Source organism: Limnohabitans sp. TS-CS-82 (assembly GCF_002943475.1).
Genome location: NZ_PTQX01000007.1, coordinates 55,872 through 167,390, shown reverse-complemented (window position 1 = coordinate 167,390; position 111,519 = coordinate 55,872). Strand labels below are relative to the sequence as shown.

At 55.2% G+C, this 111,519-nt stretch carries 117 protein-coding genes, 2 tRNA genes and 1 riboswitch (2 of these 120 running past the window's edge); of the genes, 37 read left to right on the top strand and 82 right to left on the bottom strand.

What is annotated here, in order from left to right; all coding sequences use genetic code 11:
• The 4 genes from C5F52_RS15405 to C5F52_RS15390 all read right to left on the bottom strand — a co-directional run.
• On the bottom strand, window positions 1-545 hold the 5' portion of the coding sequence (locus tag C5F52_RS15405) for a DUF599 domain-containing protein (protein ID WP_104799246.1). The gene continues 154 nt to the left of window position 1, outside the view; 545 of the gene's 699 nt are visible here — the first part of the coding sequence; its start codon is at window positions 543-545; the stop codon falls past the left edge of the window.
• Window positions 546-637: 92 nt separating this feature from the next.
• Entirely contained in the window at window positions 638-1,171 is a 534-nt protein-coding gene (locus C5F52_RS15400) for a flavodoxin family protein (protein ID WP_104799245.1), read from the bottom strand.
• 48 nt (window positions 1,172-1,219) lie between these two features.
• Entirely contained in the window at window positions 1,220-1,621 is a 402-nt protein-coding gene (locus tag C5F52_RS15395; RefSeq protein ID WP_104799244.1) for a DoxX family protein, read from the bottom strand.
• Between the two features lie 31 nt (window positions 1,622-1,652).
• Window positions 1,653-2,348 carry a pirin family protein gene (locus tag C5F52_RS15390; protein ID WP_104799243.1) on the bottom strand — a complete coding sequence of 232 codons (696 nt, stop codon included), beginning with the start codon at window positions 2,346-2,348 and terminating at the stop codon, window positions 1,653-1,655.
• A 115-nt stretch (window positions 2,349-2,463) separates the two neighbouring features.
• On the opposite strand from C5F52_RS15390, the gene C5F52_RS15385 reads away from it, so the two are divergent.
• From C5F52_RS15385 to gluQRS, 3 genes are read left to right on the top strand one after another with little or no spacing between them, the layout of a single operon-like run.
• On the top strand, window positions 2,464-3,441 hold the full coding sequence (locus tag C5F52_RS15385; protein ID WP_104799242.1) for a LysR family transcriptional regulator: 978 nt from the start codon (window positions 2,464-2,466) through the stop codon (window positions 3,439-3,441).
• Window positions 3,442-3,450: 9 nt separating this feature from the next.
• Complete coding sequence (locus C5F52_RS15380) at window positions 3,451-4,518, top strand: NAD(P)/FAD-dependent oxidoreductase (RefSeq protein ID WP_104799241.1); 1,068 nt, start codon at window positions 3,451-3,453, stop codon at window positions 4,516-4,518.
• Window positions 4,519-5,406: a tRNA glutamyl-Q(34) synthetase GluQRS gene (gene gluQRS / locus C5F52_RS15375; protein WP_104799240.1), complete on the top strand. Its 888-nt coding sequence runs from the start codon at window positions 4,519-4,521 to the stop codon at window positions 5,404-5,406.
• On the opposite strand, the gene C5F52_RS15370 is transcribed toward gluQRS, so the two are convergent.
• Window positions 5,381-5,758 carry a hypothetical protein gene (locus tag C5F52_RS15370; RefSeq protein ID WP_161499712.1) on the bottom strand — a complete coding sequence of 126 codons (378 nt, stop codon included), beginning with the start codon at window positions 5,756-5,758 and terminating at the stop codon, window positions 5,381-5,383. The two genes, gluQRS and C5F52_RS15370, sit on opposite strands and share 26 nt — an antisense overlap.
• A gap of 111 nt (window positions 5,759-5,869) precedes the next feature.
• Between C5F52_RS15370 and trmB the strand changes: the two genes are divergently transcribed.
• Together trmB and C5F52_RS15360 are read left to right on the top strand one after the other, a co-directional pair.
• The gene (gene trmB / locus C5F52_RS15365; protein ID WP_104799238.1) at window positions 5,870-6,598 is read left to right on the top strand and encodes a tRNA (guanosine(46)-N7)-methyltransferase TrmB; all 729 of its coding nucleotides are present in this window, start codon (window positions 5,870-5,872) and stop codon (window positions 6,596-6,598) included.
• Between the two features lie 20 nt (window positions 6,599-6,618).
• Window positions 6,619-7,515 (top strand): pseudouridine synthase, encoded by an 897-nt coding sequence (locus tag C5F52_RS15360; protein ID WP_104799237.1) that lies wholly within the window; start codon window positions 6,619-6,621, stop codon window positions 7,513-7,515.
• Window positions 7,516-7,583: 68 nt separating this feature from the next.
• Here the strand turns inward: C5F52_RS15360 and C5F52_RS15355 are convergent, their stop codons facing one another.
• From C5F52_RS15355 to alaS, 3 genes are all read right to left on the bottom strand, one after another.
• On the bottom strand, window positions 7,584-8,720 hold the full coding sequence (locus C5F52_RS15355) for a transglutaminase-like domain-containing protein (RefSeq protein WP_104799236.1): 1,137 nt from the start codon (window positions 8,718-8,720) through the stop codon (window positions 7,584-7,586).
• Between the two features lie 128 nt (window positions 8,721-8,848).
• The gene (locus C5F52_RS15350; protein ID WP_161499711.1) at window positions 8,849-9,451 is read right to left on the bottom strand and encodes a TlpA disulfide reductase family protein; all 603 of its coding nucleotides are present in this window, start codon (window positions 9,449-9,451) and stop codon (window positions 8,849-8,851) included.
• Between the two features lie 5 nt (window positions 9,452-9,456).
• Window positions 9,457-12,081, bottom strand: a complete 2,625-nt coding sequence (gene alaS / locus C5F52_RS15345; protein WP_104799234.1) for an alanine--tRNA ligase — start codon at window positions 12,079-12,081, stop codon at window positions 9,457-9,459.
• 89 nt (window positions 12,082-12,170) lie between these two features.
• On the opposite strand from alaS, the gene C5F52_RS15340 reads away from it, so the two are divergent.
• Window positions 12,171-13,667 (top strand): NAD-dependent succinate-semialdehyde dehydrogenase, encoded by a 1,497-nt coding sequence (locus C5F52_RS15340; RefSeq protein ID WP_236657886.1) that lies wholly within the window; start codon window positions 12,171-12,173, stop codon window positions 13,665-13,667.
• A gap of 110 nt (window positions 13,668-13,777) precedes the next feature.
• A complete protein-coding gene (locus tag C5F52_RS15335) occupies window positions 13,778-14,125 on the top strand; it encodes a hypothetical protein (RefSeq protein ID WP_104799233.1) in 348 nt (115 codons plus the stop codon).
• A gap of 56 nt (window positions 14,126-14,181) precedes the next feature.
• Here the strand turns inward: C5F52_RS15335 and C5F52_RS15330 are convergent, their stop codons facing one another.
• Window positions 14,182-14,445 carry a hypothetical protein gene (locus C5F52_RS15330; RefSeq protein WP_104799232.1) on the bottom strand — a complete coding sequence of 88 codons (264 nt, stop codon included), beginning with the start codon at window positions 14,443-14,445 and terminating at the stop codon, window positions 14,182-14,184.
• Window positions 14,446-14,521: 76 nt separating this feature from the next.
• Here C5F52_RS15330 and C5F52_RS15325 point away from each other — a divergent pair.
• Window positions 14,522-14,595, top strand: a tRNA-Gly gene (locus C5F52_RS15325).
• A gap of 68 nt (window positions 14,596-14,663) precedes the next feature.
• On the opposite strand, the gene C5F52_RS15320 is transcribed toward C5F52_RS15325, so the two are convergent.
• Genes C5F52_RS15320 through C5F52_RS15310 form a run of 3 tightly spaced genes read right to left on the bottom strand, consistent with a single transcriptional unit; the run spans window position 14,664 to window position 16,480 of the window.
• Window positions 14,664-15,086: a universal stress protein gene (locus C5F52_RS15320; protein ID WP_104799231.1), complete on the bottom strand. Its 423-nt coding sequence runs from the start codon at window positions 15,084-15,086 to the stop codon at window positions 14,664-14,666.
• 43 nt (window positions 15,087-15,129) lie between these two features.
• Window positions 15,130-15,768: a 3-oxoacid CoA-transferase subunit B gene (locus C5F52_RS15315; protein ID WP_104799230.1), complete on the bottom strand. Its 639-nt coding sequence runs from the start codon at window positions 15,766-15,768 to the stop codon at window positions 15,130-15,132.
• Window positions 15,769-15,778: 10 nt separating this feature from the next.
• The gene (locus C5F52_RS15310; RefSeq protein WP_104799229.1) at window positions 15,779-16,480 is read right to left on the bottom strand and encodes a CoA transferase subunit A; all 702 of its coding nucleotides are present in this window, start codon (window positions 16,478-16,480) and stop codon (window positions 15,779-15,781) included.
• Between the two features lie 96 nt (window positions 16,481-16,576).
• Between C5F52_RS15310 and C5F52_RS15305 the strand changes: the two genes are divergently transcribed.
• Window positions 16,577-17,128 (top strand): PAS and helix-turn-helix domain-containing protein, encoded by a 552-nt coding sequence (locus tag C5F52_RS15305; RefSeq protein ID WP_104799228.1) that lies wholly within the window; start codon window positions 16,577-16,579, stop codon window positions 17,126-17,128.
• Window positions 17,129-17,161: 33 nt separating this feature from the next.
• On the opposite strand, the gene C5F52_RS15300 is transcribed toward C5F52_RS15305, so the two are convergent.
• Window positions 17,162-17,560: a carboxymuconolactone decarboxylase family protein gene (locus C5F52_RS15300; RefSeq protein WP_104799227.1), complete on the bottom strand. Its 399-nt coding sequence runs from the start codon at window positions 17,558-17,560 to the stop codon at window positions 17,162-17,164.
• Between the two features lie 70 nt (window positions 17,561-17,630).
• On the opposite strand from C5F52_RS15300, the gene C5F52_RS15295 reads away from it, so the two are divergent.
• Window positions 17,631-18,215: a peroxidase-related enzyme gene (locus C5F52_RS15295; RefSeq protein WP_104799226.1), complete on the top strand. Its 585-nt coding sequence runs from the start codon at window positions 17,631-17,633 to the stop codon at window positions 18,213-18,215.
• On the top strand, window positions 18,216-18,479 hold the full coding sequence (locus C5F52_RS15290; protein ID WP_104799225.1) for a YkgJ family cysteine cluster protein: 264 nt from the start codon (window positions 18,216-18,218) through the stop codon (window positions 18,477-18,479).
• A 6-nt stretch (window positions 18,480-18,485) separates the two neighbouring features.
• Here C5F52_RS15290 and C5F52_RS15285 read toward each other — a convergent pair whose 3' ends face one another.
• Both C5F52_RS15285 and C5F52_RS15280 read right to left on the bottom strand, forming a co-directional pair.
• Window positions 18,486-18,908, bottom strand: coding sequence for a thioesterase family protein (locus tag C5F52_RS15285; RefSeq protein WP_104799224.1), 423 nt, complete (start codon window positions 18,906-18,908; stop codon window positions 18,486-18,488).
• On the bottom strand, window positions 18,905-19,687 hold the full coding sequence (locus C5F52_RS15280; RefSeq protein WP_104799223.1) for an SDR family oxidoreductase: 783 nt from the start codon (window positions 19,685-19,687) through the stop codon (window positions 18,905-18,907). Before C5F52_RS15280 ends, C5F52_RS15285 begins: the two co-directional genes overlap by 4 nt.
• Window positions 19,688-19,786: 99 nt before the next feature.
• Here C5F52_RS15280 and C5F52_RS15275 point away from each other — a divergent pair, with 99 nt between their 5' ends.
• Both C5F52_RS15275 and gcvH read left to right on the top strand, forming a co-directional pair.
• Window positions 19,787-21,472: an electron transfer flavoprotein-ubiquinone oxidoreductase gene (locus C5F52_RS15275; RefSeq protein ID WP_104799222.1), complete on the top strand. Its 1,686-nt coding sequence runs from the start codon at window positions 19,787-19,789 to the stop codon at window positions 21,470-21,472.
• 5 nt (window positions 21,473-21,477) lie between these two features.
• Window positions 21,478-21,840 carry a glycine cleavage system protein GcvH gene (gcvH, locus tag C5F52_RS15270; RefSeq protein ID WP_104799221.1) on the top strand — a complete coding sequence of 121 codons (363 nt, stop codon included), beginning with the start codon at window positions 21,478-21,480 and terminating at the stop codon, window positions 21,838-21,840.
• 121 nt (window positions 21,841-21,961) lie between these two features.
• Here gcvH and C5F52_RS15265 read toward each other — a convergent pair whose 3' ends face one another.
• Window positions 21,962-23,152 carry a PLP-dependent aminotransferase family protein gene (locus C5F52_RS15265; RefSeq protein WP_104799220.1) on the bottom strand — a complete coding sequence of 397 codons (1,191 nt, stop codon included), beginning with the start codon at window positions 23,150-23,152 and terminating at the stop codon, window positions 21,962-21,964.
• A 33-nt stretch (window positions 23,153-23,185) separates the two neighbouring features.
• Between C5F52_RS15265 and nth the strand changes: the two genes are divergently transcribed.
• Window positions 23,186-23,824, top strand: a complete 639-nt coding sequence (nth, locus tag C5F52_RS15260; RefSeq protein ID WP_104799219.1) for an endonuclease III — start codon at window positions 23,186-23,188, stop codon at window positions 23,822-23,824.
• Window positions 23,825-23,879: 55 nt separating this feature from the next.
• Here nth and C5F52_RS15255 read toward each other — a convergent pair whose 3' ends face one another.
• The 7 genes from C5F52_RS15255 to C5F52_RS15225 form a co-directional block, all read right to left on the bottom strand.
• Window positions 23,880-24,857: a tripartite tricarboxylate transporter substrate-binding protein gene (locus C5F52_RS15255; protein WP_104799218.1), complete on the bottom strand. Its 978-nt coding sequence runs from the start codon at window positions 24,855-24,857 to the stop codon at window positions 23,880-23,882.
• 97 nt (window positions 24,858-24,954) lie between these two features.
• The gene (locus C5F52_RS15250) at window positions 24,955-25,806 is read right to left on the bottom strand and encodes a CoA ester lyase (protein WP_104799217.1); all 852 of its coding nucleotides are present in this window, start codon (window positions 25,804-25,806) and stop codon (window positions 24,955-24,957) included.
• A complete protein-coding gene (locus C5F52_RS15245) occupies window positions 25,803-27,167 on the bottom strand; it encodes an MmgE/PrpD family protein (RefSeq protein WP_104799216.1) in 1,365 nt (454 codons plus the stop codon). The genes C5F52_RS15250 and C5F52_RS15245 overlap by 4 nt, the downstream gene beginning before the upstream one ends.
• Window positions 27,164-28,321, bottom strand: a complete 1,158-nt coding sequence (locus C5F52_RS15240; RefSeq protein ID WP_104799215.1) for a CaiB/BaiF CoA-transferase family protein — start codon at window positions 28,319-28,321, stop codon at window positions 27,164-27,166. Before C5F52_RS15240 ends, C5F52_RS15245 begins: the two co-directional genes overlap by 4 nt.
• A gap of 10 nt (window positions 28,322-28,331) precedes the next feature.
• A complete protein-coding gene (locus tag C5F52_RS15235) occupies window positions 28,332-29,492 on the bottom strand; it encodes an acyl-CoA dehydrogenase family protein (protein WP_201747029.1) in 1,161 nt (386 codons plus the stop codon).
• A gap of 29 nt (window positions 29,493-29,521) precedes the next feature.
• A complete protein-coding gene (locus tag C5F52_RS15230; protein ID WP_104799213.1) occupies window positions 29,522-30,397 on the bottom strand; it encodes a MaoC family dehydratase N-terminal domain-containing protein in 876 nt (291 codons plus the stop codon).
• A gap of 1 nt (window position 30,398) precedes the next feature.
• A complete protein-coding gene (locus tag C5F52_RS15225; RefSeq protein ID WP_104799212.1) occupies window positions 30,399-31,391 on the bottom strand; it encodes a tripartite tricarboxylate transporter substrate binding protein in 993 nt (330 codons plus the stop codon).
• A gap of 125 nt (window positions 31,392-31,516) precedes the next feature.
• On the opposite strand from C5F52_RS15225, the gene C5F52_RS15220 reads away from it, so the two are divergent.
• Window positions 31,517-32,422, top strand: coding sequence for a LysR family transcriptional regulator (locus C5F52_RS15220; protein ID WP_104799211.1), 906 nt, complete (start codon window positions 31,517-31,519; stop codon window positions 32,420-32,422).
• On the opposite strand, the gene C5F52_RS15215 is transcribed toward C5F52_RS15220, so the two are convergent.
• Genes C5F52_RS15215 through C5F52_RS15185 form a run of 7 tightly spaced genes read right to left on the bottom strand, consistent with a single transcriptional unit; the run spans window position 32,419 to window position 39,928 of the window.
• Window positions 32,419-33,885 carry a cobyric acid synthase gene (locus C5F52_RS15215; RefSeq protein ID WP_104799210.1) on the bottom strand — a complete coding sequence of 489 codons (1,467 nt, stop codon included), beginning with the start codon at window positions 33,883-33,885 and terminating at the stop codon, window positions 32,419-32,421. The genes C5F52_RS15220 and C5F52_RS15215 overlap by 4 nt on opposite strands.
• Before the next feature lie 9 nt (window positions 33,886-33,894).
• Window positions 33,895-34,464: a cob(I)yrinic acid a,c-diamide adenosyltransferase gene (gene cobO, locus C5F52_RS15210; RefSeq protein ID WP_104799209.1), complete on the bottom strand. Its 570-nt coding sequence runs from the start codon at window positions 34,462-34,464 to the stop codon at window positions 33,895-33,897.
• 14 nt (window positions 34,465-34,478) lie between these two features.
• Window positions 34,479-35,252, bottom strand: coding sequence for an ABC transporter ATP-binding protein (locus tag C5F52_RS15205; protein ID WP_104799208.1), 774 nt, complete (start codon window positions 35,250-35,252; stop codon window positions 34,479-34,481).
• Window positions 35,249-36,262, bottom strand: a complete 1,014-nt coding sequence (locus C5F52_RS15200; RefSeq protein ID WP_201747028.1) for an iron ABC transporter permease — start codon at window positions 36,260-36,262, stop codon at window positions 35,249-35,251. Before C5F52_RS15200 ends, C5F52_RS15205 begins: the two co-directional genes overlap by 4 nt.
• Window positions 36,259-37,158: an ABC transporter substrate-binding protein gene (locus C5F52_RS15195; RefSeq protein ID WP_104799207.1), complete on the bottom strand. Its 900-nt coding sequence runs from the start codon at window positions 37,156-37,158 to the stop codon at window positions 36,259-36,261. The genes C5F52_RS15200 and C5F52_RS15195 overlap by 4 nt, the downstream gene beginning before the upstream one ends.
• Complete coding sequence (locus tag C5F52_RS15190) at window positions 37,151-37,954, bottom strand: ABC transporter substrate-binding protein (RefSeq protein ID WP_369952244.1); 804 nt, start codon at window positions 37,952-37,954, stop codon at window positions 37,151-37,153. The genes C5F52_RS15195 and C5F52_RS15190 overlap by 8 nt, the downstream gene beginning before the upstream one ends.
• A 6-nt stretch (window positions 37,955-37,960) precedes the next feature.
• Entirely contained in the window at window positions 37,961-39,928 is a 1,968-nt protein-coding gene (locus tag C5F52_RS15185) for a TonB-dependent receptor (protein WP_104799205.1), read from the bottom strand.
• A gap of 75 nt (window positions 39,929-40,003) precedes the next feature.
• Window positions 40,004-40,249, bottom strand: a riboswitch (cobalamin riboswitch).
• A gap of 35 nt (window positions 40,250-40,284) precedes the next feature.
• On the opposite strand from C5F52_RS15185, the gene C5F52_RS15180 reads away from it, so the two are divergent.
• The 3 genes from C5F52_RS15180 (at window position 40,285) to C5F52_RS15170 (ending at window position 41,852) form a co-directional block, all read left to right on the top strand.
• Window positions 40,285-40,512: a DUF904 domain-containing protein gene (locus tag C5F52_RS15180; protein ID WP_104799204.1), complete on the top strand. Its 228-nt coding sequence runs from the start codon at window positions 40,285-40,287 to the stop codon at window positions 40,510-40,512.
• Window positions 40,509-40,814 (top strand): cell division protein ZapA, encoded by a 306-nt coding sequence (locus tag C5F52_RS15175; RefSeq protein ID WP_104799203.1) that lies wholly within the window; start codon window positions 40,509-40,511, stop codon window positions 40,812-40,814. The genes C5F52_RS15180 and C5F52_RS15175 overlap by 4 nt, the downstream gene beginning before the upstream one ends.
• Window positions 40,815-41,036: 222 nt before the next feature.
• Window positions 41,037-41,852: a sulfite exporter TauE/SafE family protein gene (locus tag C5F52_RS15170; protein WP_104799202.1), complete on the top strand. Its 816-nt coding sequence runs from the start codon at window positions 41,037-41,039 to the stop codon at window positions 41,850-41,852.
• On the opposite strand, the gene C5F52_RS15165 is transcribed toward C5F52_RS15170, so the two are convergent.
• Entirely contained in the window at window positions 41,853-42,566 is a 714-nt protein-coding gene (locus C5F52_RS15165) for a sulfite exporter TauE/SafE family protein (RefSeq protein WP_104799201.1), read from the bottom strand.
• Window positions 42,566-43,954, bottom strand: coding sequence for an oxygen-independent coproporphyrinogen III oxidase (gene hemN, locus C5F52_RS15160; RefSeq protein WP_104799200.1), 1,389 nt, complete (start codon window positions 43,952-43,954; stop codon window positions 42,566-42,568). Before hemN ends, C5F52_RS15165 begins: the two co-directional genes overlap by 1 nt.
• A gap of 76 nt (window positions 43,955-44,030) precedes the next feature.
• On the opposite strand from hemN, the gene fnr reads away from it, so the two are divergent.
• Window positions 44,031-44,768, top strand: coding sequence for a fumarate/nitrate reduction transcriptional regulator Fnr (fnr, locus tag C5F52_RS15155; protein WP_255416373.1), 738 nt, complete (start codon window positions 44,031-44,033; stop codon window positions 44,766-44,768).
• On the opposite strand, the gene C5F52_RS15150 is transcribed toward fnr, so the two are convergent.
• The 9 genes from C5F52_RS15150 to C5F52_RS15110 all read right to left on the bottom strand — a co-directional run bounded on the left by C5F52_RS15150 (window position 44,765) and on the right by C5F52_RS15110 (window position 52,492).
• Window positions 44,765-45,073: a hypothetical protein gene (locus C5F52_RS15150; RefSeq protein WP_104799199.1), complete on the bottom strand. Its 309-nt coding sequence runs from the start codon at window positions 45,071-45,073 to the stop codon at window positions 44,765-44,767. The two genes, fnr and C5F52_RS15150, sit on opposite strands and share 4 nt — an antisense overlap.
• Window positions 45,074-45,128: 55 nt before the next feature.
• Window positions 45,129-45,419 (bottom strand): FixH family protein, encoded by a 291-nt coding sequence (locus tag C5F52_RS15145; RefSeq protein WP_104799198.1) that lies wholly within the window; start codon window positions 45,417-45,419, stop codon window positions 45,129-45,131.
• Between the two features lie 6 nt (window positions 45,420-45,425).
• On the bottom strand, window positions 45,426-46,796 hold the full coding sequence (gene ccoG / locus C5F52_RS15140) for a cytochrome c oxidase accessory protein CcoG (protein WP_104799344.1): 1,371 nt from the start codon (window positions 46,794-46,796) through the stop codon (window positions 45,426-45,428).
• Between the two features lie 84 nt (window positions 46,797-46,880).
• Window positions 46,881-47,798, bottom strand: coding sequence for a cytochrome-c oxidase, cbb3-type subunit III (ccoP, locus tag C5F52_RS15135; protein WP_104799197.1), 918 nt, complete (start codon window positions 47,796-47,798; stop codon window positions 46,881-46,883).
• A 31-nt stretch (window positions 47,799-47,829) separates the two neighbouring features.
• Complete coding sequence (locus C5F52_RS15130) at window positions 47,830-47,967, bottom strand: cbb3-type cytochrome c oxidase subunit 3 (protein ID WP_104799196.1); 138 nt, start codon at window positions 47,965-47,967, stop codon at window positions 47,830-47,832.
• 11 nt (window positions 47,968-47,978) lie between these two features.
• Window positions 47,979-48,602, bottom strand: coding sequence for a cytochrome-c oxidase, cbb3-type subunit II (gene ccoO / locus C5F52_RS15125; RefSeq protein WP_104799195.1), 624 nt, complete (start codon window positions 48,600-48,602; stop codon window positions 47,979-47,981).
• A gap of 10 nt (window positions 48,603-48,612) precedes the next feature.
• Window positions 48,613-50,040, bottom strand: a complete 1,428-nt coding sequence (gene ccoN / locus C5F52_RS15120; RefSeq protein ID WP_104799194.1) for a cytochrome-c oxidase, cbb3-type subunit I — start codon at window positions 50,038-50,040, stop codon at window positions 48,613-48,615.
• A gap of 62 nt (window positions 50,041-50,102) precedes the next feature.
• Window positions 50,103-50,240, bottom strand: a complete 138-nt coding sequence (ccoS, locus tag C5F52_RS15115) for a cbb3-type cytochrome oxidase assembly protein CcoS (RefSeq protein WP_104799193.1) — start codon at window positions 50,238-50,240, stop codon at window positions 50,103-50,105.
• Complete coding sequence (locus C5F52_RS15110; RefSeq protein WP_104799192.1) at window positions 50,240-52,492, bottom strand: cation-translocating P-type ATPase; 2,253 nt, start codon at window positions 52,490-52,492, stop codon at window positions 50,240-50,242. Before C5F52_RS15110 ends, ccoS begins: the two co-directional genes overlap by 1 nt.
• Before the next feature lie 106 nt (window positions 52,493-52,598).
• On the opposite strand from C5F52_RS15110, the gene C5F52_RS15105 reads away from it, so the two are divergent.
• On the top strand, window positions 52,599-53,042 hold the full coding sequence (locus C5F52_RS15105; RefSeq protein ID WP_104799191.1) for a universal stress protein: 444 nt from the start codon (window positions 52,599-52,601) through the stop codon (window positions 53,040-53,042).
• Window positions 53,043-53,152: 110 nt separating this feature from the next.
• On the opposite strand, the gene C5F52_RS15100 is transcribed toward C5F52_RS15105, so the two are convergent.
• From C5F52_RS15100 to C5F52_RS15075, 6 genes are all read right to left on the bottom strand, one after another.
• The gene (locus C5F52_RS15100) at window positions 53,153-54,106 is read right to left on the bottom strand and encodes a nitronate monooxygenase family protein (protein ID WP_104799190.1); all 954 of its coding nucleotides are present in this window, start codon (window positions 54,104-54,106) and stop codon (window positions 53,153-53,155) included.
• Between the two features lie 73 nt (window positions 54,107-54,179).
• Complete coding sequence (locus C5F52_RS15095; RefSeq protein WP_104799189.1) at window positions 54,180-55,970, bottom strand: acyl-CoA dehydrogenase; 1,791 nt, start codon at window positions 55,968-55,970, stop codon at window positions 54,180-54,182.
• Between the two features lie 63 nt (window positions 55,971-56,033).
• Window positions 56,034-56,966, bottom strand: a complete 933-nt coding sequence (locus C5F52_RS15090; protein WP_104799188.1) for an electron transfer flavoprotein subunit alpha/FixB family protein — start codon at window positions 56,964-56,966, stop codon at window positions 56,034-56,036.
• A 21-nt stretch (window positions 56,967-56,987) separates the two neighbouring features.
• On the bottom strand, window positions 56,988-57,737 hold the full coding sequence (locus C5F52_RS15085; RefSeq protein ID WP_104799187.1) for an electron transfer flavoprotein subunit beta/FixA family protein: 750 nt from the start codon (window positions 57,735-57,737) through the stop codon (window positions 56,988-56,990).
• Window positions 57,738-57,859: 122 nt separating this feature from the next.
• The gene (locus tag C5F52_RS15080; RefSeq protein WP_104799186.1) at window positions 57,860-59,104 is read right to left on the bottom strand and encodes a mechanosensitive ion channel family protein; all 1,245 of its coding nucleotides are present in this window, start codon (window positions 59,102-59,104) and stop codon (window positions 57,860-57,862) included.
• A 3-nt stretch (window positions 59,105-59,107) separates the two neighbouring features.
• A complete protein-coding gene (locus C5F52_RS15075; protein WP_104799185.1) occupies window positions 59,108-60,061 on the bottom strand; it encodes a histone deacetylase family protein in 954 nt (317 codons plus the stop codon).
• 97 nt (window positions 60,062-60,158) lie between these two features.
• Between C5F52_RS15075 and mltB the strand changes: the two genes are divergently transcribed.
• Complete coding sequence (gene mltB, locus C5F52_RS15070; RefSeq protein ID WP_104799184.1) at window positions 60,159-61,271, top strand: lytic murein transglycosylase B; 1,113 nt, start codon at window positions 60,159-60,161, stop codon at window positions 61,269-61,271.
• A 10-nt stretch (window positions 61,272-61,281) separates the two neighbouring features.
• On the opposite strand, the gene C5F52_RS15065 is transcribed toward mltB, so the two are convergent.
• The 7 genes from C5F52_RS15065 to C5F52_RS15035 all read right to left on the bottom strand — a co-directional run bounded on the left by C5F52_RS15065 (window position 61,282) and on the right by C5F52_RS15035 (window position 67,583).
• Window positions 61,282-61,629, bottom strand: coding sequence for a hypothetical protein (locus C5F52_RS15065; protein ID WP_104799183.1), 348 nt, complete (start codon window positions 61,627-61,629; stop codon window positions 61,282-61,284).
• 232 nt (window positions 61,630-61,861) lie between these two features.
• On the bottom strand, window positions 61,862-63,100 hold the full coding sequence (locus C5F52_RS15060) for a porin (protein ID WP_104799182.1): 1,239 nt from the start codon (window positions 63,098-63,100) through the stop codon (window positions 61,862-61,864).
• Between the two features lie 305 nt (window positions 63,101-63,405).
• Window positions 63,406-63,981 carry an alpha/beta hydrolase gene (locus tag C5F52_RS15055; RefSeq protein WP_104799181.1) on the bottom strand — a complete coding sequence of 192 codons (576 nt, stop codon included), beginning with the start codon at window positions 63,979-63,981 and terminating at the stop codon, window positions 63,406-63,408.
• A 16-nt stretch (window positions 63,982-63,997) separates the two neighbouring features.
• Window positions 63,998-64,654, bottom strand: coding sequence for a DsbA family oxidoreductase (locus C5F52_RS15050; protein WP_104799180.1), 657 nt, complete (start codon window positions 64,652-64,654; stop codon window positions 63,998-64,000).
• Window positions 64,654-65,712, bottom strand: coding sequence for a 3-keto-5-aminohexanoate cleavage protein (locus C5F52_RS15045; RefSeq protein WP_104799179.1), 1,059 nt, complete (start codon window positions 65,710-65,712; stop codon window positions 64,654-64,656). The genes C5F52_RS15050 and C5F52_RS15045 overlap by 1 nt, the downstream gene beginning before the upstream one ends.
• Window positions 65,713-65,734: 22 nt before the next feature.
• On the bottom strand, window positions 65,735-66,592 hold the full coding sequence (locus C5F52_RS15040; RefSeq protein WP_104799178.1) for a TauD/TfdA family dioxygenase: 858 nt from the start codon (window positions 66,590-66,592) through the stop codon (window positions 65,735-65,737).
• Between the two features lie 10 nt (window positions 66,593-66,602).
• A complete protein-coding gene (locus C5F52_RS15035) occupies window positions 66,603-67,583 on the bottom strand; it encodes a quinone oxidoreductase (protein ID WP_104799177.1) in 981 nt (326 codons plus the stop codon).
• A gap of 148 nt (window positions 67,584-67,731) precedes the next feature.
• Here C5F52_RS15035 and C5F52_RS15030 point away from each other — a divergent pair, with 148 nt between their 5' ends.
• The 4 genes from C5F52_RS15030 to C5F52_RS15015 all read left to right on the top strand — a co-directional run bounded on the left by C5F52_RS15030 (window position 67,732) and on the right by C5F52_RS15015 (window position 72,655).
• On the top strand, window positions 67,732-68,745 hold the full coding sequence (locus tag C5F52_RS15030) for an AraC family transcriptional regulator (RefSeq protein ID WP_104799176.1): 1,014 nt from the start codon (window positions 67,732-67,734) through the stop codon (window positions 68,743-68,745).
• A 164-nt stretch (window positions 68,746-68,909) separates the two neighbouring features.
• Entirely contained in the window at window positions 68,910-69,887 is a 978-nt protein-coding gene (locus C5F52_RS15025; protein ID WP_201747033.1) for a tripartite tricarboxylate transporter substrate binding protein, read from the top strand.
• 90 nt (window positions 69,888-69,977) lie between these two features.
• Entirely contained in the window at window positions 69,978-71,627 is a 1,650-nt protein-coding gene (locus C5F52_RS15020; RefSeq protein ID WP_104799174.1) for a 3-(methylthio)propionyl-CoA ligase, read from the top strand.
• Window positions 71,624-72,655: a YeiH family protein gene (locus C5F52_RS15015; RefSeq protein WP_104799173.1), complete on the top strand. Its 1,032-nt coding sequence runs from the start codon at window positions 71,624-71,626 to the stop codon at window positions 72,653-72,655. Before C5F52_RS15020 ends, C5F52_RS15015 begins: the two co-directional genes overlap by 4 nt.
• 15 nt (window positions 72,656-72,670) lie before the next feature.
• Here C5F52_RS15015 and queG read toward each other — a convergent pair whose 3' ends face one another.
• On the bottom strand, window positions 72,671-73,750 hold the full coding sequence (gene queG / locus C5F52_RS15010; RefSeq protein ID WP_236657888.1) for a tRNA epoxyqueuosine(34) reductase QueG: 1,080 nt from the start codon (window positions 73,748-73,750) through the stop codon (window positions 72,671-72,673).
• Between the two features lie 36 nt (window positions 73,751-73,786).
• On the opposite strand from queG, the gene tsaE reads away from it, so the two are divergent.
• From tsaE to C5F52_RS14990, 4 genes are read left to right on the top strand one after another with little or no spacing between them, the layout of a single operon-like run.
• Window positions 73,787-74,254, top strand: a complete 468-nt coding sequence (tsaE, locus tag C5F52_RS15005) for a tRNA (adenosine(37)-N6)-threonylcarbamoyltransferase complex ATPase subunit type 1 TsaE (protein ID WP_369952224.1) — start codon at window positions 73,787-73,789, stop codon at window positions 74,252-74,254.
• The gene (locus C5F52_RS15000; protein WP_104799172.1) at window positions 74,251-75,693 is read left to right on the top strand and encodes an N-acetylmuramoyl-L-alanine amidase; all 1,443 of its coding nucleotides are present in this window, start codon (window positions 74,251-74,253) and stop codon (window positions 75,691-75,693) included. Before tsaE ends, C5F52_RS15000 begins: the two co-directional genes overlap by 4 nt.
• Before the next feature lies 1 nt (window position 75,694).
• Window positions 75,695-76,843: an aminotransferase class V-fold PLP-dependent enzyme gene (locus C5F52_RS14995; protein WP_104799171.1), complete on the top strand. Its 1,149-nt coding sequence runs from the start codon at window positions 75,695-75,697 to the stop codon at window positions 76,841-76,843.
• Complete coding sequence (locus C5F52_RS14990; protein WP_104799170.1) at window positions 76,840-77,091, top strand: VF530 family DNA-binding protein; 252 nt, start codon at window positions 76,840-76,842, stop codon at window positions 77,089-77,091. The genes C5F52_RS14995 and C5F52_RS14990 overlap by 4 nt, the downstream gene beginning before the upstream one ends.
• Here C5F52_RS14990 and C5F52_RS14985 read toward each other — a convergent pair.
• The gene (locus C5F52_RS14985) at window positions 77,088-77,741 is read right to left on the bottom strand and encodes a DedA family protein (protein ID WP_104799341.1); all 654 of its coding nucleotides are present in this window, start codon (window positions 77,739-77,741) and stop codon (window positions 77,088-77,090) included. The genes C5F52_RS14990 and C5F52_RS14985 overlap by 4 nt on opposite strands.
• A 33-nt stretch (window positions 77,742-77,774) precedes the next feature.
• On the opposite strand from C5F52_RS14985, the gene mutL reads away from it, so the two are divergent.
• The 3 genes from mutL to miaA are packed head-to-tail and all read left to right on the top strand — an operon-like array spanning window position 77,775 to window position 81,938.
• The gene (gene mutL / locus C5F52_RS14980) at window positions 77,775-79,745 is read left to right on the top strand and encodes a DNA mismatch repair endonuclease MutL (RefSeq protein ID WP_104799169.1); all 1,971 of its coding nucleotides are present in this window, start codon (window positions 77,775-77,777) and stop codon (window positions 79,743-79,745) included.
• Complete coding sequence (locus tag C5F52_RS14975) at window positions 79,745-80,932, top strand: multidrug effflux MFS transporter (protein WP_104799168.1); 1,188 nt, start codon at window positions 79,745-79,747, stop codon at window positions 80,930-80,932. The genes mutL and C5F52_RS14975 overlap by 1 nt, the downstream gene beginning before the upstream one ends.
• Window positions 80,925-81,938 (top strand): tRNA (adenosine(37)-N6)-dimethylallyltransferase MiaA, encoded by a 1,014-nt coding sequence (gene miaA, locus C5F52_RS14970; protein WP_104799167.1) that lies wholly within the window; start codon window positions 80,925-80,927, stop codon window positions 81,936-81,938. Before C5F52_RS14975 ends, miaA begins: the two co-directional genes overlap by 8 nt.
• Here the strand turns inward: miaA and C5F52_RS14965 are convergent.
• From C5F52_RS14965 to C5F52_RS14840, 26 genes are all read right to left on the bottom strand, one after another.
• Window positions 81,919-82,371, bottom strand: coding sequence for a DUF1178 family protein (locus C5F52_RS14965; protein WP_104799340.1), 453 nt, complete (start codon window positions 82,369-82,371; stop codon window positions 81,919-81,921). The genes miaA and C5F52_RS14965 overlap by 20 nt on opposite strands.
• Window positions 82,368-82,949 (bottom strand): NUDIX domain-containing protein, encoded by a 582-nt coding sequence (locus C5F52_RS14960; protein WP_104799166.1) that lies wholly within the window; start codon window positions 82,947-82,949, stop codon window positions 82,368-82,370. The genes C5F52_RS14965 and C5F52_RS14960 overlap by 4 nt, the downstream gene beginning before the upstream one ends.
• A 55-nt stretch (window positions 82,950-83,004) precedes the next feature.
• Entirely contained in the window at window positions 83,005-84,492 is a 1,488-nt protein-coding gene (gene nuoN, locus C5F52_RS14955; RefSeq protein ID WP_104799165.1) for an NADH-quinone oxidoreductase subunit NuoN, read from the bottom strand.
• A 14-nt stretch (window positions 84,493-84,506) separates the two neighbouring features.
• Entirely contained in the window at window positions 84,507-85,985 is a 1,479-nt protein-coding gene (locus C5F52_RS14950; RefSeq protein ID WP_104799164.1) for an NADH-quinone oxidoreductase subunit M, read from the bottom strand.
• Window positions 85,986-85,997: 12 nt separating this feature from the next.
• Window positions 85,998-88,037: an NADH-quinone oxidoreductase subunit L gene (nuoL, locus tag C5F52_RS14945; protein ID WP_161499710.1), complete on the bottom strand. Its 2,040-nt coding sequence runs from the start codon at window positions 88,035-88,037 to the stop codon at window positions 85,998-86,000.
• Window positions 88,038-88,043: 6 nt separating this feature from the next.
• Window positions 88,044-88,352, bottom strand: coding sequence for an NADH-quinone oxidoreductase subunit NuoK (nuoK, locus tag C5F52_RS14940; protein ID WP_104799163.1), 309 nt, complete (start codon window positions 88,350-88,352; stop codon window positions 88,044-88,046).
• A complete protein-coding gene (locus C5F52_RS14935) occupies window positions 88,349-89,062 on the bottom strand; it encodes an NADH-quinone oxidoreductase subunit J (RefSeq protein WP_104799162.1) in 714 nt (237 codons plus the stop codon). The genes nuoK and C5F52_RS14935 overlap by 4 nt, the downstream gene beginning before the upstream one ends.
• Before the next feature lie 11 nt (window positions 89,063-89,073).
• A complete protein-coding gene (gene nuoI / locus C5F52_RS14930) occupies window positions 89,074-89,586 on the bottom strand; it encodes an NADH-quinone oxidoreductase subunit NuoI (RefSeq protein ID WP_104799161.1) in 513 nt (170 codons plus the stop codon).
• Between the two features lie 15 nt (window positions 89,587-89,601).
• Complete coding sequence (gene nuoH / locus C5F52_RS14925; protein WP_104799160.1) at window positions 89,602-90,684, bottom strand: NADH-quinone oxidoreductase subunit NuoH; 1,083 nt, start codon at window positions 90,682-90,684, stop codon at window positions 89,602-89,604.
• The gene (gene nuoG / locus C5F52_RS14920; protein WP_104799159.1) at window positions 90,684-92,786 is read right to left on the bottom strand and encodes an NADH-quinone oxidoreductase subunit NuoG; all 2,103 of its coding nucleotides are present in this window, start codon (window positions 92,784-92,786) and stop codon (window positions 90,684-90,686) included. The genes nuoH and nuoG overlap by 1 nt, the downstream gene beginning before the upstream one ends.
• 15 nt (window positions 92,787-92,801) lie before the next feature.
• Complete coding sequence (gene nuoF / locus C5F52_RS14915; RefSeq protein WP_104799158.1) at window positions 92,802-94,157, bottom strand: NADH-quinone oxidoreductase subunit NuoF; 1,356 nt, start codon at window positions 94,155-94,157, stop codon at window positions 92,802-92,804.
• Window positions 94,158-94,159: 2 nt separating this feature from the next.
• The gene (gene nuoE, locus C5F52_RS14910) at window positions 94,160-94,675 is read right to left on the bottom strand and encodes an NADH-quinone oxidoreductase subunit NuoE (RefSeq protein WP_104799157.1); all 516 of its coding nucleotides are present in this window, start codon (window positions 94,673-94,675) and stop codon (window positions 94,160-94,162) included.
• Window positions 94,672-95,925 (bottom strand): NADH-quinone oxidoreductase subunit D, encoded by a 1,254-nt coding sequence (locus C5F52_RS14905; protein WP_104799156.1) that lies wholly within the window; start codon window positions 95,923-95,925, stop codon window positions 94,672-94,674. The genes nuoE and C5F52_RS14905 overlap by 4 nt, the downstream gene beginning before the upstream one ends.
• A gap of 2 nt (window positions 95,926-95,927) precedes the next feature.
• Window positions 95,928-96,539, bottom strand: a complete 612-nt coding sequence (locus tag C5F52_RS14900; RefSeq protein WP_104799155.1) for an NADH-quinone oxidoreductase subunit C — start codon at window positions 96,537-96,539, stop codon at window positions 95,928-95,930.
• Window positions 96,540-96,552: 13 nt separating this feature from the next.
• Window positions 96,553-97,029 (bottom strand): NADH-quinone oxidoreductase subunit B family protein, encoded by a 477-nt coding sequence (locus C5F52_RS14895; protein ID WP_100132916.1) that lies wholly within the window; start codon window positions 97,027-97,029, stop codon window positions 96,553-96,555.
• Window positions 97,030-97,038: 9 nt separating this feature from the next.
• A complete protein-coding gene (locus tag C5F52_RS14890) occupies window positions 97,039-97,398 on the bottom strand; it encodes an NADH-quinone oxidoreductase subunit A (RefSeq protein WP_104799154.1) in 360 nt (119 codons plus the stop codon).
• Between the two features lie 89 nt (window positions 97,399-97,487).
• Window positions 97,488-97,572 (bottom strand) — tRNA-Leu (locus C5F52_RS14885).
• 108 nt (window positions 97,573-97,680) lie between these two features.
• The gene (secG, locus tag C5F52_RS14880; RefSeq protein WP_104799153.1) at window positions 97,681-98,019 is read right to left on the bottom strand and encodes a preprotein translocase subunit SecG; all 339 of its coding nucleotides are present in this window, start codon (window positions 98,017-98,019) and stop codon (window positions 97,681-97,683) included.
• A gap of 25 nt (window positions 98,020-98,044) precedes the next feature.
• Window positions 98,045-98,803 carry a triose-phosphate isomerase gene (gene tpiA / locus C5F52_RS14875; RefSeq protein ID WP_104799152.1) on the bottom strand — a complete coding sequence of 253 codons (759 nt, stop codon included), beginning with the start codon at window positions 98,801-98,803 and terminating at the stop codon, window positions 98,045-98,047.
• On the bottom strand, window positions 98,803-99,804 hold the full coding sequence (locus C5F52_RS14870) for an NAD(P)H-quinone oxidoreductase (RefSeq protein ID WP_104799338.1): 1,002 nt from the start codon (window positions 99,802-99,804) through the stop codon (window positions 98,803-98,805). The genes tpiA and C5F52_RS14870 overlap by 1 nt, the downstream gene beginning before the upstream one ends.
• 28 nt (window positions 99,805-99,832) lie before the next feature.
• A complete protein-coding gene (gene pnp, locus C5F52_RS14865) occupies window positions 99,833-101,965 on the bottom strand; it encodes a polyribonucleotide nucleotidyltransferase (RefSeq protein WP_104799151.1) in 2,133 nt (710 codons plus the stop codon).
• Window positions 101,966-102,162: 197 nt separating this feature from the next.
• Window positions 102,163-102,426, bottom strand: a complete 264-nt coding sequence (gene rpsO / locus C5F52_RS14860; RefSeq protein WP_104799150.1) for a 30S ribosomal protein S15 — start codon at window positions 102,424-102,426, stop codon at window positions 102,163-102,165.
• 126 nt (window positions 102,427-102,552) lie between these two features.
• Window positions 102,553-103,593 (bottom strand): tRNA (adenosine(37)-N6)-threonylcarbamoyltransferase complex transferase subunit TsaD, encoded by a 1,041-nt coding sequence (gene tsaD, locus C5F52_RS14855; RefSeq protein ID WP_104799149.1) that lies wholly within the window; start codon window positions 103,591-103,593, stop codon window positions 102,553-102,555.
• Window positions 103,594-103,643: 50 nt separating this feature from the next.
• A complete protein-coding gene (locus C5F52_RS14850; RefSeq protein ID WP_104799148.1) occupies window positions 103,644-105,653 on the bottom strand; it encodes a TerB family tellurite resistance protein in 2,010 nt (669 codons plus the stop codon).
• Window positions 105,654-105,740: 87 nt separating this feature from the next.
• Window positions 105,741-107,138, bottom strand: a complete 1,398-nt coding sequence (locus C5F52_RS14845) for a cell wall metabolism sensor histidine kinase WalK (protein WP_104799147.1) — start codon at window positions 107,136-107,138, stop codon at window positions 105,741-105,743.
• A 3-nt stretch (window positions 107,139-107,141) separates the two neighbouring features.
• Entirely contained in the window at window positions 107,142-107,831 is a 690-nt protein-coding gene (locus tag C5F52_RS14840; protein WP_236657884.1) for a response regulator transcription factor, read from the bottom strand.
• A gap of 160 nt (window positions 107,832-107,991) precedes the next feature.
• Here C5F52_RS14840 and C5F52_RS14835 point away from each other — a divergent pair, with 160 nt between their 5' ends.
• From C5F52_RS14835 to rpsU, 5 genes are all read left to right on the top strand, one after another.
• Window positions 107,992-108,291 carry a hypothetical protein gene (locus tag C5F52_RS14835; RefSeq protein WP_104799146.1) on the top strand — a complete coding sequence of 100 codons (300 nt, stop codon included), beginning with the start codon at window positions 107,992-107,994 and terminating at the stop codon, window positions 108,289-108,291.
• Window positions 108,292-108,363: 72 nt separating this feature from the next.
• Complete coding sequence (ybiB, locus tag C5F52_RS14830; protein WP_104799145.1) at window positions 108,364-109,266, top strand: DNA-binding protein YbiB; 903 nt, start codon at window positions 108,364-108,366, stop codon at window positions 109,264-109,266.
• A 2-nt stretch (window positions 109,267-109,268) separates the two neighbouring features.
• Window positions 109,269-110,051 carry a uroporphyrinogen-III C-methyltransferase gene (gene cobA, locus C5F52_RS14825; protein WP_104799144.1) on the top strand — a complete coding sequence of 261 codons (783 nt, stop codon included), beginning with the start codon at window positions 109,269-109,271 and terminating at the stop codon, window positions 110,049-110,051.
• 39 nt (window positions 110,052-110,090) lie between these two features.
• Window positions 110,091-111,341, top strand: a complete 1,251-nt coding sequence (locus C5F52_RS14820) for an NAD(P)/FAD-dependent oxidoreductase (RefSeq protein WP_104799143.1) — start codon at window positions 110,091-110,093, stop codon at window positions 111,339-111,341.
• A 135-nt stretch (window positions 111,342-111,476) separates the two neighbouring features.
• Window positions 111,477-111,519, top strand: partial view of a 30S ribosomal protein S21 gene (rpsU, locus tag C5F52_RS14815; RefSeq protein ID WP_006296472.1) — the beginning only. 170 nt of this gene lie beyond the right edge of the window; the window shows 43 of its 213 coding nt (coding positions 1-43); the start codon lies at window positions 111,477-111,479; its stop codon lies beyond the right edge, outside the window.

Below are 111,519 nucleotides of genomic sequence, written 5' to 3'. Positions count from 1 at the left end.
GTCTCAGCGGCCAAACCTGTCATGGCAGCCGCACGATCGGCATAGCGCTGACGGTCTGTCACCTCACCGCTTGCAAAGCTTTCAGCGGGGGGCATGGCGCCAATGAGCAGCGCCACAAAGGTGTACTGACGCATCGACCATGAGAAGCGAAAAAACGAGTACACAAAAATCACCACCAACACCAAGATCTTGAACTCAAACACCAAGATAGGGGTTTGCACAGCAAACGGAATTTCGCGCACCAGTTCGGCCGCTTTGTCGGTGGTGCCCAGCAAGGCAAACAAGCCACCCAAAATCAAAATCGTGGTGGAGCAAAAAAATGCGGGCGTGGCCGACAAGGTCTGCGTGATGATGCCATCCAACATGCGGGGATCGCGTCCTGTGGTTTGCAACATCCACAAGTGGCGATAGCGGTTGGTCATGGCCAAGATGGAGTGATGGTGCTCGCTGCTGTACTTCGCAAACGCCGCGTAGCCCATCCACACCAAGACAAAAAATCCGAGTGCAAACCAATCGGCCCAAGGCAAGAGTTGAATGATCTTCATGGTTTGAATACTAACCAAAGAAAAAGGGCAGCTCTGAGGAACTGCCCTTTTATTTCACCCGCCGCTCATGACGGAGGTTAGTGAACCGCGAATTAGCCGCGCAATTTGGCAGCCACTGCCGCCACGCGCTCGCCATAGGCTTTGGCCGTGTCCAAGTCGCCTTGAGGGATGTCAGCGGCGGGGCTGGTAGGACCCACTTGAGCCATCACGCCAGAGTTAGAACCAATGCGGTTGATGTTGCCGTCGTTCATGGCAGGTTGGCCCACCCACACCATGCCTTGTTGCATGGCCAAAGTGATGAAGTACTGAACAGTCGACAGCTTGTCACCGCTGGGGCTGGCAGAGATGGTGAAACCACCGGCCACTTTGTCTTTCCAAGCGCTGCCGAACCAACGCTTGGACGTCGCGTCTGCAAACTTCTTGAACTGCCATGAGGCCATGCCCATGTAGGTGGGTGAACCGAAGATGATGGCATCAGCCGCATCCAAAGTTTCCCAATCGGCATCAGTGATGTTGCCGTCTGCATCGATGGCAATGACAGTGGCTTTCGCGCCTTCGGCGACGAACTGAGCCACGCGTTGTGTGTGGCCGTAGCCTGAGTGATAAACGACGACGGTTTTGGTCATGTTGAATTCCTAGTGAGGTTGAAGAAACGTAAACGGAAAGTGTGTGAATTATTGAGCTTGTTTTTTAGCGTCCAGGCTCCAAGCGCCAGCGCCTGAAGACACCAAAACCAATAAGCCGCCCACCACGCCGATGTTCTTAAAGAACAAGAGCTGCTGGACAAATGCTTGCTCAGGCGCCGCAGCCCAGAAAGCATGGAAGAAGACAGAAGCCACCAGAGTGAAGACCGCCAGCACTGCCGCCACGATGCGGGTTTGGAAACCCACGATCAACGCGACAGAGCCCAAGATCTCCACAGCCAGCGCTGCAGCAGCGCCCACAGCGGGCAAAGGCAAACCAACGGAAGCGATGTAGCCCACGGTGCCTTCAAAGCCCGAGAGCTTTGACAAACCTGCAGGCAAGAACAGTGCGGCCAACAAAATGCGGCCAATGAGGCTCAGTGCGTTGTTCATGAGAGTTTCCTTTGAAGATATGAAATAAAAATCAAGGGGCCAAATCAAACACCAGCACCTCGGCATCTTGGCCGTGTGTCAGGTGAATACTCGGTTCGTTGTCTAGCAATGCTGCGTCACCGGTGGCCAGTGCCACGCCATTGACTTGCAAACTGCCGCGAATCAAGTGCACATAGGCTTTGCGACCCGGTGCAATGTCCAATGTCGCAGCTTCGTCGCCATCAAACAAACCCGCGTACAACGCGGCGTCTGCATGAATTTTCACCACCGCATCCTCAGGCGCCGCAATGCGGCTCAGCGCACCGCGCTTAGAAACGGGGGGCACTTGCCTTTGCTCGTAGCTGGCGGGAATGCCGCGCACATTAGGCTCAAGCCAAATTTGAAAGAAGTGCGTGGTCTCGTCTGGCGCGTGGTTGAACTCGCTGTGCTGCACACCGCTGCCCGCGCTCATGCGCTGCACATCACCGGGCGGAATGCCTTTGATGTTGCCCATGCTGTCTTTGTGCGCCAAGTTGCCGCTCAGCACGTAGCTGATGATTTCCATGTCGCGGTGGCCGTGTGTGCCAAAGCCTGTGCCCGGTGCAATGCGGTCTTCGTTGATGACGCGCAAATTTCCCCAGCCCATGAACTCGGGGTTGTAGTAATTGGCGAACGAAAAGCTGTGAAATGACTTGAGCCAGCCATGATCGGCGTAGCCTCGGTCTTGTGATTTGCGAATGGTCAACATGGCGTGGTCTCCTGTTTTTGTCCTTGACCTGAACTTTAGGCCTTCGCCCCACTTTTGCCATGCATGGCATTTGATGGCATCATTCAAATTATTTGAATGATCAAAGCCTCATTGCATGACCTCTCCCCGTGACGTCCTCACCCCCGATTCGCTGTCCATGCTGCACGCGATTGAAAAAGCAGGCAGCTTTGCCGCTGCCGCCCGCGCCCTAGGACTGGTGCCCAGCGCCCTCACCTACCGCGTGCGCCAAATCGAAGATGCACTCGATGTGCTGCTGTTTGATCGCAGCTCGCGCCAAGCCAAGCTCACCGCCGCAGGCCGCGAACTGATGCGTGAAGGCGCACGCCTGCTGGCCGACATGGACGCCATTGCCAACCGCGTCAAACGCGTGGCCACGGGCTGGGAAAGCCAGTTCACCATCGCGGTGGACGGCATCATCGATCGCACCACGGTGATGGAATTGTGCGAAGCCTTCATGGCCTTGAACGCCCCCACGCGCCTCAAGCTGCGCGACGAAACCCTCACCGGCACGCTCGAAGCATTGACGAGCGGCCAAGCAGATTTGGCACTGGGCATTGCAGGCTCGTTCAGCGAAAGCGGCACGACTTCGGGCATTCACAGCCACGCACTGGGCCCTATGCGCTTTGTGTTTGCCATGGCGCCGCATCACCCATTGGCACAAGCCCCAGAGCCCTTGACCGATGCGCTCATTGGCCAACACCGCGCCGTGGCCGTGGCTGATTCGGTGCAACGTGGAGCAGGCGTGACGATTGGTTTATTGCCGGGTCAAGATGTGTTCACTGTCTCCAACATGCACAGCAAAATTGAAGCGCAGGTGCGTGGCTTGGGCGTTGGATTTGTGCCTGAATTGATGGTGCAGCCCTTGATTGACCAAGGCGTGTTGGTGGTGCGCGAAGTGGACCGCCCACAACGTGTAGCCCAACTCAGTTACGCTTGGCGCATCCCCGATGGCAACGAAGGCGAGCGTGGTGGACGCGCTTTGCAGTGGTGGCTCAAACAACTCAAAAGCACCACCACACGCTCCGCGCTATTGGTAAACCCCCGACCCAATCAACCCACACGGAAGGTGTAGAGTGCAGCCATGACCTTAAACATCGCCATCATCGGAGCCGGCATCGCTGGCATCACAGCAGCCCGCACTTTGGCCCAAGCTGGCCACCATGTGCATGTGTTTGAAAAGAGCCGTGGTGCAGGTGGACGCATGTCCACCCGCCTGAGCAACTTCGGCACTTTTGACCACGGCACGCAATACTTCACCGTGCGCGACCCACGCTTCTCACTGGCCTTGCAAACCGTGCCCGGCACCTCCGACATTTGCCGCCCTTGGAGCGCCAACGCCGTGCGCGTGCTCGACCCGCTGGGCCATGTGTTTGAAGCAGCCCGCGCCACCAAAGACGCGCACTTTGTGGCCAAGCCCGGCATGAACGCCTTGGTGCGCCACTGGGCCGAGCCACTGGGCAAAGCCATCACCTACAACACACAAGTCAACCGCCTAGAGCGCGGCGCCAAAGGCTTGTGGACACTCCATACCGTCAACAGCACCTCTGGCAAAGAAGTGGCCCAAAAACACGCGGGCTTTGACCATGTGTTGCTCGCTGTTCCTTCGGTACAAGCCGAGAACTTGCTCAAAGCCTCCGGCAAAGAAGCAGCCAATGCGCAATGGCTCAAAGCCATGGACGCCGTCAACGTGGCTCCATGCTGGACCATGATGGTGGCCTTCCCCAACGCCACACAGCCCAACCTGCACATCGGCCCACAGTGGAACGCGGCCCGCAGCATTCACCACCGCATTGCGTGGTTGGCGCGCGAGTCATCCAAGCCCGGTCGCGGCAAGGTGGAGCGTTGGACGGTGCAAGCCAGCGCCGCTTGGTCTGCCGAACACATCACCGACACCGAAGCGCGTGTGAAAGCCAAACTCTTACGCGCGTTTGCTGAACTGACGGGCATCCGCGCCGAACCAGCACACGCCGAACTACACCGCTGGCTCTATGCCAAAACCATCACGCCACTAGGCGTGTCACACCAGTACAACCCAGCCAATGGCTTGGGCACCTGTGGCGACTGGCACTTGGGCCACCGCGTGGAAGACGCGTTTGTGTCTGGCCTTGAACTCGCCTTGGCTGTTTGCCAATCAGCCAAGCGTTTGTAATTGCCGTACATCGGTCGATTCGCTCCCTCCCCCACGGGCCCGCTGCATGCGGGCTCGCTCGTTGCTGCCCTCGCCAGTTGGCTGGACGCTCGTGCACACGGCGGCCAATGGCTGGTGCGCATTGAAGATGTGGACACACCGCGCTGTATACCCGGCGCAGATCAACTCATACTCCAACAACTCGCCACCTGTGGCCTTGTGCCAGATACCCCTGTGATGTGGCAATCAAAACGCGGCGATGCCTACCAAGCCGCGCTAGACGCCTTGATCGCCAAAGACTGGGCCTACCCCTGTGGTTGCTCACGCAAAGAGATTGAAGATGCCCAAGCTGTGCTGGGCCATGCACGCGAACGCCACTCCGCCGCCGTCTACCCCGGCACATGCCGCAACGGCTTGAATGGCAAAACTGCACGTGCATGGCGACTGAACGTGCAGCGCGTCATCGACGATCTGAAGCTGCCCACGCCTTTGACATGGCAAGACCGTTTGCTCGGGCCACAACAACAAGACGCGGCTCAAGAGGTGGGCGACTTCGTGCTGCGCCGCGCCGACGGCCTGTGGGCTTACCAACTCGCCGTGGTGGTGGACGATGCCGCACAAGGCATCACCCACATCGTGCGCGGGGAAGACTTGACCGACAACACCGCACGACAAATCGTGCTGCAACATGCGTTGGGCTTGCCCACACCGAGCTACATGCACACGCCGCTGGTGTTGGGTGAAAACGGGGAAAAACTCAGCAAGCAAAATGGTGCGGAGGCCTTGGACCTCTCCAACCCTTTGGCTGCACTGAATGCCGCCGCCGCACGACTCAATCTAGCGCCCCAAAGTGGCTCGCTCACAGAGGCTCTTACCCATTGGGTCAAGGCTTATGAAAAGTCGATGTAAAGACCTGCCAGTCATCTTTTGTGCGTATCACCTGGTACGACTGCCTCCAACGGCGAATCAACTCACCTTCGTTTGACAGCATCAGCCAATCAAAAGACACGAGCCGACTGTCTTGCCCTTGCGCCAGCACTTCAAAGTTTTCTGTCTCAAATCGTTCATACCCTTCGGCCCGCCAAGCGCTTGAAACAGACGCATACAAACGCGCTCCGTCTGCATGCGTAGGAATGACCATCACAGAACCATCGGCTCGAACGCTCATCGCAGGCTCATGAAACAAGACGGCAAAACTTGCCCAATTTTGTTGATCGAATTCGGATTGGTACCGCTTGAAAAAATCAATCATGTCGTGCATCAAGCTCATCCCTTTTCTTTAAGAAGTGAATTATGCGAGAGCTGTTGACATACCTAATTTATTCCCATGCGGTCCCGCGATAATGGGCCCCTATTTTTAGATTTCTCAGCCATGACCACCGCCGACACGCCCACTACTCCAGACGTCAAAAAAACCGACACCCCATTCATGCGCGTCATCAAAACTTACGTGCTGCGTGCAGGACGCATGGGCCCCGGTCAGACACGTGCGCTTGAGCAATTTGGCCCTCAGTTTTTGGTGCCCTACACGCCTGAGCGTTTGGATGTGTCTGCTGCGTTTGGCCGCACTGCCCCACTGATTTTGGAAATTGGTTTTGGCATGGGCGACGCCACGGCCAAGATTGCGCACACGCGCCCTGACGACAACTTTTTGTGCTGCGAGGTTCACGCGCCCGGCGTGGGAGCGTTGCTGAAGCGCTGTGGCGAAGAAGGCATTGGCAACATTCGCATCGTGCAGCACGACGCGGTCGAGGTGATGGACCACATGCTGGGTGAGAACAGCCTAGACGGCGTGCACATCTTCTTCCCAGACCCTTGGCACAAGAGCCGCCACCACAAACGCCGTTTGATTCAAAGCGCATTCGTCAACCGCTTAGCCAAACACATCAAGCCCGGCGGCTATCTGCACTTGGCCACCGATTGGGAACCGTACGCAGAGCAAATGATGCAAGTGGTGTCTGCCGAGCCTTTGCTCAAAAACACCGCCACCGACCCAAGCGGTTTTGCCGAAAAGCCCGCCTACCGCCCACTCACCAAATTTGAAAACCGTGGCTTGAAGCTCGGCCATGGTGTGTGGGACTTGGTGTTCACCAAGGTCTAAGGCGTCTGAAAGCCACGCCTATGCGAATCCCCACGCGCAACGGCGTAGGCGCCAGCCGCGTGTCGCTACCCGTTGGGCATTGGCCTACGGTGCTGGATTTTTTGTTGGAGCGCATGCCAGACATCTCGCGTGACGAGTGGCTGCATCGCTTTGAACATGGCTTGGTGCTGAACGTTGATGCCCAGCCCGTGGCTGCCACACAGGCCTACACACCGCGCACCAAGCTCTACTACTACCGCCACATCGCCAACGAACCCGTGTTGCCGCAGAAGGCCAGCATCGTGTTTGAAGACGAGCGTTTGATCGTGGCCGACAAGCCGCACTTCATGCCGGTTACGCCAGCTGGCCGCTATGTGCAGCAAAGCTTATTAGTGCAACTCAAGCACCTCACAGGCAACGACGACCTTGTGCCCCTGCATCGCATCGACCGCGAAACTGCGGGCCTCGTGATGTTTGGCAAGCGTTTGCAAGACCGCGATGCCTATCACGCACTGTTTCGCGACAAAGCAATGCACAAGGTGTACGAAGCGGTGGCAGCCTACAACCCCGCGTTAGAGTTGCCGCGCGTACACATCAGCCGCCTACAACCCGACGAACTTTTTTTCAGAACACAAGAGGTAGATGGCGAGCCCAACAGCGAAACACGCATCAGCTTGCTCAAAGTTGAGGAAGCCCGTGCGCTGTATCAGCTAGAGCCTGTCAGCGGCAAACGCCATCAACTGCGTGTGCACATGATGGCGCTGGGCCTGCCGCTAGAAGGTGACCAGTTTTACCCCACCGTGTTACGCGGGCCAGATGCGGAGGAAGACTTCAGTCACCCTCTGCAACTGCTGGCCAAAAGCGTGGCCTTCACAGACCCAGTCACGGGTGAGGCACGAGAGTTTCACAGCGCTTTGCGTTTGAGTATTTCTGCGTAAAGCTCAAAGCGCAAAGATCTGAGCGTACATGCTGCAAAGCGTCAGGCAAACCCAACGCTTCAAACACGTTAAGCCTTGATTTCGCGCGCCGTGATTTGGTACTTAAACGTGTCCGGTGCGTAAGAGTCTGCGCGACCATCCACCGTCTCAGCCACGGGGTACATCAAGAAGCCCAAGCGGTCTTCTTTGCTGCCGGGCAAGGCCACATCGTGCGCAGTGTTCCAGCCCATCCAGTTGCCTTCCCAGCCGCCGAACAAACGGTTGTACACAGGCTGCACCACAGCGTCGTCGGTGCGTTTGATCCATGTGGGGGTTTCTAGGCGCATCACTTTGGCCACGTCAGCGGGGTCCATCGCCACCCAACCGTGCGCTTGCAAATACACCTCCGCGCGGCAGTGTTGCGCGCCTTTCAAGCTGGCGGGGTTGCCCGACAACTCTTTGTAGCCAAAAGCGGAGGGCACCAAACGAATACCGTACACATCGCGGGCAGGCACGCCGACCGAGCGGCACAGGCCCACAAACAAAGCATTGATGTCGGCGCACTTGCCACCCAAGTTGCCGGTCTCCAACATGGCTTTGATATCGCCCTCGCCGCAGCCGCGGGTCTTGGGTTCACGCCAGGCATTGGCCACCACCCAGTCGTATATGGCGCGTGCTTTTTGTGCGTCGGTCTTTGCGCCTTGCGTGGCTTTGAGGGCCGTGGTGCGCACGATGCCGTCGGTGGGCAACAAATGTGTGGCACGGGTGTAGTAGCGCAAAGTGCCGGCGTCTTCACGTGTGAACGCATGCGCGGTGGGTTTGGCTATGTCCACAAAACGGTTTTGTGTTTGCACGCGGCTGGTCACTTCCACAAACGGTGTGACGCCTGCAGAAAACTCTGTGTAAACCATGCGCGCGCCATCGGTGCCATCGCTCACCATGCGTGAGGTGCCGTTGCTGCTGAAATTACTTTCGAGTGAACGTTGCCAATCCGAGTTGATGCTGGGCACGGGCAACCACACGCGAGAGGCTGCGCCTTTTGAATCGGCCAAGTCCACACGGGTGGTGACTTCAAACGTGCGCCACTGGCCCGCTTGTGGCTCGAAACGGCGAGCTGCTTGAGAAGAATTTTGGGGAGTGGTTTGGGCCAAAGCAAAGCCAGGCACACCTGAGAGGGCGCACGCAGCTGCGGCCCCCTTGAGAAGGGAACGACGCACGAGAGTCATGAAAGAGAGCTCCGAATATTGAGTGAGACCTGTCGGCACATACAAGGCGCATGTGCGAGATGAGACATCTCGCCGCACCCATGTCCCGAAGGCAGGTCACCACGCGCAAAGTGCGCGGGGCGTGCGAATTATCGCTTGGGGGTGGCCGCCTTTGACGGCGCGTTGGTCAGTGAAGCGTTTTGGCGTACTTCGGCTAACCACGCATTGGCCTGCGGTCCGCTCCAGTCCACATCGCCCACCACGCGCCAGCGGGCTTGGCCACTGGGCGCGATGAGGATGGTGGTGGGATACACGGTCACACCCCAACGCTTGGCCAATTCGCCTTTGGCGTCAGAGATGACAGGAAACGTCATGCCCGTGCTTTGCATGTAACGCGACGCACGTGCAGTGGGCTCGCGCACATTGATGGTGAGCACCACGGTGTGTGCATCGCTGATGTCATGCAGAGTTTGCAAGGTGGGCAATTCGTCTTTGCATGGCGCGCACCATGTGGCCCAAAAGTTAAGCACCACCACTTTGCTTGCCAGCTCTGTGGCATTCCACGCCTTGCCTTGCAAATCGATAGCTTCAATTTTGGGCGTGGCCATGTTGGCAGGCCATGCAGATTTATCGAACTGTGCCCATGCCTTAGGGGCCACAAAGCTTGTCAACAACACAGCAAGGCAAACGCCAAGAAAAAGGCCCAACACGGGTTGGGCCTTTGTTTGCATGGCGTGTGAACGTGCGTTCATGCGCATCACAGGCGCTCAGTCACCCAAGCTTGCACGCTGGCCAAAGCCTTGGGCAAAGCTGCAGCATCAGTGCCACCAGCCATCGCCATGTCGGGCTTGCCGCCGCCTTTGCCGCCCACTTGCTGGGCCACAAAGTTGGCCATCTCGCCCGCTTTGACTTTGCCTGTGTTGTCAGCGGTCACGCCTGCAGCGATGTTGACCTTCTCGCCATCCACAGCCGCCAACACGATGACAGCAGACTTCATCTTGTCTTTGAGCTTGTCCATGGTGTCGCGCAAAGTTTTGGCGTCAGCACCGTCGAGCTTGGCCACCAAAAGTTTGGTGCCTTTGATGTCCACAGCTTGGGTGAGCAACTCGTCGCTTTGAGCAGAAGCCACTTTGCCTTTGAGGGCTGACACTTCTTTCTCGAGCGTTTTGACTTGTTCCAGCACTTGGGCCAAACGTGCGTTGAGCTCGGTGGTTGGCGCTTTGAGTGCGCCAGCGGCTTGAGCCACAGAGTCTTCGAGCGATTGCAAATAAGCCAGCGCGTTCGCGCCTGTCACGGCTTCAATGCGGCGCACGCCAGCGGCCACACCACCTTCAGCCACCACTTTGAACAAGCCAATATCGCCTGTGGCTTTGACGTGTGTACCACCGCACAACTCGCGGCTAGAGCCAATGTCGAGCACGCGCACGGTCTCGCCGTACTTCTCGCCAAACAACATCATGGCGCCTGTTTTTTGGGCGGACTCGATGTCCATCACACGCGCTTGTGCCGCGGCGTTGGCCAAAATTTCGGCGTTGACCTTGGCTTCGATCTCGCGAATCTGTGCATCGGTCACGGGTGCGTTGTGCGCAAAGTCAAACCGTGTGCGCTCGGCGTTCACCAAGCTGCCTTTTTGTTGCACGTGGTCGCCCAGTACTTCGCGCAAGGCTTTGTGCATCAAATGGGTGGCAGAGTGGTTGCGCACGGTCGCGGCGCGCACTTGCGTATTGACTTGTGCATCCACGTGGTCGCCCACAGCCAAAGTGCCTTGGGTCAAAGTGCCGTGATGACCATAAACATCGGCTTTGATCTTCAAGGTGTCTTCCACGGCAAAGCTGGCAGAGCCGCTGACCAGCACGCCTGCGTCACCGACTTGGCCGCCGCTCTCGGCGTAGAACGGCGTGGTGTCCAACACCACCACGCCTGCTTGGCCGTGCTTGAGCTCGGCCACAGAGTTGCCATCCAAATACACCGCCACCACTTTTGCAGTCGCTTTGAGATCGTCGTAGCCCACAAACGCATTGCCTGCGCCGGTGTACTCCAAGGCCTTGTCCATCTTGAACTTGCCTGCGGCGCGAGCTTGACTCTTTTGTTTTTCCATCGCAGCGGCAAAGCCTGCTTCGTCCACGCTCAAGCCACGCTCGCGGCACACGTCGGCCGACAAGTCGAGGGGGAAGCCATAGGTGTCGTGCAGCTTGAACGCCACTTCGCCTGGCAACACTTTTGCGCCGCCTTGCAAAGCCGCATCCAAAATTGACATGCCCACTTCGAGGGTTTCAAAGAAGCGTTCTTCTTCGGCCTTCAACACTGACGCAATGCGCTCGGCTTGGCTGGCCATGTTGGGGTAGGCATCGCCCATGAGTTTGACGAGGTCAGGCACGAGCTTGTGGAAGAACGGCTTTTTCTGGCCCAACAAATACCCGTGGCGAATGGCGCGGCGGATGATGCGGCGTTGCACATAGCCACGGCCTTCGTTGCTGGGCACCACGCCGTCGCTCACCAAGAAAGAGGTGGCGCGAATGTGGTCGGCAATCACACGCAGGCTCTTGTGGCCCATGTCGGTGCAACCCGTTTCGCGTGACGCGGCTTTGATGAGGGCATCAAAGATGTCAATTTCGTAGTTGCTATGCACGTGCTGCAAGATGGCAGCCAAGCGCTCGAGGCCCATGCCCGTGTCCACGCAAGGCGCGGGCAAGCGGGTGACGGCACCTGTTTCGTCCATGTTGAACTGCATGAACACGTTGTTCCAAATCTCAATGAAGCGGTCGCCGTCTTCGTCGGGGCTGCCGGGTGGTCCGCCGGGTATGTGGTCGCCGTGGTCGTAAAAGATTTCAGAGCACGGGCCGCAAGGGCCGGTGTCGGCCATCATCCAGAAGTTGTCGCTCTTGTAGCGGCCGCCTTTGTTGTCGCCAATGCGAATCACACGCTCGGGTGGCAGGCCAATTTCTTTGGTCCAAATGTCATAGGCTTCGTCGTCTTCTTGGTAGACAGTGGCCAGCAAACGCTCGGGGGGCAGCTTGTAGACCTCGGTCAACAACTCCCACGCCCACTTCAGTGATTCGCGTTTGAAGTAATCACCAAACGACCAGTTGCCCAGCATTTCGAAGAAGGTGTGGTGGCGGGCGGTGTAGCCCACGTTTTCCAAGTCGTTGTGTTTGCCACCAGCGCGCAAACAGGCCTGCACCGAGGCTGCGCGCACGTAAGAGCGCTTGTCTTCGCCCAAGAACACGTCTTTGAACTGGACCATGCCCGAGTTGGTGAACATCAAGGTGGGGTCGTTGCCCGGCACCAGTGGGCTAGAGGCCACCACGGTGTGGCCTTTGGACTCGAAGAAGTCCAGAAACGTTTTGCGAATATCAGCGACGGTGAATTTGGGTGTAGTCATCCTCAAATTATAGGTTTTGGTGTCACCCCAGAGTCATCGAGGGCACTGGAGCAGCGGTATGCTCTGACTCATCAAATTTGGAGACCCTCATGGACATGAAAACCGAAGGTTTCGCTAAAACGGCGCCCCTTTCTTTGCTCAACGACCCCACACTGCTCAAGACCGATGCATTGATTAACGGCCACTGGGTCAAAGGCGCCAGCCGCTTTGACGTGCATGACCCCGCCACAGGCAAAAAATTAGCCGATGTGGCCAACCTGACCGCCAAAGACGCCGAAGCCGCCCTTGACGCAGCCAATGCAGCCTGGCCCGCTTGGCGCAACAAAACAGGCAAAGAGCGCAGCATCATCTTGCGCAAGTGGTTTGACCTGCTCATGGCTAACCAAGAAGACCTAGGCCGCATCATGACCGCCGAGCAAGGCAAACCGCTGCCGGAAGCCAAAGGCGAAGTGGCCTATGGCGCGAGCTTTGTGGAATGGTTTGCCGAAGAAGCCAAGCGCGTCAACGGCGAAACCCTGCCCCAGTTTGACAACAACCGCCGCTTGATGGTGCTCAAGCAGCCCATCGGCGTGTGCGCCGCCATCACACCGTGGAACTTCCCACTGGCCATGATCACCCGCAAAGTGGCCCCCGCACTGGCTGCCGGCTGCCCCGTGGTCATCAAACCTGCCGAACTGACTCCCCTCACCGCCTTGGCCGCTGCTGAGCTGGCCATTCGCGCGGGCATTCCTGCGGGCGTGGTCAACATCATCACCGCCGACAGCGACAACAGCATTGCGATTGGCAAAGTGTTTTGCAGCAGCGACATCGTGCGCCACATCAGCTTTACGGGCTCCACCGAGGTGGGACGCATCTTGATGGCGCAGTCTGCGCCCAGCATTAAGAAACTGGCTTTGGAGCTGGGCGGCAATGCCCCCTTCATCGTGTTTGACGATGCCGACATTGACAGCGCCGTCGAAGGCGCAATGGCCAGCAAATACCGTAACGCGGGCCAAACCTGCGTGTGCGCCAACCGCATTTACGTGCAAGACGCGGTGTACGACGAGTTTGTTCAAAAATTCTCGGCCAAAGTCAAAACCCTCAAAGTGGGCAACGGCTTTGACGAAGGCGTGGTGCAAGGCCCGCTGATTGAAGACGCAGCCATCGAGAAAGTACAACGCCACGTGCAAGACGCCATCGCCAAAGGCGGCAAGGTCATGGTGGGCGGCCACAAGCTCGACGGCCAGTTCTTTGAACCCACCGTCATCGCCGACGCGCGCGCAGACATGCTGTGCGCCCGCGAAGAAACCTTTGGCCCTTTTGCTCCTGTGTTCCGCTTCTCACACGAGCAAGAAGCTGTGGATGCCGCGAACAACACCGAGTTTGGCTTGGCCAGTTACTTCTACAGCCGCGACATTGGCCGCATTTACCGCGTGAGCGAAGCGCTGGAATACGGCATGGTGGGCATCAACGTCGGTGTGATCGCCACCGAGCATGTGCCGTTTGGTGGCGTGAAGCAATCAGGCCTTGGCCGCGAAGGCTCCAGCCACGGCATGGATGAGTACTTGGAGATGAAATATCTCTGCTTGGGCGACATCCTCAAATAACGACAAAACCTTCGGAAACGTACGGAATACGTGGTTTTACGCTCTAAATGACATTATTGATATATACAATATCGATATTACTTACCTATGCAAACAAAGGCATATCTATCATGGAATCCAAACAAATCTATCTGCGTTTTCTCAACCTCATTCACGCATTGGATGGCGGAGAGAACGCACCTGCGATGGACTTGGATGCCAAGAAACTGTTGGAAGTAATCGCTGTGCGTCACGGCCAAGAAAAGCCTTTGACAGTGACCGATGCCATGGGGTTGAACAGCATTGCCTCCCCTGCCACCATTCATCGCAAGCTCGATCAATTGCGTGAGTTGGGCATGATTGACACCGTGTTTGAAGGCAAAAACCGCCGCACCAAATACTTGGTGCCAACACAAGCTGCCCAGGCTTACTTCGACCAAGTTGGAAAAGTCATGGCACAAGCGCTCGCACAAGCCTAAACCTACACTGCGCTCACCCAACAAAAACAGCATCCCTAGCGGATGCTGTTTTGCATTCAGCGAACGCTGTTCTCACATCTTTTCTTGATTTTGTCGGTTGTGATACGGCGGCAATACTTCATGTCGTTCTCGACTTTGCCCATACATAGATTGAGCAAATCGTTGCCACCTATTTTTTGGCAATGTGATTTGTCATTGGTATCAATGGCGCGGCAGTAGTTGGCTTTGTCTTTGTCCTTGATGTCGTTGCAGCTCTGCGCAGAGGCCCACATGGGCAACAACACAGACAAGCAGATACAAATTTTTGTGAATGTTTTCATGCAATGCTCCCTCTATCAAATACAAACTATTTGAAATGTTAGTCTAGATCTACACACACCTACAATCCAAGCTAATGCGGGTGTCGTTCAATGGTAGGACTCTTGCTTCCCAAGCAAATAACGCGGGTTCGATTCCCGTCATCCGCTCCAAATAAAAAGCCCGCTGGCTCTCGCTAGCGGGCTTTTGCTTGAGATGCTCTCGCATCTCGGCAAGTGAATTACTTGACCAACAGCACAGGCTTCTTGCAGGTTGCCATGACGCGTTGCGCCACAGAACCCAACAGCATGTCAACCAAGCCACTGCGGCCTTTTGAGCCCATGACCACCAGGTCAAACTTTTTGTCTGCGGCGTTAGAAATCACTTCAGCCACATGACCTGTTTGGATGATGCTGTCGTGCTTGACGCCAGCTTTGACCAACACGGCCAAAGCAGATTTGAGTTCTTTGTCGCTCAATTCACGCAAGTAATCAGCAACGCCTTCTTTGCCCACGAACTGTTGCGCATGGCGCAAGCCTTGGTCATCGTGCACGTTGATCAAGGTGATGCGATCTTCTGTGCGAAAGTTGGAAGCCAACTTCACGGCGTACTTGACCGCGTTCAAAGAAGATTTAGAACCGTCAACTGCAACCAAAATTTTCATGGTGTTTCCCCTTGTTATGAATGGCTCAAGTTTAGCGTGCCATTCACAGCAAAGTCACGCCAGTCTTGCTTTGCAAGAATTCACGGGTAACGCCCGGGGCAAGCTCAATGACCTTCAAGCCTTCAGGCACCACGTCCATCACCGCGAGGTCGGTGATGATGCGATCCACCACGCCCACGCCTGTCAACGGCAGTGTGCAATGGGGCAAGATTTTCAAATCTTCAGTGCCATCTTTTTTCTTGGCCACGTGTTCCATCAAGATGATCACGCGCTTGACGCCCGCGACCAAGTCCATCGCGCCGCCCATGCCTTTGATCATCTTGCCGGGAATCATCCAGTTGGCCAAATCGCCCTTCTCGCTCACTTGCATCGCGCCAAGGATGGAGAGGTTGATCTTGCCGCCACGAATCATGGCGAACGATTGGTCGCTGCCAAAAATCGCAGAGCCTTTGATGGTGGTCACGGTTTGTTTGCCTGCGTTGATGAGGTCGGCGTCGACTTCGTCTTCGTAGGGGAACGGGCCAATGCCGAGCATGCCGTTCTCGCTTTGCAGCCACACTTCCACGTGGTCTGGCACGTGGTTGGCCACCAGGGTAGGAATGCCAATGCCGAGGTTTACGTAAAAACCGTCTTGCAGTTCGCTTGCCGCACGTGCGGCCATTTCGTCTTGAGTCCAAGCCATGGTGGTGTCCTTATTTACGGTCGCGGGTGGTGCGCTTTTCAATGCGCTTCTCGGGCGTGGGGTTGTGCACGATGCGGTGCACGTAAATGCCGGGCAAGTGAATGTCGTCAGGGGCCAGTTCGCCCGTGGCTACGATGCGTTCAACTTCCACCACACAAATTCGGCCAGCGGTGGCAGCAGCGGGGTTGAAGTTGCGTGCGGTCATGTTGAAGCGCAGATTGCCTGAGCGGTCAGCCACATCGGCTTTGATGAGCGAGATTTCTGGCACGAGTGAGCGTTCCATCACGTAGGTCTCGCCGTCGAAGTCGCGCAGTTCTTTGCCTTCGGCCACCAAGGTGCCCACACCGGTTTTGGTGAAGAAGGCAGGAATGCCAGCACCACCAGCGCGCAGCTTTTCAGCCAAGGTGCCTTGTGGTGTGAATTCCAACTCCAACTCGCCAGAAAGGTATTGGCGTTCAAACTCTTTGTTCTCGCCCACGTAGCTGGAAATCATTTTTTTGATTTGACGGGTTTCGAGCAACTTGCCCAAACCAAAGCCGTCAACACCAGCGTTGTTAGAGATGACGGTCAAGTCCTTCACACCGCTGTCGCGCAAAGCGTCAATCAGGGCTTCAGGAATGCCACACAAACCAAAACCACCCACAGCCATCAGTTGGCCGTCGGCCACGATGTCTTTGAGTGCTTCAGCAGCAGAAGGAAAAACTTTGTTCAAGGGATGCTCCAGTCAAAGTACAACAGAATGGCATTACGATACTACGTAACCAACTACGTAGTTCTTCGTAAGCACAGACCCCTTAAAGCCTTCCCGATGATTGATTACCGCCAAGCCTTTGACCTCGCCCCCGTCGGCCTCGTGCTGTCGCGCAACCGCACGATGGTGGACTGCAACCAACACGTGTGCGACATGTTTGGCACCACACGCGAGCAGCTGATTGGCCAGTCGTTTCAGGTGCTCTACCCCAGCGCGGATGAGTACGAGCGCACAGGCGCACGCATCAAACTCAGCCTCAACGCCAAGGGGCTGTACGCCGATGACCGCCTGATGAAACGCATCGATGGCCGCATGAAAGGCGAGCCGTTTTGGTGTCATGTGACAGGACGCGCCTTGAACTTGGATTCACCCCACGAAGCAGGCATTTGGAGTTTTGAAGACCTCAGTGCCACACGCCCCGTTCGGGCCGAACTCACAGCGCGTGAGCGCGAAGTGGCAGCCTTTTTGATGGAGGGCATGACCTCCAAAGAAATTGGCCGAGCGCTGGGCATCAGCCACCGCACGGTGGAAATTTACCGCGCCAAGCTGATGCGCAAATACAAAGCCTCGACCACGGCAGACTTGGTGCACAAGTTGGTCGTAGGCTAAACAGCGCATGCGCTGTCGCCCAAAGATGCGTCCTTAAGCTTGAGGCGCGTCCACCACCTCAGCAGCAGCCCTGAAACCTTCGACTGCCGTAGGCACGCCGCAATAAATGGCGGCATGCAACAACACCTCTTGCAACTCTTCTTTCGTCGCGCCGTTGTTGAGTGCACCACGCACATGGCCTTTGAGCTCGTGCGTTTTACCCAACGCAGTGAGCATGGCCACCGTGATAAGGCTTCGGGTTTTCAAATCCAAACCATCGCGCTGCCACGTATCGCCCCAAGCGGCACGTGTGATGTGGTGCTGCATGGGCAAGGTGAAATCGCTAGCCCCTGCAAATGCCTTGTCCACGAAAGGTTGGCCCATCACTTGGGTGCGCTTAGCCAAACCTTTTTCAAAAGCAGCGTCTGTGGGATGGGTGTGTTGGTCTGTCATGTGGGTTCCTCAAATTTGAATTCACGCCAAGGATAATCGCCCAAACCAACACAACCTTGGAGACGACTGCATGAGCCGCTACCCCGCCCCAGCGCTGGAAAACTTGCCCGAAGACCTGCGCACCAAAATTTTGGAGGTGCAAGAAAAAGCTGGGTTTGTGCCCAACGTGTTCTTAGGTCTAGCCCGCCGCCCCGCTGAATGGCGCGCCTTCTTTGCGTACCACGATGCGTTGATGGTGCCGGAGTCGGTGGGACGCGAGAGCAACCTCACCAAAGGTGACCGCGAAATGATCGTCACCACCACCAGCGCTGCCAACAACTGCTTGTATTGCGTGGTGGCACACGGCGCTATTTTGCGCATCTACGAAAAGAAACCCTTGGTCGCCGATCAAGTGGCGGTGAACTACCGCAAGGCCGACATCACCCCACGTCAACGTGCCATGCTCGACTTCGCCATGAAGGTATGCCAGCACAGCGATCTGATTGACGAGGCAGACTTTGCCCCCTTGCATGCGCATGGCTTCAACGACGAAGACATTTGGGACATTGCGGCCATCACCGCGTTTTTTGGCTTGAGTAATCGCATCGCCAGCTTCAGCGGCATGATGCCCAACCCTGAGTTTTACTTGATGGGCCGCGTGCCCAAACAAAAATAAATGCAATGCCGCAGCGGATGTGGCGCGTGTTGCATCGCGCCCTCCATCACCAGCGCCCTGCCCGGTATGCCACATGGCAAACCGGCGGGTGTGCCCTGTGTGCAATTGCTGCCTGACATGCGCTGCGCGGTGTTTGGTAAGCCTGAGCGCCCCGCTTTTTGTGGCGGCTTGCAGCCCTCGGCTGACATGTGCGGCGCGAACCGCGAAACCGCATTGCTCTGGCTCACGCAGTTGGATGCGGCCACAGCACCCTCAGCGTTTTGAAACCATTCAGGGTGTGACCATCTCGCGCAACCACGCGGGTAAGTCCACCGCTTTTTGTTTGGGGAAGTCCACCCAAATGGTGGTGGCCCCGCCTGCGGCGTAAATCACGCCGGGGTTGGCGGCTTGCTCCATCGTGGCCCACGTCTCAAACGTGGTACGAGCGGGGTCACTGGTGTACATCTTCACCAACACATCGCCTGGGTATTCGAGCTGTTTGTAAAAATTACAAAATGCATTCACAACCACAGGGCCTTCCCCCTCGGGCCCTGGTGCAGCGTTGAACTGGTGCAACCAATCGACACGCGCAATTTCGAGGTAACGAAAGTAAATCGTGTTGTTGATGTGGCCCATCGCATCCATGTCGCCCCAACGCATGGGAATGGTGCATTCGTACACCAGCTTTTTGTTTTCAGGAATTTCGTATCTCATAGTACAAACCCGTCGTCGGCCGAAATGATCGCGCCGTTGATGAAAGAACTCTCCGCGCTCGCCAGCAGCACCAACAGCGCATCTAAATCGTGTGGATGACCCACACGCTTGCGAGGCAACATGCTCACCAGTTTTTGGCCTTGTTCGGTGGCCCACATGTGTTCATTCATTTCGGTGCTGATGTAGCCAGGGCAAATCGCGTTCACGTTGATGCCAAAACGCCCCCACTCCAAAGCCATTGCCTTGGTCATTTGAATCACCGCCGCTTTGCTCATGGCATAGGGTGCAATTTGTGGCAAGGCTTTCAAGCCCACCACCGAAGCAATGTTGATGATGCGCCCACCAGTGTAGGTGCCCGGCGCAGCGCCCTTAGCGCGGGCCAACATGCGCTTGCCCACTTCTTGCGCCACAAAGAACGAACCTTTCACATTGGTGTTGAACGTGAAATCGAAGTCCTCTTCCGTCACGTCTTGCACGCGCTGGGTGGTGCTCACGCCTGAGTTGTTGACCAAGATATCAATGCTGCCCACCTCGGTCTCGGCATGGGCCACCGCAGATTGAATGCTGCCTAAAGTAGTCACATCCAAGCTCACCACATGGGCGTCACCGCCTTCGGCTTGAATTTCGGCACGCAGCTCTTTGAGCTTTTCCATGCGGCGACTGGCCAGCACCACGGCAGCGCCTGCGCGTGACAAGGTGCGGGCGAATTGCGCCCCCAAACCACTGGATGCACCGGTGACCAAGGCCACGCGGCCTGACAAATCCATGCTGTACGCCATGTAAGCCTCCTGAATGTTGAGTTATTTCATTATGACAAGTGCGTCTATGACAGGCCCTAAAATCTGTCTCACCTCTGACAACAGACTGAGACAAACGAAATGACACAAGAAGAAATCCTCGCCCAGTTCGGCCCACGTGAAGCCATGGAATACGACGTGGTCGTGATTGGTGGCGGCCCCGGTGGTTTGGCCACGGCCATCCGCATCAAACAGCTCGCGGCTGAAAAAGGCAACGATGTTTCAGTCGTCGTGCTGGAAAAAGGTTCTGAGCCTGGCGCACACATTTTGTCGGGCGCGGTGATGGACCCCAAGGCCATGACCGAACTCATCCCCAACTGGAAAGAACTCGGCTGCCCGTTGAACCAAGAAGTCACGGGCGACGATGTGTTGTTCCTCAGCGAAACAGGCACCAAGCGCACCCCCGATTGGTTGCTGCCCCGCAACTTCCACAACGATGGCTGCTATGTGGTGTCACTCAGCAACGTGGTGAAGTGGATGGCGGCACATGCTGAATCGATTGGCGTGGAAATCTTCCCAGGCTTCACGGCGGCTGAAGTGCTTTACAACGATGACGGTTCCGTTAAAGGCGTGGCCACTGGCAACCTCGGCGTGGGCAAAGACGGCGAGCCCACCGACAACTTCCAGCTCGGCATGGAACTGCACGCCAAGTACACCATCTTCGCCGAAGGCGCACGTGGTCACTTGGGCAAACAAGTCATTGCCAAATACAACTTGGCCGAAGGCCGCGACCCACAAAGCTATGCCATCGGCATCAAAGAGCTGTGGGAGGTCGACCCATCCAAAGCCAAGCCCGGTTTGGTGGTCCACACCTCTGGCTGGCCCATGCAAGACGACGCCTTTGGCGGCGGCTTTTTGTACCACCTCGAAGACAACAAAGTCACCCTCGGTTTTGTACTCGGCCTCGACTACAAAAACCCATGGCTCAGCCCCTTTGAAGAAATGCAACGCTGGAAAACACACCCAGCCATTGCAGCCCATCTCGAAGGTGCCAAACGCATTGGTTACGGCGCACGCGCCATCAACAACGGCACGCCACAAGCTTTGCCCAAGACCGTGTTCCCAGGCGGCGCACTGATTGGTTGCGATGCTGGCTACTTGAATGCTGCCCGTATCAAAGGCAGCCACGCCGCCATCAAGAGCGGCATGTTGGCTGCGGATGCTGCTTTTGATGCGGTGTCGGCTGGTCGCGCCAACGATGAGCTGAGCGCCTACCCCGCTGCGTTTGAAAAGAGCTGGCTGAGCAAAGAGCTCAACCAATACCGCAACTTCAAACTGTGGTTCAAAAAAGGCATGTTGATCGGTACGTTGATGACCGGCATCGAGCAATGGCTGTTGCCCAAGCTCGGCATCGACACGCCACCTTGGACGTTGCATGGCAGCAAGCCCGACCATGTGAGCTTGGAGCCTGCGGCACAACACGCCCAAATCAACTATCCCAAGCCAGACGGCAAGCTCACGTTTGACCGCTTGAGCAGCGTGTTCATCAGCAACACCAACCACGAAGAAAACCAACCCGCGCACTTGACGCTCAAAGACGCGTCTGTGCCGGTGAACATCAACCTCGCCAAATTCGCTGGTCCTGAAAGCCGCTATTGCCCTGCTGGTGTGTACGAGTTTGTGAAGAACGACGACAACACCGACCGCTTGCAAATCAACGCGCAAAACTGCGTGCACTGCAAGACCTGCGACATCAAAGACCCGACACAAAACATCGTGTGGGTCACGCCTGAAGGCGGTGGCGGCCCCAACTACAGCGGCATGTAAAGACTATGAACAAATATCACGCAGAACACACCTGGGTGCGCATCGAAGGCGACACCGCTTTGGTGGGCATCACCCAACACGCACAAGACACGCTGGGCGACATCGTGTTTGTTGACTTCGCAGACATCGGCAAAACATTTGCACAAGGCACAGTGGCCGGTGTGGTCGAGTCGGTCAAAGCCGCCGCTGACGTGCACATGCCTGCAAGTGTGGAAATCATCGAACAAAACGAAGCCTTGCGCGCCGACCCATCCCTCGCCAACAGCGACCCTGAAGGTGCGGGTTGGTTTTACAAGGTCAAGCTCAGCAATGCGGCTGAGTTGGACAGCTTGATGGATGCTGCGGCTTATCAGGCCATTGCTGGCTGAGTTCGCTGTTACTTCTTTGACGTGGCGCTGCTTGGGTTAGGCAGCGCCGCCCTCCTCAGAGACTTCGTCACGATTGCGTCGGTCGGCGCAGCCTAACCCAAGCAGTTTGTGTGCGTCGCGTTTAAAGCGCCTGCCCTAACCGAGCAATCCCCTCATTGATCTTCTCCACGTCCGCCGTGGCAAAGCTCAAACGAATCGCAGTCGTGTCGGGGTTGCTTGCAAAGAATGGTGCGCCTGGCACAAAAGCCACGCCTTTTTCAATGGCGCGTTTGGCTAGTTCGCTGCCGTCTTTCACTTTGCCACCTGCGCCTGTGAGGTTGGCCCAGAAGAACAAGCCGCCTTGGGGCTGGGTGAACGTCAAGGCATCGCCCAGCTCACGCTTCAAAGCTTCGCCCATGGCCTGTGCGCGCTCGGCATACACGCTGCGCACATGCGCCAAGGTGGCGGGCATGCGGCCTGCTTTGAGGTAGTGCGCGGCGGTGGCTTGCGCAAAAGTAGAGGTGTGTGCATCACTGAACTGCTTGCACATGGTGGCACGGGCCAACAGCTCGGGCGGTGCAATCATCCAGCCCACGCGCAGGCCAGGCGACAACACTTTGCTGAGCGAGCCGCAGTGAATCAACCACTCACGGCTGCCCGGCACTTGATCGATCAAAGCGAGCAAAGATGGTGGCGGCGCTTCGCCAAAGTACAGGTCGCCATAAGGGTCGTCTTCGACCACCACGGTTTTGTATTTCACAGCGAGTTCGAGCACGCGCAGGCGGCGCTCAAGGCTGAGCGTGGCACCACTTGGATTGCCAAAGGTGGGGATGAGGTACACAAGCTTTGGCTTGTGTTGCACCATCATTTCTTCGAGCTTGTCGATTTGCACGCCGTGCGCGTCGATGGGCACGCCCACCACTTGCGGGCCGTACAAACGGAAGCACTGAATGGTGGCCAAGAAGGTGGGGCCTTCAACCAAGGCCACGTCGCCGGGGTTGAGCAAAGTTTTGGCAATCAAGTCCAACGCTTGTTGGCTGCCGGTGGTGACGATGAGGCCGTTGGCGTCTAAGCCCTTCACGCCTTTGCTGGACATGAACGCGGCGAGTTGTTCGCGCAAGGGTTGGTAGCCTTCGGTCGCGCCGTATTGCAGGGCGGCGCCTGGCTCTTGGGTCAATGCGGCTTCGCTGGCTTCACGAATGCCTTGCACATCAAACATGGCGCTGTCGGGAAAGCCACCGGCAAAGCTGATGATGCCGGGCTTGCCCAGCAGTTTGAACAGTTCACGAATGGCGGAGGTTTCAACGTTGTTGAGGCGGTCAGCAAACTTCATAGTTGAGGGCATAGCGTGGGGAATAATGGACGGATGAAAACACAGCACATTGAGCCTTTTTTCGCGACGCTGAAAGCAGCCAATCCGCAGCCCAATACCGAGTTGGAATATACCAGCGTGTTCGAGTTGTTGGCCGCTGTGCTGCTGAGTGCCCAAGCCACCGATGTGGGTGTGAACAAGGCCACGCGGCGCTTGTTTCCGGTGGCCAATACGCCGCAACAAATTTTGGACCTTGGCCTAGAAGGCCTTGAGCGCTACATCAAGACGATTGGCCTGTACCACAGCAAAGCCAAACACCTGATGCAAACCTGCCGCATCTTGGTGGAGCAACACCAAGGCGTTATTCCCCGAACGCGTGAGGCGCTCGAAGCACTTCCAGGTGTCGGTCGCAAAACGGCCAACGTGGTGCTGAACGTAGCCTTTGGCGAGCCCACCATGGCGGTAGACACGCACATCTTCCGCGTGGGCAACCGCACGGGCTTGGCCCCAGGAAAAACACCGCTGGCGGTAGAGATGCAACTGATGAAGCGCATCCCTGCTGAGTACCTCGTCGATGCCCACCATTGGCTCATCTTGCATGGCCGCTATGTGTGCCAAGCGCGTAAACCACTGTGCTGGCAATGTGGCGTGTATGAGTTTTGTAGCTTCAAGCCAAAGACAACAAAGCCCTAGGAAGAATCACATAAAAAAGGCCACCCTTGGGTGGCCTTTGGCTGGACGCATTGCGTCAGTCTGCGGACACACCCGCTTTGCGGATCACAGGACCCCACTTGTTGATTTCCAACTTGAGGTGGTCTTTCAAACCATCGGCTGTCATCTTGTCAGCTGACGGAATATCAGAGCTCAGGTCCGTCAGGCGCTGTTTGATCGTGGCGTCAGCCATGGCAAAGCGCAATGCTGTATTGATTTTTTTCAGTACAGGTGCAGGCGTGCCTTTGGGTGCGTACATGCCATGCCACACCTTCACTTCAAAGCCCTTCAAACCCTGCTCATCCATCGTGGGCACGTTGGGCAATGCAGCCAAGCGCTTCAAGGTGGTTACACCGAACACTTTGACGCGTCCATCTTTAATCATGGGAACTGTTTGCGTGGTTTGGTCGCACAAGATGTCCACTTGCCCACCCAGCAAATCGTTCATGGCAGGGCCTGTGCCTTTGTAAGGAATGGTGTTGATGTTCACACCAATCGCACTCTTAAACATCAAGCCACACAAATTGGAAACAGCGCCCAAGCCAGCATCGGCCATCGACACTTTGCTTTCATTCGCTTTGATATAGGCAATAAGTTCTTGCAAGTTGTTAGCAGGAATGTCTTTGCGCGCAATCAAAGTCATGGGCACATCCAGCACTTGGCCGATGTATTCAAAGTCTGTCAACGGATCGAAGTTGAGTTTGTTGTACAGCGCAGGCGCTGTCGACATGCCCATGTGATGCAAAAAGATGGTGTAACCATTAGGTGCCGCACGCGCCACTTTGGTAGCGCCAATCGTGCCGCCAGCACCATTGACGTTTTCCACCACCACGGGTTGCCCCAAAGACGCCCCCATGGGAATGGCCATCATGCGAGCCACGACATCTGTGGGGCCGCCTGCAGCAAACGGCACCACCAAAGTGATGGATTTTTCTGGATATTTGCTAGGCTGAGCTTGCGCCCATCCTGCAGCCACAGCGGCTGTCAACACCAAAATTTGAGCGAATCGTTTCATCTTTGTCTCCTGTTTTATCAATCAAACACCATCAAATATCACCGAATATCGGCGAACCAACTGTCGCCCGCGCGCCACCTCACTCTGGCGCATGGCTTCATGTCACGCGGCTGTGCAAATCCACTTGCCGAAGAACTGACTTGGCCAACATCACGACAGGGCGATCGACCATTTTTCCGTTGAGCTGCACCACACCGCCATTAGCTGCATGGTCAGCAGCCACCACAGCTTGGGCATGCGCAATCTCTTGCGCTGATGGCTGAAAGCCATGAATCACGGCATCCACCTGCGTGGGATGAATACACAACTTGGCTTGAAAACCCAAACGTTTGCCACGCAAGATATCAGCTTGCAATTGATCTTGCGAGTCAATTTGCACAGTCACACCGTCTATCGGAGCGGCAATGTCAGCCAAGCGGCTAGCCAGCAGCATTTGGTGTCGTACCGGCAACAGCTCTATCTCATCAGGTCCACACTGCATGCCAAAACTGAACTGCAAATCAATGTTGCCCAAAGACAAGCGCAAGGTGTTCTGGTGGGCAGCAATCGCCTTGACTTGGTCCACGCCTCGCGCACTTTCAATCATCGGAATCAACAAAGGAGTGAACGACAGCGCATCCGCCACAGAAGACAACTGCTCAGGAGACTCAGCTTTAGGCAGCATGATGTGATGAATACCCAGCTCATCCATTAAGCGCAAGTCATCTTCTAAAAATGGCGTGCCACAAGCATTCACACGCACAACAATCCGCTCGGGGCATTGCTGCAACCACGGCATCAACTCAAGGCGAATGGCATCACGCGCCACGTCTTTTTCAGACAAAGGAACGGCGTCCTCCAAATCGACAATCACTGCGTGCGCGCGGGTAGCCAACGACTTCGCGAAGCGGTCGGGCCGGTTGGCTGGCACAAACAAAAATGCTTGTGCAAAAGACAGGGGATGCGTCATGTCAACAAGGTTTCCATGCGTGGCGCTTGGGTCACAGACCACAGCTTGGCAATGACTGCGCGCATTTCTGCTTCGGTAGCCGACTGGCTGTACGTCGCCAAACGAATCGCTTTGCTCTCAATTTCGTCACGCGACAACGTGTTTCCGGGATCGCCTTTGGGCTCATCCACACGCCCTTGCAACACACGCCCATCGGTGGTGGTGACGGTGACTTTGCCAATCCAACGTTGTGGATAAGCCGTATCCACCTCAACATCCAGCACCATCTCAACTTTGTCTCGCAAAGCAACGATGGCTGCATCTTTGAAATGTGCATCAAACTCAGCCAAACCTGCATGCTCGTATTGCGCGACCAAGGCCAACACAGTGCCCATGCTGAACTTGCTTTGGTGCACGGTGCTCGGATCCACCACAGGGCCCAATACGTCAATGGCTCCCTGGTGCACATGGGTCACCACCTTTGCAATATCACTGAGCTTGAGATGATGTGCCTTGACCACTTGCAGCAAAGCATCTGCTGCTGGATGGGTATGTCGACAAGAGGCGTGGTACTTGAAGGAGGTTTCCACTGTGGTCCAACGGGTCCCCAAACCATCGGTGAGCTTGCGCACATCAGCATCGGTGGACATGCCCAGCGCCATACCTTGAGCACCTTCCAAAATGCACTTAGCACCTGTGAAGCCTTGCTTGGCCAAATAGGCCGACATCAGACCCGTGCCTGCGGCATGCGCGGTGTGCAGTTGTTTAGAGTCTGCAGCGTCACGCAAAAACTCCCACAGACCCGCAGCTTGCGTACCCGCAGAACCGAATGCATGATTCATCTGCTCAGGTGTGAGCTTGAGCAAACGCCCCACAGCGGCAGCGGCAGCCACACCACCCGCGGTGCCCGTGGTGTGGAAAATTCGGTAGTGTGAACGTCCCAAAAATTCGCCGACTCGAATACCCACTTCGTAGCCAGCAACGCAAGCCACCAAAAATTCTTCGCCACTCGCACCTATGGCTTGCGCAACCGCCAGGGCGGGCGAAAACACGACTGTGGCGGGATGAAACACCGAACCGTTATGCACATCGTCTTGTTCCACCACATGTGAAGCTGCGGCGTTGGCCATGGCAGCCATATAAGGCGATGAAGAGCGGCGGTTAAACAGAATTTCTGAAGGGCCGCTGGCAGGCCCCATGTCCATCACAAATTGGGTCAATGTTTCCACCGCGCGAGCGCCCTTACCTGCTACGGCAGAACCAAACCAGTCGACCAACAGGTCTTCGGTTTTGCGAAGCACATGCGCGGGAATGTCTTTGGCTTCAAGCTGAGCAGCAAAAGCAGCCAATGCCGCTGTGCCTGTCAATGTGGTGTTACTCATCGCGTCACTCCCAATTCTTTGAGGATGGCCTCCGTGTGTTCACCCACGCGAGGGATGGCACCCATGCGGTAATCAAATGCAGTTTGTTGACCAGGCGGCAACAAAGCTGGCAGCTCACCGGCAGGTGAATCCACCGTAGTCCAGCGATGTCGGGCTTTGAGCTGCGGATGCGCCCACAAGTCGGCCATGGTGTTCATGCGCGCATTGGCAATGGGGGCTGCTTCCAAACGTGCCATCACTTCGGCTGTGGTGAGCTTGGCAAACACATCCAAGATCAAAGCTTGCAAGGCATTTCGGTTTTGGTTGCGTTTGGCGTTGCTGTCAAAGCGCGTGTCATGCACCAGCTCGGGTTGCTCAAGTACGCAATCACAAAATTTCACCCACTCACGCTCGTTTTGCAGGCCGAGCATCACCGTACCGCCATCACCCGCTGCAAACGGACCATAGGGATAAATCGTGGCGTGCGCCGCGGCATTGCGTGGCGGGGGCGACGCGTCGTCCATGGCGTAGTACATGGGAAAGCCCATCCACTCGCCCAAAGCTTCGAGCATGGACACATCGATGTGCGAGCCCTCGCCCGTTTTATCGCGTTGAATCAGCGCCGACAAAATGTTGGTGTAGGCATACATGCCAGCGGCAATGTCAGCAATCGAGTTACCGCTCTTGCTGGGATGCTCTGGCGTACCGGTAATACTCAAAAATCCCGCCTCGCTTTGAATCAACAAGTCGTAAGCTTTTTTATCTCGGTAAGGGCCATCGTTGCCGTAGCCCGAGATGTCACACACGATGAGTCGTGGATTTTCGGAGCGCAAGGTGGCTGCATCTAGCCCCATACGGCCTGTGGCACCTGGGGCTAGGTTTTGCACGAGGACATCGGCCTTGGCAATGAGTTGTTTAAGGACAGCCAAATCTTGCGGATCTTTGAGGTCCAGCGCCAAACTTTCTTTGGAGCGATTCACCCACACAAAGTGAGACGACTCACCTCTTGCACGTTGGTCATAAGCACGCGCAAAGTCTCCTGCACCCGGACGTTCTACTTTAATCACGCGTGCACCCAAGTCTGCCAATTGACGGGTGCAAAACGGTGCCGCAATGGCGTGCTCTAAAGACACCACGGTGATGTGGTCGAGAGGTCGAACTTTTGTTGTGGTCATAGCGACGCCCTCAGAATGAACGCGGCAAACCGAGGATGTGCTCGGCCACGTAGCTGAAGATCATGTTGGTCGAAATCGGCGCTACCTGATACAAGCGCGTTTCGCGAAACTTGCGCTCAATGTCGTACTCACACGCAAAACCAAAGCCGCCGTGCGTTTGTAGGCAAACGTTGGCAGCTTCCCAGCTGGCCTTGGCCGCGAGGTACTTAGCCATGTTGGCTTCTGCACCCGCGTTTTGCATGGCATCAATTTTTTCGCAAGCTTTCCAACGCATCAGGTTCGCCGCTTCGAGTTCGATGAAGGCATCTGCAATTGGAAACTGCACGCCTTGGTTCTGACCAATCGGGCGACCAAACACCACGCGTTCGTTGGCATATTTACGCGCACGGTCGATGAACCAGTAGCCGTCGCCAATACACTCGGCCGCAATCAAGGTGCGCTCGGCGTTCAAGCCATCGAGCAGGGTCTTGAAGCCCTTCCCTTCTTCGCCCAGTAGTGCATCTTCTGGAATTTCGAGGTTGTCAAAAAACAGTTCGTTGGTTTCGTGGTTCACCATGTTCAAAATTGGACGCACGGTCAGTCCGTTTCCGATCGCTGTTTTCAAATCAATCAGAAAACAAGACAAGCCTTCGGAGCGCTTGGTCACTTGGTCAGCGGGCGTGGTGCGTGCTAACAAAATCATCAAATCGCTGTGCTGTATGCGCGAAATCCAAACCTTCTGCCCGTTGATGACCCAACGGCCATCTTTTTTCACCGCAGTGGTTTTGAGCTTGGTGGTGTCGCTGCCAGTAGTTGGCTCGGTGACGCCCATGGATTGAATGCGTAATTCTCCAGTGGCGATCTTGGGTAAAAATTTATCTTTTTGCGCTTGCGATCCACCGCGCACGATCGAGTTCATCACATACATCTGGCCGTGGCAGGCGCCAGAGTTGCCACCAGAACGGTTGATCTCTTCCATGATGACCGAGGCCTCGGCCATGGTCAGGCCTGAACCACCGTACTCTTGTGGAATGAGCGCAGCCATCCAACCTGCCTTGGTAAGTGCGTCAACAAAGGCTTCCGGGTAGCCGCGTTGTTCATCCACTTTGCGGTGGTATTCGTCAGGAAACTGGGCGCAGAGGTCGCGCACAGCGTCGCGGATATCTTGGTATTGATCGTGGTGATTCAGCATGGCAATTTCTATTTAATTTGTGAGGCGCATCAGCCGAGTTCAGCAGTGGCTTGCATGGTGAGCCAGCCCTCGTGGTCCTGCGCCCAAAGCCGGATGCTTGAACCGTTGGCATCGGGCTCACCGCAAACGCGCAGCATGCGCCGATCGGCGCACTCAAAGGTGGGGCGTAGGGCTTTGAACTCAAAGCTGCGAATGGGTCTGTCGGTATGGCGGCGCAGCAAGTCCACCAACAAGGTCGCAATCAAAGGTCCATGCACGATGAGGCCGGGATAGCCCTCGACATCCGTGACGTACTTGCGGTCGTAGTGAATGCGATGGCCATTGAATGTCAGTGCTGAGTAGCGAAACAGCAGCACATCGTCAGGTGTGATGTCGCGTTGCCAAGTGGCTTTTTTTGGTGCTGCAACGGGCGCGGGCACAGGGTCACTCGGCTGCGCGGCTGGACGATACACGATGTCATGCTCTTCGGTCAGGCACAGTCCTTGAAGGTTGTGCACCTCATGCTTGACCAGTACAAAGAGCAAGTCTCCCGTTCGGCCCGACTTATGTGTCACCGACTCAATGGTGGACACACGCTTGACCACATCGCCCACCTGCAGCGGCGCAAGCCAACGCAAACGTCCGCCAGCCCACATGCGACGTGGCAGTGGCACGGGGGGTAAGAAGCCACCGCGCTTGGCGTGGCCATCAGCGCCAATCTCGCTTTGGCGGTGATGCGGCAAAAAGAACAACCAGTGCCAAAGAGGTGGAAGTGCAGTGCCGCTCACGGGCAACGGGTCATCACGATCCAACGTGGCACTGAGCGCACGCAAGGGTGCGGGTGTGATCAGGTCTTCCAACACCTCGCTGTTGCCTTGCCATGTCTGCAAGTGCACGAGAGTCGCGGCATCAATCGTGTGTGTCATGTCAGTCAATTGATGCACCTGAAGATTTCACAATGCGTGCCCACATGACCATGTCGTCTTGCAGCAGTACAGAAAATTGCTCCGGCGTGGTGGGTGCGGCCAACTCAACACCTTGCAGTTCTAGCTTGTCACGCACATCCTTACTTGCCAAGGCTTGTGTCATGCCGCTTTGCAATTTACTCAACACATCATTCGGAACACCTGCGGGTGCAAACAAACCAATCCATAAAGTGCCCCGATACCCGGGTACAGACTCAGCCAATGCAGGTACATCGGGCAATGCAGGTGAACGCTTAGCGCTACTCACCGCCAAAGGCTTGAGCTTGCCCGCCTTGATGTGCGACAGCGATGCAGGCAAGCTGGCAAACACCATGGGTAACTGGCCACCTAAGACATCATTCAAGGCTGGCGCCACACCTTTGTAGGGCACATGCTGCAAGTCAATGCCCGCCATGCTGTTGAGCATTTCACCTAACAAGTGGTTTAAGGTGCCATTGCCTGCCGATGCATATTGGTAGTAGTTGGGCTTAGCCTTGGCCATTTGAATCAGGTCTTTGATACTGTTGGCAGGAAAGTCAGGATGCGCCAGCAGCACATTGGGCACTGAGCCAATCAAACTGACAGGCTTGAAATCTTTCACAGGGTCAAAGCCTGGGTTCTTGTAGAGCGCAGGGTTGATGGCTTGGCTGCTGCTGATGGTCATCAGCAAGGTGTAGCCGTCTTTCGCTGACTTGGCTGCATACTGTGTGCCAATGTTGCCGCCTGCACCTGGGCGGTTCTCCACAGCCACGGAGGTGTTGAGCACCTCGCCCAACTTTTGGCTGACGATGCGGCCGACGATATCGTTGGTGCCACCCGCGGCTTGCGGCACCACCATCAAGATCGAACGATTGGGGTAAGCCGACTGAGCCAAAACTGATGTGGCACATAACGCACTTGCGGCCAAACCAGCGAGCATGAAACGTCTTGTCGTTGCGGTGAATTGCTTTGTCATCCGATCATCCTTTGATTTCTGATGGCGGCGATGTTCAAGGCATTTACACCGATCGACAATCGGTATTTTCAGGACTAAGACTTCTGTTTTTCCGAAGGCTTAGATTTTCAGACTAAGATGGATAGATGCATTTCGACCTCAATGACCTGCGTCTTTTTGTGCTCACGGCGGATGAGGGAAGCCTCACCAAAGCAGCAGCCAAACACCATTTATCTTTAGCTGCGGCAAGTGCGCGCATCAAAGCGTTAGAAGCACAAACAGATCTACCACTTTTGTACCGAGAAGCTCGCGGCGTACGCCTGTCGCCACCGGGACAAGCCTTTCTGCACCATGCCCGTTTGATGCTTCATCAAGTGGAGCAAATGCGGGGAGATCTACATGAATATGGCGGTGGTTTACGTGGCCACCTCAGGGTATACGCCAACACTACGGCCGTGACTGATTTTTTACCCGAGATCTTGCCGAAATTCTTAGCCAACAACCCAAAGATCAACATCGACCTTCAAGAAAAACCGAACGCTGAAATTGCCAAAGCCGTTCAAGACGGTCGCGTCGACATTGGCATTGTTTCGGGCCAAGTAGATACCTTGGGCTTGCAAAGCCTGCACTTCAGTACCGACAGACTGGTGCTGGCCACATCGCGTCAACACCGATTTGCAAAACGCAAACGCATTGCGTTTGCCGAAATTTTGGATGAGGACGCGGTGGGTATGCACCCAAGCAGCACATTGCAAACCTTCTTAGGGCAAGTGACAGAGCGTTTAGGCAAGCCGCAAAAACTGCGCATCCAACTCTCTAGTTTCGATGCGATGTGCCGCATGGTGGGTGCAGGTGTGGGCGTGGGCATCATTCCAGAGTCAGCTGCCATGCGTAACCAGGCCACCATGAATTTGGCCTTGATTGAATTGACTGATTCTTGGAGTGTGCGTGAACGCTACATTCTCACGCGCGACCAAGCTGGATTACCTAGCTACGCACACTCGCTCATTGACCACTTACGACAACACTACGCCACACAGACAAAAAGCTAAGCAATCAAGCCAAGCAGCACCTCGGTGCTCATGTGTTGATCTAAGTAATCAGCCAAGCCTTCAAACACGGTTTCTAGCGTAGGCGTTTGCGCACCAAACAAAGCTTGCAGCACGGCAGGATCTTCAAACAAACCGTGCAGGTATGAGCCCATCACGTTGCCTGCATCGTTTTGCCAAGCCAAGCTTGGCATCACCTCATGTGCCACCTGCCCTGCAGCAGCCATGGCCGCGTGAGCTTGCGTTTGACCATGGTGAATTTCGTAGCCACTCACTTGCACGCCCGACAAGGCAGACCATGCACCGCGCAACTCACCAAACTTGGCGCGGGTGCGTTGCACGGTTTTATCAGCCGCGAATTGCGTGACCACGGGCAACAGCCCTAGGCCCGCTGCATTGCCGTCAATGCCGTGTGTGTCAATCAAGGCCTCGCCCAACATTTGCAAACCACCGCAAATGCCTAGCACTGCCCCGCCCTGCTCTGCGTGTTTGGCAATGGCCGCGTCTAAGCCTTGCGCGCGCAGCCAAGCGAGGTCGCTGCTGGTGTGTTTTGAGCCGGGCAAGATGACCCAATCATTTGCTTGCAAGCCAGCTAGGTCAGCAGGACTACGCGCCCACAGCAAGCGCACGCCGGGGACATTCTTTAACGGTTGAAATTCGTCGAGGTTGCTGATGCGTGGGTAGGCAATGACAGCCACGGTTTTGTTCACCACACCCGTGGCACGACTTCGATCATCAAACACACCATCTTCTTCGGGCAAGCCGTGTTGCCACCACATGGGCAACACAGCCACCGTTGGCACACCTGTGCGCTCTTGCAGCATCTCTGGCGCGGGCGCAAGCAGCGACGCATCACCACGAAACTTGTTGAGCACAAAGCCGTTGATGCGTGCTTGGTCTTCAGGCGGCAACAAAGCCCATGTGCCGTACAAGTGGGCGAAGGCACCACCTTTGTCAATGTCGGTCACCAACAAGCAGCGCGCATCGGCATGACGCGCCACACGCAGGTTGACGATGTCGTTGGCCATGAGGTTGATCTCTGCTGGAGAACCTGCACCTTCGATCACCACCACGTCATTTTCGGCACGCAAGGCGTCGAGCGATGCAGCGATTTGCGGCCACACTTTTTCGCTGCGGCCACGCCAAGGGGTGTTCGTCAACTCGTTGTTCACCTCGCCGAGCAACACCACTTGGCTGTGTGTGTCAGCTTCGGGTTTGAGCAGCAAGGGGTTCATGCGCACATCGGGCTCAGCCTTGGCAGCCAGTGCTTGAAAATATTGGGCCGAGCCCACTTCACCTAGGCCGTTATGCGATGCCACCACGCGAGCGTTGTTGCTCATGTTCTGCGCTTTGAACGGCGCCACTTTCAAACCTTGGCGCGCATACCAGCGGCACAACGCTGTGGTCAGCCAGCTTTTACCAGCGCCGCTGGATGTGCCCAACACCATCACACATTTGGCTGTCATCGCAATCCTTTAATCTTCGATACCGCGCTGCGCGGGAATGCCTGCATTGAAGGCGTGTTTGATTTTGGCCATCTCGGTCACGGTATCGGCTAGCTCAATCAGCTCTGGTGGGCAACGTCTACCGGTCATGCACACATGCATGCCTTTGGGTCGCGCCGCTAGGGTGGCCAACACATCGTCCAACGACAACCAGCCGTAAATCAGTGGGTAGGTGATTTCATCCAGCACCACCAAGAAAAAGTCGCCACTCAAAATGGCGGCCTTGGCTTTTTGCCAACCGTCACGGGCAAGCTGTGCGGAATGTTCGAGGTCTTTGCTTTTCCAGCTGAAGCCATCGCCCAAGCCTTCTACCGAAATACCGAGTTGCTCAAACATGCGGTGTTCGCCAAAGCGCGCCGTGGGCACTTTCATGAACTGGTAAATCTTCACCGCTTTGCCTCGGCCATGCGCGCGCAGGGCCAAGCCAAATGCTGCAGTGCTTTTACCTTTGCCGTCCCCAGTGTTGACGATGAGCAAGCCTCGTCTTTCGGCTTGCGGCGTGACACGCGCGTAATTGACAGGCGGTTGTTCAATGTCCACGCGTTGTGACCTTGTTAAAGCTTAGGCACCGCCACCCACTGACCATCCAACGAATGAATGGCAATGCGTTTTTCAAACACGACTTCAACAGCACGGTGCGTCGCCGCATCCGAGCAGGCACCTTGGTGCACCACACGGCCAGTTTGCATGACCACCATGTCGTCGGCATGCAAAGCCATGCCCACTTCGTGCAGCACGCTGATGACGGTGGTGTTTTGCGCAGTCAAGCAGCGCACTTGCTCTAGCCAATCCACTTGGTGGGGTGGGTCTAAGTTGGCAAGTGGCTCGTCCATCAACATCACTTGCGCTTGCACGGCCATGGCACGGGCCAGCAACACGCGTTGACGTTCACCGCCTGAGAGCTGGCCAATCGAACGCTCGCGCCAATCCCACGCTTGTGTAGCTTTCAACGCGGTTTCTACCACGGCATGGTCATGGGCATTGGGTGCTGCCAACCAGTCTTGGTGCGGCATGCGGCCCAGCATGACCACATCCCATACGCGCAAATCATCAGACGTCGATTCGTTTTGACCCAACCACGACAGCTGCTGCGCGCGCTGCTTGCGGTCCATCGCCATTAACTCTTGGTCAAACAAAAAGATGCGGCCACTGAAAGGCAACAACCCAGCCATGGCCTTGAGCAAGGTGGACTTGCCCGCGCCATTGGGACCCACGATGCTGGTCCAACGACCCGCCACAAACGACATATCAATGCCGTGCAACACCTCTTGCCCTGCAAGAGACACATGCACATCGCGCAAACGCAAAGCCATTTTTTGTGCATTCATCGCGCAGCCCTCGCTGTTTGACTGCGATACATCAGCCACAGCAAATAGCCACCGCCCAACACCGCCGTGAGCACGCCCACGGGCATCTCTTGGGGCGCCAACAGCATGCGCGCGAGCAAGTCAGCCGCCAGCAGCAACGCGCCGCCCATCAAGGTGGATAACACCACGATCCAGTTGTGTTTGGTCTTCACCAGAGAGCGCACCAAGTGCGGCGCAGCCAAGCCGACAAACGCCACCAAACCCGTTTGTGCCACCGCAGTACCTGTGGCCAAAGCCAACACACACACCAGCGCCACACGCACGGGTGCGAGCGGCAAACCCAAACTCAACGCAGTGGACTCACCCAAACTCAGAGCATCCAACACACGACTCAGTGCGAAGGCCAACACCACACACACCAGCAACACGCCCAGCATCAACACGCAAGCGTTCCAACCGATGAAGCTGGTAGAGCCCAATAAAAATCCTTGCATGCCCTGCAACACATCGGGGCGCATGAGGGTGATGAGTGACGCCAGCGCCCCCAACACCACGCCCACAATCACACCGGCCAATAACAAACGCAACGTGTGCTGCACACCACGCGCCAGCACGAGGGTGAGCATCACGGCCAACACCGCGCCCACAAACGCGGCACCTGTCAAACCCAAACGCACCAAAAATTCTGTGGCAAACGGGTTGCCACCAAACAGCGCCAAAGCCACCGCGACACCCAACGACGCACCAGAGGCACTGCCTAACAAATACGGATCTGCCAAGGGGTTGCGAAACAAGCCCTGCGCCAACGCACCGGCGAGCCCCAGCAATGCGCCTGCGGCACAAGCGCCCACGCTGCGCGGCAAGCGAATGTCCCACACGATTTGCCAAGCGATGTCGTCGTGCATGGCTGCGAACCAGCTTTCAAACCCTGTGCTGCCGACAGCGCTGCCCAACGCGATGCCGAGAGCACTCAACACCAACAGACTCAATGCCACAAGCACTGGGGACCAACGCGCACCGTGAATCGTCATGGCTGACCTTTCGGTTTGTCATTGGCTTTGCTTGTATCGGCTTTTTCAGTCATGCACTTGGCCATCAAGCGCGCAGCTTCTGCCATGCGTGGGCCAGCACGCACCAGCATGTCGGACTCTTCCGCCTTGAAATGACACACACGCTGCGTGCGCATGGCACGCATGTTTTGCCAACCGGGGCGCGTGGTCATGTCCGCAAAGTTGCTGTCGCCCACCATGATGAGGTCGGGTTGTGCACGCACCACAAATTCGGGATTGATTTTGGGAAACGGTCCTAGTGATGCAGGCAAGATGTTGCGTGCACCCAAGCGCTGCAAGGTCTCACCAATGAACGACGATTCACTGGCACCATAGGGCGCACGGCTGACTTCAAAGTACACACGCTGACCTTTGGCCTGTGCCGGAATCGATTGCGCGGCAGCATTCACCGCGGCATCGATGTGGCGCCACACGCGGTCACTCTCAACGAGCGGCACATCCATAGCTTGCGCCACGATGCGCATGACGCGCTGCACATCGGCATGCGACCGTGGTTCAAACGCCAACACCGTCAAACCTAAAGAGGTCAAACGCTCGGCACCGCGCGCCGAGGTGGCCATCAACACCAAATCGGGCTTAGCCGCCACCACGCTTTCAATATTGGGGTCGATGCCACCGCCCATGCGTGGCAACTTAGCAATGCTCTCGGGCCAATTGGAATAACGGTCCACGCCCACCAGCTTGTCGCACTGCCCCAAAGCACACACAGTCTCGGTGAGTGAGGGCAACAGACTGACGATGCGCTGTGGTGTTTTGGCGATGGTCACCTCTATCTGGCGGTCATCGCGCAACACCACAGCATGTGCGGTGCTGGTCATGATGAACAACGTCGCTAGCGCGAGGATGCCTTTAAGCATGGGTCGCCTCCCACTGCTGAATGATGTGGTGCAACTGCGCCACGCCATCGGTCAAAGCCGCAGGGCCTGGCTGCAAGATGTCGGCAGATTTGATTTCAAAGATTTGGTTATGGCGAACCGCTGGCACGTCTTGCCAACCGTCACGCGCGGCAGCTTTTTCAGGGCGAAACTTTTTGCCGCACAGCGAGCCAATGATGATGTCAGGCGCACGGTCCACGATGGTTTGGCCACTGGCAATGATGCGGTCTTTGCCCATGGGCATTTGCGCCAATTCAGGAAAACAATCATCGCCACCTGCGATGTGGATGAGTTCGCTCACCCAACGAATGCCGCTGATGTGCGGCTCATCCCACTCTTCAAAATACACCTTGGGCCGACGCTTGAAGGTGGCGGCCGTTTGTTGAATGACCTCTAACTGCGCGCGCATGTGCTGCAAACGCTGCAAGCCCTGATCGGCTTGACCCACCATCGCAGCCACTTGGTAGAGCATCGAAAAAATCTCGTCCACGCTGCGTTGGTTGAACACCGTGACCTGTACACCCGCACGGATGAGCAAGGCCGCGATGTCGGCCTGCAAATCAGAAAACCCAAACACGCAATCGGGCTTGAGTGCCAAGATCTTGTCCATCTTGGCACTCAAGAATGCACTCACTTTAGGCTTCTCGTCACGCGCACGACGTGGGCGCACGGTGTAACCCGAGATGCCCACAATGCGCGCCTCTTCCCCCAGCATGTACAGCCACTCTGTCGTTTCCTCGGTGAGGCAGACGATGCGTTGAGGTAGAAGGGACGTAATCACAAATTAGAAGCTCCGGCGAGCCGTGAAAGTCCATGTTCGCCCTGCTTGAGGGTAGATGGATCGACTGGCAGGATTGCAGCGAGATCGGTAATCGTAGTACTGCTTATCAAACAAGTTTGAAATTTGCCCCGAGAACATCCACGCATCAAAACTATGGCTATATCTTAAATTCGTCAAGGAAAAGCTTTGTATAGCTTGCGAGCATGTGTTACTTAAATCGCCAGCAACCCTCTGCTCTGATACCCATTGATTTAAAAGCACAACTTGCTGAGTCGCGCTCATTTGATACATCAAGTTCGCAGTCAAACTTTGCTCAGGTGACAAGGGAACTTCCTTACCTGCATATTGTCCATCTCTGAAAGTTGATTTGCGCTGCGCGACCTGCACACCTCCACGCAAAGATGAATTCAACTTCACTTTTGCTTCAAATTCCACACCCTCTCGACGAGTAGGATCAAAATTCATGTTCGTCATGTAATCTGCGCCGAGTCCAATTTCGTCTCTCAAATCACTACGGTAATAACGAACCGTCCAATAACCTTCTGAATATTTTTGACGGTACCCTAATTCATGATCCTTTGAAGTTTGCGGACGAAGCAAGTTCAGCGTACTAGGTGGGCACCCAAATGAGCAACTAAACTCATCGGCATTGGGTAAGCGAAAACTTGTTCCTAAACGGCCATAAAGCTCGGCTCCTTGGGTAACTCGTTTTGCCAATCCGAGCTCCCAACTATTGTTCGAAGCGTCCAACGTTCCGTTAGAGTCGCCTTTTGCTTCTCGATAAGACTCCGTGTGCCGGACACCGGCAAACGCCTTAATGCCCACTGGCGTCCAATCCAATTCTTGACGAACGTACAGGGCATCCGAAGACTGATTGATACGAACATTTGTGCCCCACGTCGGAGCCAAAAGTACTTTATCTTGCTCCCAGCGCTCAGAGTCCAGTCCAACTATAAAACGCCCCGCTGCTTGCAACATGGACAGGCTGCGCCAAGCTCTCAATCCGACACGCGTTGTATCGGTTTTGCTATCACTGGTGTATCCATCAGCGATGTAATACCCCTTCGATTGAACATTACGGTGATTTACATCAGCGCCAACCCTCCAAACATCTAACGGCAGTTCTACACTTAGCAATAGATTAGCTGTATCAGTTTTTCCGTTGTCATTGAGCTTGAAAGATTGACGCGGATTATTTTGAAACTCCGAAACGTTAATGCCACCTGGCAAGCCACCAGCTTGTGACTGCACGCCTAATTGAGCAGACAAGCTCTGCCCCCCATCAGACCATGTTGTTCTGGCCAAGGCATTTCGCTCTTGAACACGAAAGTTGTCGCGATGATTATCTGAATTCAGCGCTGCACCATAAATTTGTGATTTCCAGTTCTCAGATGCGGTTCGCATCTCAACACGAACATCACGTGTACCGTTGTTACCTGCGCCAACAGACACCGCACCACCAGACTCAGCCATTCCTCGACCGGTGATGATGTTAATCATGCCAGCTGTAGCCCCTTCCCCATGCAAAACAGCTCCGCTACCACGGACAATTTCAATCCGCTCTATGCTGTCTACTGGAATCCAGCTGATTGCGGCTCCGCCCATATCACCTTCGTTCAATCGAACACCATCCACCATGATGACCAAATTGCTGCTAGCTGTTTCGCCGAAGCCACGTATATCTAACGTCGGATTGCGCCCCCCAGTTGTATCAATACGTGTCACAGCGCCCCCTAACCATCGAATGGCGTCGCTTGCATCTGTCACACCAGCAGATCGAATTTCCTCAGCCGTGATTACTGAAACACCCATCGGCAGAAGCGTTGGATCTTGAGGTATTCGATTCGCCGTGATGACCGCATCGGGAAGCACACGATCATTCATAGCTTGAGCATGGACAGACGCAACAACAGCCAAAGACAAAACAGAAAGCGCAGGAGCAAACGCGCGTGCGCGAATAGATTTTTTCATGATTTAAATACCAACATGTCATGCTCTCACCGCCTTCCCCGACAGTGCTTGAGCGATTTAGCGGTGCGTTTTTAGACGCACCGCCACCTTGTTGGCCGGTATCCGGGCTGGCGGAGACTACCTCTGTCGCCTTCCCAAACGCTTGTTCAAGGCGTTCAGTGGCTTGTGTGACAGAAGCGGAGCACAAGGGCTCGTCCGCTTGACCGTTGCGGGGGCAGCGCAGGTTAGGTGTTTGTCGAGCAAGTCGACGCAACCCTCCTGCTTCCCGTTGAACTGAGGCGTGTGAACCACACCTCGAGCACCAACATTGGCAATTTTAGCAATTAACCTTGCAGCCACCTTAAAATGCACAGGCCATGTCACAAACACCCCTGATCGATCAAATTGCCCAGCGCGTCGAGCATTTATTGCTGCGCCACGAAGAACTGCAACGCACCAATGCCTTGCTGGCCACGCAAGTGCAAGAACTCACGCATGAGCGCGACTTGCTCAAGTCACGCCTTGGCGCAGCGCGCCACCGCATTGACGCATTGATTGATCGCCTACCCCAAGGCGCAGAGGCACAGACAAAGGACATCGCGTGAAGCAAATCGAAGTTCAAATCATGGGCCAAGGCTACGTGCTGGGCTGCCCCGAAGGTGGCGAAACGCGTTTGGGTCAAGCCGTGGCCAAAGTGGACGAGGCCATGTGCAAGATTCGCGATGCCGGCAAGATCAAAGCCCGCGACCGCATTGCGGTGTTGGCAGCCCTCAACTTGGCATTTGACTTGACCGATCGCCCTGCTGCTGTGCAAGCCAGCGGCGATAGCAGCGCTTCTAGCACCGACCTGCACAACTTGCTGCAGCGTATGGATGCAGTGCTCGCACGCGACAACCAACTCATCTAAGCGGCGCCTACAATCAACGTGTCTGCAAGTCCTTGGGGCTTTATATTTCCTTGAACCAATGCTCATAGAGCTCGGGCTTGGAACATCGGTTGATGAGCGTGATCGTCTCGCGTCAGATGAACCCAACGTTGACCTGACCTCGCCCACCTGAACCCCCGGTTCAGGATGACGGCCTTGAGGAGCCTTGCAGACACCTTCTACTTTCTCAAGGCCTGCGCTCTCATGGACCTCCAACCCCAACTGATTTTTGAACTCGCTGCACTCGGCATTTGCACAGGCTTTTTAGCCGGGCTGCTTGGCATTGGGGGCGGCATGGTGATGGTGCCCTTCATCACTTTCATGCTTTCGCACCGCGGCGTCGATGCAGACCTTGCGGTCAAGATGGCCATTGCCACGTCGATGGCCACCATCATCTTCACCTCAGTCTCTAGCGTGCGCGCGCACCACAAGCGTGGCGCAGTGCGTTGGGATTTGGTCAAAGGCTTGGCGCCAGGCATCGTGCTGGGCAGCATGATTGGCAGCTTAGGTGTGTTTTACTGGCTCAAAGGCTCTTACTTGGCCATCTTCTTTGGCTTGTTTGTGGGCTTCTCAGCCACGCAAATGTTCTTAGATAAAAAGCCAGCGCCTACACGCCAAGTGCCCGCCACGGCTGGCCTGATGGGTGCAGGCGGTGCGATTGGTTTTCTCTCTGGTTTGGTCGGTGCTGGCGGCGGCTTTATCAGCGTGCCGTTCATGACCTGGTGCAACGTGGCCATTCACAACGCCGTGGCCACCAGCGCAGCCTTAGGCTTTCCTATTGCTGTCGCCAACGTGGCGGGCTACATCGTCAGTGGCATGACGGTGGAAGGTTTACCTGCGGATGCATTTGGTTTTATTTGGGTGCCAGCTTTGGTTGTCATTGCTGCTTGCAGCGTGTTCACTGCCCCTTTGGGCGCCAAGGCCGCGCACATGTTGCCCGTCAAAAAACTCAAGCGTGTGTTTGCCAGCGTCTTGTATGTGCTGGCCGCCTATATGTTTTACAAAGGCATCACCAGCTGATCACTGAGGCACCAAGCACCATGGGGCTTGGTACTCCACCAGACCCATCCACAGGGTCCAACCCGAGCTAGCGGCCAAAGCCAAACCCGCTAAGCGCACACCCCATGCTCCGTTGCCTGTGCTGATGATTTGCCCACCTCGCAAACGCAGCCAGACCCAAGGGCCAATCGTCAGCACCACAGCGCTACCCAATGCAAACAGGGCCATCACGCCTGCGCCCTCTAGCGGGCTGTTGCTGAGCGCAGCCACCAAGAGCGCGCCATACAGCAAACCACAAGGCATCAACGCCCACAACACACCCAAGACAACTGCGCCACCATTGCGCAGCTTGAGGTGCGCCGTCATGCTTTGCACACGACGCCAAATGCCACGGCCAAAGTCTTCGAGCCAAATGGGCTGCTCACCGCGCCACAGCAACAAACCACCCACCATGAAGGCCACGATGTGCATCAAGGTCCAGACGGGGCGAAACACAGCCGACTGGGTGCTGAGCCAACCCACGCCTTGCATGGTGCTGGCGGCCACTGCGCCTAAAGCGCTGTAGCCGATGACGCGGCCGAGTTGAAACAAAAGCATGGCAGACACGCCCTGCCCGCCTGATTGTTTTTGGGCAGCACGCCCAATACCTGCACAGGCCGCACCGCACATGGCCAAACAGTGCGGCCCACCCGCGAGCCCCATCAAGAGTGCGGTGAGAGCCAAAGTTGTGTTCATCAGATGATTTTAGAGAACCTTGCGCGGTTCTTGTCGGCTTGCAGGTATTTGTCAAAGACCATGGCGACGCCACGCACAAAGAACCAACCCAGCTCGGTCACGTGAATGCCCGCATCGTCCATGGTCAACAAGCCCTGCGCTTGCATGGTGGCCAAGCTTTCCATCTCTGCTGCGAAGTATTTTTTGAAGTCCACCAAGTGCGCCAACTCGACCGATTCAAACAGCACGCTACCTTGGCACATCAGTGCCATGATGACGGTGCGACGCACCAAGTCATCACGCGACAAAGCCATGCCACGTGCCACGGGCAAACGGCCTTGGTTGAGCAAGTCGTAATACTCGTCCAAGGTCTTGACGTTTTGACTGAAGGTGGGGCCCACGCGACCGATGGAAGAAACACCCAAGGCAATCAGATCGCAATCGGGCTGCGTGCTGTAGCCTTGAAAGTTGCGGTGCAAGCGGCCTTGGCGCTTGGCCACAGCCAGCGCGTCGTTGGGTAAGGCAAAGTGGTCCATGCCCACGTACACATAACCGGCCTCCACCAACACACGCATCGCGCTGGACAACATGACCAGCTTCGAAGCCGCAGGCGGCAAGTCTTGCGTATGGATGCGACGCTGTGGCTTGAAGCGCTCGGGCAAGTGCGCATAGGCATACAAGGCAATGCGGTCGGGACGCAGTTGGGTGATTTTTTCCAAAGTGCGCTCAAAGGTTTCTGGCGTTTGCATGGGCAAGCCATAAATCAAATCGGCATTGACGGATTCAAAACCCAATTCGCGCGCAGCAGCAACCAAGTCAAACACTTGCTCAGCGGGTTGAATACGATGCACCGCTTTTTGCACGGCGGGCTCAAAGTCTTGCACGCCAAAGCTCAGGCGGTTAAAGCCCAGTTCCGCCAAGTGGGCCAATCGCTCACGCGTCACCGTGCGTGGGTCAATCTCGACCGAGTATTCACCGCCTGGCGCAAACTGAAAGTTGCGACGCAGCATGGCCATGAGTTGCGCCAACTCTGCATCACTCAAAAACGTCGGGCTACCGCCACCCAAGTGCAATTGAGACACCACTTGACCTTGACCAAGGTGCGCAATGTTTAGATCAACCTCGCGCTCAAGGTAGCGCAAATACTCTGCGCCACGCTCGTGGTGTTTGGTGATGATCTTGTTACAGGCGCAGTAGTAACACAGTGACTCGCAAAACGGGATGTGCACATACAGCGACAAGGGATAGGCTTTGGCGCCCACACCATCGCGGCGTTGCTCTAACGCTTGCAAATAATCGGCCTCACCAAACGCCTCCACAAATCGGTCTGCCGTGGGATACGAGGTGTAACGCGGCCCCGCCACGTCATAGCGCTGCAAAAGTTCTGGATTGAGGACAAGAGAATGCATAAGTTCACACCTAAATTTGCGCTCCATAATAGGCGTGCAGGCGCAGCAAAAAGTTGACCTGCATCAACACAAACGACTGTCAGACCCCATGAATTCCACCAGTATCAAAGTCGCCTGTTCCAATTGCAATTTGCGCGAACTGTGCATGCCTTTAGGCTTGAACGAGAGCGAGATGGAGCGTGTGGACGAAGTGGTGGCCACACGCCGCAAAGTGGCACGTGGTGACAACCTGTTCAGGAATGGTGACAAGTTCAATGCGCTGTACGCCATTCGCACAGGCTTCTTCAAAACACGCATCTCTGCTGAGGACGGCCGCGACCAAGTGACGGGTTTTCAAATGGCCGGTGAAATCATCGGTCTAGACGGCATCGTGAGCGACCACCACACCTGCGATGCGGTGGCACTGGAAGACGCCGAAGTGTGCGTGATGCCTTTTGATCGCATTGAAGAGCTGTCGCGCGAAATCACGTCCCTGCAGCGCCATGTCCACAAAATCATGAGCCGAGAAATCGTGCGTGAAAACGGTGTGATGTTGCTGCTGGGCAGCATGCGTGCAGAAGAGCGTCTCGCGGCGTTCTTGTTGAACTTGGTGCAGCGCCTGCACGCCAGAGGGTTCTCTCAGTCTGAACTCATTTTGCGCATGACGCGCGAAGATATTGGCAGCTACCTTGGGCTCAAACTCGAAACGGTGAGCCGCACGTTTTCAAAGTTTGTAGAAGACGGCGTCGTAGAAGTCAAACAACGCCATGTGCGCATTTTGAATGCCGATGCGCTCAAGCTCATCGTGAACGCACAAACCTGCCAACCTATTTAAACAGCGACAGGGTCGCAACACACCTCTTGCTTGGGGCAGCCATCAGGTCGCTCTGTTGGCACCATCGGGCAACGGTTCATTTCAAACGGTGATACCGACAGCAAGGTGGTCAATGCGCTGGAGGCTGCCGTGACCATCCAGAAAACAAAAAACGACAAGGTATAGACACCTTGTCGTGAGAGCTCAATAGGCTGACCAAACCATTGCATATCTTGCGGGTCTACAAACGCAAACACCAGCATTTCCAAAACACCTGCTACTAAAAAAGCAGGCCATGCAATCCACATCATTCGCTGAGCCAACATTCTGATTCTCCTAAACAGGAATGAGTTCAGTCTAGGCTCGAATGACAGCGCCAAGTCATGGGGTTTTCGCGGGGGTCTCTTGCTTGGCTGACTCAGCTTTGGGCGTCACCACATGGTTACGCGCCTGCATGGCGGGTGCCAGCTGCATGTCTTTTTCTGCCGCCAAGGTTTTGTTGATATCTAAGCCTCGGCGGTAATAGTCGTCGGCCACCACGGGGTCGGGCACGCGAATGGCAATCGCCAACGTGATGAATCCCGCCACAATGACCGCAGCAGGGCCCGCGATGATGAGCCAAACGTGACCATATTGCCACCATGCTTTGGTATCAGTTGTTTCTTGTTTCATGATGCATTACCTAGGAACGATGAACACAGATTTTTCGACCACAAACTCATCGGTACCCAAGGCCTGAACTTCAAACATGATTTTGTGCGAGCCACCCTCGACAGAACCATAAGGCACATCGGCACGCAACACAATCCAACGGGCTTGTGCAGGGTCCACCATGACTTCGGTATCGGTCGTGATTTTCAAACCTGGCAAACCTTTGACTGACAAGCGGTAAGTCTGAATGCTCTCCGCTGCGTTCATGATTTGCAGACGGTACACATTTTCAAGTGTGCCGTATTCCGTGATGCGCGACAAAGTCGAGCGGTCACGCACCACGTCAACCTTGAACGGTGTACGCAAGCTCAACGACACAAACAAGCCCACTGTCACAGCCAACAAGATCATGGTGTAGATCTGAATGCGCGGGCGCATCAGGCGTTGCCAGATTTGGGCGGGCGTCCACTTGTTGTCCATCGCATTTTGCGTGGAGTAGCGCACCAAGCCACGGGCATAGCCCATCTTGTCCATCACGGTGTCGCACACGTCAGCGCAAGCACCGCAGCCAATGCATTCGTATTGCAAGCCATCGCGGATATCAATGCCGGTGGGACACACTTGCACGCACAAAGTGCAGTCGACGCAGGCCCCCAAGTTCAAAGCCCCTGCTTCAGCTTTCTTGGCGCGCGGGCCACGTGGCTCACCACGCTCTGTGTCATACGTGACGATGAGTGTGTCGTTGTCAAACATGGCGCTTTGAAAGCGCGCATAGGGGCACATGTATTTGCACACCTGTTCGCGCATGAAGCCTGCGTTGCCATACGTGGCAAAGGCGTAGAAGAACACCCAGAACAGTTCCCATGAACTCATTTGGGTCAGGAAGAATTCCATCGCCAATTCGCGGATGGGCGTGAAATAACCCACAAAGGTAAAGCCAGTCCAGATCGAGAAGAAGATCCAGATGATGTGCTTGTACCATTTCTTCACCAATTTCTCTAACGAGAAATCAGCATCATCCAAGCGCATGCGGGCTGAGCGATCGCCTTCGACCTTGCGCTCAATCCACAAGAAAATTTCGCTGTAAACGGTTTGCGGGCAGGCATAGCCACACCACAAACGCCCCGCCACTGCCGTGAACAAAAACAGCGCCAAGGCTGAGATCACCAACAGGCCGGTGAGGTAGATGAAGTCTTGCGGGTACAAGACCAAACCAAAAATATAAAAACGGCGCGATGCCAAGTCGAACAACACGGCTTGGCGTGTGCCCCACTCAAACCAAGGCAAACCGTAAAACACCAGCTGCGTCAGGACCACCAAAATCCAGCGCCAATACGCAAAGATACCCTCGACAGAGCGAGGGTAGATTTTTTTCGATGCAGCATAAAGCGAGACCATCGCCTCGTCCGCAGAGCCCGAAGGCTCTGGAACGATAGGGATGGTCTTGCGCTGCTTGGAGTCGTCAGCAGAGTTCAAAGCGTTTTACTTCGTAGCAGCAGGTTTGTTCGAGAAGCCCCAAACATAGGCAGTCAACACGTGAATTTGTGACTCAGTCAAACGGCCTTCTTGTGCTGGCATTTGGTTGACCTTACCACCGTTGATCATCGCGGTGATGGCCTCTTCGCCCCAACCGTGCAACCAGATCTTGTCGGTCAAGTTAGCAGAGCCCATGGCTTGCATACCTTTGCCGTCAGGACCGTGACATGCAGCGCAAGCACCGAACTTGGACTTACCCAAAGCGGCACGCACGGAGTCGTGTGGGCTGCCAGACAAGCTCAACACATAGTGCGACACGTTACGAATGTCATCAGGGCTTCCAACGGCTGCAGCCATCGGAGGCATTTGACCAATGCGGCCTTTGGTGATGGTTTCTTTGATCTTGTCAGTCGTACCGCCGTGCAACCAATCGCTGTCGGTCAAGTTAGGGAAGCCCTTAGAACCGCGTGCGTCAGAGCCGTGGCACTGAGCACAGTTGTTCATGAACAAACGCTCGCCCACAGCCATGGCTTTGGGGTCTTGCGACAGTTGCTCAGGTGTTTGCGCGTTGAAAGCAGCATACAAAGGCTCGAGTTCTTGGTTGGCCTTGGCCACTTCAGCTTCGTATTGACCTTGCGATGTCCAAGCCAACTTGCCTGCATAGCCGCCCAAGCCTGGGTAAGCAATGAAATACACCACAGCAAACACCATGGTGATGATGAACAGCCACAGCCACCAACGTGGCAGTGGGTTGTTCATTTCACGCAAGTCCTCGTCCCAGACGTGGCCGGTTGTACCGTCCTCTTCGTGTGCTGACACTTTAACTTTGGCAGAGAACCACAGCAAAAATGCGCAGTACACGATGCCAAAAATGGAGATGGACGATACGAAGATCGACCAAAAATTACTTGTGAAATCACTCATGATTCGATTCCTTTACAAAGGCCTCTGGGCCTTAGTCTTGATCGAGGGGCAGCTTTGATGCGGCCTCAAAATCTTCTTTGTTACGTCGAGAAAAAGCCCACACCATGATGCCGATGAACAAGGCAAACGAAATCAACGTGGTCGCGATGCGCAGATCATTGACATCCATGGGGTGTCTCCTTATTTGAGCGCGAGGCCCAGTGATTGGAGGAAAGCAATCACAGCTTCCATCTCGGTTTTACCCGCGACGTCTTCGGAGGCCTTAGCGATTTCTTCATCCGTATAAGGCACGCCCACTGTGCGCAATGCCTTCATGTGTGCAGGCATGGCTGCCGCATCGACCGTGTTCTTCAACAGCCATGGGTACTCAGGCATGTTGGACTCAGGCACCACATCGCGTGGGTTGTTCAAATGAACACGGTGCCATTCGTCGCTGTATTTACCGCCGACGCGAGCCAAGTCTGGACCGGTACGCTTGCTGCCCCATTGGAAGGGATGGTCATACACAGACTCACCAGCCACTGAGTAGTGGCCGTAACGCAATGTCTCTGCACGGAAAGGACGGATCATTTGCGAGTGGCAGTTGTAGCAACCTTCACGCACATAGATGTCACGGCCAGCCAACTGCAAGGCAGTCAAAGGCTTCACGCCGATGACGGGCTCAGTGGTGGACTTTTGGAAGAACAAAGGCACGATCTCAACCAAGCCGCCAAAAGCGACAGCGATCAAGATCAACACGATCATCAAAAAGTTATTGGTCTCCACGCTGGCGTGGGAGAAGCCTTTGGAATTGTTATCAGACATTTATTTCTCCTCAGGCGTGTGCAGGTGCTGGAATGGCAACGCTCACGGTGTTACCGCTGGTCGCAGTTTTGACCACGTTCCACAACATGATGACCATGCCTGTCAAGTACAACAAACCACCCGCCATACGAATGACATAGAACGGATACGTGGCTTTGACAGATTCAACAAAGGTGTAAGTCAATGTGCCGTCGGCGTTGATCGCGCGCCACATCAAACCTTGCATTACACCGGCAATCCACATCGCAGCGATGTACAACACGATACCGATGGTGGCCAACCAGAAGTGGACCTCGATCGCCTTGACGCTGAACATTTCCTTGCGGCCGAACAACTTAGGAATCAAGTAGTAGATTGAACCCATGGACACCAAGCCCACCCAGCCCAAAGCACCTGAGTGCACGTGACCAACGGTCCAGTCGGTGTAGTGACTCAAAGCATTCACTGTTTTAATGGCCATCATGGGGCCTTCGAACGTAGACATGCCGTAGAACGACAAAGACACGATCAAGAAACGCAAGATAGGGTCATCGCGCAACTTGTGCCATGCGCCAGACAAAGTCATGATGCCGTTGATCATGCCGCCCCAGCTAGGAGCCAACAACACCAAAGAAAACACCATACCGACGGACTGAGTCCAGTCAGGCAAAGCGGTGTAATGCAAGTGGTGAGGACCCGCCCACATGTAAGTGAAGATCAAAGCCCAGAAGTGAACGATCGACAGGCGATACGAATACACAGGGCGACCTGCTTGCTTAGGGATGAAGTAATACATCATGCCCAAGAAGCCAGCGGTCAAGAAGAAGCCCACCGCGTTGTGACCGTACCACCACTGCACCATGGCGTCTTGGGCGCCAGCGTAAGCAGAGTAAGACTTCATCATGCCCGCAGGAATGGCCGCGCTATTGACGATGTGCAACAAGGCCACCGCAATGATGAACGCACCATAGAACCAATTGGCCACGTAAATGTGTTTGACCTTGCGTGTACCCACGGTACCGAAGAACACCACCGCGTAGGACACCCACACCACGGCGATCAACAAGTCGATGGGCCACTCCAGCTCAGCGTACTCCTTGCCTTGGGTGAAACCCAAAGGCAAACTGACCGCTGCAGCCAAGATGACCAACTGCCAACCCCAGAAGGTGAAAGCAGCCAATTTGGGCATGAACAAGACTGTGTGACAGGTGCGTTGCACCACGTAGTAGCTGGTTGCGAACAAGGCGCAGCCGCCGAACGCAAAAATCACCGCATTGGTGTGCAATGGACGCAAGCGGCCATAGGTCAACCAAGGGATGCCAAAGTTCAGTTCGGGCCAAGCCAGTTGAGAAGCGATGATCACGCCCACCAACATGCCAACCACGCCCCAAACCACCGCCATGATGGAAAACTGCCGTACAACGGTATCGCTGTAAACGGCTTGCTCTGATGAGTTCATCGGTCACCTTTCATTTTTCAAACCAGTATCCTCAAATCACCCCTACAGGTGTTTGATTCAAATCAATCGTTTCGAAGAATACGCTCGCCTTCTTGCTCCACGCTGTCAAATTGGCCTTTGTGAATGGCCCACCAGAGGCCGCCCAAGATAAAAAGAACCAACAACACCGACAGCGGAATCAATAAATACAAGATATCCATCAAAATCCTTTCGTGAGCCGTAAAGAATTCAACACGACCCACAACGAGCTCAACGCCATTCCCAAACCAGCCAGCCATGCGGGCAACCAGCCCACCACCGCCAATGGCACGCACAAAGCGTTGTAAGCCGCCGCCCACACCAAGTTTTGCTTAACCACCCTCAGGGTATGCCTGGCTAACTTGATGCTTTGCGCCACCACCAACAAGCTGCCGCCCATCAAGACCAAGTCCGATTTGGACTGAGCCAAGGGCACCGCATTGCCAAACGCCATCGACACATGGGCACCGGCCAAGACAGGGCCATCATTGAGGCCATCTCCCACCATCGCCACCCGCGCGCCTTGCGACTGCGCAGCCTGCATGCGAGAGAGCTTGTCTTGCGGGGTACACGCCCCAAAGGCTCGGGTGATGCCCACCTGCTGCGCCACCTGTTGCGCCGACTCGGGCCGATCGCCCGAAAGCAACCAAACATCAAGGTTCAAGTGCTTCAGGGCTTGAACGGTTTGCACCGCATCTGCGCGAACATCTTCTGAGAGCTGCCAGCTGGCTAACCACGCGTTTTCACGGCACAAGTGTACTTGGCAAACCTCGGCTTTATCGGGTATTCCCTTGGTTTTTGGCGCACAAAATGCGGCAGAGCCCAAGCGCAAACACCCATCTAGCTGGCCTTCCAAGCCCTGACCAATCATTTCGTTTACATCTTGAACATCCAGCACAGAACGGCCTGAAGCCTCATCGTGTGCTTGCACCAGCGCGCGCGACAAAGGGTGCAGTGAATGTTTGGCCAAAGCCGCGGCCAAATCCAAGGCGTATTCGGGCGTCACACCCTCTGCCGTCATCACTTGCGTCACGCGCTGGCCGTCTTGGGTGAGCGTGCCCGTCTTGTCAAAAATCAAGGTGTCAATCTCAGCCAATGACTCCAAAGCTTGCAGGTTGCGCACCAGCACGCCATGACGCGCCAAGTTGCCCGCTGCAGCCAACATGGCAGCAGGCGTGGCCAAAGACAGTGCACACGGACACGTCACCACCAGCACCGCCACCGCCACCATCAAGGCGTGCCCTGGGTTGGTCGGCCACCAATAGACGGCTGAGAGTGCCGCCAATACCAAGACACCGATCAAAAATGGCTTGGCAATGCGATCCGCCAATTGCGCCAAGCGTGGTTTTTGCAGCGAAGCGTTTTCCATCAACGACACGATTTGCGAGAACTGCGTGCCCTCGCCCACCTGCACCACACGCACCGTCACGATGCCGCTGAGGTTGTGGCTGCCCGCCACCACCGTGTCGCCCACGCCACGCGACTGCGGGCGTGACTCACCCGTGAGCAACGCCTCATCGGCCAAGGTCTGGCCTTGCAAAATCACGCCATCGGCAGGAAAGCTTTCAGACGGCAGCACACGAATCACATCGCCCACCATCACACGACGCACGGCCACGCGCTCAAACTCACCTGAGGGCAATTGACGCTCCACGCTGTCGGGCAGACGGTTCATCAAAGCTTCCAGTGCGCCCGCCGTGCGGTCGCGCACGCGCAGTTCTAGCCATCGTCCTGTTAGCAAGAAGAATACAAACATGGTGAGCGAGTCGTAATACACCTCGGCACCAAACACACCTTCAGGCTCAAACGTGGCGACAGAGCTCAGCAAAAAGGTAATCACCATGCCAAGCGCCACCGGCAAATCCATGCTCACGCGACGCGCGCGAATGTCACGCAAGGCATTGCCAAAGAACGGGCCGCACGAGAAAAACACCACGGGCAACGTCAACACCCAAGAAGCCCAACGCAACAAAAACACCATGTCAGGCGTGATGTCGCCCTCGCGTGACACATACGCGGGATAGGCATACATCATGACTTGCATCATGCAAAAACCTGCCACCAACCAACGCCACAGGGCTCGACGGCTTTCCTCATGCCGCGCTTGGCGCAAGCTGCTATCGGCCGCAGGCAAAGCGCCATAGCCCACTTTGGCAATGGCTGCCATCCACGCCGACGGCTTCACTTGTGCGGCAGACCACACCACTTTGGCGCGATGCGTGGCCGCATTGACTTCGGCCGATTGCACGCCCGGCACCGACATGAGCGCTTCTTCCACAGTGAAAGCACAAGCCGCACAGTGCATGCCTTGGATCACCACATGCGAATCCCAGCAGTCATCTGAACCATGGAGCGTGGGCTTGTGCGGTTGACTAAAACGCAACCACTCTTGGCGGTCGTCGAGCAGCTCAACCTTGGATGTATCTGAATGCATAAGGGGTGTAGCCTAACGGCTTGGACGAACCAGAACTTGACGTGCATCAACACAAAACGCACGACATACGTTAAGCTTTGGTCGAAATCAACAAAAGGAGCAGTTTATGTACAAACGAATTCTGGTAGCCACCGACGGCTCTACTTTGTCCAAAAAAGCCATCTCAAGCGCCATCGAATTGGCCGCGCTGAGCGGCGCTGAATTGATTGCCGTCAAAGTCACGCCACGTTACCCACAAAGCTACTTTGAAGGCTCTTTGCCTTTGACCGCCACTGAAATTTCAAAAATTGAAAAAGGTTGGACCGACGGCGCACAAAAAGTGTTGGATGCCGTGGTCAAAGCTGCCAAAGCCAAAGGTGTCACCACCAAGGCCGTGGTCGTGAAGTCTGACATCGTGTCTGACGCGCTGATTGCCGCCGCCAAAAAGCACAAAGCCGATTTGATCGTGATGGCCTCACACGGCCGCCGTGGCATCAAGCGCTTGCTGCTGGGCAGCGAGACACAACAAGTGCTGACACACGCCAGCGTGCCGGTGCTGGTCTTGCGCTAATGCGAGCGCACGGAGGGCTGTGTTTTTTTTAAACGAAGCCCGCCCTCTCGCCTCAAAAAAATAGCCGCTGAAAAGCGGCTATTTTTTGGTCTTCACTCTTTGTGCATGACTTAGGCCGTGAAGCGCTGCTTGGCCGCTTGGTACTCACGCTTCAAACGCGCCACCAACTCAGCCGCAGGCACCACGGCCTTCACCGCGCCAATACCTTGGCCACAGCCCCAAATGTCTTTCCAGGCCTTTTGTGCACCGCCCCCAAAATTCATTTGGCTGGGGTCGCTCTCGGGCAGGTGTTCAGGGTCTAAGCCGGCTTTGACAATCGAAGGTGCCAAGTAGTTGCCGTGCACGCCCGTGAACAAATTGCTCAACACGATGTCGTCCGACGTGCCATCCACCACCGCTTGCTTGTAGTCATCCGCAGCACGCGCTTCGTCGGTCGCGATGAAGGCGGAGCCCACGTAGGCAAAGTCTGCGCCCATCGCTTGCGCAGCCAACACCGCAGCGCCTGTGGCAATCGAACCGCTCAGGGCCACAGGGCCGTCAAACCATTCACGAATTTCTTGGATCAAGGCAAACGGGCTCTTCACACCCGCATGGCCACCTGCGCCAGCGGCCACGGCAATCAGGCCGTCCGCGCCCTTTTCAATCGCCTTCTTGGCAAACTTGTTGTTGATGACATCGTGCAGCACGATGCCGCCGTAGCTGTGCGCTGAGGCGTTGATGTCTTCACGCGCGCCGAGCGACGTGATGATGATCGGCACCTTGTACTTCACACACAAAGCCATGTCGTGTTCTAAACGGTCGTTGCTCTTGTGGACGATTTGGTTGATGGCAAATGGCGCAGCGGGTTGGTCTGGGTGTTCACGGTTGTGAGCGGCCAGTGCCTCGGTAATTTCAATCAACCATTCTTCCAACTGTTCAGCAGGACGCGCATTGAGCGCAGGCATAGAGCCCACCACACCCGCTTTGCACTGCGCAATCAACAGCTTGGGGTTGCTGATGATGAACAGCGGAGACGCAATGACAGGGAACTTGAGCGATTGCAACACCGGAGGTAAACGCGACATATCTGGCCCTTGAGAAAGTTCAGGGCACGTGAAGTGCCCTGATGATGGTTTTGAATTGAGCGAACCTAAAAACTTAGAAGGCGTCGAGCGCCAACTCAGTCACGCTGTCTGCACCATCCACGATGCTGTCGCGCATGCCTGGCACTTTGGTGAGGATGTGGTCGGCGTAGAAACGCGCGGTGGTGATTTTGGATTGCATGAACACCGCTTCATTGCCCTTGGCCAGTTCAGCCTCAGCCACCAACAATGCGCGGCCCATTTGCCAACCGGCCACCAAATTACCGGTGAGCATGAGGTAAGGCACGCTCCCTGCAAACACAGCGTTGGGGCTGGCTTTGGCGCCTGCCACGACGAAGTCGACCACGCTCAAGAAGGCTTCGCGCGCCGCTTTCAAACGTGCGGCCATCGCCTTGGCATTGGCACTGCCGCTCTTGAGCAAATCAGCTTCGGTGTTGGCGATTTGCGCGGCAATGCCTTTGGCGGTTTGGCCACCATCGCGGCCGGTTTTACGGCCGATCAAGTCGTTGGCTTGAATGGCGGTGGTGCCTTCGTAAATCGTCAAGATTTTGGAATCGCGGTAGTACTGCGCGGCACCGGTTTCTTCGATGAAGCCCATGCCGCCGTGCACTTGCACGCCAAGGCTGGTGACTTCCAAACTCATCTCAGTGCTAAAGCCTTTGACCAGCGGCACCAAGAACTCGTAAAACGCCAAGTTGTCTTTGCGCGTATCGGAATCTGGGTGGTGATGCGACGCGTCATACGCAGCAGCAGCCACGGTGGCCATGGCGCGGCAGCCTTCGGTATAGGCGCGCATGGTCATCAACATGCGGCGCACATCGGGGTGGTGAATGATGGGGGCGCTGGTTTTCATGCTGCCGTCCACGGGTCGGCTTTGCACGCGGTCACGAGAAAACGTCACCGCCTTTTGGTAAGCACGTTCGGCAATCGCAATGCCCTGCACGCCCACGGCGTAACGCGCGGCGTTCATCATGATGAACATGTATTCGAGTCCACGATTTTCTTCGCCGACCAAGAAACCAATTGCGCCGCCATGGTCGCCATACTGCAACACGGCTGTGGGGCTGGCTTTGATGCCCATCTTGTGCTCGATGCTCACGCAGTGCACGTCGTTGCGTGCGCCCAATGAGCCATCTTTGTTCACCATAAATTTCGGCACCACAAACAAGCTGATGCCCTTCACGCCTTCGGGCGCGCCTTGCACACGGGCCAACACCAAATGGATAATGTTCTCGGCCATGTCGTGCTCACCGTAGGTGATGTAAATCTTGGTGCCAAACACTTTGTAGGTGCCGTCTGGCTGAGGTTCGGCGCGGGTGCGAACAGCAGCCAAGTCAGAGCCCGCTTGTGGCTCGGTCAAGTTCATGGTGCCGGTCCACTCGCCAGAGATGAGTTTCTCAAGGTAGGTGGCTTTTAACTCGTCAGAGCCAGCAGTGAGCAAGGCCTCAATCGCACCATCGGTCAACATGGGGCACAAGGCGAAGCTCATGTTGGCCGAGTTCAGCATTTCGCCGCACGCAGCACCAATGGTTTTAGGCAAACCTTGACCGCCGAAATCGGCGGGGTGTTGCAGGCTTTGCCAGCCGCCTTCGCAGTACTGCTGATACGCCTCTTTGAAGCCGGGCGTGGTGGTGACGTGGCCGTCTTTGAAGAACGATGGGTTCTTGTCGCCTTCCCAGTTCAAAGGCACGAGCACCGACTCGTTCAACTTCGCGCATTCTTCGAGCACGGCTTGGGCGGTTTCCACGCCCATGTCTTCGAACGCAGGAATTTGGGCCACGTGTTCGAGGCCTGCCAAGTGTTCCATGTTGAACACCATGTCTTTGATGGGGGCGATGTAACTCATGTTTGATATCTCCAAAATTCAATACAAAAAAGGCACCCCGAAGAGTGCCTTTTCAAAGTGTGTTTACAGGGCAGCGACCAACTCTGGCACAGCCACAAACAGGTCAGCCTCCAAACCGAAGTCGGCCACCGAGAAGATAGGCGCCTCTGGGTCTTTGTTGATGGCAACAATCACCTTGCTGTCTTTCATACCCGCCAAGTGCTGAATCGCGCCGCTGATGCCGCACGCCACATACAACTGAGGCGCGACGATCTTGCCAGTTTGACCCACTTGTAAATCGTTGGCGGCATAGCCTGCGTCCACCGCAGCGCGGCTTGCACCAATCGCTGCACCGAGCTTGTCGGCCAGTGGGGTCATGACTTCGTCAAACTTCTCTGAGCTGCCCAAAGCGCGACCACCGGAGACGATGATCTTGGCTGCTGTCAGTTCTGGACGGTCACTCTTGGTGACTTCACGGCCCACGAAACTGCTCTTGCCAGAGTCTGTCGCTGCTGCTGTGGTTTCGATTTGAGCCGCACCACCTGTGGCAGCCGCTGCATCAAAACCCGTGGTGCGCACGGTGATGACTTTGACCGCATCTGTGCTTTGTACAGTAGCAATCGCGTTGCCTGCGTAAATCGGGCGCTCAAACGTGTCTGGGCTGTCCACCTTGGTGATGTCGCTGATTTGGCCTACGTCCAACTTGGCGGCCACGCGCGGGGCCACGTTCTTCCCTGCCGCTGTGGCAGGAAACAAGATGTGGGTGTAGTTGCCAGCGATGGCTAAGACTTGGGCTGCCACGTTCTCGGCCAAGCCCACTTCAAGACTGGCGCCATCGGCGTGAATCACTTTGCTCACGCCAGCGATTTGCGCAGCAGCAGCAGCGGCTGCGCCTGCGTTGTGGCCAGCCACCAGCACATGCACGTCAGCGCCAATGGCAGCTGCGGCTGTGACGGTGTTCAAGGTGGCGCCTTTGATGCTGGCGTTGTCGTGTTCTGCAATAACGAGGGATGTCATGTTCTTTGCTCCGTCTTATTCTTAGATAACTTTGGCCACGTTCTTGAGCTTGTCCACCAAAGTGGCCACATCCGCCACCTTGATGCCCGCGCTGCGCTTGGCAGGCTCCACCACTTTGAGGGTCTTGATGCGGGGGCTCACGTCCACCCCAAGGTCTTCGGGCTTGAACACATCGAGCTGCTTCTTCTTGGCCTTCATGATGTTGGGCAAGGTCACGTAGCGTGGCTCGTTCAAACGCAAGTCGGTCGTGATGACCGCTGGCAGGCTGATGGAAATGGTTTCCAAACCACCATCGACTTCGCGGGTCACGCTGGCTTTGTCGCCCGCCACTTCCACTTTGGAAGCGAATGTGGCTTGGGGCATATCACCCAACGCCGCCAACATCTGGCCAGTTTGGTTGCAATCATCGTCAATCGCTTGTTTGCCCAAGATCACCAAGCCTGGTTGCTCTTTGTCCACCAAAGCTTTGAGGAGCTTGGCCACGGCCAAAGGCTGCAGCTCTTCAGCCGTCTCCACCAAGATGCCACGGTCTGCGCCGATGGCCATGGCGGTACGCAATGTTTCTTGGCATTGAGCCACGCCGCAAGACACAGCGATCACTTCCGTGACCACGCCCTTTTCTTTGAGGCGCACGGCTTCTTCCACCGCGATCTCGTCAAACGGGTTCATGCTCATTTTGACGTTGGCAATGTCAACGCCCGAGTTGTCCGACTTCACGCGGACCTTGACGTTGTAGTCCACCACGCGTTTGACAGCGACCAAAACTTTCATGGCAAAAGCTCCAATTTTTAGAATTAAACAGATTGACGTTTACGTAAACGTAACATTGTAGAGATCAATGTACGGATTTTATCGAACGACCGTGCTTTTCTAGGGAAGTCCCTAGGTAAAACTTAAGCGGGATGGCGCAAAACCACTTCTTGTGGGGAATGCACCAGCACCACACCAGCCTTTCGCAAGGCACTCAGCACCGCAATATTGACACGAGAACGCGTCAACGATTGGCCATTGACTGGATCTTCCATCCAGAAATTCAAATTAAACCGCAAGCCCTGTGGCGCCACCTCGCCCAGCAGCGCTTGAGGCGCAGGCTGCGACAGCACCCACTCAACCCCAAGTGCGGCCTGAATCAGCAAGTCTTGCACGCGCTCTACGTCACTTTCCAGCCCGACCCAAAAGGTACAGGTCTGCAACAGGTGACGGCTTTCCAGCGACAAGTTTTCAACGCGCTGCGTCAGCAACAACTCATTGGGCACCACCGATTCGCTGCCGTTACTGGCGCGCACCAAGGTGTAGCGGGTTTTGATGTCGGTCACGCGGCCTTCAAAGCCATCCACGCGCACAAAGTCGCCAATACGCAGTGAGCGCTCTAGCAAGATGACAAAGCCACTCACGTAGTTGGCCGCCAGCTTTTGCAAACCAAAACCAATACCCACACCCAAAGCGCCGCCCAAGACCGACAAAGCCGTCAAGTCAAAGCCCAACGAGGACAAGGCAAACAAAGTACCAATGACCAGCAACAGCACGCGCATGGCGTTAGCGGCCACCTTGCGCATGGACAAATCTTCAAACGCGCGATTGAGCACACGTTGCTCAAGGGTGGCCGACAGCCACAGAGCCAGCACCAACACAAAGCCCGAGGTGAACACCACTTCCAGCACATGCGTCACGCTGATGCGCGTTTTGCCGAGCATGAACTGCAAACCATCCAGCTCATCCATCATCGGGCCCCACAAGCCTGTGACCCACAGCACCGCCAAGCCCCAAGCCAGCCAAGACACCACTTGTTCCAAGATGCGCGCGCCACGCGAATGCGGGAACACCGCTGCCAACACCCGCGCAATCAAACGGATCAGCACCAGCGACACCAACACCGGCAGTGCCACCTTGAGCACAGACACGCGCTGCGTTTTGAGCAACACCAACTTCAAGCCATAGGTGAACACCAACGCCAAAGCAGGAAACAACACCCCGTCAATCAAACGACGGCCAAACAAAATCGAGCCACGCGCAGTGGCGCCACGCCCCAAGGCCCAGCTCAAGCCCGCAGCCAAAGCCAAGCACAACGCCAAACCGGCAAGCTCTAACGCAATCGCTGGACTTTGCAGGTCCAGCAACAATTCTTGTAATTCGTTCATTTTTTAAATATCAGCCAACACGCGCAAATGCGCTTCCACGCTGCGACTCAGCGCGCTCAGATCGTAGCCGCCTTCAAGGCAGGACACGATGCGCCCCTGCGCATGACGTGCGGCAATGTCGCGCAAGCGGTGGGTGATCCAAGCGTAATCTTGCTCGACCAATCCCATTTGGCCCATGTCGTCTTCGCGATGGGCATCAAAACCTGCGCTGATGAAAATCATCTCAGGCTTGAATTCTTCTAAGCGCGGCACCCAATGCGTCTCAATCAGCTCACGCACCTCCATGCCTTTGGTATAGGCCGGCACAGGAATATTCAGCATATTGGCCGCAGGGTTCTCGGTACCAGTGTGCGGGTAGAACGGGTGCTGGAAAAAGCTGACCATCAGCACACGGTCGTCACCACTCAAGATGTCTTCGGTGCCGTTGCCGTGGTGCACATCAAAGTCCACCACCGCCACGCGCTTCAAGCCATGACGCTCCAGCGCGTATTTGGCGGCAATCGCCACGTTGTTGAAAAAACAAAACCCGCCCGCCTTGCTCCGCTCGGCATGGTGGCCTGGTGGGCGAACGGCACAAAACGCGTTGGCCAATTCACCCGCAATCACCGCATCTGTGGCGGCCACCGCAGCGCCCGCCGAAGCCAAAGCGGCTTTCCACGTGTAGCTGTTGATGTTGGTGTCGGAATCCAAGTGGCCATAAGCAGGGCCACCTGCGGCGATGTCTTCGACCAGTTGGTCTGACAAACCGCGCAAGGACGCGATGTACATGCGGTCATGCGCCAGCTCGATGTCGGCCAGCGGCGCTTCGGGCGCTTCAATCGGGGTGAGGCCTAGGTCAACACCGCTGATGAGCAAGCGATCTTGGATGGCACTGAGCCGTTCTGGGCATTCAGGATGCCCCTCACCCATCTCGTGCTTCATGCACAGGGGATGCGTGTAATAGCCTGTTTTACTCATCTCATCTGCCTCGGTTTTTCTTCAAGTCAGCTTACCATGGTGACCTTGCTTTTTCCCTTGCAAACACTGCGTGAAAACACATACATCCCCGTTTTATATGGCTTTGCAGACAAATCTTGCGTTACGTCAAATCATCGCCGCCTTGTTGCTAATGGCTGCATTTACAGGCGATGCAACCGCCAAGGCGCATGCCAAAGCACACAAAACCGTGGCCCACAAAGCCTCTACGCGCGGCCCTGTCTACGGGAAAACCACAGAAGCCATCGCACTGGCCGATGAGCTGGCTCAACAACACAAGCTACCCAAAGCTTGGGTGCGTGACCAAATCAGCAAAGCACAGTTCTTAAAAGGTGTGCCCAAGATGGTGCTGCCGCCCACGGTGCCCACCGCCAAAAACTGGCGTGCGTATCGCGAGCGTTTCATTGAAAGCCGCCGCATTGATGCGGGCACCCAGTTTTGGCAAACCTACCAAAGCGACCTCGCCCGCGCGGAGCAAACCTATGGCGTGCCTGCCGAAATGATTGTGGGCATCATCGGTGTAGAAACTTTTTACGGCCAAAACATGGGCAACTACCGCGTGCTCGATGCCCTGACCACGCTCACCCTCAACTTCCCTGCGTCACACCCTCGCGCGGCTGAGCGCCAAGCGTTTTTCAAATCAGAGTTGGGCTACTTCTTAGCGCAAGCACACAGCCAAGGCAATGCCAGCGCCACGGGCAGCTTTGCAGGCGCCATGGGCTGGCCCCAGTTCATGCCCTCCAGCGCGGCCAAATTTGCGGTGGACTTTGATGGCGATGGCCGCATTGATTTGCGCAACAGCCCTGTGGACGCCATTGGCTCGGTGGCCAATTACTTCAAAGCCTTTGGCTGGCAAACCGGCATGCCCACGCACTACCCCGTGAGCTTTGATGAAGCGCGCTTGGACAAACCCACCTTGCTCGCCCCCGACATCTTGCCCTCGTTCAGCGTGAGCAACTTCACCGCCAAAGGCGCGGTGCTAGACGAGCAAGCGCAAAAACACAACGGCCCTTTGGCTTTGGTGGAGTTGTTCAATGGCGACGAGCCACCCAGCTATGTGGCAGGCACCGACAACTTTTATGTGGTGACCCGCTACAACTGGAGCAGCTACTACGCGCTGGCGGTGATTGACCTGGGGCAGGCAGTCAAGGCGAATCGCGCGTTGACTTCTATGCAGTCCAGCGCACGATAACCAAAAACGTTCAGTCTTTGCGCAGGCTAGGCTTGTCACGGATTTCGCGCACCACCGCGTCTTCGATGACATCGGCGTGGCGGTCACTGGCTGGGGCATGCCCGTGCGCTTCATGCCATTGGCCATCGCTGGTGCGCGACCAGCTGGCCCAACTTGCACCCTGCCCTGACTGCATGCCTTTGCGCATGGCTTGAATTTGTTGCCACATCATCAGCACTTGTGGCTTTTGGCCTGTTGCCAACCAACGCAGACAAGCAAACACCACATACAAGGCGAGCCAACACAACACACCGATGGCAAAAAAAATGGCGAACGCCATGCCAAAGAGCGCGAGGATGAAACGAGTGAAAAATGCCATTAGTTGATGTTACTCGTCCCTAAGTAAATAGTCCGAATACAACCGCAAAGAGCGACATAAAACGTTTTGTAAGGATTAGACAATTTGAGTAGTTGTCTCGATCATCTTTGAAGCGTTAATTCTTCTACTCAATAACTTCGGAAGTTCATTAGCGTTCAAATAAAAAAGGGGGCCTACTGGCCCCCAATACCTTGAAAAATGCATGAGTTAATAATCATGCGATGTTGAACGATCAGAACGTATAACGCATACCAAACATAGTGGCATGGTTACCTTTGCCAGCGGCCACAGGTGTACCAAAGATTGGGCTGAGGTTCATGTTGCTGCCGGTGTTGCTGGTACTGGCTGCCTGCACATAAACGATGGTGTCTTTAAACATGGTGTAGTCCAAGCTGACAGCCGTCTGATTCGCCTTATTACCATCGTTGGTTTTGTCCTTGAGGCTGTAGTAGCCACCCGACACAGTCATCTCTGAGGTTAGCTTGTAAGCGAGACCAAAAGCGGAGGCCGTCATGTGAGTACTACCGCCTGTGACTTTGTTGGTGTTGTCAGGATTTTTTCCATCAAAGAGTGCCGCACTCATGGTCCACAAGCCAGTGGTGTAAAGCGCCCCCAAAGACATAAGGCGGTTGGTGTTTGCATTGTTTGAGAAACCGCTTGCACCTGCATTGGCTGCCGTATAGCCCAAGCCACCGGATGCGGTTGCTGTTGTCGCGAAGCTGTAACCGTTGCCTTTACCGGTGTAGTACACACCTGACAGACGCAAGTCTCCAGCGCTGTACATGGCTGTAACAGAATCCTGAGAGTTGGCACTGATATCACCATTGGTGCTACCGAAGACGTGCTGCAAAGTGATTGTGGTGTCACCCAATTTCGGGGCGGTATAACTAACAGAGTTGTCGTTGTAAACATTACCAAACATCGCTCCACCTGCACCGTTCCATGCATTCGTGGCGCTATTCATGCCGACCAGTGCTGTCAACGTAGAACCGAAATAGCGAGCACCACGCGCATCGGTACTGGCCATGGCGAAATACATGGGAGCGACTTGACGGCCAAGTTTCAAATTACCTGCCTTGCCCGACATACCTACATAAGCCATCTGGTTGAAGTTGGTTGTCGTACCCGCCGAGTTAGCGCCACCTGTTGCACCATCATTGAGCTTAAGGTTGCCTTGCAATTGAAAAAAGGCTTTGTTGCCGTTACCCATATCACGCTCGCCTTTGATGCCGACGTTGCTACCACCGATACCACCATCCTTGAACCCAGTGAACTTACCTTTATCAGCAGTTCCAGAGATGAGCGCGGGAGCATAGATAGTTGCGCTGGTGGATGAGCTCAGCACGCCGCCGTCAAGCGCACCGTAAATCGTGATGTTGTTTTGCGATGGCGCAGGGCCTGTTGATTGTGCTTGTGCAGCACCAATGCAGGTCAGTGCAGCTGCGGCCAAAAGTGTCATTTTCTTGTTCATGAAGTCTCCTCGTTGAATTAAGTTGATGAAAGTCGGACGGCCATTCGAGAGATGGATATGCCTTGAATTTCAGAATGCAATTCTTCTTGAATTGGATAAATCAAATTTACCAATTCGTGACATTCATTTACCAAATAGCGACGATGCCACTCGGTTCACGGGATAACCCTGTGACCATTCTTCGACCAGTCAACCCGAAGACTCAAGCACCGTCTTCGCATGCAGCTTGCTGCGCATGAAAACGCAAATTGCAAATTTGGACGCTAGCTTGCCTAACTGACCAAACAAAATTCATCAATCACTTGTTACCGTGAAAGTCGTGCAATCAATGTTTCTGCTAAAGCCCACTCACCAAAACCAAAAGCAGGATTCAAGTGCCCCACCCCACCAAGGTCGATGATTTCGCTACCCCAGTCTTGGGCCAGTTTCACAACTCGGTCCTGCTGCCCTAGCGGATCATTTGTGCTGGTAGCAACCAAACTACGAAATGGAAGAACTTGGCGAGGAACTGGCAACCAGCCACCGGACTGGAGCATGGTCAAAGATGGATAACCTTCAGGCATGGGCAGTTCGAAATCGGGAGGTGTTGCCAGCAAGGCCCCCAACACACGATGCGCATGTTGACTGGTACGAGCCCAATGCGCCACCATCACACATCCACCACTATGAGCCACAAGCACCACAGGTCCCTGAATCGCGATCATGGCAGCTTCGATAGCACACACACGCTTGTTGCAGTCAAGATCTGCCCGCCCCATCGGTGGCACAACGCAAACTTTGGCAAGTTGTTGAGCAAGCAATGTTTGCCAGTGCGTTGGCACATGATCTCGCAAGCCAGGAATGATCAAGACCGTGGGAGAGATAAAAGAATTTCTAGGCATAGACCGAAAAAGACACTCACGCAAGAGGAACCTGACCCAGAGCCGCACTGCGTAACATGGTCGACAAAATAATTTCCGGTGCCTGAGCTCCAGACAAAACCTCGGCCTTGTTAAACACAAAATAAGGCACCCACGACACGCCGCTGTGTTCACCCCAGACTGTCGGCTCATCAAACCACTCAATGGTCGACTGATCAACGCCATGCGTCTCGGCAAGTCTTTTCAATACGCTGGCATCGCCCAAATCACGACCTTCTACAAAGTAGGCGACGAACAGTGCTTCTTGCAAAGCTTGCAACGCCTGAAGCGACAACTGTTGCTCGGCGGAGGCCAATAAACGGTGCGCAAACCACGTATTAGATAAAACCTTTATCCGCGCAAATTCAATCGTGAGCCCAGCGCGCGTTGCTGAGACTTGCACCTGTGCTTGACGCACGCGAACAGCGTCGGAGCTTCCTAGGCGATGTTCGTAAAACGTCTGATACGGCAAACCTTGCGGCGGCAGATGCGGAATCAGTTGCACCGAGTGCCAACGTACTTTGACAGACAACTCGGGCTCTAACTCGCTCAGCCTAGCGCAAGCTGTCTCGAAATAGTGCTTACCGATCCAACACCAAGGACAGATCAAATCGAAATAAGCATCGACTTGCACGAACTGTCCAGTGGTATTCATCAAACAGATTTTCGCAAAAAGCCTTGATTGGCACCGTTGCGATTGGGCGAGAAGCCATTAGCTGCAAGTGACTCTTCGACTGTGTCGTAGAACACACCAATTTTTAAGATTTCCCGTGCTTCCTTGCCCGTGGCAACCTGACGACCAAACTCACGCGAGATACGTACCAGTTGCTCAATCTGTTCCACCGTCGTCATCTTGGCTGTGCGCGATTGATTCCACAGGTTGTCTTCAATGCCACAACGTACATGCAAGCCCATAGACATGCCCATCAAGTTAATTGGCAGCACGTTGCGCATGCTGCTTTCCACTGTGAGATTTGTACCATCGGGAATCGCACGCAGGAAGTTGGCTAAATTGTAGATGTTGGGGGCATCCATACCGCCACTGATAGCGACCCAGTTGCACACCAGAGGGCCTTTGTAAACACCGCGGCGCATTAAGCGCTCGACCGTTTCAAAACTATTCAGATTGTAAAACTGGAACGCGCTCTGGATACCTGCTGCACTCAAACGGCGGATGTGCTCTTCGTACCAAGCAGGGTTAGAAGGCACGACCATCTCGCTGTAAGCACGTCGACCTTCAGGCGTTGCCATGGAGGTACCCGCAATATCAGCATCTTCCATGTGTTCGGTCACGTTCATTTGTGTGGTATTGATAGTGACCGTTACTTGATCGGGCTTAGGGTCAAGCTCAGCCAACATATGGCGCGTATCGTCCGAAAGCCATTTGGCAATAGATCCATCAGATTCGGGGGCAAATGAAATAGATCCACCAACCTGAATGACCATATCCGGCACAGCCTTGCGCACACCAGCTATCAATTCGTTAAATTTAGACAAACGCTTGCTGCCCTTGCCATCTTCTTCGCGCACATGCAAGTGAAGCACAGTAGCTCCAGCGTTATAGCAATCCACAGCTTTTTGTATCTGCTCTTGCATGGTGACAGGAATGTCTTCAGGGTAGTCTGAGGGGATCCATTCAGGACCATAGGGCGCTGCAGTGATGATGAGTTTTTCCTGATTTTCAGGAAAAAGGTGTCCGTCTACAAAATGCATGAAGTGTCTCCAAAAATAAACGTTAGAAAGGTTTTGTTCCGACAATGCCAGCTCGTTCCATCTTGCGATGGCAAGGTGGGTAGTCCATCACGGCGTAGTGCTGTGTGCTGCGGTTATCCCAGATCGCAACGCTGTAAGGTTTCCAACGCCAACGCACTTGATATTCCGGGATATACGCTTGGCTGATCAAGTACTGCAACAGATCCCCTGCACCTTGGTTGAAATCTTGGCCATGGCGGACCTTGTCCTTTGTGTGGTAATTGACAAAGTGTGTGGTGAATCCATTAACAAAGAGTATTTTTTCTCCCGTATCAGGATGGGTGCGCACCACTGGATGCTCGGTGTCAGGATATTGCGCCTTCATCGCCAAGCGCTTGTCGATAGGCATAGCAGCCGCAAAGGATGAGTTAAAGCTATGGTTAGCTATCAAACCACCGATTTCTTCTTTGACGCGACTAGGCAATTTCTCATAGGCCAACGCCATATTGGCCCACATGGTGTCGCCTCCTACAGGCGGGCATTCGATGCAACGTAAGACACACCCCAGCGCTGGTTTTTCACGAAAGGTGCCATCTGTGTGCCACGCGTTCTCATAGCGATCAATTTGACTGTCAGGGTTCTTGTATATCTGCACAAGTCCCGGAGCTTCTGGATGGCTAGGCACCATCGGATGATCTTCTAGCAGCCCGAGCTTTTGAGCGAAGGCCATATGGTCCAAGCGTGAAAGCTTCTCAAGGGTCTGGTCGCGGACGAACAGCACCTTGCATTGAAGTAAGGCAGCATAGATTTCCTGAAACAATCCGTCATCGCGAACAGCATCAGCAAGGTTGACATTCATTAGCTCAGCGCCGATAGCGCACGTCAGTGGTTCAACACGCATATAGGTCCCCTCAAATGACAAAAATTGATGACCCGGTGGTCTTTCGCGCTTCAAGATCACGGTGAGCCTGTACTGCATCACTTAATGCGTATCGCTGATTTATCTCGATGCGAATGCGCCCTGCCGCAATGTGTTCGAAAATTTCACCTGCCAATTCGGTTTTCTCCGATGAATCAGAGATGTAATCGGCCAACGCTGGTCGAGTGAGATAGAGCGATCCTTTCTGCGCCAATAAGTTCGGATTGAAACCATCAATCGTCCCGCTTGATGTGCCGACACAAACCATCAATCCTCGCCGCCGCAGCGAGTCGAGCGAGGAGAGAAACGTCGATTTACCGACGCTGTCGAACACGACATCGACGCCGATGCCATTGGTCAGTTCACGCACACGCTTGGCAACATCCTCGTGGCTGTAATTGATGGTGTAGTCACAGCCATGCGCACGCGCGATGGCTGACTTTTCTTCGGTTGAAACGGTCCCGATCACCGTCAAACCCAACAGCTTTGCCCATTGTGAAACGATGAGACCAACACCACCAGCAGCCGCGTGAAGCAAAATGGTGTCACCCGGTTTGAAGTCATAGATACGACGCATCAAATAAGCCGATGTCAAGCCACGCATCGTCATGGCAGCCGCAGTTTCAAATGAAATTGCATCTGGCAGCCTCATCAGCGAGGATGCTGGAACCAAGCGTTCTGTGCTGTATGCACCCAATGTGTTGATGAAGCCTGTGTAAGTCACTCGGTCACCCACCTTCACCTGCGTGACGTCTGGACCAATAGCCTCGACAACGCCCGCCCCTTCAACGCCCATACCGCTTGGCAGTGGCACAGGGTAGGTGCCGTTTCGAAAATAGGTATCAGCGAAGTTCAAACCTGCTGCAACTTGTCGCAAGCGAACTTGCCCCACCCCAGGTTCAGCGACATCTGAATCGATGTACCGCAAGACTTCGGGACCTCCAACTTGTGAAAAAGTCACGACTTTTGCCATCTTCTAGTCTCCTGATTTGAATTTGATACGTGTAATTTAGATTCGTCATGGATTTACATATTTACCAGTTCATGACTTTGAATTAGCATTTGCTGACAACCACAAAGATCGACAGGACGCCGATCTCAGCGAGAAGAGAGACATCGCAATGAAAAATCAAAATGTTTTGCAGGTACGCGCAGCTGTACTTTCACACTACGGCGAAGTCGCTAAAGGCGTTGGATTGAACCCTCAACCTTTGTTGCGCAAGGTTGGGCTAACGCAAAAGATGCTGCAATCGCCGACCCAATTGATCCCATTTCAAAGCGCAGTAGCCTTACTAGAGATGTCCGCCAATGAGAGCGGGTGCAGCACGTTTGGCTTTCAAATGGCACAGGCTCGCCTGCTGTCAGACTTTGGGCCAATTAGCTTATTACTCACCCACCAGCCCTCAACACGAATGGCGCTACACACCATCGCGCAATACCGACATTTGCTGAATGAAGCTTTAGGCATGCACATTGAGGATGTCGGCAAGCACACCCTGATTCGGGAAGAGCTGATGACTGATACTCCTTTGGGCAACCAACAAGCCACAGAAATGGCTGTCGGAGTTCTGATGCTGATTTTTCGCGCCATCCTTGGGGAACACTGGCGCCCCGTTTCTGCACACTTCACTCATTCAGCAAAGACCGAGTTGAATGCCTACCGACGCTACCTAGGCTGCCCATTGCACTTTGACAGCGACTTCAATGGACTGACATGTCTCAAGTCAGATATGGACAAGCCCAACGCGCATGCAGATGCTGCCATGGCTAGCTACGCACAATCTTTCATAGATGCGATCCCAAAAGCTGGCCAAAACTCAATATTGCTTGATGTGAGACGTTCAGCCTATCTTCTCTTGCCAATGGGGCGTGCCAGCGTGGAGCAAATTGCCTCGGGTTTAGGCATCAACGTTCGCACGTTGCAAAGGCGACTAGATGAAATGGAGCTGAGTTTTTCGCAGGTACTGAATGATGTACGCCGAGAGCTAGCACAACGTTATGTTGTCAACACCACACATTCCATGGGGCGTGTGGCCGAGCAATTGGGGTACTCTAATCTCAGCTCATTCACCCGTTGGTTTACCACTCAGTTTGAATGCTCGCCAACTGAGATGCGCGCCAAGAACACGGTTTGAAGCAGCTAGGTGTGAACCCTGAAAGTCGCATAAAGACAAGCGATTGTCGTGAATTGATAAGTCAGTCGAACACTCTTTGAGAACAATCCGGTCTTCGTAAGTATTTCAACCGGATCGGTCAAAGATCCTAGATAAATCTGAATAAACGAGGAGACAACATGCGAATGACTGCGAACTTAAAGGCCATAGGTTGCCAAGTGCTGATGGGTATTTTGGGAGGATTGATTGCATTACCAGCAACGGCTTGGACCGACAAGCCCGTTCGAATACTGGTGCCAGCTCCTGCAGGTGGGACAATGGATGTGATTGCACGCATGCTAGCTGACCAGCTGGCTGCTGACGTAGGACAACCCATGATTATTGACAATCGCCCAGGCGCAGGAGGAGGCATTGCCATACAGGCTATGCGCAGCGCCCCCGCGGATGGACTAACGCTCATGGTGACGGCAAGCAATGTGCTCACAGAAATTCCACACGTCATGAAGACAAGCTTTGATCCGCTCAAAGACGTGCGCCCTATTGGCATCATCGCGCGATCCAGCCTTGTCATGGTTGGGGCACCAAACGTGCCCGCCAAGGACTTCCAGTCATTCGTGTCGTATGCCAAAAAAAATCATGGTAATTTGAGCTACGCCTCTTACAGCACTGGCACGATCTCGCACTACGCTGGCATGATCCTCAACCAAAAACTGGGGCTTGATCTTCAACATGTTCCTTTTCAGGGCTCCCCCCCGGCTTTGGCACAAGTGATGGGCGGTCAAATTCCTCTCATGTTTGATGGAATCGCTACCTCTCGAAATTTGATTGCAGCAGGCAAACTCCAACCATATGCAGTGGCAACCAAATCGCGTTTAAGCCAACTGCCTGATGTACCGACCTTGACAGAGTTGGGCTACCCCGAACTGAATTTCTCAAACTGGTTGGGTGTGGTCGTTTCCTCTGCCGTTCCTACTGATGTGCAAGAGAAAATTCACAACGCTGTTCGCAATGTTGCAAACAATCCAAAGTTTCGCGGCCGCATGTTTGCTACAGGCTTTGAGTCTGCAGAAGATTGGAGTCAGCAACAGTTGATTCAGTCTGTAAAAAATGACTTTGAACGCAACGCCACCATCGTCAAGCAGTTCGGCATTCAGCTGAACTGATTTACTTTCCCATTTTTTGATAGCCCTCACTTTCGACGTCTGTACGTCGCAAGTGAAGATTTGTGCTCATTCAATTATTAGCAGGTACTTATGTTAGGTCAAATGATGCAGCAACCGCTGCTGATCTCTTCATTGCTTCTTCATGCCGAACGTCATCATGGGGACCAATTAGTTGTTTCAAGATTAGTCGAAGGTGGCATCCACCGCTATAGCTATCAGGATTTGGCTAAGCGATCACGTTGCGTAGCGCAAGCCATGACCAATCTGGGCGTCTCATCTGGTCAACGCGTGGCCACACTAGCTTGGAATGGCCATCGCCATCTGGAGCTGTATTACGGTGTTTCAGGCATGGGCGCTGTCTTGCACACGCTTAACCCCCGACTGCATCCAGATCAGCTTGCTTGGATCGTGGAGCATGCACAAGATCAGATTCTGTGCTTTGACGCAACATTCCTGCCCTTAGTAGCGGCCGTGGCAACTAAGCTGCCTTCGATCAAACACTTTGTGCTCATGACCGATCGCGCGCATATGCCAGAGAACAGCGGCATTCCCGATCTACTTTGCTACGAAGACTTGTTAAGCACGTTTGATGGTGACTTTGTCTGGCCTCACCTAGACGAAAACGCAGCCTCAAGCCTTTGCTACACAAGTGGCACAACTGGTCACCCCAAAGGGGTTTTGTATAGCCACCGATCTACGGTCTTACACACCTACGCTTCAGCCTTACCCGATGCGCTTAACCTCTCCGCGAGGGATACCATCTTGCCTGTCGTCCCAATGTTCCATGTAAATGCTTGGGGCCTGCCTTACTCAGCGTGCATGGTAGGAGCCAAGCTGGTGCTGCCAGGACCTGGCTTGGACGGCCAATCTCTCTATGAGTTGTTCGAGGCAGAGGGCGTCACCCTATCGGCAGGCGTGCCCACTGTTTGGCAAGGTTTACTGTCGCATGTGCAAGCCAAAAATTTGCACTTCACGTCAATGCGCAGAACCATCATCGGTGGCTCTGCTTGCCCCCCGGCCATGATGCAGGCCTTTGAAGATACCTATAGTGTTCAAGTGATTCACGCATGGGGAATGACAGAACTCAGCCCCATAGGCACAGTCGGCATTCTCAAGGGATCCCAATTGGATTGGCCTCTCTCGCAACGCCGCGATGTGCAAGCTAAGCAAGGGCGTGCCGTATTTGGCATTGACATGAAGATCGTAGATACGCATGGCCAAGAAATGCCATGGGATGGCAAAACCTCTGGCGAGTTACTCGTGCGCGGTCCATGGGTGGTAGCTAAGTACATGGGAAACGAGAATGAAACGCCTATAGTTCACGACGCTGCTGGGCATGGCTGGTTTCCCACTGGTGATGTAGCCACCATCGACGCTGATGGTTTTATGAACATCACCGATCGAAGCAAGGACGTTATCAAGTCAGGCGGAGAGTGGATTGGCTCAATCGATTTGGAAAACATTGCCATGGCGCATCCCGCAGTGGCAATGGCTGCTTGCATTGCCGCTCGGCACCCGAAATGGGACGAACGCCCATTGCTCATTGTGGTTAAAAAACCTGATGCCCACGTAGATCGTGATGAACTAATTGCCTTTTACAAAGGGAAAATCGCCAATTGGTGGACACCAGATGACGTGGTGTTTGTCGATGCAATCACTTTGGGTGCAACTGGAAAAATACTCAAGCATCGCCTGCGCGAACAATTCCAAGATCATCTACTTCAAAGTCTTAAATCATGATGTTAGGTTTGCCACATCTATTAAGACTGTGGCCTGGGTTGGCCATGGTTACGCTGGTCGCGATAGCGGCCTTGTTTCTGGCGGAGCACTATCAAGCACCTGTAATGCTGTTTGCCTTGCTCTTAGGCATGAGTGTGAACTTCTTGTCTGAGGAAGGCCGCTGTAAGTCAGGAATTGATTTTGCTGCCCGTCAAATTCTGCGCTGGGGAGTTGCGCTACTAGGTCTGAAAATTACGATTGGTCAAGTTCAGGCACTTGGATGGATGCCGGTTGTGATGGTTGTGTTAACTGTGGCTTCAACCATCGCCTTTGGCGTACTGGTGTCGCGACTATTTGGATTTCAGCCTTTTTTTGGTTTTTTATCTGGAGGGTCTGTTGGCATATGTGGTGCGTCAGCCGCAATGGCTATTGCAGCAGCATTTCCTCAACATCCACACAAGGATCGCGCCACGTTGTTTGTCGTTATCAGCGTAAGCACGCTGTCCACGCTAGCGATGGTGATTTATCCAATGTTTGCGAATTGGATGGGATTCAACGCCAAATTAGCCGGTTTTTTTCTTGGTGCAACGATCCATGATGTTGCACAGGTTGTGGGCGCCGGCTATAGCATGAGCGCAGAAACGGGCGATGTAGCCACATTGATTAAGCTCATGCGTGTGGCCATGTTGGTTCCTGTCATCGTCGTTGCAGCATGGTTAACGAGAATCTTGCCTCTTAAATTACCAGAGTCATATAGCGAACAATCTGTTGCAATTGCAGCACATCCGCCGCTTCTTCCTGGCTTTGCCATCGTCTTTGCAATTCTTGTCATTGCGAATGGTCTTCATTTTTTGCCGCCGTTGGTTGTAGAGGGAGGCAGTACTCTATCTCGGTGGTTCTTGGTTGCATCCATGGGAGCGATTGGGATGAAGACTCACTTGAAAGACATACAAAGTGTGGGGTGGAGACCTGTCGTTCTGATGGTGTTAGAAACCTTATTTCTTGTCGTACTTGTGACGGTCATATTGAAATTTTTTCCGATGCAGTAAGCCGCAACGCAAGACCTAAGCTCCGATTAGGCCTTGCGTCAGCGCCCACTCCACGCACTCCCGCACCACCTCACTCGGGTGCGTGAGGTGCGCTTGCAACGCAGCGCGTAGCGCTGCATCGTCGGCTTGGCGCAGTGCATTGCCTGCAGCCACGGCCAAATTACGCAACCAGCGCACATGGCCAATGCGACGAATGGGGCTGCCTTCGGTGTAACGCAAAAACTCTGCTTCGGTCCACGCCAACAAGCGCGCCATGCCCTGCCCCACCAAGCCAGCACGCACATCGAAGTCGGGCAAGCTAGAGCTTTGAGCAAACTTGTTCCAAGGGCATATCAGTTGGCAGTCATCGCAGCCGTAGATGTGGTTGCCCATCAAAGGGCGCAGTGCTTCGTCGATGGCGCCGTCGTGCTCAATCGTTAAATACGAAATGCAACGGCGCGCATCGACCAAGCCTTCGGCCACGATGGCTTGCGTGGGGCACACATCCATACAAGCGGTGCATTGGCCGCAGTGTGCGCTGGTGGGTTCGGACGCAGGCAAGGCCACATTCAGGAAAATCTCGCCCAAGAAAAACATCGAGCCCGCTTCGCGGTTGAGCACCAAGCTGTGTTTGCCGCGCCAGCCTTGGCCACTGCGTGTGGCCAGCTCGGCCTCCATCACAGGCGCTGAGTCGGTGAAGGCGCGGTATTCAAAACCACTGGGTTTCAAGGTATCAGCCAGCAATGCGTCAATTTGCTGAGCCAGGGTGTCGAGCCGGTTACGCAGCACCTTGTGATAGTCGCGCCCTCTGGCGTAGACCGACACCACGGCCTCAGCAGGGTTACGCAAGCGTTGCCACTCGGCGTCTTGCCAGCCCTCGGTGGTGTCGCGCGGCAGGTAGTTCATGCGGGCGGTCAGCACGCTCAAGGTGCCTGGCACCAGCTCGGCAGGACGCGCGCGCTTCATGCCATGACGGGCCATATAGTCCATGCTGCCGTGGAAGTTTTGGGCCAGCCAATGTTGCAAATGTGGCTCGGCCGAGGACAGGTCCAAAGGGGCCACCGCAATTTGCGAAAATCCCAGTGTTTGCCCTAGAGCCTGAATTTGCGTGAGCAACAATTTGTAATCGATTGACAACGGACACCTTTGACTATTTCGCCCATTGTAAAAACTCTGGTTTGGCCCGATGAAGCCGCCACCGCTGCGTTTGCCACGCAGCTGGCCGCCGCATTGACACGCGCCAACCTGAATGCTTGCATCGCCTTGCATGGCGACCTGGGCGCAGGCAAAACCACCTTTGTGCGCCACCTGCTGCGCGCCTTGGGCGTCGAGGACCGCATCAAAAGCCCGACCTATGCCGTGGTTGAACCCTACACCGTGAATGCGGGCGAGGTGTGGCACTTTGACTTTTACCGTTTCAGCGACCCACGCGAGTGGGAAGACGCTGGCTTTCGTGACATCTTCGCCAGCGCAGGTCTGAAACTGTGCGAATGGCCGCAAAACGCCGCAGGCGTGATGCCCACGCCAGACCTTGAACTCGACATCCAAGTGGATGACACCGAGCAACGCCAAGTGCGCGTCAGCGCCCTCACCGCGCGCGGGCAGGAGTTGCTGGCATGACGCAGCCACACGTCGACCCAGTGCATCCTCAAGCACCTCGAGGTATTGATCGACGCCGCTTGCTTCAAGGCGGCTCGCTCGCATTGCTCTTGGGCAGTGCCGACATTGCTTGGGGCGCCAGCATCGTGGCCGTGCGCGTGTGGCCCGCTGCGGCCTACACACGCGTGACGATTGAAAGCGACACGGCGCTGAAAACCGTGCCCATTTTTGTGGCCAACCCACCGCGTCTGGCCGTGGACATTGAAGGCATTGAGCTCAACCCTGCCCTCAAAGAACTGGTGGGCAAAGTGCGCTCGGACGACCCGTACATCACGGGTGTGCGCGTGGGCCAATACGCCAACAAAACTGTGCGCTTGGTGTTAGACCTTCGCCAGATGGTCAAGCCGCAAGTGTTCAATTTGTTGCCCGTTAAAACAGGCAACACCCAGTACCAACACCGCTTGGTACTCGACCTCTACCCGTCTGATGTGGCCGACCCACTGGAAGCTTTGATTGTGGACAAGCTCAAAGGTGGCACGGCCTTCAATGCGCCGTCGATGACGGCCACGCCCACACCCTCTGCGTCTAAATTGGGCACACGTGCCGACCCTGTGGGTGATTTGATGGCCAAGCCCAACGCAACACCCGAGCTGCCCTCGCCTGCGGCACCCACCGCGTCTGCGCCCATCACCACCGCGGCATCGGTCAACCAACAACAGAACAGCGAGCGTTTCATCATCGTGGCCCTCGACCCCGGCCACGGCGGCGAGGACCCTGGCGCATCAGGCCCTAGCGGCACACGCGAAAAAGATGTGGTGCTGAAAATTGCGCACCGCTTGCGTGACCGCATCAACAACACCGTCATCAAAACCAAGCACGGCAACTTGCCTATGCGGGCCTACCTCACACGCGATGCCGACTACTTTGTACCGCTGCAACAGCGCGTGGAAAAAGCCAGACGGGTGCAAGCTGACTTGTTCATCAGCATCCATGCAGACGCGTTTCAAACCCCCGAAGCCAAAGGCGCCAGCGTGTTTGCCCTGAGCGATGGTGCAGCTTCCAGCGCTGCTGCCAAGTGGATGGCCAAGCAAGAAAACCGAGCCGACTTGATTGGCGGCTTGAACATCAAGAGCCAAGATGCCGCCGTGCAACGCGCCCTGCTTGACATGAGCACCACCGCACAAATCAAAGACAGCCTCAAACTCGGCAGCGCCATGCTGGGGCAAATCAAACACATTGGCAAACTGCACAAAGGCCGCGTGGAGCAAGCGGGTTTCGCCGTGTTGAAAGCGCCCGACATTCCCAGCGTGTTGGTGGAAACCGCCTTCATCAGCAACCCCGAAGAAGAGAAACGTTTGGTCAGCCCCCAATACCAAAACGATTTGGCCGATGCGCTGATGAAAGGCATTGAGCGCTATTTCTCACGCAATCCACCGTTGGCCAAAACCCGCAACACTTAAGATGAACGTACAGCCCTTGGCCTACTTCAATCACGCAGGGGCATCGCTGATGTCGGCATCCACGGTCGATGTCATGGTCTCGCATTTGCACCTAGAAACCCGTTTAGGTGGGTATGGTGCGGCGACGCATCAGCACAAGGCGTTGGCCGCCGTTTACACACATGCGGCCCAACTTTTGAGTTGCGATGCCGATGAAATCGCCCTCACAGACAGCCACTCTCGTGGTTGGCGCGAAGTGATGAATTGCCTGCACTTCGCCCCAGGTGATCGCATCTTGGTGGGACGCAGCGAATGGGGCGGCAACTACGCAGCCTTGACGCACATCGCACAGCGGGATGGCGCTGCGGTTGAAACAATCCCCAGCACACCGAGCGGCGAAGTTTGCTTGACGCAATTGGCAGCCATGCTTGACCACCGCGTGCGCTTAATTTCACTCACATGGCTGCCAGCCAATGGCGGCCTCATTCAGCCCGCGGCACAGGTAGGCGCTTTGGCACATGCGGCCAAGATCCCCTTCTTTTTGGATGCGGCACAAGCCGTGGGACAAATGCCGGTTGACGTGCGTGCACTGAATTGCGATGTCCTCACCACACCAGGTCGCAAGTGGCTGCGCGGCCCACGCGGCACAGGTTTGTTGTATGTTCGGCGTGGTTTTCTTCCAGCGCTTCAACCTGCGGCGCTGGACCATTTTTCTACACCTCTGATCAACGGTCAGTACCAACTGCGTGACGATGCAAGGCGCTTTGAAACATCCGAAGCCAACATGGCCGCTCGCTTAGGTTTAGGGCAAGCGATTCAAGAGGCGCTCGTACAAGGTTTAGACACGATTCAAACCCAAGTACAAAGTAAAGCCAGCAAGATTCGCGAAGCCTTGCAACGCATGCCGCATATCCAAAGCCATGATGTAGGTACACAGTTTTCTGGTTTGATTGCCTTCACAGCACAAGACCTCACCTCAGACGCTGTGCGAACACACCTAGCCCAACAAGGGATTGAGGTTGCCGTCAACGGCACGGCCTTCACGCCACTCGACATGCGGGCGCGGGGGTTAGCAAATGTTGTGCGAATTTCAGCGCACACCACCACCACAGACGAAGAAATCGCACGTTTGCTCGACGCCGTGTCAAACCTTTCAGACCTCACACCATGACCGACACACCCGCACAACCCAAAAACCCGCTACACGGCATGACGTTGGAAAAAATCGTCACCGAGCTGGCTGACTATTACGGCTGGGAAGGCTTAGGCGATCGCATCAACATCCGCTGCTTCACGCATGACCCGAGTGTGGGCTCCAGCCTCAAGTTTTTGCGCAAAACACCTTGGGCACGTGAGAAGGTGGAAAGTCTGTACTTGTTCATGCTGCGCGATATGCGCCGCGAAGAACGCGGGTTTTAATCAGCTTTAATTTGCGCTGAGCGTGAGGCTTTCCACGAGCCATAAATGGCCAAGGCACCCGGAATAAAAATCATCGCCCAAATGATTTTGTCCAAATGGGTTTTGACCCATGGGATGTTGCCAAAGAAGTAACCCGCCGTCACGATGCCGCCCACCCACAACGCGCCACCCGTGACGTCAAAGAAGGTGAACTTGCGACGCGTCATCTGCGCCACGCCGGCCACAAAGGGCGCAAAGGTGCGCACAAAGGGCATGAAGCGCGCGGCGATCAAGGTCACGCCGCCATAGCGTTCGTAAAACGCATGGGCTTGGTCAAAAGCGCGGCGGTTGAAAAACTTGGAGTCTTCCCACGCAAACACCTTGGGTCCAAAGAAGCGGCCAATCGTGTAGTTGGTTTGGTTGCCCGCCACCGCCGCCGTGAGCAGCAGAGCCACGGACAAGCCATAGTCCATCAAGCCCACGCCGCACATGGCACCCACCACAAACAGCAGCGAGTCGCCTGGCAAGAACGGCATCACCACCAAACCGGTCTCGACAAAGATGATGAGAAACAGCAAGGCATAGACCCATGTGCCGTTGGCTTGCACAAAGGCTTCCAAATAGCGGTCCACGTGGAGGATGAAGTCGATCAAGAAGGTAATAAGTTCCATGGCGTGCATTATCCCTGCCTCTAAAATGAGCCTGTGCACCCTGCTACCCAACCCCCACGCGCCATCCGCGAACTCCCAGACGAACTGATCAGCCAAATCGCCGCTGGCGAGGTGGTTGAACGACCTGCGTCCGTCGTGCGCGAACTGGTGGACAACGCGCTCGACGCGGGGTCCACACAGATCACCCTGCGCTTGTTGGCCGGTGGTGTGCGCCTGATCAGCGTGGAAGACAACGGCGTGGGCATTCCTTCTTCGGAATTGCCAGTCGCGTTGAAGCGCCACGCCACCAGCAAAATTACCAGCCTCACCGAACTCGAATCGGTGGGCACCATGGGTTTTCGCGGCGAAGCGTTGGCTGCGATTCAATCGGTGTCTGAGTTGTCAGTACTCTCGCGCACGGCAAGCCAGGACAGCGCCATGCTGCTCGATGGCCGCAGCGGCGAGTTGCAACCCGCCGCCCGCGCCCAAGGGACAACAGTGGAAGTCAAAGAGCTGTTTTACAGCACACCCGCCCGCCGAAAATTTTTAAAGACCGACAACACCGAGCTGGCTCACTGCGTAGAAGCGGTGCGTCGTCACGCCCTCACCCGCCCTGAAGTGGGCTTTGCCATTTGGCACGAGGGCAAGTTGGTGGAGCAATGGCGCGCACAAGCCATGGATGCCGCATCGGGCGAAGACCTGAATATTCAGTACCAACGCTCACTTGACCGCCGCTTAGCCGATGTGCTGGGTGATGACTTTTTAGAAAACTCGGTCGCTGTGCATTACCAATCGGGCAATGTCACGGTGGTGGGCCGCGCGGGCATTCCAGACGCTGCCCGCTCACGCGCTGACCATCAGTTTGCCTACGTGAACGGCCGCTATGTGCGCGACAAAGTCATCACGCACGCCGCACGCAGCGCCTATGAAGATGTGTTGCACGGTCACCGCCAACCCATCTATGCCTTGTACGTGGAGATTGAGCCTACGCGTGTCGACGTCAACGTGCATCCCACCAAAATCGAAGTGCGCTTTCGCGATGGCCGTGAGGTGCACCAAGCGGTGCGACACGCGGTTGAAAACGCTTTGGCTGTGCCGCGCGCCAACATGCTCATGGCCAATGCGCTACAAAACCATGAGTTGCCGATGGCGGGTACGTCTGGCGCTTCTGGCGTGGCTGGATTTTCCGCTGCCGCCAATACGTTGGGCGCAACATCTTCATCCTCACCCCTCGGTTGGCCTAACGCCAATTGGCAGCAAGCCGCCATGCCTTTGGCTGGCACGCGCGTGGCAGATATGGGTGCGCTGTGGCAGTCCACGCCGCGCTCAGGTCTGCCCGCCGAAGAGTACCCCACTCAAAGTTTTGCAACTGACGCGGCCTTCAACGCCCTCAGCGCCAACAGCACCTCAGCGCCTTCGCTGCAAGATGCAGCACCCGAAACTTGGCCCTTGGGCAAAGCCATCGCCCAGCTGCATGGCGTGTACATCTTGGCCGAAAACGCACAAGGTTTGGTGCTAGTCGACATGCATGCGGCGCACGAACGCATCGTGTACGAACAACTCAAAACACAAATTGACGCGCAGCGCATCAGCAGCCAACCGCTGCTGATTCCCGCCACCTTCCCCGCCACCGTGCAAGAGGTGGCGACTGCCGAAGCTTGTGCAGAAGCATTGCAAGAACTCGGTTTAGAAATCTCCACCCTGTCGAGTAAAACACTCGCGGTGCGTGCCGTGCCCAGCACCTTGGCACAAGGCGATGCTGTGGCACTGGCGCGAAGCGTGTTGGCCGAGTTGAGCCAGCACGATGCCAGCACCGTGGTGCAACGCGCACGCAACGAACTACTGGCCACCATGGCGTGCCACGGCGCGGTACGTGCCAACCGCAAGCTCACCATCGACGAAATGAACGGCTTGCTGCGCCAAATGGAAGTGACCGAGCGCTCAGACCAATGCAACCACGGCCGCCCCACTTGGCGACAGCTGTCTATGCGTGAGCTCGACGCGCTGTTTTTGCGCGGTCGTTGATGTCACCCACACTCATCATCGTCTTGCTGTCAATGCTGCTGGGCATTCAGCCCGTGGCCACGGATTTGTATTTGCCCGCCCTGCCCGCGATCAAGGCGGAGTTTGGTGCAGAGCTGTCTCAGGTGCAGCTCACACTCAGTGCGTTGCTCTTGGCCTTCGGCACCTCGCAGCTGGTGTGGGGCCCGCTGTCGGATCGCTTTGGCCGTCGTCCTATTTTGTTGTACGGCTTGGCCACGTTCACCCTAGCAGGCTTGGGCTGCGTGTTAGCTAGCAGCATGCACGAGCTCATCGTTTGGCGTGCGCTGCAAGGCGCTGCCATGGGCGCGGTGGTGATGTGCGCTCGCGCCATCGTGCGCGACCTCTACACACCCGAAACAGGCGCAGGCGTGATGTCTAAGGCGCTGACCGGCTTAGGCATCTTGGCCTGTGCCAGTGCACCTTTGGGTGGCTTGTTAACCGACCTGTTCAGCTGGCACGCCGCACTGAGTTTGGTCATGGGCTTTGGTGCCATTGCCCTTGCATTGGTGGCTTGGAAATTCAAAGAAACCGTGCACCGAAAAAACCCACACGCGCTGCACCTCAAGGTCTTGGCAAACACGTGGTGGCACATCGTGCGACACCCCACGTTTGTGGCATTCACTTGCGTGTCGCTGGGCTCTTACGGCGGGCTCTTTACCTTCTTGGCTTCATCCTCATTTGTCTTCATCAACTTGCTGGGCTTGGCGCGTTGGCAATATGGCTTGTTGCTTTTCTCGATGGCCTTCACGTATTTGCTGGGCACGGTGTTGTGCCGACGCTTGCTGGCTCGCTACGGCGTAGCGCACACAGTGGCCATCGGTGGCGCATTCAGCTTGGTGGGGGGCTGCTGGATGGCTCTCAATGCATGGTTGGGCTGGCAAAGCCTGACCGGCTTGATGGGGCCGTTTTATTTGTTCATCTTGGCCCACGGCATACACCAGCCCTGTGGTCAAAGCGGTGCGGTGGGACCCTTTCCCAAAGCGGCTGGCGCAGCTTCTGCCTTAGGCGGCTTCTTAATGATGGCTGCAGCTTTTGCCACGGGCTTGTGGCTCGGTGCAGCCAAAGACGGTTCAGCCATGCCGATGGTGCAAAGCATCGCGTTCTGGTCGGTGTTGACGGCCTTGTCGGCTTGGGTGTTGGTGCTGCGCCGCGGAGGCCCGCGTGTCTAAACCGTCGACCTGTGCATCTGGCTGCGCGAACGGCTGGTCGGTCGACGCCATCGCTTTGGTTGGCCCCACTGCCAGCGGTAAAACGGCAGCAGCTTTAGCCATTGCACAGGCATGGCCGGTTGAAATTATCAGCATCGACTCAGCCTTGGTGTATCGGGGCATGGACATTGGCACGGCCAAACCCAATGCCGAAGAGTTGGCGCAAGTACCGCACCACCTCATTGACATTCGTGACCCATTGCACGCCTACAGCGCCGCTGAGTTTGCACGTGATGCCAGCACCTTGATGGCGGACATTCGCGCACGCGGCAAGCTGCCGCTGCTGGTGGGCGGCACCATGCTTTACCTCAAAGCATTACGTGATGGCATTGACGACCTGCCCACGGCTCAGCCCGAGCTACGTGCAGAGATTGAACAACAAGCCCTCGCCTTGGGCTGGCCTGCGATGCACGCCGAACTGGCCAAGGTAGATGCCATCACCGCGGCACGCTTAGCACCCAACGATGCACAACGCATTTCTCGTGCGCTGGAGGTGTGGCGCGTGAGCGGTAAGGCTTTATCGCAATGGTTCGTAGAAGGTGAAGCCACACGTGCGGCTCAGCCTGCATTGAATATGCCGCTTTTGTCGCTTGAACCGGTTGACCGTGCATGGCTGCATGCGCGCATCGCGCTGCGCTTTGATCTCATGCTGGATGGTGGTTTCTTGGCTGAGATGCAAACCCTGCGCGCGCGTGGTGACTTGCACATTGATTTGCCCAGCATTCGCTGTGTGGGCTATCGCCAAGCTTGGGAGCTGCTTGACCGTGCGCAGGCGATGGGTGCCTCACCTGAAAGCATCTTGCAGCAGCTGCACGAGTTGGGTGTGGCCGCTACGCGTCAATTGGCCAAGCGTCAACTCACCTGGTTGCGCGGCATGGATGAGCGCATCGTCATTCCGTGTGATGCACCGGATGCGTTAGCGCAAACACTGAGCGCTGTGACGGGATTTACTGCAACGGCTCTTTGAGCACGTCAGGCAGCGGCAAGGGCATGACGGCAATGCCTTCGTCAATCAACTCTTCGGTTTCTTCGGGCGTGGCATGACCACGAATATTGCGCTGCTCGGCTTCGCCGTAGTGCATCTTGCGGGCTTCTTCAGGAAAGCTATCCCCCACATCTTTGGTATTGGCCACCACGTGGCGCACCATCTTGAGCAAAGCGGCTTGCAGCTGCGCGGGCTCTAGGCTAGCCACCTCTTGCAGGCTAGGCACTGCGTTAGGCGATGCCTGTGTCGCGTTCAGGTTCAATCGCGGTGCGCTGAGCTTCTTCGTCACACTCAGATCGCCGCACATCGGGCAGTTCAGCAAGCCACGTGTGAGCTGGCTTTGGAAATCGTCTTCGGAACCAAACCAGCCTTCAAACACATGATGTTGGCCGCATTGAAGGTCTAAAACTTTCACGCGCGCTTCCAGTCCAAAGGCCACGCGCCACTGAGGTGGTTTTGCAGCCAGAGCAAACCTGTGAGGGTTTTGGCGTCCGTCAGCTGGCCATCGCGTGACCAAGCCAACAGTTCTTCCATGCTGGCGTCAAACACATCAAGGAATTCACCTTCGTCCAATTGACGTTCACCTTGGGTCAATCCGCGTGCAAACCAAATGTCGATGAACTCGGTGGAGTAGCTGATAACGGGGTGCAGCACGCCTGCATGCGCCCACTCTGCGGCGCGATAACCGGTTTCTTCTAGCAACTCGCGCTGGGCACACACCAAACGGTCTTCTCCTGGATCAAGTTTGCCCGCAGGGAACTCAATCATCACTTGTTGCACGGGGTAGCGGTATTGGCGCTCCATCACCAAGCGGCCATCGTCGCGCATCGCGATGATCATCACCGCACCAGGATGAATGACAAACTCACGAGTCGCCGTGCCACCGCTGGGCAAACGCACGGTGTCGCGAAAGGCGTGCAGAAAGTGGCCTTTGAGCAGCTCGACGTGGTCTAGCGTGTGTTCGACCAAATGGTCATCAGAAGTGTTTTTCATAGTCATCATAAAAAAAAGCCAGCTCAAGAGCTGGCTTTGATAGTGCATCAGATGCTTAGGTACCCAAGGTACGCACGATGGCGTTGGCACACAAGGCCATCAAGCCGCCGGGCAAGATACCCAAGATCAAAATCAAAGCGCCGTTGATGGTCAACACCACGCGCACATCGTTACCAGCCGACACGGTGGTCGCCGTGATAGGCGCATCAAAGTACATGACTTTGACGATACGCAAGTAGTAGAACGCGCCAATCAGCGACATCATCACAGCGAAGACCGCCAAGACAATCGCACCGGCTTGGCCTGAAGCGATCAAGGCTTGCAACACCGACAGCTTGGCATAGAAACCAACCAGAGGTGGCACACCCGCCAACGAGAACATACACGCAGCCATCACACCTGCATACAGGGGACTGCGTTGGTTCAAGCCAGCGAGGTCAGCGATTTCTTCGCTCTCAAAACCTTCACGTGCCAACAACAAGATGATGCCGAAGGTGGCCAATGTCGTCAGCACATAGGTGATGACGTAGAACATGGCTGAGCTGTAGGCGTTGGCAGCGGCGGCGGTGTTGCCGTTGACAACACCCGATAGCAAACCGATCAACACAAAACCCATTTGAGCAATGGTCGAGAAGGCCAACATGCGCTTGAGGTTGGTTTGTGCCACAGCGGCCAAGTTACCAATCAGCAAGGATGAGATGGCCAAGACCATCAACATTTGCTGCCAGTCCACGGCTAGGGGCAACAAGCCCTCCACCAACAAACGGATGGTCATGGCAAATGCAGCCAGCTTAGGTGCGCCACCAATCATCAAAGTGATGGCTGTGGGTGCGCCGTGGTAAACGTCAGGAATCCACATATGGAAAGGCACCACACCGAATTTGAACGCCAAGCCACACACCACAAAGACCAAGCCCAACACCAACACTTGGTGCTTGATTTGGCCCGAGGCCACAGCCTTGAACACGGTGGTGATGTCGAGCGAACCTGTCGCGCCGTACAACATGGACAAGCCGTACAACAAGAAGCCGCTGGCCATCGCGCCCAACACAAAATACTTCATGGCAGCTTCGCTGGCCACAGCGCTATCGCGGCGCAAGGCCACCATGGCATAACTACACAGAGTCAGCAACTCCAAGCCGAGGTACAACACGAGGAAGTTGTTGCCCGAGATCATGACGAACATGCCCAGCAAAGCAAACAAACCCAAGGTGAACAACTCGCCACCGCGCAACATGTCGCGCTCAGCAGCATAAGGACGGCCATAAACCAAAGTGACCATCACCGCGATGGCGGCGAAGCACTTGAGCCAGCTGCCCATAGCGTCAGAGACCACCATATTGCCAAAGCTATAAACCGTTTGGCCTTGTGTGGCGGCCACGGCTTCCAAATACGCCACAACACCAATGGTGATGAGCGACAAGGCATACGTGGTGGTGCGACGTGGGCACTTGACGAACAAGTCCACCATCGCAATCACGATGGCCATCACAGCCAACAAGATTTCGGGATAAACCGCAGCGATGCTCAGTTTTTCAAACATTTTTCAATCCCTCTTTATTGGGGCAATTTGGAAATGGCCACGTGCTTGAGTAACTCAGCCACGGACACATCCATCACGTCAGTGAATGGCTTGGGGAAGATGCCCATGGCCAACACAGCGATTGCCAGCAAGGCCAACATCACAAACTCACGGCTGTTGATGTCGGTCAATTCTTTGACGTGGTCATTGGCCACTGGGCCAAGGTACACGCGCTTGATCATCCACAAGGTGTAGGCAGCGCCGAAGATCAAGGCGGAAGCCGAAGCAAAGCCAACCCAGAAGTTGTATTTGATCGCACCCAAGATGACCATCCACTCGCCCACGAAACCAGCTGTACCTGGCAAGCCGCAATTGGCCATACCGAACAACAAGGCAAAGGCCGCAAACTTGGGCATGGTGTTGACCACGCCGCCGTAGCTGGCGATTTCACGAGAGTGCATGCGGTCATACAACACGCCGATAGACAAGAACATCGCAGCCGACACAAAGCCGTGCGCAATCATTTGCACCAAAGCCCCCGACACACCGATGTCGTTGAAGATGAAGAAGCCCAAGGTCACAAAGCCCATGTGCGCCACCGATGAATAAGCCACCAGTTTCTTCATGTCTTCTTGCACCATGGCCACCAAGCCCACGTAGACCACGGCCACGAGTGACAAAGCGATCATGAGCCATGCGTATTCGTGTGCCGCATCAGGGGCGATGGGCATTGAGAAGCGCAAGAAGCCATAGGCACCGAGCTTCAACATGATCGCGGCCAGCACTGCAGAGCCGCCAGTAGGCGCTTCCACGTGCACGTCAGGCAACCAAGTGTGTACAGGCCACATGGGCACTTTCACCGCAAACGCAGCGAAGAACGCAAAGAACAACAAAGTTTGCGCAGACATGGGCAATGGCAGCTTGTGCCAAGCAGCCAAGTCAAAGCTGCCACCCGATTGGGTGTAGAGGTAGATCAAGGCGATCAACATCAACAAAGAGCCCAACAACGTGTACAAGAAGAACTTGAACGCTGCATAGATTTTGTTGGGGCCGCCCCATACACCAATGATCAAGTACATCGGGATCAAGGTGGCTTCGAAGAACACATAGAACAGCATGCCGTCGGCTGCGCAGAACACGCCGATCATCAAGCCGCTCAAGATCAAGAACGCACCCATGTATTGGTTCACGCGCTCGGTGATCACTTCCCAACCGGCGATCACAACGATCACGTTGATGAAAGCAGTCAACAAGACAAACCACATCGACAGGCCGTCAACACCGAGGTGGTAGAACACATTGAAGCGCTCAATCCACATCGACTTTTCAACAAATTGCAAGGCTGCTGTGCTGTTGTCGAAGCCACTGAACAGCGGCAAGGTGACAGCCAAACTGACCACTGAACCGATCAACGCGATCCAGCGCACGACCTTCGCGTGTTCGTCACGCCCAAAGGCGAGCAAGATGACACCAAACAAAATTGGCGTCCAAATGGCAAGGCTCAATAAACCCATTTTTTATTCTCCTTATTTGAGCCAGACGAACCACGTCATCAGCAAGAACACGCCCAAGATCATGACCAAGGCGTAGTGGTAGAGGTAGCCAGTTTGCAACTGACGTGTCAATGAAGACACCCAACCCACCAACTTCCAAGAAGCGTTCACCACACCACCTTCGATGATGGCTTGGTCGCCGCCCTTCCACAGACCCGTACCCAATGCGCGAGCGCCACGGGCCAAGACGTTTTCGTTGAACCAATCCAAGTAGTACTTGTTCTCGAACAAGACATAGATGGGGTGGCACACGCGTTTGATCGCTGCAGGCACTGCTGGGTTGATCATGTACATGTAGTAAGACGATGCGACACCTGCGACAGCCAACCAGAACGGGGCTGTGCTGAGGGCGTGCAAAGCCATGGCGACAGCGCCGTGGTATTCATGAGCCAACTCGTGCATCACAGGGTGCTTATCGGCGTTGATGAAGATGGCATCGCTGAAGAACTCACCGAACAACAGTGGGTCGATGGTGTAGAAACCAATCAGCACAGAAGGAATGGCGAGCAAGATCAAAGGCACGGTCACCACCCATGGGGACTCGTGTGGACCGTGGTCATGGCCGTGATCGTCATGACCATGGTGGTCATCGTGCGCGTGGTGGTCGTCGTGGTGTGCATCAGGATTTTGGTCGTAACGCTCTTCACCGTGGAACACGAGGAAGTACATGCGGAACGAGTAGAACGCCGTCACAAACACACCCGCCAACACAGCGAAATGGGCAAAACCAGCACCAGGCAAGGTGCTTTCAGCCACAGCTTCGATGATGCTGTCTTTGGAATAGAAGCCAGAGAAGAACGGTGTACCGATCAAAGCCAGCGAGCCTAGCAACGAAGTGATCCAAGTGATGGGCATGTACTTGCGCACGCCGCCCATCCAACGGATGTCTTGGTTGTGGTGCATGCCCATGATGACGGAACCGGCACCCAAGAACAGCAAGGCTTTGAAGAATGCGTGAGTCATCAAGTGGAACACGGCCACAGAGTAAGCCGATGCGCCCAAGGCCACGGTCATGTATCCGAGCTGAGACAAAGTGGAATAAGCCACCACGCGCTTGATGTCATTTTGAATCAGACCCAAGAAGCCCATGAACAAGGCTGTGATGGCACCAATCACCAAGATGAAGTTCAGCGCAGTGTCTGACAACTCAAAGAAGGGCGACATGCGCGTGACCATGAAGATACCGGCAGTCACCATGGTCGCAGCGTGAATCAACGCAGAGATCGGTGTTGGGCCTTCCATCGAATCAGGCAACCAAACGTGCAGTGGGAACTGAGCCGACTTACCCATCGCACCGATGAACAAGCAGATACAGATCACTGTCACCAGCATCCAGTCGGTGCCAGGGAACGTAAGCGCACCCAATTCAGCGGCTTTGGCGAATGCTTCGGTGTAGTTCAAAGTGCCGCCGTAGGCAGCGATCAAACCAATACCCAAGATGAAGCCAAAGTCACCCACGCGGTTGACCAAAAAGGCTTTCATGTTGGCGAAGATGGCCGTGGGTTTGTTGAACCAGAAACCGATCAACAGGTAAGACACCAAGCCCACCGCTTCCCAACCGAAGAACAGTTGGAGCATGTTGTTACTCATGACGAGCATCAACATCGAGAACGTGAACAAGGAGATGTAAGAGAAGAAGCGGTTGTAGCCTTCGTCCTCTTGCATGTAACCAATGGTGTAGAGGTGAACCATCAATGACACAAAGGTCACGACGCACATCATCATGGCGGTCAGGCCATCGACCATGAAGCCGATTTCCATTTTGAGATCGCCCACCACCATCCACGTGTAAAGGGTTTCGTTGAAACGTGCGCCGTCCATGGCCACGCTTTGCAGCGTCATGGCAGACAGCACGAAGGCTATGAACACGCCCAAGATGGTGAGCGTGTGGGTCAAGGCGCGGCCAATTTTGTTACCGCCAAAGCGCGTACCAAAAATACCGGCCAAGGCAGAGCCCACCAGCGGTGCCATAGGCACTGCCAACAATGTAGAAGCTTGCAGGGTTTGTGACATGGTGAATTAACCCTTGAGCGTGTTGAGTTCATCCACGTTGATGCTGGACTTGTTGCGGAACAACTGAACCAGAATCGCCAAGCCAATGGCAGATTCAGCAGCCGCCACGGTCAAGATGAAGAAAACAAAGATTTGGCCGTTCAAGTCACCCAGGTAGTGAGAGAACGCCACGAAGTTCATGTTGACCGCGAGCAACATCAATTCAATCGCCATCAACAAGACGATCAAGTTTTTACGGTTCAAGAAGATGCCGATCACAGAGAGTGCGAACAGAATCGCACCCAGCGTGAGGTAATGGCCTAAGGTGATGCTCATGCTTTTGTCTCCTCTGCGGCGGGGGCTGCTGGTGCGGGCTTGACCGCATCCATCTTCACCAATGACACACGGTCACGGGCCTTGACGCGAACTTGGTCACCCGCATTTTGGAATTTGCTGTCTTTGCGTGCACGCAAAGTCAAAGCGATGGCAGCAATCAAAGCCACCAACAAAATCAACGCCGCCACTTGCACGGGGTACAGGTACTCGGTGTAGAGCAAGATGCCCAAAGCCTTGGTGTTGGAGGCTTGTGCCACCACCACATGACCCACATCTGCAGCAGAGGCTGCATCCACAGATGCAACAGCAGTCACCGAAGCAGGAGAAATAACTTGAGAAGCGACTTGCGCGCGAGGTTCACTGATTCGGAAACCACCCAACAATACCGCTGCCAACTCGAGCGCGATCACCGCACCCACTGTTGCTGCGAGCGGGAAATGCTTCCAGAAGCCTTGGCGAATGCTGTCGATGTTGATGTCAAGCATCATCACCACGAACAAGAACAAGACCATCACCGCGCCCACGTACACGAGCACGAGAGCGATGGAGAGGAATTCTGCTTTGAGCAACATCCAAATGCCCGAGGCTTGGAAGAAAGCCAAGACCAAATAGAGCGCGGCGTGCACAGGGTTGCGCGCCGTGATGACGCGGAATGACGCAAACAGCATGACTGCTGAGAACGCGTAAAAAAGAGCCGATTGAACGTCCATCATGAAATCTTTCAACGGTATTTGGCGTCAGCTGCTTTGTTGGCAGCGATTTCGGGTTCGTAGCGGTCGCCCACTGCCAACAACATTTCTTTGGTGAAGTACAGGTCACCGCGTTTTTCGCCGTGGTACTCAAAGATGTGTGTTTCAACGATCGAATCAACGGGGCAGCTTTCTTCGCAGAAACCGCAGAAGATGCACTTGGTCAAGTCGATGTCGTAGCGTGTAGTACGGCGGCTGCCGTCAGCGCGCTGGTCTGATTCGATGGTGATCGCCATCGCTGGGCACACGGCTTCGCACAATTTGCAAGCAATGCAACGCTCTTCACCGTTTTCGTAACGGCGCAAAGCATGTAGGCCACGGAAGCGAGGTGACAAAGGCGTCTTCTCTTCCGGGAACTGAATGGTGATGCTGCGGGAGAACATGTATTTGCCTGTGAGGGCCATGCCTTTGAACAGCTCGAGCAACAAGAAGCTCGACAAAAAGTCGCGCAACGAGAAAGGAGCGGAATGTGTAGTCGTTGTCATGGTGTAGTTCCGGCCTTAGTTCCAGATATTCCAAGGTGTTTGGATCCAAACACCCACCACCAACAACCAGATCAGGGTGAGCGGAATGAAGATCTTCCAACCCAAACGCATGATTTGGTCATAGCGATAGCGTGGGAACGTGGCGCGCACCCACAAGAACATGGTCACGACCACAAAGGTCTTGATGCCAAGCCAAATCCAGCCGGGGATCATGTTGAACAGCGCGTTGTCGATGGGTGACAACCAGCCGCCCAAGAACATCACCACGGTCAAGACAGAGACCAAGATCATGTTGGCGTATTCAGCCAAGAAGAACATGGCGAATGACATGCCCGAGTATTCGATCATGTGGCCAGCCACAATTTCAGATTCACCTTCCACCACGTCGAATGGGTGGCGGTTGGTTTCAGCCAAACCAGAGATGAAGTAGATGATGAACACAGGGAACAAAGGCAACCAGTTCCAAGACAGGAAGTTCAAACCTGCGTTGGCCATGCTGCCTTTGGCTTGACCCATGACGATGTCAGTCATGTTCAAGCTGTTGGAGATCATCAAGACGATCACGAAGCAAAAGCCCATCGCAATTTCGTAGCTCACCATTTGGGCCGATGCGCGCATGGCACCAATGAAAGCGTACTTGGAGTTGGAAGCCCAACCCGCGATGATCACGCCGTATACCTCGAGTGACGTGATAGCCATCAAGAACAGCAAACCTGCATTGACGTTGGCCAAAGCCACATCAGGACCAAATGGCACCACCGCCCATGCAGCCAAGGCTGGCATGATGGTCATGATCGGGCCCAAGAAGAACAAGCTGGTGGTCGCTTGAGTTGGGATGATGATCTCTTTGGTGAGCAACTTCAGCGCATCAGCGATGGGTTGCAACAAACCACCAGGGCCGGTGCGGTTAGGGCCTTTACGGATTTGGGTGTAACCAATGGCTTTGCGTTCCCACAAAGTCAGGTAGGCCACGCAACCGAGCAAAGGCAACAGCACCGCCACGATCTTAAGCAAGGTCCACAGCACGGGCCAAGCGATTGTGGTCCACCACACATCAGTCATCAAGCCAAAGCCTGCGTTGTAAATGTTGTCAACCATTACAGGCCTCCTTGCAACTTCGCGTCAGCGGTGAGTTGCAGCGATGGTGCGCGACGCACCAAGCTGTCGAGTTGATAAATCGCCGCAGAGGCAGGCTGACCTGCAGCTGGGCTCACGTCCACGCTCGCGGAGCATGCGTTGGACAACAAGGCCTGCACATCAGCAGGAATCGCTTGGGCGCGCACTTCTTCGATCGTCTCGAATTCGAAGCCAGGCACGTGGAGCATGGAGCCCAACACGCGCAAGACTTTCCATGCAGGACGTGCTTCGCCCAAAGGCTTGACCACACCGTGGAAGCTTTGTGCGCGACCTTCGGTGTTGATGAACGTACCAGCAGTCTCAGTGAAGGGCGAGATAGGCAACAGCACATCGCTGATGTCCATATTGGCCTTGAAGGGAGACAAGGTGACGACCATTTCGGCTTGACCGATGGCTTGTGCAGCAGCAGCGCCATTGGCAGCGTCGAAAGCGGGTTCGGTGTTGAGCAACACCACGGCCTTCAAACCACCTGCCAACATTTGGCCTGCAGTTTGACCACCAGCTTTTGGCAAGGCTCCTACTACTTGAGCGCCCACCGTATTTGCCGCTTCGCCGAGGTAACCCACAGTCGCACCGGTTTGTGCACCGATCCAGTTGGCCAAGCTGAGCAAGCTAGATGCTTTGGCATGGTGTGCCGCTGCGTTGCCCAACAAAATGGCTTTACGCTCACCGCCTGTCAATGACTTGGCGATGGCTTGTGCTTCTGCGCTGTTGGCGTTGCCAGCAACAGGTGCAGCAGCACCGGTGATGGCACCCACGGCAGCAGCGATGTCAGCCAAGGCTTGCACCCAGTTAGCGGCATCTGCCACCAAGGTGTTAGCCACAGGCATGGCCCAGTCGTAGGCTTGTGCGTTCAAGGCATTGACCTTGCCACCGTTGCGCACCGCTTGGCGCAGACGTTGGGCCATCAAAGGTTGATCTTTACGGATGTTTGAGCCAATCACCAATGCACGTTGCAGTGTGGTGAGAGAAGCCACAGAAGTACCCAACCAACGTACTTTGCCGTCGGTTTGGAAATCAGCAGCGCGCAAACGTGTGTCTATGTTTTGGCTACCCAAGCCGCGCGTCAGGCCAGCAACCAAGAACAACTCTTCAGCGGTGCTGTGTGGGCTGGCCAAAGTGCCGATGGCTTGAGGGCCGTGCTGAGCTTTGACGCCTTGCAGGCCGTTGGCCACGTACTCGAGGGCAGTTTGCCAATCGACTTCTTTCCACTCTCCGCCTTGCTTGAGCATAGGCTTGGTCAAGCGGTCTGCACTTTCCAAAGCTTCGTAACTGAAACGGTCGCGGTCAGCAATCCAGCATTCGTTGACGTCTTCGTTTTCCAACGGCACAACGCGCATGACTTTGTTGTTCTTCACTTGAACGACCAAGTTAGCACCCGTGGCGTCGTGTGGGCTGACCGACTTGCGACGGCTCAATTCCCAAGTACGTGCGCTGTAACGGAATGGCTTGCTGGTCAACGCGCCCACGGGGCAGATGTCGATCATGTTGCCTGAGAGCTCGGAGTCGACCGATTGACCCACGAAGGTTTCAATCTGAGCGTGTTCACCACGGTGGGACATGCCCAATTCCATGATGCCTGCCACTTCTTGACCAAAGCGCACGCAGCGTGTGCATTGGATACAGCGGCTCATCTCTTGCATGCTGACCAAAGGACCCACGTCCTTGGGATTGACCACACGTTTTTCTTCTTCGTAACGTGAAGTGGTACCGCCGTAGCCGACCGCCAAATCTTGCAACTGGCACTCACCGCCTTGGTCGCAAATTGGGCAATCCAGTGGGTGGTTGATGAGCAAGAACTCCATCACCGACTGTTGAGCCTTGATGGCGCGTTCGCTCTTGGTGCGAACAATCATGCCTTGCGTCACGGGTGTGGCGCATGCAGGCATGGGCTTGGGTGCTTTTTCCACATCGACCAAACACATGCGGCAGTTGGCCGCGATGCTGAGTTTCTTGTGATAGCAGAAATGCGGAATGTAGGTGCCGGCCTTTTCAGCTGCGTGCATGATCATGCAGCCTTCTTGGACGTCAATCTTTTTACCGTCGAGTTCGATTTCAATCATGGCACTTTATCCGTGTCAAACGTAGGCAGAGACCGTGCAGGTCTTGTGCGTGATGTGGTGTTCAAACTCATGGCGGAAGTGCTTGATCATGCCGCGCACGGGCATGGCTGCTGCGTCTCCGAGGGCGCAAATGGTGCGGCCCATGATGTTCTCTGCCACGTTGTCGAGCAAAGCCAAGTCGCTTTCGCGGCCTTCACCACGCTCAATGCGGTCGACCATGCGCCACAACCAACCTGTACCTTCACGGCAAGGTGTGCATTGGCCGCATGACTCGTGCATGTAGAAGTAGCTCAAGCGCAGCAGGCTCTTGACCATGCAGCGTGAGTCGTCCAAAACGATCACAGCACCTGAACCCAACATTGAACCGCCGTCTTTGGCGATGCTGTCGTAGTCCATGGTGAGCTTCATCATCAAGTCGCCAGGAACCACTGGCGAAGAAGAACCGCCAGGAATCACAGCTTTGAGCTTGCGGCCCTTGCGAACACCACCGGCCAACTCCAACAATGTGGAGAACGGTGTGCCCATGGGCACTTCGTAGTTGCCAGGACGCTCGACGTCACCGCTGACCGAGAAGATCTTGGTGCCGCCGTTGTTGGGCTTGCCGCATTCGAGGTAAGCCTGACCACCGTTGTTGATGATCCAAGGCACCGCAGCGAATGTCTCGGTGTTGTTGATGGTGGTGGGCTTGCCATACAAACCAAAGCTCGCTGGGAACGGTGGTTTGAAACGGGGTTGGCCTTTTTTGCCTTCGAGCGACTCGAGCAATGCAGTTTCTTCACCGCAGATGTAAGCGCCAAAACCGTGAGCAGCGTGCAACTGGAAGCTGAACGTGGAGCCCAAGATGTTGTCACCCAAGAAGCCAGCTGCGCGGGCTTCTTCGAGGGCAGCTTCAAAACGCTCGTAGGTTTGGAAAATTTCGCCGTGGATGTAGTTGTAGCCCACGCTGATGCCCATGGCAAAAGCGGCGATGGCCATACCTTCAATCACGATGTGGGGGTTGTGCTGCAAGATCTCGCGGTCTTTGCACGTGCCGGGCTCGCCCTCGTCCGAGTTACAGACCAAGTACTTTTGACCTGGGAACTGGCGAGGCATGAAGCTCCACTTCAAACCCGTGGGGAAGCCAGCGCCGCCGCGACCACGCAAACCTGATTCTTTGACGGTGGCGATGACTTCATCTTGTGTCATGCCCGTGGTCAAGATCTTGCGCAGGGCTTGGTAGCCGCCGCGCGCCACGTAGTCTTGGATAGACCAGTTGTTGCCATTCAGACCCGCCAAAATTTGTGGGCCGATGTGACGGTCGTGGAAACATGTTTCCACTGCGGTCGTTTGGAATTGGGAGAGAACTTGTAAAGCTTGGCTAGAGGTAGTCATGCTTATTCCTTCACCGCGCGCAAGCCTGCGACCATTTGGTCGATCTTGTCGTCGCTCATGTAGCTGCACATGGTGCGGTCGTTCACCAACAACACTGGCGCATCGGCGCAAGCGCCCATGCATTCGCCGGGTTGCACGGTAAACATGCCATCAGCCGTGGTCTCGCCGACTTCAATACCCAAGGTCTTGACCAAGTGCATCAAAGCGCCCTGCCCGTTGCGCAATTGGCATGGCAGGTTGGTACACACGTTGATCTTGAACTTGCCAACCGGTTGTTGGTTGTACATGTTGTAGAAGGTGGTCACTTCGTGCACAGCCATGGGGGCCATGCCAAGCAACTCAGCAATCACGCGCTCGCTCTCGGCGCTGACAAAGCCCTGCTCTTGCTGGGCGATGGACAAGCAAGCCATGACGGCAGATTGCTTCTGGTCGTCTGGGTATTTGGCGACTTCACGCGCAAAACGCGCCTGAGCCTCGGCCGACAGCGGTGCGCTGTGGTGGGTGTTTACAGAACTCATCGGTCAATTTCCCCGAACACAATGTCCATCGTGCCAATCACCGCCACGGTGTCAGCGATCATGTGGCCACGCGCCATTTCATCCATGGCTGCCAAGTGGGCAAAGCCAGGAGCGCGAATCTTCATACGGTAGGGCTTGTTGGCACCATCGCTCACGAGGTAGATACCAAACTCACCTTTGGGATGCTCAACGGCGGCATACGCCTCGCCTTCGGGCACGTGGAAACCTTCAGTGAAGAGTTTGAAGTGGTGGATCAACTCTTCCATGTTGGACTTCATGCCTTCACGGCTAGGTGCAGCCACCTTGTGGTTGTCGGTGATGACAGGACCTGGGTTGACACGCAACCAGTCCACGCACTGCTTGATGATGCGGTTGGACTGACGCATTTCTTCGACGCGCACCAAATAACGGTCGTAGCAGTCACCGGTTTTGCCCACAGGAATGTCGAAGTCCATGCGGTCATACACGTCATAAGGCTGGTGCTTGCGCAAGTCCCATGCAATGCCTGAGCCACGCAACATCGCGCCTGAGAAACCTAGGTTTTTCGCGCGCTCTGGCGTGACCACACCGATGTCAACCGTGCGTTGTTTCCAAATGCGGTTGTCGGTGAGGAGTGTTTCGTACTCGTCGACCAACTTGGGGAAGCGCTTGGTGAAGTCATCAATGAAGTCGAGCAAAGAGCCAGAACGGCCTTCGTTCAAACGTGCCACCGACTTGGCGTTGCGCACTTTGCTGGCCTTGTACTGAGGCATGCTGTCTGGCAGATCGCGATACACGCCGCCTGGACGGAAGTAAGCCGCGTGCATGCGCGCACCCGACACCGCTTCGTACATGTCGAACAAGTCTTCACGTTCGCGGAAGCAGTAGATCAAGATGTTCATCGCGCCGCAGTCGAAACCATGGCAACCCAACCACAACAAGTGGTTGAGCAAACGGGTGATTTCGGAATACATCACACGGATGTATTGCGCACGCTCTGGCACTTCAATGCCCATCATTTTTTCGATGGCCAAGCAGTAAGCGTGCTCGTTACACATCATGGACACGTAGTCGAGACGGTCCATGTAGGGCAACGATTGAATGTAGGTTTTGCTCTCGGCCAGCTTCTCAGTGGCGCGGTGCAACAAACCGATGTGTGGATCGGCACGTTGGACCACTTCGCCGTCGAGTTCCAACACCAAACGCAGCACGCCGTGTGCTGCAGGATGTTGAGGGCCCAAGTTCAGGGTGTAGTTCTTGATATCAGCCATGGTCAGTGCGTACCGCCGTAGTTGTCTTCACGAATGATGCGCGGTGTGATTTCGCGCGGCTCGATGGTGACGGGTTGGTACACCACACGTTTTTGCTCGGCGTCGTAACGCATTTCCACGTGACCCGAGGTTGGGAAATCTTTACGGAAGGGGTGACCCACAAAACCGTAATCGGTCAACAAACGACGCAAGTCGAGGTGACCTTCGAACACGATGCCAAACAAGTCAAACGCTTCGCGCTCGAACCAGTTGGCAGAGTTCCACAAATCATTGACAGAGGCGACCACAGGCACGTCTTCGCTCACAGCAAACACGCGCACACGCAAGCGCCAGTTATGGCTAACCGACAATAAATGGCTCACCACGGCATAGCGCGGGCCATCTGTGAATTTGGAATGGGCGCCGTCCTTGTAGCTGGAATAATCAAGACCACACAGGTCCATCAACTGCTCAAAGCCCAAACGCGAATCGTCGCGCAAGGTTTGGCAGACACCGTGGTAGTCGGCCGCAGAGACCGTCAAGGTCAATTCGCCCAAAGCGGATTCGAGAAGCATGACTTTGCCGCCCAGCACGTCGTGCAAGGCAGCTTCAAGCGTTTGAATGGAATGACTCATCTGTTTTTCCTAATCAGCGAGCAATGGTGTTTTCGCGGCGGATCTTGCTTTGCAGCTGCAAGATGCCATACAACAAAGCCTCAGCCGTGGGCGGGCAGCCTGGCACGTACACATCCACAGGCACGACGCGGTCACAACCGCGCACCACCGAGTAGCTGTAGTGGTAGTAACCACCGCCGTTGGCGCATGAACCCATGGACAACACCCAACGTGGCTCAGACATCTGGTCGTACACCTTACGCAAAGCGGGGGCCATTTTGTTGCACAAGGTGCCAGCCACAATCATCAGATCGGACTGACGGGGACTTGGACGGAACAACATGCCGAAACGGTCGATGTCATAACGGGCAGCACCCGCATGCATCATTTCCACCGCGCAGCAAGCCAAGCCGAATGTCATGGGCCACAAAGAGCCTGTTTTGGCCCAATTCACCACCGAGTCATACGACGTGGTGATGAAACCTTCTTTGAAAACGCCTTCAAGTGACATAGTTGATCCTTATTCCCAATCGATGGCGCCCTTGATCCACATGTAGGCAAAGCCTGCAACGAGGATGGCAAGGAAGATCATCATGTCGATGAAACCAATGAAACCAATTTCCTTGAGCGCCACGGCCCAAGGGAACAAAAATGCGATTTCCAAATCAAACAAGATGAAGAGGATGGCAATCAAGTAGTAGCGCACGTCAAACTTCATGCGCGCGTCTTCAAACGCTTCGAAGCCGCATTCGTAAGGAGAGTTTTTGGCCGGATCTGGGCGACGAGGGCCTAAAAAGAAACCGATGACTTGAGGAGCAACCCCCACGCCTAGGCCCACAAGGATAAATAAGAGGACGGGAAGGTATTGTTCTAAGCTCATCTCAATCTCGCGGTCTGACTATCTGGTTTTTAGTCTGCGAAGTCTGCCGTAACTGGTTGACACCAGAGTTACAGCAGACTTTTTTTGGATGGTGCCGTCGGCGAGACTCGAACTCGCACAGCTTTCGCCACTACCACCTCAAGATAGCGTGTCTACCAATTTCACCACGACGGCTTTGGGTTGTTTGTTCAAAAAAGCGAAGAGGGATAACGCATCCTGAACAGCCTAAGAGTTTACCCCGAAAAAGGGCCCCATTCGCTCTGAGGCGTTAAGGTTTTGCGATTACTTCGTTGGAATTTGCGCAGCACCAGAGGCTGGCACTTCCACCACCGGCGCAGGCGCCACAACAGCACCTTCGAGCACACTGCCAGAGCTGACAGGACGCAAGTTACCGAAGTAAGCCAAGGCCAAAGTACACACAAAGAACACAGCTGCCAACACACCGGTGGTGCGTGACAAAAAGTTCGCGCCACCGCTGGCACCAAACAAGCTGCCCGAGCTACCGCTGCCGAAAGCTGCGCCCATGTCTGCACCTTTGCCGTGCTGAACCAAGATCAAACCAATCATGCCCAAGGCAGACAACAATTGAACCACTTGGACGATATTCAAAATCAAACTCATAAAAACTCCGAAAAAATGATTACTTTCAACGCGCCGCAGCCGCGATGATGGTTAAAAAATCTGCAGCTTTCAAGGCTGCGCCACCTATGAGGCCACCGTCAATGTCGGGCTGCGCCAACAATTCAGCGGCATTCGCCGCATTCATGCTGCCGCCGTACAAGATGTGCACACGATCCGAATGCTCGGTCGCCGCTTTTAACTGACCACGCAACACCGCATGCACCGCTTGCGCTTGCTCTGGCGAGGCAGTTTTGCCTGTGCCAATGGCCCAGACTGGCTCGTAAGCCACCACGATTTCGCTGATGCAATGGCCGTTGGTGTGAATCACAGCGGCCAATTGTCGCTTGACCACCTCTTCGGTCTTGCCCGCTTCGCGTTCGGCCAAAGTTTCGCCCACACACACAATGGGCGTGATGCCCGCCGACAAAGCGCGTTGCGCTTTATGCGCCACTTGCTCATCGGTTTCACCGTGATATTGACGACGCTCAGAATGCCCCACGATGGCGTAACGCACCGCAAAGTCTTTCAACATCGCAGCCGCAAGCTCACCGGTGTAAGCACCCTGCTCGTAAGCCGACACATCTTGGGAACCCAAATCAATGCCAGAGCCTTTGACCAGCTGCTGCACTTGCGACAAATACGCCGCAGGCACGCACACCGCCACTTGCGCGTGTTTGCCGCCCAAGGCTTGCGCCAAGCCCTGCTGCACATCGTGCACCAAGGCCTCGTTGGCAGCCAAGCTGCCATTCATCTTCCAATTGCCTGCAATAAGTTTTTGCTTCATCACTTACCCCAAGTCAAAACAATCTTGCCAATGTGCTGATTGGACTCCATCAAACGGTGCGCATTGGCTGCACCATCCGCTGAAGCCGCATCAAACGTGGCGTGAATCACAGGCTTGATACACCCAGACTCAATCAATGGCCAAACGCGCTCTCGCAAATTGCGTGCAATCGCCGCTTTGAATGCCACAGGTCGTGGACGCAATGTCGAACCCGTGATGTGCAACCGACGACGCAACACCTTGCCTGCGTCAAAGTTACCTTTGGTGCCACCTTGCAAAGCAATGATGACCAAGCGGCCATCTTCTGCCAAGCAATCCACCTCACGCGCCACATACTCGCCAGCCACCATATCGAGCACCACATCCACACCTTTGCCGTTGGTCAGGCGCATGGCCTCGGCCGCAAAGTCGTGGGTTTTGTAGTTGATGGCATGGTCTGCACCCAGGGCCACACAAGCTGCACATTTATCGTCGCTGCCCGCAGTCACGATGACGGTCGCGCCCATGGCCTTGGCCATTTGAATCGCCGTCACACCAATGCCACTAGAGCCGCCTTGCACCAGCAAGGTTTCGCCCGCTTGCAAATGCGCACGGTCAAACACATTGCTCCACACGGTAAAGAATGTCTCAGGCAACGACGCTGCCTCGACATCACTCAACCCTGCTGGCACTGGCAAACACTGGGCCACGGGCGCCACGCAATACTGAGCATAGCCGCCACCAGCCACCAAGGCACACACACGGTCACCCACTTTCAGATCGGCAGCAGCCAAAGCTATTGCATCGCCTGATTCGATGACACCTGCCACCTCAAGGCCAGGCACGTCTGACGCACCAGCAGGCACGGGGTAGTGACCCATTCGCTGCAACACGTCAGGGCGGTTCACGCCACTGGCGCTGACACGAATCAGCAACTCACCCTCACCTGCCTGCGGCACAGGCCGCTGGCCAACGCACAGCACCTCTGGGGCGCCGTACGTGGTGATTTCAACGATGTGCATCATGTGCGCAACCGCTTCTCAAACCCAATTAGGCGTGAGGTGCTGCGTCGTGTGCGTGGTCAGCTTGTGGACGCTCGATCAGAGCCTTCATCGACAACTTGACGCGACCTTTTTCGTCTGTCTCGAGCACTTTCACGCGCACGATTTGACCTTCGCTGAGGTAGTCAGTGACCTTCTCGACACGCTCGTGCGCGATCTGGCTGATGTGCAACAAGCCGTCTTTACCTGGCAACAAGTTGACCAAAGCACCGAAGTCCAACAACTTGGTGATGGGGCCTTCGTAGATCTTGCCGATTTCGACTTCAGCCGTGATTTCGGTGATACGACGCTTGGCGATTTCAGCCTTCTCGCCATCGGTGGCAGCGATGGTGATCGTGCCGTCTTCTTCGATGTTGATCTGGCAACCGGTTTCTTCGGTCAACGCACGGATGGTGGCGCCACCTTTGCCGATCACGTCACGGATCTTCTCGGGGTTGATCTTCATGGTGAACAACTTAGGTGCAAAGTCAGACACTTCAGTCTTGGCTTCGCCCATGGCTGCTTGCATCTTGTCCAAGATGTGCATGCGTGCTTCTTTGGCTTGAGCCAATGCCACTTGCATGATTTCTTTGGTGATACCTTGGATTTTGATGTCCATTTGCAAAGCGGTAATACCGTTGGTGGTACCGGCCACTTTGAAGTCCATATCGCCGAGGTGATCTTCGTCACCCAAGATGTCGGTCAACACCGCAAAACGGTTGCCATCTTTGATCAAGCCCATGGCGATACCGGCCACGTGTGCTTTCATAGGCACGCCGGCGTCCATCATGGACAAGCAGCCACCGCAGACCGAAGCCATCGATGAAGAACCGTTAGATTCTGTGATTTCAGACACCACGCGCATGGTGTATGGGAACTCTTCTTTGGTTGGCAACACAGCCACCAAAGCACGCTTAGCCAAACGGCCGTGGCCGATTTCGCGGCGCTTTGTAGAGCCCATGCGACCCACTTCGCCAGTGGCAAAGGGAGGCATGTTGTAGTGCATCATGAAACGGTCTTCGTACTCACCAGCCAAGGCATCGATGCGTTGTGCATCGCGCTCTGTACCCAAAGTGGTGACCACCAAAGCTTGGGTTTCGCCGCGTGTGAACAACGCAGAACCGTGGGTGCGTGGCAACACGCTGTTACGGATTTCGATGGGGCGCACAGTGCGTGTGTCGCGGCCATCGATGCGAGGCTCGCCTGCCAAGATTTGGCTGCGAACGATGTGAGCTTCGATGTCGAACAACATGTTTTCGACTTTGACCGAATCAAACTCAACGCCGTCAGCCTTGAGGGATTCCATCACAGCAGCGTAGGCCTGGCGGCAAGCCAAAGTGCGTGATTGCTTGTTACGGATTTGATAGGCAGCGCGCAGTTTCTCTTCCGCGTGGGCTTGAACCTTGGCGATCAGTGGCTCGTCCTTCGCAGGTGCAGCCCAGTCCCATGCTGGTTTGCCAGCGTCGCGCACCAATTCGTGGATGGCGTTGATCGCGATGTTGCCTTGCTCGTGGCCGAACACCACAGCACCCAACATGATTTCTTCTGACAGCTGTTGAGCTTCAGATTCCACCATCAACACAGCAGCTTCTGTACCAGCGACCACGAGGTCCATCTGGCTGTCTTTGCGTTGTGTTTGACCTGGGTTCAAGACGTATTCGCCGTTGATGTAACCCACGCGAGCGGCACCGATGGGGCCGTTGAAAGGGATGCCAGAGATGCTCAACGCAGCAGACACAGCGATCAAGGCTGCAATATCGGCATCGACTTCTGGGTTCAACGACACGGTGTGAATCACCACGTGCACGTCGTTGTAAAAACCTTCTGGGAACAATGGACGGATGGGGCGGTCGATCAGACGGCTGGTCAATGTCTCGTGTTCGCTAGGCTTGGCTTCGCGCTTGAAGAAGCTGCCGGGGATCTTGCCTGCAGCGTATGTTTTCTCGATGTAGTCAACGGTCAATGGGAAGAAGTCTTGGCCAGCTTTGGCAATCTTCGAACCCACGACAGTGGCCAACACCACGGTGTCGTCCATGTTGACGAGCACAGCGCCGCCAGCTTGGCGAGCCACTTCGCCGGTTTCCATGGTGACCGTGTGTTGGCCCCATTGGAATGTCTTGGTAACTTTATTGAAAATGGACATTGTGTTTTCCTTGAGAAATTTGGCATGACACGGTGCAGCACACGATGCCATTCCAGAAAAGTTGGGGCTTTTTTGGAATGACACAGCTTTCGAATCTGCGCCTGAATGTTCTGCCGTTTGTGAAAAATGGGTGATTAAAAGTGCAAAACGCCTGAGCTTCTTGAAAACTCAGGCGTTTTTCGCGAAAACTTTAACGTTTACTTGCGCAGGCCAAGCTTGGCAATCAGAGCAGCGTAACGGTCAAAGTTTTTCGACTTGAGGTAGTCGAGCAATTTGCGACGACGGCTCACCATGCGCAACAAACCGCGACGACCGTGGTGGTCTTTGGCGTGTTGTTTGAAGTGAGGTGTGAGTTCGTTGATACGAGCTGTCAACAAAGCCACTTGGACTTCGGGACTACCTGTATCGCCTGCGGCGCGTGCGTTGTCTTTAACGACTTCAGCAATTTTTGCTGTCAACATGGTTTTTTCCTTAAATATTTGACTTGCGTTGCACCGTGGAAGTTGGTGCAACGTGCTGTGTTTACCCCAAAAGGTAAAGCCCGCAGAGTATAGCAGGCGCAGCCGTCTTGAGCCAATTGGCCTGATTCAGGCCAATTCAGCCAGCGGCCAGCGTGGCTTGACGTCAAAGCTGTAGCGCGGCTGGGCTTGGGCCATGCCACCCTCGCCACTTTGCAGGCGCATGGCAGCGGCCATGGCGATCATGGCACCGTTGTCGGTACACAAATGCAGCTCGGGGTAATGCACCCGCACGCCTTGGCGCTTGCATGCAGCATTGAGTTGCTCGCGCAAATGCCGGTTGGCCCCTACGCCGCCAGCCACAACCAAGCGTCTCAGCCCAGTTTCGCGCAGCGCTGTGAGAGATTTCTTCAAAAGCACCTCGACGATGGCAGCCTCGGTCGATGCCGCCAAATCAGCTTTTCGGGCTTCTAAGTCATCACCCAGCTTTTTGGCTTGGGTCATGACCGCAGTTTTGAGGCCCGCGAACGAAAAATCTAAATTACCGCTGTGCAGCAAGGGACGCGGCAGCTTGAAGGCAGCAGGGTCGCCCTGCTCAGCCAGCTTTGAGAGCGCCGGGCCACCGGGGTAACCCAAGCCCATGAGCTTGGCCGACTTGTCAAACGCTTCGCCTGCAGCATCGTCAATGGTTTCACCCAGCAACTCATAGTGCCCCACCCCGTCCACACGCATGAGCTGCGTGTGGCCGCCCGACACCAACAGGGCGACAAACGGAAACTCGGGCGGGTCTTCGCTCAAAAACGGCGACAGCAAATGGCCCTCAAGGTGATGCACGCCAAGCACAGGCTTGTTCAAAGCAGCGCCCAAGGCACAGGCCACACCCGCCCCCACCAGCAAAGCGCCAGCCAAGCCGGGGCCACGGGTATAGGCCACCACATCCACATCTTGCAAACTGTGTTTTGCCTCAGCCATCACTTCACGCGCCAGCGGAATCACACGGCGAATGTGGTCTCGGCTGGCCAACTCAGGCACCACGCCGCCATAGGCCACATGCATGGCCACTTGGCTATAAAGAGCGTGCGATAGCAACGTGGGTAAGGCCGAGCCTTCAGAGCGGACCAGCGCCACACCTGTTTCGTCGCAAGAGGATTCAATACCGAGGATCAACATAGGCCTTGAGTTTATGCGCTGCACCCAAGGCATCGCCACCACGCATCACCTCAACGTGGTTGTTCACGCACAGAAGCCAGCTCGGATTCGAAGACGTTGGACTGCTCAATGGGCTCTGACGTCAGAACTGGCAGCATGATCAAAGGCCCCGTCACCGAACGCCCCAAAGTCATGCGCGTCTCAATCGGTGCGGCAAATGCAATCGCAAAGGCTGCAACCATGAACTGAACATAGACAAAACCGCGACCACGCAACAACGCCGCATCGCCGGATCGACCCCGCTTCGTCGCGAAAGTGGCGCGATCGACTGGAGCAATCAGCACACCATCAGTGGACAAAGACTGCACATCGGCTGCGGCTTCCACTGGGAGGGTGGCACCATGATGGCCGTTTGGCGGCACGTCTTTTTGTTCTTTTGCGCCTTGCTCTTTTGCCGCATCAGGCAAAGCCTCAGCACCAACACCCGCGTCCGTCATGGAAAACTCAAGCCCAAGCCGAGCAAATGACGCGTTGACCAACTGTTGGTTCATGTCAGACGCATCATCGTCCATCAAGACAAATGCATCATTGAACTTTTGCGCGCGTCCTATCTGCAAAAAACGGGAATGGGCCACCTCAAAACGGTCAAGCCTGTGGTTGACCTCTTCCGCCACCTCATGGATATTTTGCAACCGAACCTCTGGCGCGATGGCCTCGCGGTGCAAATCCGAAGTTTCTACATCCAGTGTTTGCACATTGGCGTCAGACCCACCCAGCTCAATCGACTGACGGTTGGCCATGGCGTCCGAAGGGCCAAGGAGTTGTCGATTGGCATCTTGTGTTGACGCATCTATTTGCTGCACATTGTCAGCAGGCCCTATGCCATCGATGCGTTGACGATTCTTGGACGCATCGTCATCGCCGAGCTTCTGAAGGTTCAAACCGTCCGTGGCATTCAAACCCACCTTGACAACATTACCTTGGCTTTCGAAATCATCTGACACGCTTTGGATGTTGTCGCTCATGGTACGGGCTATGAACTGGCTCATCTCAGAGTCATCCGCAGCCCCCACCCATACCCCTTGGTTCGCAGCCTCGGATAAGCCATCGATCTTCGTCCCACTGGCATCGATCAACTCGTTCTTGAATGTGACCCCCTCCTCCTCATCGCTGCCGGTCAGACGTTCGTGGGTCACGCGATTTTTAAATGCACTGGCATCGAAAGGCTTGAAATTTTTGATTTCCAGAACTTTCAAATAACGCGCAAAGGTTTTCTCGGTGAAACCAAATGCCGTCAACATGTTCAGAAAAAGCTTGTCCTCCAAATGCGCCACTTCGCCGTCTGACAACATCGAATCACACACATTCGTCAGGATGTAGATTTTTTGCTCAGGCCTCAACAAAGCTGAAGCCTCATCCAAGAACTGCTTTAACTTGACCGAGCGCACGTATTTCAGCGCCACGTTTTGTAAGCCCTCAAACTCGCCAATCGCAGCCTCCAACTGCCCTACCTCTTGGGGGCCAATTGAGCCGTCTGACGTCAACATGTAAAGCAAGGCAATCGCCAGCGCAAAGTGGGGCGTCATGGGCTGGCGATCTTCCCTGACGCCCGTGTATTTACCCAAAACAGACTTGTCGTTTTTGAGCGCCAGTATTTTGAAATAAGGTTCAAACTGCGCTTCACGCATGCCAAATGCGCTCGTCATTTGGGCAAAAAGGGCCAGCTCGGCATGGTCCGCATGCCCGTCTGCCAGCAAGGCATCGCATACATTGGCCAAAATGCACCACTTGTCTTTGACGCTCAGCAGCTCTGAAGCAGTTACAAAAAACTGCTCAATGGGAACCGACTGCACATAACGCAAGGCGTAGCTGAGGACGGCTTTATCACCGCCCAGCACGGCTTGAAGTTGGCTGCTCTCTTGCGCTTCTAGCTCACCGTCAGACGCCATCATGTAGAGCAAGCTGCAAGCAAGCGCCAAATAAGGCGTTAAAAAGATTTGCTCAGCGCCGTCAAGCCCAACCTCACCTGCCTGATTTTTGAGGTTGTCTAGTAGATTGGGTTTGAGGTTCGCGACGGCCATGCATCACGGTAATCACTCCGATAAGTTTTTGGGTGACAACTGCGTCATAGAACCGCTTGATGACGCCTTCGTCATCAAGTACACAGCTCAAACTGAAGGTGACAAAGGTGCAAACAAGGTTGCCATGACCGTTTGTTTCTCGGTCACAGTCAACGCCAAAGTGGCTTTGTGCAACTTGGCGATCTCCAAACAAATACTCAAGCCCAACCCCAAGCCATCCACCTGACGGGCGTGGGATGCATCCCCCCGGTAAAAGCGATCAAACGCCCGCTCACTCAAGTCCGCGGGGATGTCTGATGTTGGGTTTTCCACCGACAACTTAAAAGCCCCGTCTGCTTGCTCAAGCGTGACGTGAATCCACCCATGTGCTTGGTTGTAATTCACCGCATTGGCATACAAGTTGTGAATGAGTTGATGCGCCAATGTCTTGTCGCAACGCCAAATCACATGAGGTGCAATGGTGCTAGAAATTTTCAAATTCGATTGGAACGAATGGGCATCTTTGACCAACTGCGTCAGCAACAAACTCAAATTCACATCGGTTAGCTCTTGCTTCAAACTGTTGGCATCTGCGCGAGACAACAACAAAAGTTTCTCTGTGATTTCAATCAAACGCTCGACCTCATCACTCATGCTGCGCATGCGAATTTGAGCATCTGAACCCATCGGCAAATCGTGAATCAAGCGCTCGACGTTGCCACGCAAAATGGTGAGCGGCGTTCTCAACTCGTGTGATGCATCAGAGGCAAAGCGACGCGCTTTGGTGAAGCTGTCGTTCAAGCGAAAACGCAAATCATCAAACACTTTGACCAAGGCTTCAAATTCTTTGAAAGGCGCTTGCAACACAATGGATTGATCCAACGTATTCGCGGTCAGCTTGGCCATGTTGTTTTGTATAGAAGCGATGGGCCGCATCACCACATAGGTTAAGTAGAGCGTCAATGCCAGCAGCGTGACAAGAATCGTTGGCAACACGTAAATGGTGTTGCGATCACGCAATGCCCACACACGCAGCATCAAAGCATCAATCTCCGCCCCATCCAGCCAAATTTCAGAGCCTTTCAATCGGTCTTTGAACCGAACCGCGTACCAACTCTGCGAGCCGATCGCGCCATGCGAAAACTCAACATGACCTTGAATCGAAGCCGCATCACCTCGCCAAAAATCATTGGCCTTCAACAAGGACCGACACACAGGAAAGGCAGGGATGTCAACGGTATCTTTTGCGCTGTCACACAGCACATAAAAATCAGAAATATTGCTGAACAAACTACCTTTTTCAAGTGCCTTGAAGCAGCTTAGAAACTCGTCGGGGCGCTGAAAATGATCTTCACATTTTTCTAGCGCCACGCCCATTTCTTGATGGATGCGGGTTTGCAACTGATCGGTTAAAAAATGCTGCGCCGTCAAACGATTGGCAACAATCACGACCGCCGTGATCAAAACCACATGCAAAAAGATACGTACTTTGAACGACTTTTTCATGACTCAAGCCTCCACGCGCAAGCGATAACCAACTCCGCGCACAGACTCTATCGGCGATACACGCCCATTGCTGCCGCGCTCAAGCTTTCGTTTGATGCGACGCACGCACACATCCACCACGTTGGTTTCTGGATCAAAGTTGATTTCCCACACGTGTTTGAGAATTTGTTGGCGCGAAAAAATATGTCCTGGAGAGCGCATCAAAAAGGCCAGCAAACTGAACTCACGCTGACTCAACACAGCCGTCACGTCAAACCACTGCACCTTGTGACTGACCACATCCAGCGTCAGATGGCTCAATGAAATTTGCTGCACTTGCTCAGGCATCTTGCGCTGCATCACGGCCTTGATGCGCGCCACCAGTTCTTCCACAAAAAACGGTTTGGGCAAGTAGTCATCTGCGCCCATCTCAAAACCCATCAAGCGGTCGGGTAAATCGACTTTGGCACTGAGGATGATGACCGGCGTTGTAATGCCAGCCCCTCTTGCTTGATGCAAGAGGTCAAAACCATTGAGCTTGGGCAACATCACATCCAAGATCACCAAATCGTGCGCACCTACAAGCACTGCGGCGAGGCCTCGTTCACCATCATCGACATGCGTCACGTCATAGCCAGCGGCAGACAAACCCTTGATGACGAACTCCGCAATCTTGGCTTCGTCTTCAATCAACAAAATTTTCAAACCAACCATCCCTTGTTTTTGATTTGATTTCATTTTGAATCGATTAGTTCCAATTGAAAGGACACGCCAAATGACATCTTCGTCATCGTTCAGCGCATGACAGGCATGTCACTAATCTAGCGTGAATGCGTGTCGATAGTTCAGGTGTTAACGCCCACAGAGAAACGCCATGTCACATCTACCGCCCATCGCCAGCACGCCAGCCCACCTGGAAGACCCCGTGATCAGCGCGGTAACGTCGATCGCCAGCACGGCCCCGACGCCCTCCGCTTCCGCGACATCTCAAGCACACGCCCCCAGCGTGATTGCGGTGTCGTTTGCGTTTGACAGCATTGAAAAAACACTCAATGTGGTCATCAAAGATGAGCGATCTGGTGAGGTTGTGAGAACTATTGAATACACACACATGCCTGCCGATATCCACCGAAGCGACAAGCTGAACGGATTGCTTCTGGACCAATTCGTTTAGCGCTTCAACGTGTATCCACGCCTAAATTAGTCATATAGCCATAAGTTATCTAGCCTGCGAGACAATCGCAGTATGAGCATCAGCCACTACATCAAAGACATCGGACGCGGCCGCGACGGCGCGCGTGCGCTGGACCGTGCACAAGCCGCTGATTTGATGGGCCAAATCTTGGATGGCCATGTCACCGATTTAGAGCTGGGTGCCTTTTGCATAGCCATGCGCATCAAGGGCGAAACCGACCAAGAAATGGCTGGCTTTCTAGATGCCACACATGCGCGCTTGCAGCACATCAGCGCCACCAGCCCTGTGGTCGTACTGCCCAGCTACAACGGCGCACGCAAGCTACCCGTGCTCACACCTTTACTCGCCCACTTGCTGGCCCGCGAAGGCTTGGCCGTGGTGATGCACGGCACAGCCACCGAATCCACGCGCATCACCAGCCAAGCGGTGTTAAGCGCCATGGGTGTGACGGCCCTCGCCCAAGCACGCGCTGTCGCAGCGGGTGAGGTGGTGTTTGCCCCCACCGAAGTGCTCAACCCCAACCTCAAACGTTTGCTCGATGTGCGTCGCGTGGTGGGCCTGCGCAACCCCGCGCACAGCTTGGTCAAGCTGATGAACCCCACGACAGAAGCAAACGCCTTGCTGGTCAGCAGCTACACCCACCCCGAATACGCCACCTCCATGGCCGCCACCTTTGAGCTGACCGGCGCACGCGCCCTGCTGCTGCGCGGCACCGAAGGCGAAGTGGTGGCCGATGCGCGCCGCACCCCACAAATGGCCGCATTTGTTCGTGGCATCCGCACGCCCTTGGTCGAAGCGCAAGCAGGTTCGCTCATCAAACTGCCAGAGCTACCCACCGACATCGACGCAGCCAGCACCGCACGCTACACACAGGCCGTGCTCAACGGCGAATTGCCCGTCCCCGCACCGCTGGCCGCACAAGTACAAGCGGTGTTGAAAGCCTTGAGCCTTTGACCATGACACACGCACACGAACCCCATGTAACTTTGGTCGGTGCAGGCCCAGGTGATCCTGAACTGTTGACGCTCAAAGCGGTCAAAGCCATCGCTGCGGCCACCGTGTTGTTGGTGGACGACTTGGTGAGCGATGCCATCACTGCCCATGCTTCGCCCACGGCACGCATCATCCATGTGGGCAAGCGCGGCGGCTGCAAGTCCACCCCGCAAGCCTTCATTGAAAAGCTCATGGCCCAAGAAGCGCTGGCGGGTGAAACCGTGGTGCGCCTCAAAGGCGGCGACCCTTTCATCTTTGGCCGTGGTGGCGAAGAGGTCGAGCACTTGCAGGCACAAGGCATCACGGTCACAGTCATCAATGGAATCACCTCCGGGTTAGCGGGCGTGACCTCGTTGGGCATTCCCCTCACCCATCGCGAACACGCGCATGGCGTGGTGTTCATCACCGGCCACGCCAAACAAGGTGCGGCTGACAGCGTGGACTGGGTGGCATTGGGCCAAACTGCACAACAAGCCAAACTCACGCTGGTCATTTACATGGGCGTGACTGGCGCAGCGCATCTGCAAGACGCCCTGCTGCAAAGCATGCGCGCCGATACGCCTGTGGCCGTGATTCACCAAGTGAGCCTGCCTACGCAGCGCCATGTGGTGTGCGAGCTGCAGCAGTTGCATGACACCATCATTCGCGAGCGACTGGCGAGCCCGTCTGTCATCGTGATTGGCGATGTATTCAAAGGCTTGCTGGCGATGCAACACGGCACTGAACTGCAAGCCTCTGCGGGCTAAGTGCTTAGCGCTAAAGCGCAGCACCACTAAACTCGCCGCATGAAAATTTTTGACGTTGTGATCGTGGGCGCCGGTGCTGCCGGTTTGTTTTGTGCAGGCGTGGCTGCGCAACAAGGCTTACAAGTGCTGGTGCTGGACCACAGCGAGAAAGTGGCCGAAAAAATTCGCATCTCCGGCGGGGGCCGCAGCAACTTCACCAACCGCGAGCTTGATGTTCGCGCCCCGCACAAACACTTTTTGGGTGACAACCCTCAGTTTTGTCGCAGCGCGCTGTCGCGCTACACGCCGCAAGACTTTGTGGCGCTCATGCAAAAGCACAACATTCCGTTTCACGAAAAGCACAAAGGCCAGCTGTTTTGCGATCGCTCAGCCGAAGACCTGATTCAAATGTTGCTGGCTGAATGCAATGGCTCGGCGAGCGGCGGCAGCGTCACCCGCTGGCAGCCTTGCAACCTCAAAGACATTCGCTACTCCGACGCCGCCCCTGATGCGCAACGCTACGAAGTCGACACCAGTCAAGGCACAGTGCACGCAGCGGCTGTGGTGGTCGCTACCGGCGGCTTGTCCATCCCCAAAATTGGCGCGACCGACATTGGCTATCGACTGGCCAAGCAATTCAACCTGCGCTTGGTTGAGCCCCGTCCCGGCCTTGTGCCCCTCACCTTTGACGACAAAGCGTGGGCACCCTATGCACAGCTCTCAGGCCTGTCACTGCCTGTGCGCATCGAAACAGGCGCCAAGAAAACCCTGCAAAGCTTTGACGAAGATTTGCTCTTCACCCACCGCGGCTTATCGGGCCCAGGTGTGCTGCAGATCTCCAGCTATTGGCAAGCAGGCACTGATTTGCGCATCAACCTCGCCCCCGAGGTGGACTTGCAAGAGGCACTCATGACCGCCAAGCAGCAGTCTAAAAAACTCATCGCCAACGAGCTGAACGCTTGGGTGCCCTCACGTTTGGCCGACACCTGGGCCAGCCAAGACGCAGCATGGCAACGCCCCGTAATTGAAGCCAGCGACAAAGCCCTGAACCTCTTGGCCCAGCGCCTGAGCGCTTGGCCCCTCACCCCCACGGGCACCGAGGGCTACAAAAAAGCCGAGGTCACCGTGGGCGGCGTGGACACCCGCGATTTGTCGCAGCAAACCATGGAATCCAAGCAACCAGGCCTGTATTTCATTGGCGAAGTGGTGGACATCACCGGCTGGCTGGGCGGCTACAACTTCCAATGGGCTTGGTCCAGCGCCCATGCCTGCGCAAAAGCCTTGGGCGCCCATTTAAAACCGGCGGTTTAGTCGCTATAATTTCTGTCTTTGCTGGCAAACCCCCAACGGCCTGATCAACTTAATGTTGGGGAACACCGCAGGCATGGCGCTCAGGCACGATCTTCCTAGGCACCCTCTGACTGCAAATAATTGGAAATTTTGGTAATGACCACCATCCGTGTAAAAGAAAACGAACCGTTTGACGTCG

What these genes read in the sequence shown, in the direction of transcription:
- C5F52_RS15295 (WP_104799226.1), top strand. Translation starts at nt 17,631, where the DNA reads ATGAGCCGCTACCCCGCCCCAGCGCTGGAAAACTTGCCCGAAGACCTG.
- nuoI (WP_104799161.1), bottom strand. Translation starts at nt 89,586, where the DNA reads ATGACAACGACTACACATTCCGCTCCTTTCTCGTTGCGCGACTTTTTG.
- secG (WP_104799153.1), bottom strand. Translation starts at nt 98,019, where the DNA reads ATGAGTTTGATTTTGAATATCGTCCAAGTGGTTCAATTGTTGTCTGCC.
- pnp (WP_104799151.1), bottom strand. Translation starts at nt 101,965, where the DNA reads ATGTCCATTTTCAATAAAGTTACCAAGACATTCCAATGGGGCCAACAC.
- C5F52_RS15030 (WP_104799176.1), top strand. Translation starts at nt 67,732, where the DNA reads ATGAAAAATCAAAATGTTTTGCAGGTACGCGCAGCTGTACTTTCACAC.
- nuoK (WP_104799163.1), bottom strand. Translation starts at nt 88,352, where the DNA reads ATGAGCATCACCTTAGGCCATTACCTCACGCTGGGTGCGATTCTGTTC.
- C5F52_RS15110 (WP_104799192.1), bottom strand. Translation starts at nt 52,492, where the DNA reads ATGCATTCAGATACATCCAAGGTTGAGCTGCTCGACGACCGCCAAGAG.
- C5F52_RS15330 (WP_104799232.1), bottom strand. Translation starts at nt 14,445, where the DNA reads ATGAAAACATTCACAAAAATTTGTATCTGCTTGTCTGTGTTGTTGCCC.
- ccoS (WP_104799193.1), bottom strand. Translation starts at nt 50,240, where the DNA reads ATGGATATCTTGTATTTATTGATTCCGCTGTCGGTGTTGTTGGTTCTT.
- C5F52_RS15230 (WP_104799213.1), bottom strand. Translation starts at nt 30,397, where the DNA reads ATGACACACACGATTGATGCCGCGACTCTCGTGCACTTGCAGACATGG.
- nuoE (WP_104799157.1), bottom strand. Translation starts at nt 94,675, where the DNA reads ATGAGTTCTGTAAACACCCACCACAGCGCACCGCTGTCGGCCGAGGCT.
- nuoG (WP_104799159.1), bottom strand. Translation starts at nt 92,786, where the DNA reads ATGATTGAAATCGAACTCGACGGTAAAAAGATTGACGTCCAAGAAGGC.
- C5F52_RS15080 (WP_104799186.1), bottom strand. Translation starts at nt 59,104, where the DNA reads ATGAACGAATTACAAGAATTGTTGCTGGACCTGCAAAGTCCAGCGATT.
- C5F52_RS14960 (WP_104799166.1), bottom strand. Translation starts at nt 82,949, where the DNA reads ATGAAAAACACTTCTGATGACCATTTGGTCGAACACACGCTAGACCAC.
- C5F52_RS14975 (WP_104799168.1), top strand. Translation starts at nt 79,745, where the DNA reads ATGTCACCCACACTCATCATCGTCTTGCTGTCAATGCTGCTGGGCATT.
- C5F52_RS15090 (WP_104799188.1), bottom strand. Translation starts at nt 56,966, where the DNA reads ATGACATCCCTCGTTATTGCAGAACACGACAACGCCAGCATCAAAGGC.
- ccoN (WP_104799194.1), bottom strand. Translation starts at nt 50,040, where the DNA reads ATGAACTCATCAGAGCAAGCCGTTTACAGCGATACCGTTGTACGGCAG.
- C5F52_RS15000 (WP_104799172.1), top strand. Translation starts at nt 74,251, where the DNA reads ATGACGCAGCCACACGTCGACCCAGTGCATCCTCAAGCACCTCGAGGT.
- C5F52_RS14990 (WP_104799170.1), top strand. Translation starts at nt 76,840, where the DNA reads ATGACCGACACACCCGCACAACCCAAAAACCCGCTACACGGCATGACG.
- C5F52_RS15280 (WP_104799223.1), bottom strand. Translation starts at nt 19,687, where the DNA reads ATGGCGTACAGCATGGATTTGTCAGGCCGCGTGGCCTTGGTCACCGGT.
- C5F52_RS15200 (WP_201747028.1), bottom strand. Translation starts at nt 36,262, where the DNA reads ATGACGATTCACGGTGCGCGTTGGTCCCCAGTGCTTGTGGCATTGAGT.
- nuoL (WP_161499710.1), bottom strand. Translation starts at nt 88,037, where the DNA reads ATGTCACAAACCCTGCAAGCTTCTACATTGTTGGCAGTGCCTATGGCA.
- C5F52_RS14895 (WP_100132916.1), bottom strand. Translation starts at nt 97,029, where the DNA reads ATGTCACTTGAAGGCGTTTTCAAAGAAGGTTTCATCACCACGTCGTAT.
- ccoO (WP_104799195.1), bottom strand. Translation starts at nt 48,602, where the DNA reads ATGTCTGATAACAATTCCAAAGGCTTCTCCCACGCCAGCGTGGAGACC.
- C5F52_RS14890 (WP_104799154.1), bottom strand. Translation starts at nt 97,398, where the DNA reads ATGAGCTTAGAACAATACCTTCCCGTCCTCTTATTTATCCTTGTGGGC.
- nuoN (WP_104799165.1), bottom strand. Translation starts at nt 84,492, where the DNA reads ATGTTTGAAAAACTGAGCATCGCTGCGGTTTATCCCGAAATCTTGTTG.
- C5F52_RS15275 (WP_104799222.1), top strand. Translation starts at nt 19,787, where the DNA reads ATGACACAAGAAGAAATCCTCGCCCAGTTCGGCCCACGTGAAGCCATG.
- C5F52_RS15150 (WP_104799199.1), bottom strand. Translation starts at nt 45,073, where the DNA reads ATGTTGGCTCAGCGAATGATGTGGATTGCATGGCCTGCTTTTTTAGTA.
- gcvH (WP_104799221.1), top strand. Translation starts at nt 21,478, where the DNA reads ATGAACAAATATCACGCAGAACACACCTGGGTGCGCATCGAAGGCGAC.
- C5F52_RS14985 (WP_104799341.1), bottom strand. Translation starts at nt 77,741, where the DNA reads ATGGAACTTATTACCTTCTTGATCGACTTCATCCTCCACGTGGACCGC.
- C5F52_RS15245 (WP_104799216.1), bottom strand. Translation starts at nt 27,167, where the DNA reads ATGAGTAACACCACATTGACAGGCACAGCGGCATTGGCTGCTTTTGCT.
- C5F52_RS15350 (WP_161499711.1), bottom strand. Translation starts at nt 9,451, where the DNA reads ATGAACGCACGTTCACACGCCATGCAAACAAAGGCCCAACCCGTGTTG.
- C5F52_RS14995 (WP_104799171.1), top strand. Translation starts at nt 75,695, where the DNA reads ATGAACGTACAGCCCTTGGCCTACTTCAATCACGCAGGGGCATCGCTG.
- C5F52_RS14840 (WP_236657884.1), bottom strand. Translation starts at nt 107,831, where the DNA reads ATGGTTGGTTTGAAAATTTTGTTGATTGAAGACGAAGCCAAGATTGCG.
- C5F52_RS14870 (WP_104799338.1), bottom strand. Translation starts at nt 99,804, where the DNA reads ATGCACATCGTTGAAATCACCACGTACGGCGCCCCAGAGGTGCTGTGC.
- C5F52_RS15385 (WP_104799242.1), top strand. Translation starts at nt 2,464, where the DNA reads ATGACCTCTCCCCGTGACGTCCTCACCCCCGATTCGCTGTCCATGCTG.
- rpsO (WP_104799150.1), bottom strand. Translation starts at nt 102,426, where the DNA reads ATGTTGACAGCAAAAATTGCTGAAGTCGTTAAAGACAACGCACGCGCC.
- C5F52_RS15165 (WP_104799201.1), bottom strand. Translation starts at nt 42,566, where the DNA reads ATGAACACAACTTTGGCTCTCACCGCACTCTTGATGGGGCTCGCGGGT.
- ccoG (WP_104799344.1), bottom strand. Translation starts at nt 46,796, where the DNA reads ATGGTCTCGCTTTATGCTGCATCGAAAAAAATCTACCCTCGCTCTGTC.
- C5F52_RS15235 (WP_201747029.1), bottom strand. Translation starts at nt 29,492, where the DNA reads ATGCTGAATCACCACGATCAATACCAAGATATCCGCGACGCTGTGCGC.
- C5F52_RS15340 (WP_236657886.1), top strand. Translation starts at nt 12,171, where the DNA reads ATGGACATGAAAACCGAAGGTTTCGCTAAAACGGCGCCCCTTTCTTTG.
- C5F52_RS15335 (WP_104799233.1), top strand. Translation starts at nt 13,778, where the DNA reads ATGGAATCCAAACAAATCTATCTGCGTTTTCTCAACCTCATTCACGCA.
- trmB (WP_104799238.1), top strand. Translation starts at nt 5,870, where the DNA reads ATGACCACCGCCGACACGCCCACTACTCCAGACGTCAAAAAAACCGAC.
- C5F52_RS15255 (WP_104799218.1), bottom strand. Translation starts at nt 24,857, where the DNA reads ATGAAACGATTCGCTCAAATTTTGGTGTTGACAGCCGCTGTGGCTGCA.
- C5F52_RS15095 (WP_104799189.1), bottom strand. Translation starts at nt 55,970, where the DNA reads ATGAGTTACATCGCCCCCATCAAAGACATGGTGTTCAACATGGAACAC.
- alaS (WP_104799234.1), bottom strand. Translation starts at nt 12,081, where the DNA reads ATGACTACACCCAAATTCACCGTCGCTGATATTCGCAAAACGTTTCTG.
- C5F52_RS15020 (WP_104799174.1), top strand. Translation starts at nt 69,978, where the DNA reads ATGTTAGGTCAAATGATGCAGCAACCGCTGCTGATCTCTTCATTGCTT.
- C5F52_RS14820 (WP_104799143.1), top strand. Translation starts at nt 110,091, where the DNA reads ATGAAAATTTTTGACGTTGTGATCGTGGGCGCCGGTGCTGCCGGTTTG.
- C5F52_RS15130 (WP_104799196.1), bottom strand. Translation starts at nt 47,967, where the DNA reads ATGGATGTCAATGATCTGCGCATCGCGACCACGTTGATTTCGTTTGCC.
- C5F52_RS15290 (WP_104799225.1), top strand. Translation starts at nt 18,216, where the DNA reads ATGCAATGCCGCAGCGGATGTGGCGCGTGTTGCATCGCGCCCTCCATC.
- C5F52_RS15355 (WP_104799236.1), bottom strand. Translation starts at nt 8,720, where the DNA reads ATGACTCTCGTGCGTCGTTCCCTTCTCAAGGGGGCCGCAGCTGCGTGC.
- C5F52_RS15045 (WP_104799179.1), bottom strand. Translation starts at nt 65,712, where the DNA reads ATGCATTTTGTAGACGGACACCTTTTTCCTGAAAATCAGGAAAAACTC.
- C5F52_RS15055 (WP_104799181.1), bottom strand. Translation starts at nt 63,981, where the DNA reads ATGCCTAGAAATTCTTTTATCTCTCCCACGGTCTTGATCATTCCTGGC.
- C5F52_RS15100 (WP_104799190.1), bottom strand. Translation starts at nt 54,106, where the DNA reads ATGTCGCGTTTACCTCCGGTGTTGCAATCGCTCAAGTTCCCTGTCATT.
- ybiB (WP_104799145.1), top strand. Translation starts at nt 108,364, where the DNA reads ATGAGCATCAGCCACTACATCAAAGACATCGGACGCGGCCGCGACGGC.
- C5F52_RS15320 (WP_104799231.1), bottom strand. Translation starts at nt 15,086, where the DNA reads ATGAAAATTTTGGTTGCAGTTGACGGTTCTAAATCTTCTTTGAACGCG.
- ccoP (WP_104799197.1), bottom strand. Translation starts at nt 47,798, where the DNA reads ATGAGTGATTTCACAAGTAATTTTTGGTCGATCTTCGTATCGTCCATC.
- C5F52_RS15220 (WP_104799211.1), top strand. Translation starts at nt 31,517, where the DNA reads ATGCATTTCGACCTCAATGACCTGCGTCTTTTTGTGCTCACGGCGGAT.
- C5F52_RS15400 (WP_104799245.1), bottom strand. Translation starts at nt 1,171, where the DNA reads ATGACCAAAACCGTCGTCGTTTATCACTCAGGCTACGGCCACACACAA.
- C5F52_RS15060 (WP_104799182.1), bottom strand. Translation starts at nt 63,100, where the DNA reads ATGAACAAGAAAATGACACTTTTGGCCGCAGCTGCACTGACCTGCATT.
- nth (WP_104799219.1), top strand. Translation starts at nt 23,186, where the DNA reads ATGAAAACACAGCACATTGAGCCTTTTTTCGCGACGCTGAAAGCAGCC.
- C5F52_RS15015 (WP_104799173.1), top strand. Translation starts at nt 71,624, where the DNA reads ATGATGTTAGGTTTGCCACATCTATTAAGACTGTGGCCTGGGTTGGCC.
- C5F52_RS15380 (WP_104799241.1), top strand. Translation starts at nt 3,451, where the DNA reads ATGACCTTAAACATCGCCATCATCGGAGCCGGCATCGCTGGCATCACA.
- C5F52_RS15145 (WP_104799198.1), bottom strand. Translation starts at nt 45,419, where the DNA reads ATGAAACAAGAAACAACTGATACCAAAGCATGGTGGCAATATGGTCAC.
- C5F52_RS15185 (WP_104799205.1), bottom strand. Translation starts at nt 39,928, where the DNA reads ATGAAAAAATCTATTCGCGCACGCGCGTTTGCTCCTGCGCTTTCTGTT.
- C5F52_RS15225 (WP_104799212.1), bottom strand. Translation starts at nt 31,391, where the DNA reads ATGACAAAGCAATTCACCGCAACGACAAGACGTTTCATGCTCGCTGGT.
- C5F52_RS15105 (WP_104799191.1), top strand. Translation starts at nt 52,599, where the DNA reads ATGTACAAACGAATTCTGGTAGCCACCGACGGCTCTACTTTGTCCAAA.
- C5F52_RS14935 (WP_104799162.1), bottom strand. Translation starts at nt 89,062, where the DNA reads ATGGACGTTCAATCGGCTCTTTTTTACGCGTTCTCAGCAGTCATGCTG.
- C5F52_RS14845 (WP_104799147.1), bottom strand. Translation starts at nt 107,138, where the DNA reads ATGAAAAAGTCGTTCAAAGTACGTATCTTTTTGCATGTGGTTTTGATC.
- C5F52_RS15215 (WP_104799210.1), bottom strand. Translation starts at nt 33,885, where the DNA reads ATGACAGCCAAATGTGTGATGGTGTTGGGCACATCCAGCGGCGCTGGT.
- C5F52_RS15065 (WP_104799183.1), bottom strand. Translation starts at nt 61,629, where the DNA reads ATGGCATTTTTCACTCGTTTCATCCTCGCGCTCTTTGGCATGGCGTTC.
- C5F52_RS15300 (WP_104799227.1), bottom strand. Translation starts at nt 17,560, where the DNA reads ATGACAGACCAACACACCCATCCCACAGACGCTGCTTTTGAAAAAGGT.
- C5F52_RS15205 (WP_104799208.1), bottom strand. Translation starts at nt 35,252, where the DNA reads ATGAATGCACAAAAAATGGCTTTGCGTTTGCGCGATGTGCATGTGTCT.
- C5F52_RS15360 (WP_104799237.1), top strand. Translation starts at nt 6,619, where the DNA reads ATGCGAATCCCCACGCGCAACGGCGTAGGCGCCAGCCGCGTGTCGCTA.
- C5F52_RS14900 (WP_104799155.1), bottom strand. Translation starts at nt 96,539, where the DNA reads ATGAGTCATTCCATTCAAACGCTTGAAGCTGCCTTGCACGACGTGCTG.
- C5F52_RS14835 (WP_104799146.1), top strand. Translation starts at nt 107,992, where the DNA reads ATGTCACATCTACCGCCCATCGCCAGCACGCCAGCCCACCTGGAAGAC.
- C5F52_RS15370 (WP_161499712.1), bottom strand. Translation starts at nt 5,758, where the DNA reads ATGCACGACATGATTGATTTTTTCAAGCGGTACCAATCCGAATTCGAT.
- C5F52_RS15265 (WP_104799220.1), bottom strand. Translation starts at nt 23,152, where the DNA reads ATGAAGTTTGCTGACCGCCTCAACAACGTTGAAACCTCCGCCATTCGT.
- hemN (WP_104799200.1), bottom strand. Translation starts at nt 43,954, where the DNA reads ATGCATTCTCTTGTCCTCAATCCAGAACTTTTGCAGCGCTATGACGTG.
- tpiA (WP_104799152.1), bottom strand. Translation starts at nt 98,803, where the DNA reads ATGAAGCAAAAACTTATTGCAGGCAATTGGAAGATGAATGGCAGCTTG.
- C5F52_RS15315 (WP_104799230.1), bottom strand. Translation starts at nt 15,768, where the DNA reads ATGGCTTGGACTCAAGACGAAATGGCCGCACGTGCGGCAAGCGAACTG.
- tsaD (WP_104799149.1), bottom strand. Translation starts at nt 103,593, where the DNA reads ATGTTGATCCTCGGTATTGAATCCTCTTGCGACGAAACAGGTGTGGCG.
- C5F52_RS15305 (WP_104799228.1), top strand. Translation starts at nt 16,577, where the DNA reads ATGATTGATTACCGCCAAGCCTTTGACCTCGCCCCCGTCGGCCTCGTG.
- C5F52_RS15025 (WP_201747033.1), top strand. Translation starts at nt 68,910, where the DNA reads ATGACTGCGAACTTAAAGGCCATAGGTTGCCAAGTGCTGATGGGTATT.
- cobA (WP_104799144.1), top strand. Translation starts at nt 109,269, where the DNA reads ATGACACACGCACACGAACCCCATGTAACTTTGGTCGGTGCAGGCCCA.
- C5F52_RS15285 (WP_104799224.1), bottom strand. Translation starts at nt 18,908, where the DNA reads ATGAGATACGAAATTCCTGAAAACAAAAAGCTGGTGTACGAATGCACC.
- nuoH (WP_104799160.1), bottom strand. Translation starts at nt 90,684, where the DNA reads ATGGTTGACAACATTTACAACGCAGGCTTTGGCTTGATGACTGATGTG.
- C5F52_RS15050 (WP_104799180.1), bottom strand. Translation starts at nt 64,654, where the DNA reads ATGAATACCACTGGACAGTTCGTGCAAGTCGATGCTTATTTCGATTTG.
- C5F52_RS15035 (WP_104799177.1), bottom strand. Translation starts at nt 67,583, where the DNA reads ATGGCAAAAGTCGTGACTTTTTCACAAGTTGGAGGTCCCGAAGTCTTG.
- C5F52_RS15390 (WP_104799243.1), bottom strand. Translation starts at nt 2,348, where the DNA reads ATGTTGACCATTCGCAAATCACAAGACCGAGGCTACGCCGATCATGGC.
- C5F52_RS15040 (WP_104799178.1), bottom strand. Translation starts at nt 66,592, where the DNA reads ATGCGTGTTGAACCACTGACGTGCGCTATCGGCGCTGAGCTAATGAAT.
- C5F52_RS15085 (WP_104799187.1), bottom strand. Translation starts at nt 57,737, where the DNA reads ATGAAAGTTTTGGTCGCTGTCAAACGCGTGGTGGACTACAACGTCAAG.
- C5F52_RS15180 (WP_104799204.1), top strand. Translation starts at nt 40,285, where the DNA reads ATGTCACAAACACCCCTGATCGATCAAATTGCCCAGCGCGTCGAGCAT.
- mltB (WP_104799184.1), top strand. Translation starts at nt 60,159, where the DNA reads ATGGCTTTGCAGACAAATCTTGCGTTACGTCAAATCATCGCCGCCTTG.
- C5F52_RS15170 (WP_104799202.1), top strand. Translation starts at nt 41,037, where the DNA reads ATGGACCTCCAACCCCAACTGATTTTTGAACTCGCTGCACTCGGCATT.
- C5F52_RS15240 (WP_104799215.1), bottom strand. Translation starts at nt 28,321, where the DNA reads ATGACCACAACAAAAGTTCGACCTCTCGACCACATCACCGTGGTGTCT.
- C5F52_RS15195 (WP_104799207.1), bottom strand. Translation starts at nt 37,158, where the DNA reads ATGCTTAAAGGCATCCTCGCGCTAGCGACGTTGTTCATCATGACCAGC.
- C5F52_RS14905 (WP_104799156.1), bottom strand. Translation starts at nt 95,925, where the DNA reads ATGGCTGATATCAAGAACTACACCCTGAACTTGGGCCCTCAACATCCT.
- nuoF (WP_104799158.1), bottom strand. Translation starts at nt 94,157, where the DNA reads ATGACTACCTCTAGCCAAGCTTTACAAGTTCTCTCCCAATTCCAAACG.
- C5F52_RS15075 (WP_104799185.1), bottom strand. Translation starts at nt 60,061, where the DNA reads ATGAGTAAAACAGGCTATTACACGCATCCCCTGTGCATGAAGCACGAG.
- C5F52_RS15395 (WP_104799244.1), bottom strand. Translation starts at nt 1,621, where the DNA reads ATGAACAACGCACTGAGCCTCATTGGCCGCATTTTGTTGGCCGCACTG.
- C5F52_RS14950 (WP_104799164.1), bottom strand. Translation starts at nt 85,985, where the DNA reads ATGGGTTTATTGAGCCTTGCCATTTGGACGCCAATTTTGTTTGGTGTC.
- C5F52_RS15250 (WP_104799217.1), bottom strand. Translation starts at nt 25,806, where the DNA reads ATGACGCATCCCCTGTCTTTTGCACAAGCATTTTTGTTTGTGCCAGCC.
- C5F52_RS14850 (WP_104799148.1), bottom strand. Translation starts at nt 105,653, where the DNA reads ATGGCCGTCGCGAACCTCAAACCCAATCTACTAGACAACCTCAAAAAT.